Source organism: Bacillus sp. T2.9-1, from assembly GCF_950097965.1.
GTDB lineage: Bacteria > Bacillota > Bacilli > Bacillales > Cytobacillaceae > Niallia > Niallia hominis.
Window position 1 is genome coordinate 57,672 of the sequence record NZ_CATNHG010000075.1, and the last position, 115,343, is coordinate 173,014.

At 34.6% G+C, this 115,343-nt stretch carries 110 protein-coding genes, 1 tRNA gene, 2 riboswitches and 1 other annotated feature (2 of these 114 cut by a window edge); of the genes, 87 read left to right on the forward strand and 24 right to left on the reverse strand.

Features of this window, described 5'->3' with window-relative positions:
- The 12 genes from gpr to deoC all read left to right on the forward strand — a co-directional run.
- Nucleotides 1-878: the 3' portion of a GPR endopeptidase gene (gpr, locus tag QQZ16_RS06385; protein ID WP_031536582.1), read on the forward strand. 244 nt of this gene lie to the left of the window's left edge; only the last 878 of its 1,122 coding nucleotides appear in the window; its start codon lies off the left edge, out of view; its stop codon occupies nt 876-878.
- A gap of 174 nt (nt 879-1,052) precedes the next feature.
- Nucleotides 1,053-1,400, forward strand: a complete 348-nt coding sequence (locus QQZ16_RS06390; RefSeq protein WP_031536583.1) for a YqxA family protein — start codon at nt 1,053-1,055, stop codon at nt 1,398-1,400.
- Between the two features lie 102 nt (nt 1,401-1,502).
- A complete protein-coding gene (gene lepA, locus QQZ16_RS06395) occupies nt 1,503-3,338 on the forward strand; it encodes a translation elongation factor 4 (RefSeq protein WP_235247966.1) in 1,836 nt (611 codons plus the stop codon).
- A 196-nt stretch (nt 3,339-3,534) separates the two neighbouring features.
- Complete coding sequence (gene hemW, locus QQZ16_RS06400) at nt 3,535-4,674, forward strand: radical SAM family heme chaperone HemW (protein ID WP_284561203.1); 1,140 nt, start codon at nt 3,535-3,537, stop codon at nt 4,672-4,674.
- A 203-nt stretch (nt 4,675-4,877) separates the two neighbouring features.
- Nucleotides 4,878-5,906 carry a heat-inducible transcriptional repressor HrcA gene (gene hrcA / locus QQZ16_RS06405; protein WP_031536586.1) on the forward strand — a complete coding sequence of 343 codons (1,029 nt, stop codon included), beginning with the start codon at nt 4,878-4,880 and terminating at the stop codon, nt 5,904-5,906.
- A 120-nt stretch (nt 5,907-6,026) separates the two neighbouring features.
- Nucleotides 6,027-6,623 (forward strand): nucleotide exchange factor GrpE, encoded by a 597-nt coding sequence (grpE, locus tag QQZ16_RS06410; protein WP_031536587.1) that lies wholly within the window; start codon nt 6,027-6,029, stop codon nt 6,621-6,623.
- A 35-nt stretch (nt 6,624-6,658) separates the two neighbouring features.
- Entirely contained in the window at nt 6,659-8,488 is a 1,830-nt protein-coding gene (dnaK, locus tag QQZ16_RS06415; protein ID WP_031536588.1) for a molecular chaperone DnaK, read from the forward strand.
- 180 nt (nt 8,489-8,668) lie between these two features.
- Nucleotides 8,669-9,796 (forward strand): molecular chaperone DnaJ, encoded by a 1,128-nt coding sequence (gene dnaJ, locus QQZ16_RS06420; protein ID WP_031536589.1) that lies wholly within the window; start codon nt 8,669-8,671, stop codon nt 9,794-9,796.
- Between the two features lie 20 nt (nt 9,797-9,816).
- The gene (gene prmA, locus QQZ16_RS06425) at nt 9,817-10,764 is read left to right on the forward strand and encodes a 50S ribosomal protein L11 methyltransferase (RefSeq protein ID WP_031536590.1); all 948 of its coding nucleotides are present in this window, start codon (nt 9,817-9,819) and stop codon (nt 10,762-10,764) included.
- 124 nt (nt 10,765-10,888) lie between these two features.
- Nucleotides 10,889-11,632, forward strand: coding sequence for a 16S rRNA (uracil(1498)-N(3))-methyltransferase (locus QQZ16_RS06430; RefSeq protein WP_284561204.1), 744 nt, complete (start codon nt 10,889-10,891; stop codon nt 11,630-11,632).
- 5 nt (nt 11,633-11,637) lie between these two features.
- Nucleotides 11,638-12,990 (forward strand): tRNA (N(6)-L-threonylcarbamoyladenosine(37)-C(2))-methylthiotransferase MtaB, encoded by a 1,353-nt coding sequence (gene mtaB / locus QQZ16_RS06435; RefSeq protein WP_251627500.1) that lies wholly within the window; start codon nt 11,638-11,640, stop codon nt 12,988-12,990.
- A 128-nt stretch (nt 12,991-13,118) separates the two neighbouring features.
- On the forward strand, nt 13,119-13,784 hold the full coding sequence (gene deoC / locus QQZ16_RS06440; RefSeq protein WP_031536593.1) for a deoxyribose-phosphate aldolase: 666 nt from the start codon (nt 13,119-13,121) through the stop codon (nt 13,782-13,784).
- A gap of 80 nt (nt 13,785-13,864) precedes the next feature.
- Here the strand turns inward: deoC and QQZ16_RS06445 are convergent, their stop codons facing one another.
- Complete coding sequence (locus tag QQZ16_RS06445) at nt 13,865-14,650, reverse strand: AraC family transcriptional regulator (protein WP_031536594.1); 786 nt, start codon at nt 14,648-14,650, stop codon at nt 13,865-13,867.
- A 447-nt stretch (nt 14,651-15,097) separates the two neighbouring features.
- Here QQZ16_RS06445 and QQZ16_RS06450 point away from each other — a divergent pair, with 447 nt between their 5' ends.
- Nucleotides 15,098-16,855 carry an ABC transporter ATP-binding protein gene (locus tag QQZ16_RS06450; protein ID WP_284561205.1) on the forward strand — a complete coding sequence of 586 codons (1,758 nt, stop codon included), beginning with the start codon at nt 15,098-15,100 and terminating at the stop codon, nt 16,853-16,855.
- Nucleotides 16,845-18,626, forward strand: a complete 1,782-nt coding sequence (locus QQZ16_RS06455; RefSeq protein WP_031536596.1) for an ABC transporter ATP-binding protein — start codon at nt 16,845-16,847, stop codon at nt 18,624-18,626. Before QQZ16_RS06450 ends, QQZ16_RS06455 begins: the two co-directional genes overlap by 11 nt.
- Nucleotides 18,627-19,021: 395 nt before the next feature.
- Here the strand turns inward: QQZ16_RS06455 and QQZ16_RS06460 are convergent, their stop codons facing one another.
- On the reverse strand, nt 19,022-19,939 hold the full coding sequence (locus QQZ16_RS06460) for a Na/Pi symporter (RefSeq protein ID WP_284561206.1): 918 nt from the start codon (nt 19,937-19,939) through the stop codon (nt 19,022-19,024).
- A 343-nt stretch (nt 19,940-20,282) separates the two neighbouring features.
- Here QQZ16_RS06460 and rpsU point away from each other — a divergent pair, with 343 nt between their 5' ends.
- The 25 genes from rpsU to QQZ16_RS06585 all read left to right on the forward strand — a co-directional run bounded on the left by rpsU (nt 20,283) and on the right by QQZ16_RS06585 (nt 44,582).
- Nucleotides 20,283-20,456 carry a 30S ribosomal protein S21 gene (rpsU, locus tag QQZ16_RS06465; RefSeq protein WP_003152957.1) on the forward strand — a complete coding sequence of 58 codons (174 nt, stop codon included), beginning with the start codon at nt 20,283-20,285 and terminating at the stop codon, nt 20,454-20,456.
- A 17-nt stretch (nt 20,457-20,473) separates the two neighbouring features.
- The gene (locus tag QQZ16_RS06470; protein ID WP_235247986.1) at nt 20,474-20,917 is read left to right on the forward strand and encodes a GatB/YqeY domain-containing protein; all 444 of its coding nucleotides are present in this window, start codon (nt 20,474-20,476) and stop codon (nt 20,915-20,917) included.
- A gap of 380 nt (nt 20,918-21,297) precedes the next feature.
- The gene (locus QQZ16_RS06475; RefSeq protein WP_446715447.1) at nt 21,298-22,638 is read left to right on the forward strand and encodes an NfeD family protein; all 1,341 of its coding nucleotides are present in this window, start codon (nt 21,298-21,300) and stop codon (nt 22,636-22,638) included.
- Nucleotides 22,638-23,639, forward strand: coding sequence for a flotillin-like protein FloA (gene floA, locus QQZ16_RS06480; RefSeq protein ID WP_031536601.1), 1,002 nt, complete (start codon nt 22,638-22,640; stop codon nt 23,637-23,639). The genes QQZ16_RS06475 and floA overlap by 1 nt, the downstream gene beginning before the upstream one ends.
- A 24-nt stretch (nt 23,640-23,663) precedes the next feature.
- Complete coding sequence (locus tag QQZ16_RS06485; protein ID WP_031536602.1) at nt 23,664-24,116, forward strand: hypothetical protein; 453 nt, start codon at nt 23,664-23,666, stop codon at nt 24,114-24,116.
- 225 nt (nt 24,117-24,341) lie between these two features.
- Nucleotides 24,342-24,626, forward strand: a complete 285-nt coding sequence (yqfC, locus tag QQZ16_RS06490) for a sporulation protein YqfC (RefSeq protein WP_016202973.1) — start codon at nt 24,342-24,344, stop codon at nt 24,624-24,626.
- A 14-nt stretch (nt 24,627-24,640) separates the two neighbouring features.
- Nucleotides 24,641-25,834: a sporulation protein YqfD gene (gene yqfD, locus QQZ16_RS06495; protein WP_284561208.1), complete on the forward strand. Its 1,194-nt coding sequence runs from the start codon at nt 24,641-24,643 to the stop codon at nt 25,832-25,834.
- Nucleotides 25,831-26,796 (forward strand): PhoH family protein, encoded by a 966-nt coding sequence (locus QQZ16_RS06500; RefSeq protein WP_031536604.1) that lies wholly within the window; start codon nt 25,831-25,833, stop codon nt 26,794-26,796. The genes yqfD and QQZ16_RS06500 overlap by 4 nt, the downstream gene beginning before the upstream one ends.
- 302 nt (nt 26,797-27,098) lie before the next feature.
- Nucleotides 27,099-29,270, forward strand: coding sequence for an HD family phosphohydrolase (locus QQZ16_RS06505; RefSeq protein WP_235247998.1), 2,172 nt, complete (start codon nt 27,099-27,101; stop codon nt 29,268-29,270).
- A 12-nt stretch (nt 29,271-29,282) separates the two neighbouring features.
- Nucleotides 29,283-29,753, forward strand: coding sequence for an rRNA maturation RNase YbeY (gene ybeY / locus QQZ16_RS06510; RefSeq protein WP_031536606.1), 471 nt, complete (start codon nt 29,283-29,285; stop codon nt 29,751-29,753).
- Nucleotides 29,731-30,129 carry a diacylglycerol kinase family protein gene (locus QQZ16_RS06515; RefSeq protein ID WP_031536607.1) on the forward strand — a complete coding sequence of 133 codons (399 nt, stop codon included), beginning with the start codon at nt 29,731-29,733 and terminating at the stop codon, nt 30,127-30,129. Before ybeY ends, QQZ16_RS06515 begins: the two co-directional genes overlap by 23 nt.
- A gap of 506 nt (nt 30,130-30,635) precedes the next feature.
- Complete coding sequence (cdd, locus tag QQZ16_RS06520) at nt 30,636-31,037, forward strand: cytidine deaminase (protein ID WP_031536608.1); 402 nt, start codon at nt 30,636-30,638, stop codon at nt 31,035-31,037.
- Complete coding sequence (gene era / locus QQZ16_RS06525; protein WP_031536609.1) at nt 31,027-31,941, forward strand: GTPase Era; 915 nt, start codon at nt 31,027-31,029, stop codon at nt 31,939-31,941. The genes cdd and era overlap by 11 nt, the downstream gene beginning before the upstream one ends.
- A gap of 191 nt (nt 31,942-32,132) precedes the next feature.
- On the forward strand, nt 32,133-32,276 hold the full coding sequence (locus tag QQZ16_RS06530; protein ID WP_065429142.1) for a YqzL family protein: 144 nt from the start codon (nt 32,133-32,135) through the stop codon (nt 32,274-32,276).
- A gap of 33 nt (nt 32,277-32,309) precedes the next feature.
- Nucleotides 32,310-33,065, forward strand: coding sequence for a DNA repair protein RecO (recO, locus tag QQZ16_RS06535; RefSeq protein ID WP_235248001.1), 756 nt, complete (start codon nt 32,310-32,312; stop codon nt 33,063-33,065).
- A gap of 74 nt (nt 33,066-33,139) precedes the next feature.
- Nucleotides 33,140-33,314: a binding site (T-box leader), on the forward strand.
- A 113-nt stretch (nt 33,315-33,427) separates the two neighbouring features.
- Nucleotides 33,428-34,318: a glycine--tRNA ligase subunit alpha gene (gene glyQ / locus QQZ16_RS06540; protein WP_031536611.1), complete on the forward strand. Its 891-nt coding sequence runs from the start codon at nt 33,428-33,430 to the stop codon at nt 34,316-34,318.
- On the forward strand, nt 34,311-36,377 hold the full coding sequence (gene glyS / locus QQZ16_RS06545; protein ID WP_235248003.1) for a glycine--tRNA ligase subunit beta: 2,067 nt from the start codon (nt 34,311-34,313) through the stop codon (nt 36,375-36,377). Before glyQ ends, glyS begins: the two co-directional genes overlap by 8 nt.
- Nucleotides 36,378-36,590: 213 nt before the next feature.
- A complete protein-coding gene (locus QQZ16_RS06550) occupies nt 36,591-37,241 on the forward strand; it encodes a helix-turn-helix transcriptional regulator (RefSeq protein ID WP_035416268.1) in 651 nt (216 codons plus the stop codon).
- Nucleotides 37,234-38,064 (forward strand): pyruvate, water dikinase regulatory protein, encoded by an 831-nt coding sequence (locus QQZ16_RS06555; RefSeq protein ID WP_235248010.1) that lies wholly within the window; start codon nt 37,234-37,236, stop codon nt 38,062-38,064. Before QQZ16_RS06550 ends, QQZ16_RS06555 begins: the two co-directional genes overlap by 8 nt.
- A 493-nt stretch (nt 38,065-38,557) precedes the next feature.
- Nucleotides 38,558-39,019 (forward strand): YaiI/YqxD family protein, encoded by a 462-nt coding sequence (locus tag QQZ16_RS06560; RefSeq protein ID WP_235248012.1) that lies wholly within the window; start codon nt 38,558-38,560, stop codon nt 39,017-39,019.
- 39 nt (nt 39,020-39,058) lie between these two features.
- Entirely contained in the window at nt 39,059-40,873 is a 1,815-nt protein-coding gene (dnaG, locus tag QQZ16_RS06565; RefSeq protein ID WP_235248013.1) for a DNA primase, read from the forward strand.
- A gap of 38 nt (nt 40,874-40,911) precedes the next feature.
- Entirely contained in the window at nt 40,912-42,036 is a 1,125-nt protein-coding gene (gene rpoD, locus QQZ16_RS06570; RefSeq protein ID WP_016202990.1) for an RNA polymerase sigma factor RpoD, read from the forward strand.
- Between the two features lie 170 nt (nt 42,037-42,206).
- Nucleotides 42,207-42,731, forward strand: coding sequence for a hypothetical protein (locus QQZ16_RS06575; protein ID WP_284561209.1), 525 nt, complete (start codon nt 42,207-42,209; stop codon nt 42,729-42,731).
- Between the two features lie 26 nt (nt 42,732-42,757).
- Entirely contained in the window at nt 42,758-43,480 is a 723-nt protein-coding gene (locus QQZ16_RS06580) for a tRNA (adenine(22)-N(1))-methyltransferase (protein WP_235248017.1), read from the forward strand.
- Complete coding sequence (locus QQZ16_RS06585) at nt 43,467-44,582, forward strand: Nif3-like dinuclear metal center hexameric protein (protein ID WP_235248019.1); 1,116 nt, start codon at nt 43,467-43,469, stop codon at nt 44,580-44,582. The genes QQZ16_RS06580 and QQZ16_RS06585 overlap by 14 nt, the downstream gene beginning before the upstream one ends.
- Before the next feature lie 332 nt (nt 44,583-44,914).
- On the opposite strand, the gene QQZ16_RS06590 is transcribed toward QQZ16_RS06585, so the two are convergent.
- Together QQZ16_RS06590 and QQZ16_RS06595 are read right to left on the reverse strand one after the other, a co-directional pair.
- Nucleotides 44,915-45,856, reverse strand: a complete 942-nt coding sequence (locus QQZ16_RS06590) for a 4-hydroxy-3-methylbut-2-enyl diphosphate reductase (RefSeq protein ID WP_235248021.1) — start codon at nt 45,854-45,856, stop codon at nt 44,915-44,917.
- A gap of 230 nt (nt 45,857-46,086) precedes the next feature.
- A complete protein-coding gene (locus QQZ16_RS06595; protein WP_235248023.1) occupies nt 46,087-46,644 on the reverse strand; it encodes a YqfQ family protein in 558 nt (185 codons plus the stop codon).
- Nucleotides 46,645-46,926: 282 nt separating this feature from the next.
- Here QQZ16_RS06595 and QQZ16_RS06600 point away from each other — a divergent pair, with 282 nt between their 5' ends.
- Entirely contained in the window at nt 46,927-48,237 is a 1,311-nt protein-coding gene (locus tag QQZ16_RS06600; protein WP_235248030.1) for a DEAD/DEAH box helicase, read from the forward strand.
- A gap of 21 nt (nt 48,238-48,258) precedes the next feature.
- Complete coding sequence (locus QQZ16_RS06605; RefSeq protein WP_235248032.1) at nt 48,259-49,152, forward strand: deoxyribonuclease IV; 894 nt, start codon at nt 48,259-48,261, stop codon at nt 49,150-49,152.
- Nucleotides 49,153-49,208: 56 nt separating this feature from the next.
- On the opposite strand, the gene QQZ16_RS06610 is transcribed toward QQZ16_RS06605, so the two are convergent.
- On the reverse strand, nt 49,209-49,481 hold the full coding sequence (locus QQZ16_RS06610) for a DUF2624 family protein (protein ID WP_311296502.1): 273 nt from the start codon (nt 49,479-49,481) through the stop codon (nt 49,209-49,211).
- A 204-nt stretch (nt 49,482-49,685) separates the two neighbouring features.
- On the opposite strand from QQZ16_RS06610, the gene QQZ16_RS06615 reads away from it, so the two are divergent.
- A complete protein-coding gene (locus QQZ16_RS06615; RefSeq protein WP_031535403.1) occupies nt 49,686-50,099 on the forward strand; it encodes a Fur family transcriptional regulator in 414 nt (137 codons plus the stop codon).
- A 144-nt stretch (nt 50,100-50,243) separates the two neighbouring features.
- On the opposite strand, the gene QQZ16_RS06620 is transcribed toward QQZ16_RS06615, so the two are convergent.
- The gene (locus QQZ16_RS06620; RefSeq protein WP_235248034.1) at nt 50,244-50,825 is read right to left on the reverse strand and encodes a 5' nucleotidase, NT5C type; all 582 of its coding nucleotides are present in this window, start codon (nt 50,823-50,825) and stop codon (nt 50,244-50,246) included.
- Nucleotides 50,826-50,986: 161 nt separating this feature from the next.
- Here QQZ16_RS06620 and QQZ16_RS06625 point away from each other — a divergent pair, with 161 nt between their 5' ends.
- A complete protein-coding gene (locus QQZ16_RS06625; RefSeq protein ID WP_031535399.1) occupies nt 50,987-51,355 on the forward strand; it encodes a DUF4190 domain-containing protein in 369 nt (122 codons plus the stop codon).
- A 61-nt stretch (nt 51,356-51,416) separates the two neighbouring features.
- Here QQZ16_RS06625 and ispG read toward each other — a convergent pair whose 3' ends face one another.
- Nucleotides 51,417-52,535: a flavodoxin-dependent (E)-4-hydroxy-3-methylbut-2-enyl-diphosphate synthase gene (ispG, locus tag QQZ16_RS06630; protein ID WP_192840925.1), complete on the reverse strand. Its 1,119-nt coding sequence runs from the start codon at nt 52,533-52,535 to the stop codon at nt 51,417-51,419.
- A gap of 237 nt (nt 52,536-52,772) precedes the next feature.
- Nucleotides 52,773-53,093 (reverse strand): LysM peptidoglycan-binding domain-containing protein, encoded by a 321-nt coding sequence (locus QQZ16_RS06635; RefSeq protein ID WP_235248036.1) that lies wholly within the window; start codon nt 53,091-53,093, stop codon nt 52,773-52,775.
- A gap of 179 nt (nt 53,094-53,272) precedes the next feature.
- Here QQZ16_RS06635 and QQZ16_RS06640 point away from each other — a divergent pair, with 179 nt between their 5' ends.
- Nucleotides 53,273-54,961, forward strand: coding sequence for a methyl-accepting chemotaxis protein (locus QQZ16_RS06640; protein WP_235248039.1), 1,689 nt, complete (start codon nt 53,273-53,275; stop codon nt 54,959-54,961).
- A gap of 59 nt (nt 54,962-55,020) precedes the next feature.
- Here the strand turns inward: QQZ16_RS06640 and QQZ16_RS06645 are convergent, their stop codons facing one another.
- Nucleotides 55,021-55,800, reverse strand: a complete 780-nt coding sequence (locus tag QQZ16_RS06645; RefSeq protein ID WP_031535390.1) for a DUF1189 domain-containing protein — start codon at nt 55,798-55,800, stop codon at nt 55,021-55,023.
- A gap of 145 nt (nt 55,801-55,945) precedes the next feature.
- Between QQZ16_RS06645 and QQZ16_RS06650 the strand changes: the two genes are divergently transcribed.
- Complete coding sequence (locus QQZ16_RS06650; RefSeq protein ID WP_031535389.1) at nt 55,946-56,425, forward strand: DUF456 domain-containing protein; 480 nt, start codon at nt 55,946-55,948, stop codon at nt 56,423-56,425.
- A gap of 48 nt (nt 56,426-56,473) precedes the next feature.
- On the opposite strand, the gene QQZ16_RS06655 is transcribed toward QQZ16_RS06650, so the two are convergent.
- Both QQZ16_RS06655 and QQZ16_RS06660 read right to left on the reverse strand, forming a co-directional pair.
- The gene (locus QQZ16_RS06655; protein WP_284561210.1) at nt 56,474-56,758 is read right to left on the reverse strand and encodes a Crp/Fnr family transcriptional regulator; all 285 of its coding nucleotides are present in this window, start codon (nt 56,756-56,758) and stop codon (nt 56,474-56,476) included.
- Between the two features lie 9 nt (nt 56,759-56,767).
- Nucleotides 56,768-57,169, reverse strand: a complete 402-nt coding sequence (locus tag QQZ16_RS06660; RefSeq protein ID WP_284561211.1) for a cyclic nucleotide-binding domain-containing protein — start codon at nt 57,167-57,169, stop codon at nt 56,768-56,770.
- Nucleotides 57,170-57,741: 572 nt separating this feature from the next.
- Here QQZ16_RS06660 and QQZ16_RS06665 point away from each other — a divergent pair.
- The 9 genes from QQZ16_RS06665 to phoU all read left to right on the forward strand — a co-directional run bounded on the left by QQZ16_RS06665 (nt 57,742) and on the right by phoU (nt 69,313).
- Nucleotides 57,742-58,350: a superoxide dismutase gene (locus QQZ16_RS06665; RefSeq protein WP_031535384.1), complete on the forward strand. Its 609-nt coding sequence runs from the start codon at nt 57,742-57,744 to the stop codon at nt 58,348-58,350.
- A 163-nt stretch (nt 58,351-58,513) separates the two neighbouring features.
- Complete coding sequence (locus tag QQZ16_RS06670; protein ID WP_031535383.1) at nt 58,514-59,731, forward strand: MFS transporter; 1,218 nt, start codon at nt 58,514-58,516, stop codon at nt 59,729-59,731.
- Nucleotides 59,732-59,965: 234 nt separating this feature from the next.
- A complete protein-coding gene (locus tag QQZ16_RS06675; protein ID WP_048717107.1) occupies nt 59,966-62,008 on the forward strand; it encodes a peptidoglycan D,D-transpeptidase FtsI family protein in 2,043 nt (680 codons plus the stop codon).
- Nucleotides 62,009-62,581: 573 nt separating this feature from the next.
- Entirely contained in the window at nt 62,582-64,687 is a 2,106-nt protein-coding gene (locus QQZ16_RS06680; RefSeq protein ID WP_031535378.1) for a peptidoglycan D,D-transpeptidase FtsI family protein, read from the forward strand.
- A gap of 236 nt (nt 64,688-64,923) precedes the next feature.
- A complete protein-coding gene (locus QQZ16_RS06685) occupies nt 64,924-65,877 on the forward strand; it encodes a PstS family phosphate ABC transporter substrate-binding protein (RefSeq protein WP_031535376.1) in 954 nt (317 codons plus the stop codon).
- 71 nt (nt 65,878-65,948) lie between these two features.
- The gene (gene pstC / locus QQZ16_RS06690) at nt 65,949-66,899 is read left to right on the forward strand and encodes a phosphate ABC transporter permease subunit PstC (RefSeq protein WP_031535374.1); all 951 of its coding nucleotides are present in this window, start codon (nt 65,949-65,951) and stop codon (nt 66,897-66,899) included.
- Between the two features lies 1 nt (nt 66,900).
- Nucleotides 66,901-67,779 carry a phosphate ABC transporter permease PstA gene (pstA, locus tag QQZ16_RS06695; protein WP_031535372.1) on the forward strand — a complete coding sequence of 293 codons (879 nt, stop codon included), beginning with the start codon at nt 66,901-66,903 and terminating at the stop codon, nt 67,777-67,779.
- Nucleotides 67,780-67,799: 20 nt separating this feature from the next.
- Nucleotides 67,800-68,621: a phosphate ABC transporter ATP-binding protein PstB gene (gene pstB, locus QQZ16_RS06700; protein WP_031535370.1), complete on the forward strand. Its 822-nt coding sequence runs from the start codon at nt 67,800-67,802 to the stop codon at nt 68,619-68,621.
- Nucleotides 68,622-68,659: 38 nt separating this feature from the next.
- Nucleotides 68,660-69,313, forward strand: a complete 654-nt coding sequence (gene phoU, locus QQZ16_RS06705; RefSeq protein WP_031535368.1) for a phosphate signaling complex protein PhoU — start codon at nt 68,660-68,662, stop codon at nt 69,311-69,313.
- A 157-nt stretch (nt 69,314-69,470) separates the two neighbouring features.
- Here phoU and QQZ16_RS06710 read toward each other — a convergent pair whose 3' ends face one another.
- The 3 genes from QQZ16_RS06710 to QQZ16_RS06720 all read right to left on the reverse strand — a co-directional run bounded on the left by QQZ16_RS06710 (nt 69,471) and on the right by QQZ16_RS06720 (nt 70,774).
- Nucleotides 69,471-69,959: an endolytic transglycosylase MltG gene (locus QQZ16_RS06710; RefSeq protein WP_031535366.1), complete on the reverse strand. Its 489-nt coding sequence runs from the start codon at nt 69,957-69,959 to the stop codon at nt 69,471-69,473.
- 4 nt (nt 69,960-69,963) lie between these two features.
- Nucleotides 69,964-70,353 carry a hypothetical protein gene (locus QQZ16_RS06715; protein ID WP_031535364.1) on the reverse strand — a complete coding sequence of 130 codons (390 nt, stop codon included), beginning with the start codon at nt 70,351-70,353 and terminating at the stop codon, nt 69,964-69,966.
- Nucleotides 70,354-70,624: 271 nt separating this feature from the next.
- Nucleotides 70,625-70,774, reverse strand: coding sequence for a hypothetical protein (locus QQZ16_RS06720; protein WP_155986733.1), 150 nt, complete (start codon nt 70,772-70,774; stop codon nt 70,625-70,627).
- Nucleotides 70,775-70,921: 147 nt separating this feature from the next.
- Between QQZ16_RS06720 and QQZ16_RS06725 the strand changes: the two genes are divergently transcribed.
- From QQZ16_RS06725 to QQZ16_RS06760, 8 genes are all read left to right on the forward strand, one after another.
- A complete protein-coding gene (locus QQZ16_RS06725) occupies nt 70,922-71,620 on the forward strand; it encodes a DUF4912 domain-containing protein (protein ID WP_031535362.1) in 699 nt (232 codons plus the stop codon).
- Nucleotides 71,617-74,070, forward strand: a complete 2,454-nt coding sequence (locus QQZ16_RS06730) for a glycosyltransferase (protein ID WP_048717682.1) — start codon at nt 71,617-71,619, stop codon at nt 74,068-74,070. Before QQZ16_RS06725 ends, QQZ16_RS06730 begins: the two co-directional genes overlap by 4 nt.
- A gap of 25 nt (nt 74,071-74,095) precedes the next feature.
- A complete protein-coding gene (locus QQZ16_RS06735; RefSeq protein ID WP_048717683.1) occupies nt 74,096-74,722 on the forward strand; it encodes a hypothetical protein in 627 nt (208 codons plus the stop codon).
- Nucleotides 74,723-74,789: 67 nt separating this feature from the next.
- Nucleotides 74,790-74,939: a 50S ribosomal protein L33 gene (rpmG, locus tag QQZ16_RS06740; RefSeq protein WP_016204868.1), complete on the forward strand. Its 150-nt coding sequence runs from the start codon at nt 74,790-74,792 to the stop codon at nt 74,937-74,939.
- Nucleotides 74,940-75,008: 69 nt separating this feature from the next.
- Nucleotides 75,009-75,578 (forward strand): 5-formyltetrahydrofolate cyclo-ligase, encoded by a 570-nt coding sequence (locus tag QQZ16_RS06745; protein ID WP_031535356.1) that lies wholly within the window; start codon nt 75,009-75,011, stop codon nt 75,576-75,578.
- Nucleotides 75,571-76,347, forward strand: a complete 777-nt coding sequence (locus QQZ16_RS06750; protein WP_284561212.1) for a DUF92 domain-containing protein — start codon at nt 75,571-75,573, stop codon at nt 76,345-76,347. The genes QQZ16_RS06745 and QQZ16_RS06750 overlap by 8 nt, the downstream gene beginning before the upstream one ends.
- Before the next feature lie 109 nt (nt 76,348-76,456).
- The gene (locus tag QQZ16_RS06755) at nt 76,457-76,657 is read left to right on the forward strand and encodes a hypothetical protein (RefSeq protein ID WP_031535352.1); all 201 of its coding nucleotides are present in this window, start codon (nt 76,457-76,459) and stop codon (nt 76,655-76,657) included.
- Nucleotides 76,658-77,008: 351 nt separating this feature from the next.
- On the forward strand, nt 77,009-78,526 hold the full coding sequence (locus QQZ16_RS06760; RefSeq protein ID WP_031535350.1) for a rhomboid family protein: 1,518 nt from the start codon (nt 77,009-77,011) through the stop codon (nt 78,524-78,526).
- Here QQZ16_RS06760 and QQZ16_RS06765 read toward each other — a convergent pair.
- Complete coding sequence (locus tag QQZ16_RS06765) at nt 78,516-79,388, reverse strand: hypothetical protein (RefSeq protein WP_031535348.1); 873 nt, start codon at nt 79,386-79,388, stop codon at nt 78,516-78,518. The genes QQZ16_RS06760 and QQZ16_RS06765 overlap by 11 nt on opposite strands.
- Nucleotides 79,389-79,514: 126 nt before the next feature.
- Here QQZ16_RS06765 and QQZ16_RS06770 point away from each other — a divergent pair, with 126 nt between their 5' ends.
- The 8 genes from QQZ16_RS06770 (at nt 79,515) to QQZ16_RS06805 (ending at nt 86,910) form a co-directional block, all read left to right on the forward strand.
- Entirely contained in the window at nt 79,515-79,706 is a 192-nt protein-coding gene (locus QQZ16_RS06770; RefSeq protein WP_284561213.1) for a hypothetical protein, read from the forward strand.
- Nucleotides 79,690-79,902 (forward strand): YqgQ family protein, encoded by a 213-nt coding sequence (locus tag QQZ16_RS06775; RefSeq protein WP_031535346.1) that lies wholly within the window; start codon nt 79,690-79,692, stop codon nt 79,900-79,902. Before QQZ16_RS06770 ends, QQZ16_RS06775 begins: the two co-directional genes overlap by 17 nt.
- Nucleotides 79,903-79,904: 2 nt before the next feature.
- Nucleotides 79,905-80,867, forward strand: a complete 963-nt coding sequence (locus QQZ16_RS06780) for an ROK family glucokinase (RefSeq protein WP_031535344.1) — start codon at nt 79,905-79,907, stop codon at nt 80,865-80,867.
- Between the two features lie 312 nt (nt 80,868-81,179).
- Nucleotides 81,180-83,069 carry an LTA synthase family protein gene (locus QQZ16_RS06785; RefSeq protein ID WP_048717685.1) on the forward strand — a complete coding sequence of 630 codons (1,890 nt, stop codon included), beginning with the start codon at nt 81,180-81,182 and terminating at the stop codon, nt 83,067-83,069.
- 222 nt (nt 83,070-83,291) lie between these two features.
- Entirely contained in the window at nt 83,292-84,479 is a 1,188-nt protein-coding gene (locus QQZ16_RS06790; RefSeq protein WP_031535341.1) for a M14 family metallopeptidase, read from the forward strand.
- Nucleotides 84,480-84,715: 236 nt separating this feature from the next.
- Nucleotides 84,716-85,843 carry a YqgU-like beta propeller domain-containing protein gene (locus tag QQZ16_RS06795; RefSeq protein ID WP_031535339.1) on the forward strand — a complete coding sequence of 376 codons (1,128 nt, stop codon included), beginning with the start codon at nt 84,716-84,718 and terminating at the stop codon, nt 85,841-85,843.
- 102 nt (nt 85,844-85,945) lie between these two features.
- The gene (locus QQZ16_RS06800; protein WP_031535336.1) at nt 85,946-86,263 is read left to right on the forward strand and encodes an MTH1187 family thiamine-binding protein; all 318 of its coding nucleotides are present in this window, start codon (nt 85,946-85,948) and stop codon (nt 86,261-86,263) included.
- A gap of 11 nt (nt 86,264-86,274) precedes the next feature.
- Nucleotides 86,275-86,910, forward strand: coding sequence for an MBL fold metallo-hydrolase (locus QQZ16_RS06805; protein WP_031535334.1), 636 nt, complete (start codon nt 86,275-86,277; stop codon nt 86,908-86,910).
- 331 nt (nt 86,911-87,241) lie between these two features.
- Here QQZ16_RS06805 and QQZ16_RS06810 read toward each other — a convergent pair whose 3' ends face one another.
- Nucleotides 87,242-88,318: an ArsR/SmtB family transcription factor gene (locus QQZ16_RS06810; RefSeq protein ID WP_235248041.1), complete on the reverse strand. Its 1,077-nt coding sequence runs from the start codon at nt 88,316-88,318 to the stop codon at nt 87,242-87,244.
- Nucleotides 88,319-88,523: 205 nt separating this feature from the next.
- Here QQZ16_RS06810 and QQZ16_RS06815 point away from each other — a divergent pair, with 205 nt between their 5' ends.
- On the forward strand, nt 88,524-90,014 hold the full coding sequence (locus tag QQZ16_RS06815; RefSeq protein ID WP_235248043.1) for a S8 family serine peptidase: 1,491 nt from the start codon (nt 88,524-88,526) through the stop codon (nt 90,012-90,014).
- The gene (locus tag QQZ16_RS06820; protein ID WP_235248056.1) at nt 89,962-93,873 is read left to right on the forward strand and encodes a leucine-rich repeat protein; all 3,912 of its coding nucleotides are present in this window, start codon (nt 89,962-89,964) and stop codon (nt 93,871-93,873) included. The genes QQZ16_RS06815 and QQZ16_RS06820 overlap by 53 nt, the downstream gene beginning before the upstream one ends.
- Before the next feature lie 265 nt (nt 93,874-94,138).
- Here QQZ16_RS06820 and QQZ16_RS06825 read toward each other — a convergent pair whose 3' ends face one another.
- Nucleotides 94,139-94,837, reverse strand: a complete 699-nt coding sequence (locus QQZ16_RS06825; RefSeq protein ID WP_031535326.1) for a helix-turn-helix transcriptional regulator — start codon at nt 94,835-94,837, stop codon at nt 94,139-94,141.
- A gap of 616 nt (nt 94,838-95,453) precedes the next feature.
- On the opposite strand from QQZ16_RS06825, the gene QQZ16_RS06830 reads away from it, so the two are divergent.
- On the forward strand, nt 95,454-96,395 hold the full coding sequence (locus tag QQZ16_RS06830; protein ID WP_031535323.1) for a cation diffusion facilitator family transporter: 942 nt from the start codon (nt 95,454-95,456) through the stop codon (nt 96,393-96,395).
- A gap of 261 nt (nt 96,396-96,656) precedes the next feature.
- Here QQZ16_RS06830 and QQZ16_RS06835 read toward each other — a convergent pair.
- A tRNA-Gln gene (locus tag QQZ16_RS06835) sits at nt 96,657-96,728 on the reverse strand.
- A gap of 230 nt (nt 96,729-96,958) precedes the next feature.
- Between QQZ16_RS06835 and comGA the strand changes: the two genes are divergently transcribed.
- Genes comGA through QQZ16_RS06875 form a run of 8 tightly spaced genes read left to right on the forward strand, consistent with a single transcriptional unit; the run spans nt 96,959 to nt 101,184 of the window.
- Nucleotides 96,959-98,026 (forward strand): competence type IV pilus ATPase ComGA, encoded by a 1,068-nt coding sequence (comGA, locus tag QQZ16_RS06840; RefSeq protein ID WP_031535321.1) that lies wholly within the window; start codon nt 96,959-96,961, stop codon nt 98,024-98,026.
- On the forward strand, nt 97,995-99,047 hold the full coding sequence (gene comGB / locus QQZ16_RS06845) for a competence type IV pilus assembly protein ComGB (RefSeq protein WP_235248058.1): 1,053 nt from the start codon (nt 97,995-97,997) through the stop codon (nt 99,045-99,047). Before comGA ends, comGB begins: the two co-directional genes overlap by 32 nt.
- A 12-nt stretch (nt 99,048-99,059) precedes the next feature.
- Nucleotides 99,060-99,374: a competence type IV pilus major pilin ComGC gene (comGC, locus tag QQZ16_RS06850; RefSeq protein WP_031535316.1), complete on the forward strand. Its 315-nt coding sequence runs from the start codon at nt 99,060-99,062 to the stop codon at nt 99,372-99,374.
- The gene (comGD, locus tag QQZ16_RS06855) at nt 99,371-99,808 is read left to right on the forward strand and encodes a competence type IV pilus minor pilin ComGD (protein ID WP_031535315.1); all 438 of its coding nucleotides are present in this window, start codon (nt 99,371-99,373) and stop codon (nt 99,806-99,808) included. The genes comGC and comGD overlap by 4 nt, the downstream gene beginning before the upstream one ends.
- A 7-nt stretch (nt 99,809-99,815) precedes the next feature.
- Entirely contained in the window at nt 99,816-100,115 is a 300-nt protein-coding gene (locus tag QQZ16_RS06860; RefSeq protein ID WP_251629806.1) for a hypothetical protein, read from the forward strand.
- A complete protein-coding gene (gene comGF, locus QQZ16_RS06865; protein WP_051640903.1) occupies nt 100,112-100,570 on the forward strand; it encodes a competence type IV pilus minor pilin ComGF in 459 nt (152 codons plus the stop codon). The genes QQZ16_RS06860 and comGF overlap by 4 nt, the downstream gene beginning before the upstream one ends.
- A complete protein-coding gene (gene comGG, locus QQZ16_RS06870; RefSeq protein WP_031535309.1) occupies nt 100,567-100,941 on the forward strand; it encodes a competence type IV pilus minor pilin ComGG in 375 nt (124 codons plus the stop codon). Before comGF ends, comGG begins: the two co-directional genes overlap by 4 nt.
- A 54-nt stretch (nt 100,942-100,995) precedes the next feature.
- Nucleotides 100,996-101,184 (forward strand): YqzE family protein, encoded by a 189-nt coding sequence (locus QQZ16_RS06875; protein ID WP_031535307.1) that lies wholly within the window; start codon nt 100,996-100,998, stop codon nt 101,182-101,184.
- A gap of 65 nt (nt 101,185-101,249) precedes the next feature.
- Here the strand turns inward: QQZ16_RS06875 and QQZ16_RS06880 are convergent, their stop codons facing one another.
- Entirely contained in the window at nt 101,250-102,056 is an 807-nt protein-coding gene (locus QQZ16_RS06880) for a YqhG family protein (RefSeq protein WP_031535306.1), read from the reverse strand.
- Nucleotides 102,025-103,737, reverse strand: coding sequence for a DEAD/DEAH box helicase (locus QQZ16_RS06885; RefSeq protein WP_031535303.1), 1,713 nt, complete (start codon nt 103,735-103,737; stop codon nt 102,025-102,027). Before QQZ16_RS06885 ends, QQZ16_RS06880 begins: the two co-directional genes overlap by 32 nt.
- A 434-nt stretch (nt 103,738-104,171) precedes the next feature.
- Nucleotides 104,172-104,263: riboswitch (glycine riboswitch) on the forward strand.
- A gap of 3 nt (nt 104,264-104,266) precedes the next feature.
- Nucleotides 104,267-104,347, forward strand: a riboswitch (glycine riboswitch).
- Between the two features lie 103 nt (nt 104,348-104,450).
- Here QQZ16_RS06885 and gcvT point away from each other — a divergent pair.
- From gcvT to gcvPB, 3 genes are read left to right on the forward strand one after another with little or no spacing between them, the layout of a single operon-like run.
- Nucleotides 104,451-105,551, forward strand: a complete 1,101-nt coding sequence (gcvT, locus tag QQZ16_RS06890; RefSeq protein WP_031535301.1) for a glycine cleavage system aminomethyltransferase GcvT — start codon at nt 104,451-104,453, stop codon at nt 105,549-105,551.
- A gap of 53 nt (nt 105,552-105,604) precedes the next feature.
- Nucleotides 105,605-106,951 (forward strand): aminomethyl-transferring glycine dehydrogenase subunit GcvPA, encoded by a 1,347-nt coding sequence (gene gcvPA, locus QQZ16_RS06895; RefSeq protein ID WP_031535299.1) that lies wholly within the window; start codon nt 105,605-105,607, stop codon nt 106,949-106,951.
- Nucleotides 106,944-108,419, forward strand: coding sequence for an aminomethyl-transferring glycine dehydrogenase subunit GcvPB (gene gcvPB / locus QQZ16_RS06900; protein ID WP_031535296.1), 1,476 nt, complete (start codon nt 106,944-106,946; stop codon nt 108,417-108,419). The genes gcvPA and gcvPB overlap by 8 nt, the downstream gene beginning before the upstream one ends.
- A 74-nt stretch (nt 108,420-108,493) precedes the next feature.
- Here gcvPB and QQZ16_RS06905 read toward each other — a convergent pair whose 3' ends face one another.
- Entirely contained in the window at nt 108,494-108,871 is a 378-nt protein-coding gene (locus tag QQZ16_RS06905; protein ID WP_031535294.1) for a rhodanese-like domain-containing protein, read from the reverse strand.
- A 207-nt stretch (nt 108,872-109,078) separates the two neighbouring features.
- Between QQZ16_RS06905 and QQZ16_RS06910 the strand changes: the two genes are divergently transcribed.
- Together QQZ16_RS06910 and QQZ16_RS06915 are read left to right on the forward strand one after the other, a co-directional pair.
- Entirely contained in the window at nt 109,079-109,915 is an 837-nt protein-coding gene (locus tag QQZ16_RS06910) for a lipoate--protein ligase family protein (protein WP_031535292.1), read from the forward strand.
- A gap of 492 nt (nt 109,916-110,407) precedes the next feature.
- Nucleotides 110,408-112,960, forward strand: a complete 2,553-nt coding sequence (locus tag QQZ16_RS06915) for a vitamin B12-dependent ribonucleotide reductase (RefSeq protein WP_235248065.1) — start codon at nt 110,408-110,410, stop codon at nt 112,958-112,960.
- Nucleotides 112,961-113,144: 184 nt separating this feature from the next.
- On the opposite strand, the gene QQZ16_RS06920 is transcribed toward QQZ16_RS06915, so the two are convergent.
- Nucleotides 113,145-113,399, reverse strand: a complete 255-nt coding sequence (locus QQZ16_RS06920; protein ID WP_235248066.1) for a spore coat protein — start codon at nt 113,397-113,399, stop codon at nt 113,145-113,147.
- Between the two features lie 327 nt (nt 113,400-113,726).
- Here QQZ16_RS06920 and QQZ16_RS06925 point away from each other — a divergent pair, with 327 nt between their 5' ends.
- Entirely contained in the window at nt 113,727-114,611 is an 885-nt protein-coding gene (locus tag QQZ16_RS06925; protein WP_235248068.1) for a patatin-like phospholipase family protein, read from the forward strand.
- A gap of 59 nt (nt 114,612-114,670) precedes the next feature.
- On the opposite strand, the gene QQZ16_RS06930 is transcribed toward QQZ16_RS06925, so the two are convergent.
- Together QQZ16_RS06930 and QQZ16_RS06935 are read right to left on the reverse strand one after the other, a co-directional pair.
- The gene (locus QQZ16_RS06930; RefSeq protein WP_031535279.1) at nt 114,671-115,054 is read right to left on the reverse strand and encodes an SA1362 family protein; all 384 of its coding nucleotides are present in this window, start codon (nt 115,052-115,054) and stop codon (nt 114,671-114,673) included.
- A 165-nt stretch (nt 115,055-115,219) separates the two neighbouring features.
- A protein-coding gene (locus QQZ16_RS06935; protein WP_031535278.1) for a DUF1385 domain-containing protein crosses the window boundary here: on the reverse strand, nt 115,220-115,343 show its 3' portion. 821 nt of this gene lie beyond the right edge of the window; 124 of the gene's 945 nt are visible here — the last part of the coding sequence; its start codon lies off the right edge, out of view; it ends in the stop codon at nt 115,220-115,222.

Below are 115,343 nucleotides of genomic sequence, written 5' to 3' on the forward strand. Positions count from 1 at the left end.
GAATAAGACAGCAGGATACGAAATTGCAAGAGAAAGTAGAGAAAGTTTTTGCAAGTGAGTTTTCGCAATTTTTAAAGCAGAGCAATATTAAAGAAAATGCATCCTGCTTAGTAGTTGGGCTAGGGAACTGGAATGTTACCCCAGATGCGTTAGGACCTCAGGTTTGTGAAAATATACTTGTAACGAGGCATTTATACGAATTGCAGCCAGAAAGCGTGGAAGAGGGATATCGGCCAGTATCAAGTTTAGCCCCAGGAGTAATGGGTCTTACTGGAATTGAAACGAGCGATATCATTAAAGGAGTAGTAGAGAAAACGAATCCTGATTTTGTTATCGTAATTGATGCACTCGCATCACGTTCAATAGACCGTGTAAATTCTACTATCCAAGTTTCAGATACAGGGATCCATCCAGGGTCTGGCGTAGGAAATAAACGGAAGGAACTGAGTGAAGAAACACTAGGAAGACCAGTGATTGCAATAGGAGTACCGACGGTGGTGGATGCTGTATCTATTACGAGCGATACGATAGATTACATCTTGAAGCATTTTGGAAAAGAACTAAAAGAAGGGAATAGGCCATCAAGAGCGTTAGCACCGGCAGGATTAAGCTTTGGAGAAAAAAGAAAATTAACGGAGGAGGATTTGCCAGAAGAACAGCATCGGAAGACTTTTCTCGGTATTATTGGTACATTGCCTGAAGAGGAAAAGAGAAAGTTAATTTATGAAGTGCTATCGCCAATAGGTCATAATTTAATGGTTACGCCAAAAGAAGTGGATGTCTTTATTGAGGATATGGCTAACTTACTTGCAAATGGATTAAATGCTGCCCTTCATTCAGCCATTAATCAAGAAAATGTTGGTTATAATACTCACTAGTTGACAATAATAGTTCTATCTTTCCTAGTATTTTCATACATTTTAATAGAGTTGCTAGGAAATGATTGCTATTTTTCCATGGAACGAAAGGATGTATCTCTAGGGATGCTCCCTTTCTTTTTAATATATGGAGAATTGCAGACTTGATAATTAGATTAAAGGAGATTGATCAAGTTGAAACTATATACATTAGGTGCTGTCGGAATCGTTTTGTTAATGTTTATATGTGTCTTATTCGGAATGCAGCAAGCAAATAGCGGGATTCACAAAATGAGAGGCTATGATGATCAAGGGCTTCAAAGTGCAGTCTCCGTAAAAAATGAGGATGGAAATGTAGAGGCTTCCGTCCTAGGACAAAACGTTACAAGTCATGATTTAGAACAAAAGAAACAGCAATTAGAAGAAATGAGGGCTTTTAATTTATTGTCAAGTATCGGTAAAGGAGTAGCTGATACCATTTCTTCATTGGCAGAAAAAGGCGTAAGTCTGGTTGGAGATATAATTGAAGAAAAAGAAAACTAGAAAACTGTTTAGTAATTCATTTTACTTTTCGTTGAATCTTATTCTTCACACTGCTATAATCAAAAATAGTGTACATGCGCGATTATTGTAGGAGTGAACTAAATGAACAGAGAAGAGATGCTAAAAAAACAATCAAAAATTAGAAATTTTTCTATTATTGCACATATAGATCATGGGAAATCCACCCTAGCTGATAGAATATTAGAAAAAACAAACGCACTCACTGCACGTGAGATGAAAGATCAGCTATTAGATTCAATGGATTTAGAAAGAGAACGTGGAATCACGATTAAATTAAACTCAGTCCAGCTTAAATATAAGGCAAATGATGGAGAAATCTATACACTTCATTTAATTGATACACCAGGTCACGTGGATTTTACATATGAAGTATCACGTAGTTTGGCTGCATGTGAAGGAGCAGTACTAGTAGTTGATGCTGCACAAGGAATTGAAGCACAAACATTAGCAAATGTTTATTTAGCAATTGATAATGATTTGGAAATTGTTCCGGTTATTAATAAAATTGACCTTCCAAGTGCTGATCCTGAAAGGGTTAGAAATGAAATTGAAGAGGTAATTGGATTAGATGCTTCTGAGGCTGTACTAGCTTCTGCCAAAGCTGGAATAGGGATAGAGGAAATACTAGAACAAGTTGTTGAGAAAGTTCCTGCTCCTGAAGGGGATCCAGAAGCGCCATTAAAAGCACTTATTTTTGACAGCCTATATGATGCATATCGTGGGGTTGTGACGTATATCCGTGTTGTTGATGGTACGGTAAAACCTGGTGACAAAATTAAAATGATGGCAACAGGCAAAGAATTTGAAGTTATTGAGGTGGGAGTATTTACACCGAAAGCTACTCCTACAGATCACTTATCTGTTGGGGATGTAGGTTTCTTAACAGCGGCAATTAAAAATGTTGGGGATACTCGAGTAGGGGATACCATAACTAATGCAAAGAATGGCGCAACAGAAGCATTACCAGGATACCGTAAGTTAAATCCAATGGTTTATTGTGGGTTGTATCCAATAGACAGTGCGAAATTTAATGATTTACGGGAAGCATTAGAAAAATTGGAACTAAATGATTCTGCGTTGCAATTTGAGCCAGAGACATCTCAAGCATTAGGATTTGGTTTCCGTTGTGGTTTCCTTGGCCTTCTTCATATGGAGATTATCCAAGAACGGATTGAGCGAGAATTTAAAATTGACTTGATTACAACAGCACCAAGTGTTATCTACGATGTTATTTTGACAGATGGAACTGAAATCAAGGTAGACAATCCGTCGGCAATGCCAGATCCTCAAAAAATCGAACGCATTGAAGAACCTTTTGTTAAAGCAACAATGATGGCTCCTAATGAATATGTCGGTGCGATCATGGAATTATGTCAACTAAAACGTGGTGTATTCATTGATATGCAATATATGGATGAAACTCGTGTCAAAATTACGTATGAAATCCCATTGTCGGAAATTGTGTATGATTTCTTTGACCAATTGAAATCAAACACAAGAGGTTATGCATCCTTTGATTATGAGTTGATTGGATACAAAACTTCTACACTTGTGAAGATGGATATTTTATTAAATGCAGAACAAGTGGATGCCCTCAGTTTTATTGTTCATAAAGATTTTGCCTATGAAAGAGGGAAAGTAATTGTAGAGAAATTAAAGGAACTTATTCCACGCCAGCAGTTTGAGGTTCCGATCCAAGCGGCAATTGGTCAAAAGATAGTTGCCCGTTCTACCATTAAAGCGATGCGGAAAAACGTATTGGCTAAATGTTACGGTGGCGATATTTCTCGTAAACGTAAATTGCTAGAGAAGCAAAAGGAAGGGAAAAAACGAATGAAGCAAGTTGGTTCCGTTGAAGTACCTCAAGAAGCATTTATGGCCGTATTACGGATGGATGATAATAATACAAAAAAATAAAATACAGTTGATGAGCCGAAAGTAGCATGGATGACAGCTAGTGCAGGAAACTTGCTATTAAGTGCATTGACTGCTATAAGTAAAGGGGGTAGGTGCTAAAGATAGCATCAACCTCTTTTCTTATTTTACCAATGAAACAGGGATTGTGGTTTCCCTGTTTAGTAATAGAGTTGATTAAATTAAAGGTTGTGAAAAATTGATACAAGCAGCATATATTCATATTCCATTTTGTGAGCATATTTGTCACTACTGTGATTTTAATAAAGTATTTTTAAAAGGACAGCCGGTAGATGAATACTTAGATTCATTGGAGAAAGAAATAAAGTTAACCTTTGATAAGTATGGGGAACAAACGCTTTCTACCATTTTTGTTGGGGGAGGTACACCGACAAGCTTATCTGCCTCGCAGCTAGAAAGACTTTGTGGAATCATTAATACAGAACTACAGCAGCATCAGGGGATCGAATATACTTTTGAAGCGAATCCTGGTGATTTAACAGAAGATAAATTAAAAGCTCTTTATGAAGGGGGTGTCAATCGTCTAAGCTTTGGTGTTCAGTCTTTTAATAATGAGCTACTACAAAGGATTGGCAGAACACATAAGGCGGAAGACGTTTTTTCATCCATTGAGGCTGCCAAAAAGATTGGATTTAACAATATTAGTGTGGATTTAATTTATAGTTTGCCAGGACAAACACTGGAGGATTTCAAAGATACATTAAAGACTGCATTTTCATTGGATATCCAGCATTATTCAGGCTACTCTCTTATTATAGAGCCAAAAACCGTTTTTTATAACCTGATGAGAAAGGGTAAACTACCAACACCTGGTGAAGATGTGGAAGCAAGCATGTATGGGGTGTTAATGGAAGAGATGACAAGTCATGGTTTTCAGCAATATGAAATTAGTAATTTTGCCAAGCCTGGGTTTAAAAGTAGACATAATCTAACCTACTGGAATAATGAGCAATACTTTGGGTTTGGAGCTGGCTCACATGGGTATATTGCTGGAAACCGCTACTCTAATTATGGTCCTTTGAAAAAATATATGCAGCCATTAGAACAAGGGGAATTTCCTATTATGCATGAACAGAAGGTATCCCTTGTTGAACAAATGGAGGAAGAATTATTTCTCGGATTAAGAAAAAACCAAGGGGTAAGTTTAACATCCTTTGAAAAAAAATATAATAATACTGTCTTACAACTTTTTGAGAAAGAAATAAAGGGGCTATTGGATCGAGGACTAATCAAAATTCAGGGCGAATATTTGAAATTGACCGATAAAGGAAGATTCTTAGGTAATGAAGTGTTTCAATCGTTTATTGGAGTTCTCTAATAACAGGAGAAGTATTCGCTTCTTTTAAACATTTTAAAGGCTAAGAAAGAAAACTTTTCTTCTGTTGTGATTAGTTGGAAGGGAAAAGGGAAAAATTTCTTGTAGAAATCAGAAGCAAATTATTGACACAGCCCCTTTGTTTTTGCTACTTTATATATAGATTTAGCACTCGCTAACAAAGAGTGCTAACAGAGGTGATTAATGTGTTAACTGATCGTCAATTATTAATATTACAGGTGATTATTGATGATTTTATTTCAACAGCACAACCTGTGGGTTCACGGAGTTTATCAAAGAAAGAAAATATTACGTTTAGCTCCGCTACCATTCGTAATGAAATGGCAGATTTAGAAGAATCCGGGTTTATCGAAAAAACGCACTCTTCTTCTGGTCGAGTACCTTCAGAAAAGGGATATCGTTTTTATGTTGATCATCTTTTATCGCCACAGAAATTAAAGCGTTCAGAAATTTTGAGAATTAACTCACTTTTTGCAGAAAAAATATACGAATTAGAAAATATTGTACAAAAATCCGCAAAAATATTGTCTGATTTAACAAATTATACTACTATTGTCCTTGGGCCTGCCGTTAAGGAAAACAAATTGAAGAAAATTCAAATTGTTCCTTTAAATACGAATACGGCCATTGCCATTATTGTGACAGACTCAGGACATGTAGAAAACAGAATGTTTCATTTACCTGAATCTATCCATGCTGGTGAAATTGAGAAGCTGGTAAATATCTTGAATGAACGTTTAACGGGCGTATCTATTGATAAGCTTCATAACAAGATTTATAAAGAAGTTGCTTCCTTGTTGAAACAGCATATTAGCAATTATGAGTATTTAATCAACTCACTTTCAGAAACGGTAAAAATTGAAACACATGAAAAATTGTTTTTTGGCGGAAAAACCAATATTTTAAGTCAACCAGAATTTCATGATATTGCTAAGATAAGAAATTTGTTGAATATGATTGAAAAAGAGGATGGAATCCCAGAGCTTATTCGCAATAATTCCTCTGATATAAGCATTAAAATTGGTAGAGAAAATAATAATATCGCTATGGAAAACTGCAGTATTATCTCTGCTTCTTACAGTATAGGGAATGAGCAAATTGGATCAATCGCCATTCTTGGTCCTACAAGAATGGAATATTCAAGAGTTGTTAGCTTATTAAATATTTTATCGAATGACCTGACAAAAGTACTTACTAATTTGTATCAAAAATAACTACTGTGGAATATTTAAAGTGTAGAAATTAGGATTAACTAACCTATTAACTTATTGGCAACTCTGCCAATCTGTACGGGTTTCATTTGAATAATTATTCCTTTAAGGGAGGTGAACAAGTTGGCAGATGAAAAAACAACAAATAGTGCAGAGATGGAACAACAAGAAAATGTCCAAGTAGAAGAAACTGTTGAAGAAGTATTTGAAGAGGCTGAAGCAACTCCTTCCAATGAGGAAAATGCAGTTGAGGAAGAACTAAAGGCAGCAAATGAAAAAATTGCTGTGCTAGAAGCTAAGTTAGAAGAAGAAACTAATCGCTATCTTCGCCTGCAGGCTGATTTTGATAATTCACGTCGCAGATCAAGGCTTGACATGGAAGCGGCTCAAACATATAGAGCACAAAGTCTAGTAATGGACTTATTACCAAGCATCGATAATTTGGAAAGAGCATTGAAAATTGAAGCCGTTGATGAACAAACACAGAGTTTATATACTGGTGTGGAGATGGTTTATCGTGGAATTATTGAGGCTCTTAAAAAAGAAGGTGTAGAAGCTATTGAAGCGGTTGGAACAGAATTTGATCCCCACCTTCATCAAGCAGTTATGCAAGAGGAAGTAGAGGGAACGGAATCTAATATCGTGGTAGAAGAGTTTCAAAAAGGGTATAAGTTAAAAGACAGAGTGATTCGTCCTGCAATGGTTAAAGTAAGTCAATAAGCATTACATATTAAAATAATAGGAGGGAAATTTCCATGAGTAAAATTATTGGAATTGATTTAGGTACAACAAACTCTTGTGTTGCTGTACTTGAAGGTGGAGAACCAAAAGTTATCCCAAATCCAGAAGGTAATAGAACATCTCCTTCTGTAGTAGCATTCAAAAATGGAGAACGTCAAGTAGGGGAAGTTGCAAAACGTCAATCTATCACAAACCCAAACACGATTATGTCAATTAAACGTCATATGGGTACAGATTATAAAGTGGAAGTTGAAGGCAAGAACTACTCTCCTCAAGAAGTTTCTGCTATTATTCTTCAATACTTAAAAGGTTATGCAGAAGAGTATCTTGGAGAGAAAGTAACAAAGGCTGTTATTACAGTACCTGCTTACTTCAATGATGCAGAACGTCAAGCAACAAAAGATGCTGGTAAAATTGCTGGATTAGAAGTTGAGCGTATTATCAACGAACCAACTGCTGCTGCTTTAGCTTATGGTCTTGATAAAACAGAGGAAGACCAAACTATTTTAGTTTATGACCTTGGGGGAGGTACTTTTGACGTATCTATCCTTGAGCTTGGCGATGGCGTATTTGAAGTTAAGTCAACTGCTGGTGACAATCGTCTTGGTGGAGATGACTTTGACCAAGTTATTATCGATTATTTAGTAGAACAATTCAAAAAAGAAAATGGCATTGATCTAAGCAAAGATAAAATGGCTTTACAACGTTTGAAAGACGCAGCAGAGAAAGCGAAAAAAGATCTTTCTGGTGTAGCTTCTACACAAATTTCTTTACCATTTATCACAGCTGGAGAAGCTGGGCCACTTCACTTAGAAGTAACTTTATCTCGTGCTAAATTCGAAGAAATTTCTGCTTCATTAGTAGAACGTACAATGGGACCAACTCGTCAAGCACTTAAAGATGCTAATCTTAACGCTTCTGAAATTGATAAAGTTATCCTTGTAGGTGGTTCAACACGTATCCCTGCAGTTCAAGAAGCAATCAAAAAAGAAATCGGCAAAGAGCCACATAAAGGGGTAAACCCTGATGAAGTAGTTGCAATGGGTGCAGCTATCCAAGGTGGAGTAATTACTGGTGATGTTAAAGATGTTGTTCTTTTAGATGTCACACCACTTTCATTAGGTATCGAAACTATGGGTGGAGTATTTACGAAGCTAATCGATCGTAATACAACAATCCCAACGTCTAAGTCCCAAGTATTCTCAACTGCTGCAGATAACCAAACAGCTGTTGATATCCACGTGCTTCAAGGGGAGCGCCCAATGGCTGCAGATAATAAAACATTAGGCCGTTTCCAATTAGCTGATATTCCACCAGCACCACGTGGAATTCCGCAAATTGAAGTATCATTTGATATCGATAAAAACGGTATTGTAAATGTTCGTGCGAAAGATCTTGGCACAAACAAAGAACAAACTATTACAATTAAATCTTCTACAGGCTTGTCAGATGAAGAAATCGACAAAATGGTAAGAGAAGCAGAAGAAAATGCTGAAGCAGATAAAAAGCGTAAAGAAGAAGTGGAACTACGTAATGAAGCAGATCAATTAGTATTCACTACTGAAAAAACATTGAAAGATTTAGAAGGAAAAGTGGACGAAAGCGAAGTTGCCAAAGCGAATGAGGCAAAAGACGCTTTAAAAGCTGCTATTGAGAAAAACGAATTAGAAGATATTCGTGCGAAAAAAGAAGCTCTTCAAGAAATCGTTCAAGCTCTTTCTATGAAATTATATGAAGAGGCTGCTCAAGCTGCACAAGCTGCACAAGGAGCAGAGGGCGGAGCATCTGATAAAGATGACAACGTAGTCGATGCAGAATTTGAAGAAGTAAAAGACGATAAATAAACGAATGAAAACAATATATAATTAGAAAAAAAGTCAAAGTCAGGTTATCTTGACTTTGGCTTTTCTTTTAGATGTTTTTTGGCGATATTTAAGAAAGTTAGGAAGAAACTATTGTACTTTGGAAATGCAAAATGATACAATAGCATCTATGTGAAAAGAATCGGGGAGTGGTAATCAATTATGGACAAACGAGATTACTATGAAGTCCTTGGAGTTAGCAAAGGAGCTTCTAAGGATGAAATAAAAAAGGCTTATCGAAAGCTTTCAAAAAAGTATCATCCGGATATTAATAAAGAACAAGATGCAGATGAAAAGTTTAAAGAAGTGAAAGAGGCCTATGAAGTACTAAGTGATGACCAAAAACGAGCTCATTATGATCAATTTGGACATACAGATCCTAACCAAGGCTTTGGTGGCGGCTCAGATTTCGGTGGCTTTGGCGGTTTTGAAGATATTTTCAGCACTTTCTTTGGTGGTGGTGGAGGATCCAGAAGAAGAGATCCAAATGCACCGCGTCAAGGAGCTGATTTACAGTATACGATGACCCTTTCGTTTGAAGAAGCGGCATTTGGTAAAGAAACTGAAATTGAAATACCAAGAGAAGAAAATTGTGAAACATGTAATGGAACAGGAGCAAAGCCAGGCACTAAGCCAGTTACATGTAAGCATTGTAGCGGTACAGGTCAACTGAATGTGGAGCAAAACACACCATTCGGTCGTATTGTGAATAGAAGAACATGTAATTACTGTAATGGAACTGGTAAAGAGATTAAACATAAATGTTCTACTTGTGGCGGAACAGGTAAAGTGAAAAAACGCCGCAAAATCAGTGTTAAAATTCCAGCCGGTATTGATGATGGTCAGCAATTAAGAGTCACAGGCCAAGGAGAACCTGGCACAAACGGGGGACCAGCAGGAGATTTATATGTCGTATTCCACATAAGAAGACATGAGTTCTTCGAACGTGATGGAGAAGATGTATATTGTGAAATGCCAATCACGTTTGTTCAGGCTGCGCTTGGAGATGAAGTGGAAGTACCAACCATCCATGGAAAAGTGAAGCTAAAAGTGCCTGCAGGGACACAAACTGGAACGAAATTCCGACTTAAAGGCAAAGGTATTCCGAATGTACGTGGATATGGCCAAGGTGACCAGCATGTTATCATTCGTTTAGTCACACCTACAAAGTTATCAGATAAGCAAAAGCAACTATTACAAGAATTTGCTGATGTATCTGGAGTTTCCCCTCAAGGAGAAGAAGAGGACAGCTTTTTCTCTAAAGTAAAAAAAGCGTTTAAAGGTGAATAATCAAAAAGGAGTTGGTAGAGATGAAATGGTCAGAAATCACAATTCATACGACAAATGAAGCGATTGAACCTATTTCAAATATTTTGCATGAAGCAGGTGCTAGTGGGGTAGTGATTGAAGATCCCTTTGAATTAATTAAAGAAAGAGAAGACCAATTCGGCGAAATCTACCAACTAAATCCTGATGATTATCCTGAAGAAGGCGTCCTAGTTAAAGCATATTTACCAATCAATAGTTTTCTTGGAGAAACAGTAGAGGCAATTAAAGAAAACATCAATAATTTAGTACTATTTAATATTGATATTGGTTTAAACAAAGTTTCCATCATGGAAGTTAATGAAGAAGAATGGGCTACTGCTTGGAAAAAATATTATCATCCTGTAAAAATATCAGAGAAATTTACCATTGTACCAACATGGGAGAATTATACACCTGTTCATACGGATGAATTAATAATTGAATTAGATCCAGGCATGGCTTTCGGTACAGGTACCCACCCAACAACTGTATTATGTATCCAAGCTTTGGAAAGAATAGTTAAAAAAGAGGATATAGTTATTGATGTTGGGACTGGTTCTGGTGTATTAAGCATTGCTGCGGCAATGTTAGGAGCTAAATCTGTGCTTGCCCTAGATTTGGATGAAGTTGCGGTGCGTTCTGCAAAACTAAATATTAAATTAAACAAGGTTCATGAAACGACAACGGTCTGTCAAAATAATTTATTGAGTGGAATAAATGAACAGGCAGATGTGATTGTTGCAAATATATTGGCAGAGGTTATTGTGCGTTTTACAGATGATGTGTACCGTTTACTTCATAAAGACGGCTACTTTATTGCTTCTGGTATAATTCTTCAGAAAAAAGAAGAAGTAAAGGATGCTATTATTGCATCTGGACTAGAAATAATAGAAACGGTTCAAATGGAAGATTGGGTTAGTATTACTGCTCAAAAAAGAATGAGTGAGTAACTATAAACTTATATCTTTTTACGGTTAAAGCTAAAAAAGGGTAAGCGTATAGACTAAAGGAAAAAGGAAGTTTCGTTTTACGATTCTTCCTTATCTATTGGGTAAAGGAAAGTAGGTATTTCGATTGCAGCGTTATTTTGCTAAAAATGAAGAAGATACATTTATTATCCAAGAAGATGATTATCATCATATCGTTCGTGTTATGCGAATGAATATGGAAGATGAAATATACTGTGTAAATGATAAACAACAGGTAGCACGTTGTAAGATAGCAAATATTTCCGAAAACGAAGTGACGGCAAAGGTGGTACAATGGTTAGAAGGAGAAATAGAGCTTCCTGTTTCTGTTTCCATTGTGAGCGGAATGCCAAAAGGGGATAAGCTAGAATGGATTATTCAAAAAGGGACAGAATTAGGTGCTTTTAAGTTTATCCCTTTTATAGCAGCTCGCTCTGTCGTTAAGTGGGATGAGAAAAAAGGTGGGAAAAAGCTTGTTCGCTGGAATAAGATTGCGAAAGAAGCAGCAGAACAATCTCATCGGACGATGATTCCTAAAGTAAATACCCCAATTGATATAAAAGAATTGATTAAACTTTCAGAAGGCTTTCATGTAAAGTTAGTAGCATACGAAGAAAAGGCAAGACAAGGCGAATCGTCTATTTTAACGAAGAAACTTAAGTCAATGGCAAAGGGACAATCAATACTTGCTGTATTTGGACCAGAAGGTGGTCTAACAGAAGCAGAAGTTACGTTATTAAAAGATCATGGTTTTGAATTATGTGGACTTGGTCCAAGAATATTAAGAACAGAGACAGCTCCATTGTATCTGTTGTCTGCTGTATCTTATCATTTTGAATTGATGGAGTGATAAAAATGCCAACAGTTGCTTTTCACACATTAGGATGTAAAGTAAACCATTATGAAACAGAAGCGATCTGGCAGTTGTTTAAACAACAGGGCTATGAACGTGTAGAATATGAAAATATGTCTGATGTATATGTTATTAACACATGTACAGTTACAAATACAGGCGATAAGAAGAGCCGACAAGTTATTCGTCGTGCAGTGCGGAAAAATCCTGACGCAGTTATTTGTGTTACAGGTTGTTATGCACAAACGTCACCAGCAGAAATTATGGCTATTCCTGGTGTTGATATTGTAGTGGGTACACAGGATCGCGTAAAAATGCTAGAGTATATTGCACAGTACAAAGAAGAAAGACAACCAATTAATGCGGTTGGAAACATTATGAAAAACCGCGTATATGAGGAAATGGATGTACCTGCATTTACAGATAGAACAAGAGCTTCATTAAAAATTCAAGAAGGCTGTAATAATTTTTGTACATTTTGTATTATTCCATGGGCAAGAGGTTTAATGCGTTCTCGGGATCCACAAGATGTCATTAAACAAGCACAACAATTAGTGGATGCTGGCTATAAAGAGATTGTCTTAACAGGGATTCATACAGGTGGATATGGTTCAGATATGAAGGATTATAATCTTGCAAACTTACTTCGAGACTTAGAAGCAGAAGTAAAGGGCTTGAAAAGACTACGTATTTCTTCCATTGAAGCTAGTCAAATAACAGATGAAGTTATTGAAGTATTGGATAAATCCAAAATTGTCGTAAACCATCTTCATATTCCTATTCAATCAGGTTCTGACACTGTTTTAAAAAGAATGAGAAGAAAATATACGATGGAATTTTTTGCAGAAAGAATTACAAAATTAAAAGAAGCTCTACCAGGACTTGCTATCACATCTGATGTTATCGTTGGCTTCCCAGGCGAAACAGAAGAAGAGTTCATGGAAACATATAATTTTATAAAAGACCATAAATTTTCTGAATTACATGTGTTCCCATATTCTAAGAGAACTGGAACTCCTGCCGCACGTATGGACAACCAAATTGACGAAGAAGTAAAAAATGAACGTGTTCATCGATTGATTTCTCTTTCTGATCAACTTGCAAAAGAATATGCGTCTAACTATGAAGGGGAAGTAGTAGAAGTCATTCCGGAAGAAGTATACAAAGAGGATGGCAATGGAAAACTCTTTGTTGGCTATACAGATAACTATTTAAAAGTTGTGTTCCCTGCTACAGAAGAAATGATAGGGAAAATTGTTAAAGTAAAAATAACAAAAGCTGGTTATCCTGTAAATGAAGGGCAATTTGTCCGCATATTAGAGGAAATGGAAGATCAGGCTGCGATAGTATCTTAACCATAGCATTTCTTATTTTGTTGATTTACATTTAATATATAATAAGTTACTCAAGCTCTTTTGAATTAGTATTCTAAAGAGCTTGAATATATATTTTTCAAGAGTACATATATCAAAGGAGAATCATAATGAACATTGCTAAAATGATTGATCACACTTTATTGAAAGCTGAAGCAACGAAAGAACAAATTGTTACTCTTTGTGAAGAAGCAAAGCAATATACATTTGCTTCCGTTTGTGTTAATCCAACATGGGTGAAAGTTGCTAGTGAATTACTTGATGGAACAGAAGTAAAAGTATGTACAGTGATCGGTTTCCCTTTAGGTGCAACCACTTCTGCAACGAAAGCATTTGAAACAGAGGATGCCATTAAAAACGGTGCTACAGAAGTAGACATGGTTATTAATATTGGTGCATTAAAGGATAAAAATTATGATTTAGTAAAAGAAGATATAAAAGCAGTAGTGAATGCTGCAAAAGGCAAGGCGTTATCAAAAGTTATTATTGAAACAAGCTTATTAACTAATGAGGAAAAAGAGATTGCTTGTAAACTAGCAGTAGAAGCTGGCGCTGATTTTGTTAAAACATCTACTGGTTTCTCCACAGGTGGAGCAACAGTTGAGGACATTGCATTAATGAGAAAAACTGTCGGACCGAGTGTAGGTGTAAAGGCATCTGGAGGGGTACGCAGTAGCGAAGATACAGCGAAAATGATTGAAGCTGGAGCAACTAGAATTGGAGCAAGCTCTGGTGTTGCAATCGTTAATGGTTTAACGAGCACCAGTGATTATTAATATTCCTTTTTTTTAAAAACCTTAGAGAAAACGTAGAATTGTTTTCTCTAAGGTTTTTTTCATTCAAACGGCATGTAATACTAATAATTTTCCAAATAAATTTTTCGATAATTACTCGGAGTTGTATTCATAAGTTTTTCGAAATTACGATTAAAGCTACGAATATTTCGATATCCGACTATATCGGCAATTTCTGTAATTTTGCTATCCGTAGTTTTTAATAATTGAGATGCCAATGTGACACGATGTCCATTAAGAAAATCAACGAACGGAACTTTCAGTATCTTTGTGAAAAATCTAGATAGGTAGGAATAGTCATAGCCAAATTTTTGTGATAAATCTTTTAATGAAAGCTCCTCGGTAAAATGATTTTGGATATAATTCAGTAAATCATGTAATAAATATTCATCTCTTCTTGCTTCCTCTTTAAAGGTTGTTTGATTTAACAATTCAGCACAAATCAAATAAAGGACACCTTTTTTGGCTATCATCGAGCTTTTATTAGTCATTAATATCTCCTTAATCATCTCACTAATACCGGGCTGTAAGCGGAATATAGGTTCGATTAAATCTTTATTTTTGCTTAATTGAAAAAATTGATTAACAAACTCTGGAGAAAAGACATAAATCCAGGCATGGTTTTTATTTTTACTTTGCATACTATGTATTTGATTCGAAAGAACGAAAGCGCTTTCTCCTTTGTGAAGGGTATAGGTTTTATTTTGGATTGTAAGATTCAGTGTCCCTTCATCGACCATTACAAGCTCCATACTTCGATGAAAATGTGGAAGGATATTGGGATTGGTTGCCGAAATACGATCAAAATCTCCATTTTGTCCAAAATAATTAGATTGATAATATAACATTCAATATGCTCCTTTCAAGTCAAATTTTGTCCATAATTATACAATTTAAGTACTAGTTACGTCAATCAGTGATGACTAAAATTAATCTGTAATAAGAAAGGAATCTTTATTTCTTATTGCCCTATAAGTAGTCTTACTATACTAATAATGAGACTGCACATTTTTTATTCAAATGGCGTATGAGGATTTGTTAGCTAACAAAATGGCAAAAAGGATATGAAAGATAAATAGCCTATGCATAACAATGGACTCAGCAATGCTATAAAAAGATGGGAGAGATGAGAAAGACATGAAAACGAATTCAAGTTTTGTATACCCCCTTATATTTGTTTTGAGAGATATTATTGATTTTACGTAGTGAATTTCGTTTTATACGAATATTAAGATGTCTTTGCAAATATCATTTTTGAAGTAAACAAATTAAAAAAGAAAGAGTGTAGATTCCTATTGAATAATTATCAATGGATTTGGAGTTATGTAAAGAAGAATAAGAAAAAAGTAATTACCGCAACATTGATTTTATTGGCAAATCTTTTTGTAGTGATTATTCCTATATTAAGTGGAAGGCTAATTGATGAAGTCATTGAGAATAATCAAGTACAACTTTTAGTTCCAATTCTGTTAGCGATGGTAGGAGCAACACTTATTAGAACCGTTACCCGTTACATATACCAATTATTATATGAAAAAGTTGGTCAGGATGCACAGTTTGATATCAGGCAAGACATGTATAAGAAGCTTCAAGAGCTTGATTTTGATTTCTTTAATCATAATAGAGTGGGAGATATTATGGCGAGAATGACGGGGGATATGGACGCCATACGTCATTTCGTTTCATGGGTATGCTATAACATAGCCGAATGTGTCGTTTGGTTTGTTGTAGCTATTATCGTAATGATGAATATTGATTGGAAATTAACTTTAGGATTAGTTGCAGTCACGCCAATTATTTTTATTTTTACACAAAAAATGTCCAGGGCAGCACACCCAGTATTTTTAGAAATTAGAGAAAGTTTTTCAAGGCTGAATTCAATGGTAGAAGAAAATATTAGTGGGAACAGAGTAGTCAAAGCATTTTCGCGGGAAGAATACGAAATTGAAAAGTTCAATCATTTCAATAATGATTATCAAAAGCGTAATCTGGATTCTGCCAATGTGTCAAAAAAATACTTACCATGGTTAGATGGCTTTGCAGGTATGCTCGCTGTTATCACATTATTGCTAGGCGGATTATTTGTTATTCAAGGAAGCATGACAATTGGGGATTTAGTTGCTTTTAATGGATTCATGTGGTTATTAAATATGCCAATGCGAATGAGCGGATGGTTAATAAATGATGTACAGCGTTTTAATGCATCTTGTGTAAAAATAAGAAATTTATTAAAAACAGAACCACAGATTAGAGTGGAAGAAAGAAAGCAAACGAAGAAAATTTCCGGCTACGTAACGTTTAAAAATGTCTCCTTTGCGTTTTCTGATGATCCAGAAACGCAAATATTAAAAAATGTGTCCTTTGCAGTCCGACCAGGACAAACGGTTGGAATATTAGGGGAAACAGGGTCAGGTAAATCTACACTAGTTAACTTGATTGCCAGATTCTATGATCCGACTGAAGGGGAAGTATTAATTGATCACGTAAATGCAAAAGAATGGCCTGTACGAAAGCTCCGTGATCAGATTTCCATGGTTATGCAAGATATCTTCTTATTCTCAAATACAATTGAAGAAAACATTTCTTTTGGAAAGCCATTTTTGAATATAGAACAGATACAGCGAGTTGCTGCTATAGCAGATGCTCATAATTTTATCGTCAGAATGCCCGAGGGCTACAATACCATTGTGGGAGAGCGTGGAGTTGGTCTATCAGGCGGACAAAAGCAAAGGATTTCCTTAGCAAGAGCATTAGCAAAAGATCCATCCATCTTAATCTTGGACGATACAACCTCTGCGGTAGATATGGAAACAGAAAGTAAAATCCAAAAGGAATTAAATCAGCTAACCGAAGATAAAACAACCTTCATTATTGCACACCGAATTTCTTCTGTAAGAGATGCGGATTTTATTTTAGTTCTCGACAAAGGGGAAGTGAAAGAGCAGGGTACGCATATGGAGCTTGTAGCGAAAAAAGGGCTGTATTACGATGTTTATAAAAGGCAGCTAGGACTAGTTGAGCAGGAAGAAGGGGGAGCAACCATTGGCCCGTAATAAATTTAATGTTGATGAAGAATTAGAAACCGAATTTAACTGGAGTCACTATAAACGTATCGGTGCATATATTAAACCTTATAAAAAGGCATTGTTTATTACATTGCTGATCATATTAACTGCCAATGTTGCAGGGATGCTCGGTCCATTTTTTACGAAAATAGCAATCGATGAAATTATCCCAGATAAAAATATTCCGCTATTAATTGGACTTAGTATACTATTTTTGTTATCCCTTATCGTTATTGGAATATGTATGCGTTATAGAATTCAATGGATTACACGTATCGGTCAAAATATTTTAAAGGATATGCGTTTGGATATTTTTCAGCATTTGCAAAAGTTACCTTTTTCTTATTTTGATAATCGTCCACATGGAAAAATATTAATAAGAGTAGTTAACTATATTAATACACTTAGTGATTTATTAAGCAACGGATTAATTAATCTAATCTCAGATATTATCAGTGTTATTATTACTTTGATTTTTATGTTTGCGATTGATGCTAAATTAACATTATACAGTTTAGCTCTGCTCCCTATTTTAGGAATATTGGTATGGGTTATTAAAAATATGCAAAGAAAAGCATATCAAGTGTTAAGTAACAAACAATCCAACATGAATGCATATATTCATGAAAGTATTGCAGGGATTAAGATTACACAATCATTTGCAAGAGAAGATGAGAATTATGAAATATTTGATGAAGTGAGCAATGAAACCCGAACCTCTTGGATGAAGGCTGTTTCCATTCAGTTTCTACTCTGGCCAGGTGTACAAAACATCTCTGTGTTGACAACAAGTTTAATTTACTTTGTAGGAATCCGTCAGATTGGGGTGGATGTTAGTACAGGTACACTTGTTGCTTTTATTGGCTATGTAAATAACTTTTGGAATCCAGTAATTAATATGGGGAACTTTTATAATGCGCTTATTACAGCGTCTGCTTATTTAGAACGAATTTTTGAAACGCTAGATGTAGAGCCAGATATTAAAGATAATCCTAAAGCCATTCAAATGCCGACTATTAAAGGAAACGTAACATTTGATCATGTATCTTTCCGTTATGAAGAAGGGAAAAACATTCTAAACGATGTCAGTTTCCATATTAATGCGGGAGAAAGCATTGCTTTAGTAGGACCAACTGGTGCAGGAAAGTCAACCATTATAAATTTACTTAGCAGGTTCTATGATGTTAATGAAGGAAGCGTAAAAATTGATGATATCGATGTACGAGATGTCACATTGAAATCACTGCGTTCTCAAATGGGGGTAATGCTTCAAGACACTTTTGTATTTTCAGGAACAATCCTTGATAATATTCGTTATGGAAAATTGGATGCAACAGAAGATGAAATAATCACAGCGGCTAAAATTGTCAGGGCAGATGACTTCATTAAAGATCTAAAGGATGGATATCATACGGTTGTTGAAGAACGAGGCAGTACTTTATCAGCAGGACAAAGACAATTAATATCCTTTGCAAGGGCACTTTTAGCAAATCCCAAAATATTGATCTTAGATGAAGCGACTAGTAGTATTGATACCAAAACAGAGGAGCTTCTACAAGAAGGGATAACGGAATTACTAAAGGGAAGAACTTCTTTTATTATCGCTCATCGCTTATCGACCATTAAAAATAGCAGTCAAATATTCTATATAGATGGAGGAAGAATTGCGGAAAAAGGTACCCATGACGAGCTAATGGCTTTAAAAGGATTATATTATCATTTATATCAATCACAATATGATTTACTTAAAGTTATGTGAAAAAGAGACTGGGACATAAGTATTTCGGTCATAAATAAACCCGCCCCCCAACCATACAAGCGTTTCGTATGGTTGGGGGGCGGGTTTTTAATCAGTTTATAAAAGGCTGTTTCAGTAAAGTTGGGATAGTAATATCAACAGCCTAAAATACACTTCGCTTTCCAAAGGAGTGCTATCTCCTCGGAAAACATATGAAAATACCCAATTTAAAAGTGGGCTACCAATAATTATGGTTAAATTGCTGTTTCAGTATTCTCCATTAGTTAAGTCAAAATGCCTCGTTCATCGCGCGACGTATCGCAATGGAATGAATTGGTTTCGCCGATTGATTATTTACAGATAGACAATTTAGTTTTGTCTAAGCCTCCTCTATTATCAAGAAAATAAGCAAAATTTCAGCTATGTATACGCATTATTAATTTGCCAAAACGCTCGGCAAAGGGTAGAACAAGTAGGGAAGATAGGACATTAAATAAAAGGCTTGCATGGGCAAGTTGAACATCGATGTCAGCAGTCATATTTTTAACGGTAGCTGCTAATATGTCAATGAAAGGATAGAATAGAATAACTCCTCCTATATTTAGCCAAATATGAGCATATGCACATAGCTTTGAGCTTTTTTCTGTTCCTATTGATGCTAAATAAGAAGTAATACATGTGCCGATATTAGAGCCAAGCATAATGGCTATAGCAATTTCTATTGGAAGCATGCCGGCCACTAAAAAACCCATCATAATCCCAATTGTTGCCGTGCTCGATTGAATCAAGGCAGTAACGCCAATGCCAACTAAAAGAGCAATAATAGGTTGATCAGCTAATTGTAGAAAAAAAGTGTTTAAAAGGGGATGGTCTTCAATCATCCCTGCAAAATATTTAAATCCACGCATCGTTGTAAATACAGTAGCAATTCCGAATAATATGAATCCAATACTTCTTAATTGGGATTTGTTAATTATCATAAATAGGACACCGATGATAGCAAGCGGAAGTAAATAATCATTGATGTTGAAAGTGATGAATTCAGTTGTTAATGTGGTCCCAATATTGGTTCCTAAAATAATGCCAATGGATTGAGGAAAGGATAAAACTCTGGCGGAAATCAGCCCAATCGTAAGCACCATTACGGCAGCACTGCTTTGGAGTAATGCTGTAATTAAAATCGAGATAATTAACCCTTTCCAAGGTTTATCTGTTAATTTTTCGAGCAAGCCTTTAAGAGATTTGGAAGATAAATTAAATAAACCTGTCCGTAAAAGGGTCATCCCAAAAATAAATAATAGGATAAGAACGATAAAAAGTATAAGATAAATCATTATATATTTCCTCCTCTATGAAAACTATATGAAGAAAAGGCTGTGGACATGTCATCTGCGGCTAAATAAATGATGGAGAAGGTAGCATAAGTTACTTATATAAGTTCTTGTCATGACATATGTTTATAATGACCTATAGAGGGAAAAATAAAGGACGAGAAAGGAATGGAGGGAGAAAAGGGCTGATTATTGTATAAAACACCCTTTTTTTACGTTTTTTTTAAAACAATTTGTCTAACTAGGTCAAATACGGTTGACCTTGTCACTTTGATATATTATAATGTCAAGGTACATGGAAACCATGTTGATGTTAGTGTGTTGTGTTCGGAGGGAGGGAAAGAGAATGTCTAAAACCGTCGTTCGTAAAAACGAATCGCTTGAAGATGCTCTTCGTCGCTTCAAACGTTCAGTATCAAAAACTGGTACTTTGCAGGAAGCTAGAAAGCGCGAATTCTACGAGAAACCAAGTGTGAAACGTAAGAAAAAATCAGAAGCAGCAAGAAAACGTAAGTTCTAAGAGAGGGTGTAGCAAAATTGAGTCTTCTCGAACGTTTAAACAATGATATGAAGCAAGCGATGAAAAACAAAGAAAAAGATAAACTAGTTGTGATTCGAATGATTAAGGCTGCCATTCAGAATGAAAGCATTAAGCTTGGTAGAGATCTTTCTGAAGAAGACGAGTTATCTGTCCTTTCTCGCGAAGTAAAACAACGCAAAGACTCCCTCCATGAGTTTGAGAAAGCAGGTCGTGAAGATCTTGTTGACAAAATACGTGCGGAGTTAAAACATGTTGAAATATATATGCCTGAACAACTTTCAGAAGAGGAACTATCTGAAATTGTGAAACAAGCAATTGATGAAACAGGTGCTTCTTCAAAGAAAGAAATGGGAAAAGTGATGGCTGCTTTAATGCCTAAGGTAAAAGGAAAAGCAGACGGTTCACTAGTAAATAAACTTGTACAACAACACCTTTCATAAATAAGTTTATGTTTTAAAGGCTGCAGACTATGTCTGCAGCCTTTTTACATCTACTTTCCCTGCTCTCAGTAGAATAAGAATCAATTGTAATCTGATGAACATTCTCGGAAGATGGGTGTGTCAAAAGCCCTTAAGGCAAAGTAGTTCATCTAACTCAGTGGAGGACAAAGAAAAAACCCCCTTTTATTTATTTGAACGAAGTGCTTTCTTTTAATGTTGAAGTAATTTTAGAAGATTACTGTTTTATCTTAAACTAAAAAACATATAATGAAGATAGTCTTTAAAAAAATATAAATTAAAATGAAACTTTTTTTAAAATGAAACGTATACATAGCCATAGTGTTTTAAATACTAAAACGTTTGGGGAAGGAGGGAGAATTCTGAGAAGACATAAGAAACGATTATTGCTTTCTCTTCTTTTTATCTTTTTACTATCAATAATACCTAGTGTAATCAGTGCGAATAACGAAGAAGTCGTGTATGTTGTGCCGATTAAAAACACTGTTGAAAAAGGTTTAAGTGAGTTTATAAATCGAGCCATAACGGAAGCTGAAGAAAATCAAGCTAGTGCGATTATTTTTGATATGAATACACCTGGCGGAGATGTTTCGGCTGCTATTGAAATAGGAAAAAGAATTTCTGAAACGGATGTTAAAACCATAACCTATATTAATCAAGATGCTATTTCAGCAGGTTCCTATATTGCATTAAATACCGATAAAATCTATATGGTGGAGGGAAGCAGGATAGGATCGTCTGGCGTTATTGACGGACAAGGAAATGCAGCAGATGAAAAAGCGCAATCTTACTGGATATCCGCAATGAAGGGAGCAGCAGAGAAGAAAGGAAGAGATCCAATTTATGCAATGGCGATGGCTGATAAATCTATAGCCATTCCTGGAATGAAAGAAGAAGGGACCTTTTTAACCTTAACTTCAACAGAAGCAGAAGAGGTAAACTATTCGGATGGTACAGTCGATAATTTAGATAAACTACTTGAAGAACTTGGTTTACAGAATGCGAAGGTAGAAAGAGTAGATGAAAGCTTTGCAGATAAAATTGCAAGATTTGTAACAAATCCAATTATTATTCCTATTTTATTGTCAATTGGGAGTCTAGGGTTAATAATTGAGTTATATTCACCTGGTTTTGGCTTACCCGGAATTGCGGGGCTTTCTGCATTGTTATTATTTTTCTATGGGCATCTAGTTGCAGGCCTTGCTGGATATGAAAGTCTTATTCTCTTTGTTATAGGTATACTCTTGATAATACTGGAATTCTTTGTTGTTGGAGGAATAGCAGGAGCGATAGGGATTATTGCTGTAATTGCAAGTATGTTTCTTGCGAGTGGAGATATTGCAGTAATCGGGATAAGTCTTTTAATCGCAATAGGAGTTTCCATTATTGCGTCTATCTTATTAGTAAAGGTGTTTGGTAGAAAAATGAAATTCTTTAGAAAAATTATATTAACCGACTCAACCAACACGGAAAGTGGGTATGTTTCCAATCAAAATCGCAAGGAATTGATTGGAAAAATAGGTACGACCCTAACTGCATTACGTCCTGCTGGAGTGGTCCTTGTTGACGATGAAAGAATCGATGTAGTAAGTGAGGGAAGTTTTATTGATAAAGAGAAGAAAGTAAAAATTGTAAAAGCAGAAGGTTCAAGAATTGTAGTTAGAGAAATACTACCGATAGATATACTTAAGGAGGATGAGTAATGTTAGTAGGCGGATTTGAAATTTTTTGGATTATTGTAGTAGTATTAGCAATTATTTTGTTAGGGGTGCTATTAACATTTGTGCCTGTAATGCTATGGATTTCTGCTTTAGCAGCAGGAGTGAGAATTAGCATTTTCACGTTAATAGGGATGCGTTTAAGAAGGGTTATTCCTAGTCGAGTTGTTAATCCGTTGATTAAAGCACATAAAGCTGGCTTAAATGTAACGATTAATCAATTAGAAAGCCACTATCTTGCTGGCGGGAATGTAGATAGAGTTGTAAATGCATTAATCGCTGCACATCGAGCGAACATTGAACTATCATTTGAACGATGTGCTGCTATTGATTTGGCAGGACGTGATGTATTAGAAGCTGTTCAAATGAGTGTTAATCCAAAAGTAATTGAAACACCATTTATTGCTGGTGTAGCGATGGATGGTATTGAGGTAAAAGCAAAAGCAAGAATTACAGTTCGTGCTAATATTGAAAGACTAGTAGGGGGAGCTGGTGAAGAAACAATTGTAGCCAGAGTTGGCGAAGGTATTGTTTCTACGATCGGTTCTTCAAGTAATCATAAAAAAGTTCTGGAAAATCCAGATATGATTTCTCAAACTGTTTTATCAAAAGGCCTAGATGCCGGGACTGCCTTTGAAATTCTGTCGATTGATATTGCGGATGTGGATATCGGCAAAAACATCGGAGCTGAATTACAAACAGAGCAAGCAGAAGCAGATAAGAAAATCGCGCAAGCAAAAGCGGAAGAGCGCAGAGCGATGGCTGTTGCCCAAGAACAAGAGATGAAAGCAAAAGTACAAGAAATGCGTGCGAAGGTTGTGGAGGCAGAAGCAGAAGTACCAATGGCTATGTCTGATGCATTGCGTTCAGGAAATATCGGCGTAATGGATTATATGAATTTACAAAATATTACTGCTGATACGGAAATGAGAGGCTCCATTGGCAAATTGTCAGATGATCAAAAAAATAAAGATGATAATGAGTAACTTTAAAAAAGGGAGGGAGAAAATTTGGAATTTATCGGAATAATCATAGCGATTGCAGCTTTTCTCTTCTCTTCTTTATTTGATAATAGTAAAAAACAGGCTCCTAAGCCAAAAAGACCACAGATACCTAAGCCTGTAAAGACGGAAAGGAACAGAGAATCAACCGTTCTGAGGGTCCCTGAAAAGGCGAAAAAAGCAGTGGAGAAAGCAGTGGAGAAAGAGAATCCCCTTTCTGAGTTAGAAAGGCTACATCGAGAAAATGCAAGCTTACAGAAGAAGATTAAGATGATGGAAAAGCAAAGGAGTAGAGGGGTTCAATCACCTCTCCCAAAAAAGGAAGACAGTGCTGATGCTGAAGGGCTGTTTACGAAGGATAATGTTATTCAAGCGGTAGTGTTTTCTGAAGTTCTAAGTGCTCCTAGAGCAAGAAACCCGCATAGAGCATCCATGCACCGTAAAGGAAAGAATAGGGTCTAAAAAAATGAAGAGTTATTACCATGCAGTCTTTTTTCTGCGTGGTAATAACTCTTTTTTAGTTTAATAAATAGATGAGATGAAAATATCCTCTAAAAAAGCGTAGAGGTATCTCTGTTTTTCTTAGCATAATGTAAATCTCCCTGAATATGATGATAGTAAGTGTAAGAAAGTGTACCGTCTACCTAGAGAATCTCATAAAAGAGAGGAAAGGGGGGTTCTTTTTTTATGGCTAAAAAGTGGGGACACAACTTGCGGAACTGGATGATTAAAAATTTAGAACTTCCTCAAGATGTCATGATGGACTTACCTAGAATCACAATGATTGGACAAATACATATTTATGTAGAGAACCACCGTGGATTAATAACCTTTTCAGATAAAGAATTGCGTCTGCTTCTAAAACAAGGTCAACTCCTTATTAAAGGAAAAGGATTTGTTATTAAAACAATATTACCAGAAGAAATATTATTAGAAGGAAAAATTGATCAAGTTTTATACATAAATGAATGATTTGGGAGGAAAATATGAAAAATCATTGGCTAGAATATATATCAGGGATAATTACAGTGAAAGCTACAGGCAAAGGATTGGAACGCTTTTTAAATAGGCTATTAAAAAATGATATTTCTGTCTGGAACGTAAAGAAACATGGACCGCATGCTGTAACTTTTCAAATTAGTTTGAAAAAAGTTCACCGACTTCGTCATTTAGTGAGAGGCAGCGGAATAAAAATAGAGTTTCAGCGCAGAGCTGGAGCTCCATTTCTATATAAAAGATTGTGGAAGAACAGTGGGTTTGTTATTGGGATTTTCCTCTTTCTTGGATTAGTTATTGCCTTATCAAATATGGTTTGGGGAATCGAAATTAAAGGAGCGAATCCAGCAACAGAATATCAGATACGTAAGCAGCTTGATAAGATGGATATTAAAATTGGGAAGTCTCAATTTTTTGCAAAAGAATTAGATGAAATCCAAGCGGAATTAACGAATAATATTGATGCAATTACATGGATTGGTGTGGAGCTAAAAGGGACAACTTATCATTTTCAAGTTGTGGAAAAAAATGAACCCGAGAAAAAAGAAGAAGTGGGACCACAAAACTTAGTGGCAACGAAAAAAGCGACAATCGTAACAGATTTTGTGGAATCTGGTACGAAACAATATACACTTAATGAAGTGGTAAGAAAAGGACAATTATTAGTTGCTGGCACAATAGGAAAGGAAGATCATACCAAAAATGTTTCTGCTAAAGGGAAAGTATGGGGCGAAGTATGGTATACGACAGAAGTAACAGTTCCTTTAGAAACAACGTTCCAAGTATTTAATGGAGAAGAAAAGCAAAAATTTTATATAAAGCTTGGTAAGTGGAATATCCCAATATGGGGTTTTGGGAAAATGGAGTATAAGGAGTATGAAAAAGAGGAGAATGAAACGAACGTTAAGTTTTTTAAATGGGAGTTACCAATTAAGGTTGTCGATAAAACGTATCGAGAAAAGGAAATCGTAAAAAGAGGATATAGTGAGAAAGAAGCTGTAAAGAAAGGAAAGGAAGATGCGAGGAAGGATATATTGAAACGAATTGGTGAAGATGGGAAAATTAAGGAAGAAAAAATTTTACAACGCGATATAAAGAATGGTAAAGTAAAACTAAATATAGCTTTTACAACAATAGAAAACATTGCGAAAGCACAACCTCTAACTCAAGGAGATACAGAATGACAGAAGATTTAAAAACGATGAATGTTAAATTGAAAGATCCAAACGAAGCTATTGCTTTACTTGGTAATGGAGATAGCAATCTGCAAGTACTTGAAAAAGAATTAGATTGTAACATCGTAACAAGAGGAGAAACGCTGCTTGTTTCTTCTGAAAGTCCTGATTCGATAGAGCTTGTTGGAGAAATTGTTGAGAAACTTTTACAAGTCATCCGAAAGGGTGTGTCAATTAGTCAACGAGACGTGATATATGCGATTTCTTTGGCAAAGAAAGGGACACTCGAATACTTCGGGTCATTATACGATGAAGAAATAGCCAAAACGGTTAAAGGAAAATCCATTAGAGTAAAAACGATTGGTCAAAGTGAGTATATCCGATCTATTAGACGAAATGATTTAGTGTTTGGTATTGGTCCTGCAGGTACTGGGAAGACGTATTTAGCCGTTGTAATGGCAGTAAATGCTTTAAAGAGCGGTAAAGTGAATAGAATCATATTAACCAGACCTGCTGTTGAGGCTGGCGAAAGCTTAGGGTTCTTGCCGGGAGATCTTAAAGAAAAAGTGGATCCGTATTTACGTCCGTTATATGATGCACTGCACGATGTCCTTGGTATGGAGCATACAACACGTTTAATTGAACGAAACACGATTGAAGTAGCCCCACTCGCATATATGCGTGGTAGAACATTGGATGATGCATTTGTTATATTGGATGAAGCCCAGAATACAACCAATGCACAAATGAAAATGTTTCTAACAAGACTTGGATTTGGTTCCAAGATGGTGATTACTGGTGATAAAACACAAATAGATTTGCCAAAAGGTGTCAAATCAGGTTTAGTGGTTGCAGAACAAATTTTGCAAAAAGTGAACGGAATAGGTTTAGTACAATTAGAAGAGAGCGATGTTGTAAGACATCCGCTAGTTGGAAAAATTATCAATGCATATGGAAAGCAGGAAAATTAACATTCAAAGGGGCAATCTCATTACTTAGGGGATTGTTCTTTTTTTATTTGTTTAAGTTTTAAGAAACATGAATTATTTCGAAAAAGGGTGAAAACAATCGAAAAAACTGTTATCATTTTACATATCATAAGTTTTTTTCTAATGCGATAGCGGCTTTACTTATCTATATAGAAAGTGCAGGTTAAGCCTCAAACCAACTGCATAGTAAGAAGTTACAACTAGATAGGTTAAGGATGAAGAAATAGGTTCAAGATGAGAATATGAAAGCAAATCAACCTATTTTTTAACGATAGGAGGTAAATATGAACATTTGGCAGAGAATAAGTAATAATTTAATCAAACTAATGAATATCACTTTTTTTAAAATAACTCTTTTTGTTCTTATTGGTGTCATTTTATTCTTTACCCTCTATGGAAACGTAAAGCCAGAAAAATTAAATGTGCAGCTTTTTTCTGTAGCAGATCAAACGATTCGTTCACCAATAACGGTAGAAGATAAGGAAAGTACGGAGAAAAAGAAAGAAGAAGCGAAAAACCAGGTACAGGATGTATATGTTGTAAATAAGGAAATTGCACAAAATCGTGTCGATTTAATATCTTCCATATTTGATTCTGTTACAGAAGTAAATAATGAAGTAGAGAAAGAATTAGAAGAAAAACGAAAAAAAGCGGAAGAAGACGATAAAGATAAGGAGTCAATAAAAGAACCAACTGTTGATGAAAAGCTCGAGTTGCTAAAAGGAAAGCTAACAAATGAAGTAACGAACGAAATTATGGATCGATCTTTAAAATCCCTTATTCCTTATTCAGAAGATCAATTAGAAATAGCAAAAGATATTACAGTTACAGCAATACATACAGTGATGAACGGAAAGATTCCGTCAGATGAAGTAGAAAATGCTAAAAAAAGAGTAGAGGATATTTTAAAAGTCAATGATGGTTTGACATCTGATTTGAAGAGCGCAAGTATTGATCTAGGTAGGTTTGCAATCATTCAAAATGAGTTCTATGATCCGACAGCAACAGAGGAAATGCGTCAACAAGCAGTGGATAATGTAGAGTCGATAAGGGTCCTTCAAGGGCAGGTTTTGGTGGAAGAGGGACAATTGATCAGCAGAGAAATTCAAAGACAGCTTGAACTTGTTGGTTTGTTAGATAGTGATAATTCGATTCAACCATTTATCGGTCTATGTATCATTATTTTAGCAATACTTTCGTTGTTATATTTTTATATATTTAAAAGAACAACAAAGGAAACGGAGAAAAATATTCTATTCTATTTAATGTTCTTTATCATATTAAGTGTAACCATCGTACTGATGAAAACAATAAGTGTATTTCAGCAGTTTGAATATACGGAAATCGGGTATATTTTTCCGGCGGCGATGGCGGTTATGCTAATAAAAATATTAATGGAAGAAAAATCAGCCATTTTGGTAACGATTATCCTTGCGATATGTGGAATGATTATGTTTAATGAAGGGGTCGCTGGAACTTTTAATGTAGGCATGGGTATTTACATTATCGCAAGTGGTTTAGCAGGAATACTCTTTCTAAACAAAAGAAATCAACGTACCAATATTCTTTATGCAGGATTCTTTATTTCTTTCATCAATATTGTTACCATATTAGCGATATTGTATTTGCAAAATGGTCATTATGGTGCAAAGGAATATGGTGTTTTTATATTGCTGGCAATAATTTCAGGGATAAGTTCCGCTGTTTTAACAATTGGATTTCTTCCTTTCCTTGAAACAGGATTCGGTGTTCTTTCTACAATCAAGTTAATTGAGCTATCAAATCCAAATCATCCGCTTTTACGTAAAATTTTAACAGAAGCGCCTGGCACCTATCATCACAGTGTTATGGTTGCCAATTTAGCGGAATCTGCCTGTGAAGCAATTGGAGCTAATGGTTTACTAGCAAGGGTGGGCTGTTATTATCATGATATAGGTAAAACAAAAAGACCACACTTCTTTATTGAAAATCAAATGAATATGGGAAATCCCCATGATCGTATTCCACCACAGGCAAGTAAAAATATTATTATTGCCCATGCCACAGATGGCGCTGAATTGTTAAGAAAATACAAGCTTCCGAAGGAAATAGTCGATATTGCGGAACAGCATCATGGAACTTCGTTATTAAAATATTTTTATTTTAAAGCAAAAGAAAAGGGTGGAGAGGTAAATGAAAGTGATTACCGTTACCCTGGCCCAAAGGCACAGACAAGAGAAGTAGCCATTATTGGGATTGCAGATAGTGTGGAAGCCGCAGTTAGAAGCATGAATGCTCCTACAACAGACCAAATTGATTCTTTAATTAAAAACATTATCTCTGACCGTTTGCAAGATGGACAATTAGACGAATGTGATTTAACATTGAAGGAATTAGATATTGTTCGAAATACATTGAGCGAAACACTAAAAGGGATTTTTCATTCACGAATCGAATATCCTGAAATGAAAAAGTAAAGGAAGTAGAATATGAATTTAGAGATTGATTTTATTGATGAAACGGAAAAAATAAAGGAAAGTGAAATAACCAAAATTCATGAACTTCTTCAATTTGCAGCGAAAAAACAAAATCTGCAGGGAGAGATTGAGTTGTCAATCACTTTTGTCCATAATGATCAAATTCAAGAAATAAATAAGGAATATAGAGAAAAAGACCAACCAACAGATGTTATTTCTTTTGCACTTGAGGAATTAGGAGAAGGGGAGACACCATTAGTTGGCGAAGGACTTCCTAGAATGTTAGGAGATATTGTCATTTCCATTGATAAAGCGGAGGAGCAGGCAAAAGAATATGGTCATTCTTATATGCGAGAACTTGGATTTTTATCTGTTCATGGATTTTTGCATTTATTGGGATATGACCATATGACAAAGGAAGAAGAAGAAGTAATGTTTACTCTTCAAAAGGATATTTTAGATGAATTCGGATTACAAAGATAAAAGAATTCGCAAAAACAGTCAATTATCCTCCTTTCGCTTAGCTATATCAGGAATATTAACCGCTATTAAACAAGAAAGAAATGTAAAGATTCATTTGGTTATTTCGATTTTTGTCATTGTATTAGGGATTATAAATGATCTCTCAAAACAAGAGTGGCTGTTTATTGCTTTTTGTATTGGCTTAGTAATAAGTTTAGAACTAATAAATACAGCCATTGAACGCGTGGTAGATCTTGTTACCGATAAATACCATCCATTGGCAAAAGAGGCTAAGGATATAGCTGCAGGTGCTGTATTTGTAGCAGCGATTCTTTCTGTTATAGTCGGTGGAATCATTTTTATTCCAAAAATAGTGGAAGCTATTACGGGCGGCTAAAAAAATAAAAACAGAGTGGTTATCTAGTAAAACTAGACGAAAAATAGCTAAAGAATGCATTTGGCTTTTGGTCTAGTTTTTTTGATAGCCTTTTTGTTTTAGGCTTTTAATAAAGATATTGCTATAGACAAATACAGGCAGTAAAATTCTAATACTTGGCCATCTAGCCAAAACAAACAATAAGCGACAAACTCCTTACTTCTGCCCCTTTATTGTAAATACAAATTAGTATATAATTTTAAGACAGTACATAGTAAATAGGGTCAATTGATACGAAAGTTTGTAAACGTTGATACTTTTCTTTAAAATAATTTGAAGGCTAATATATTCCTTCTTACAAAGGGATAACTAAATGTAAGATATTATTTTAAGATAAAGCTTTACCAAAAAAATGGTAAGTGAGTCGAGACAATTGACAACTCGCCGCCATTTAAGCGTCTATTTATACACCCAAATGTTAACTGCAAAATGGAAATAAAAAACTGCAAAGGAAAAGAGGGGTTTACATGAAAAAAGAACTTCTAATAGAAGAAGCTAAGCTTGCTCGTGAGAAAGCATACGTTCCCTACTCGAAATTCAAGGTAGGTGCGGCGCTTCTTTCCGAAAATGGAACCGTTTATCATGGTTGTAATATTGAAAATGCAGCCTATAGTATGACAAACTGTGCGGAAAGAACAGCCTTGTTTAAAGCGGTATCAGAAGGTGATACTAGCTTTAAGAAGCTTGTCGTTATTGCTGATACAGAGGGACCTGTTTCTCCTTGTGGGGCTTGCAGACAAGTAATTTCTGAGCTGTGTCCTAAAGACATGGAAGTAGTATTGACAAATTTAAAAGGCGACATACAAACATTAACTGTGGCAGAATTATTGCCAGGAGCATTTTCACCGGAGGATTTACATGAACATTAATAACCAATCAGAGCATAAATCAGGATTTATATCCATTATCGGAAGACCAAATGTAGGAAAATCTACGTTTTTAAATCGCGTAATTGGCCAAAAGATTGCCATAATGAGCGACAAGCCACAAACGACGAGAAATAAAGTTCAAGGTGTATTAACAACAGATGATTCCCAGCTCATATTTATTGATACACCTGGAATTCATAAGCCAAAGCATCGACTTGGTGATTTTATGATGAAGGTAGCCCAAAATACGTTGAAAGAAGTGGATCTAATCCTCTTCATGGTTAATGCGGAAGAAGGATTTGGAAAAGGCGAAGAATTTATTCTTGAAAAATTCCAGACAGTTAAGACGCCGATATTTTTAGTGATTAATAAAATTGATACAATTCATCCAGATCAATTATTTTCGATTATTGAATCATATAAAGAAAAATATCCATTTAAAGAGATTATTCCTATCTCTGCTTTAGAGGGAAATAATGTGGAAACATTATTAACGCAAATAAAAAAATATTTGCCAGAAGGACCACAGTTTTATCCGGCTGATCAAGTAACCGATCATCCAGAACGCTTTATTGTTTCAGAATTAATAAGAGAAAAAGCACTTCATTTAACAAGAGAGGAAATTCCTCACTCCCTTGCAGTCGTCATTGAGAAAATGGAGAGAAAACCAAACGATGTTATTAATGTAATGGCAACAATCATCGTTGAGCGTGATTCTCAAAAAGGGATTATTATTGGTAAACAAGGAAGCATGCTGAAAGAGATTGGAAAAAGAGCGAGAACAGATATCGAAAATCTTCTCGGAAATAAGGTTTACTTAGAGTTATGGGTAAAGGTGCAAAAAGATTGGCGTAATAAAATGACACAGCTCCGTGACTTCGGCTTTAGAGAAGACGAATATTAATTAGTTGTTTTTTTAGCGAATAGATATATTTTACTCGACCTGCAAAAACCGTCATGGTTTGAATTCATAGGTATTAAAAAATTATACATGCGATCAATTAACAATATTTTCGTCTCATGATTTTATAAAGACAGGCTATGATAAGATTAAAGTTATAAACAGCTAGTTAAAATCGAAAGGTGGGGTTTTACATGTTAGACTTTACCTGGAAAGTTTTTTCCAAAACAGGTAACATTGATACTTATCTACTCTTTAAAGAATTAGAAAAGACTAATCATGAAATACCAGGAATGCAAGAAGAGGAACTAGCAGAACTTGATTATCCCATCTCATAGCGCTGTCCTTATAGTAAGGGATGGTGAATGGTGATGCTGGAAAAGTGTGAAGGAATTGTTATTAGATCAATTGACTACGGTGAATCAAATAAAATTGTTACTCTCTTTACAAGAGAATGGGGAAAGGTTGGGGTTATGGCAAGAGGTGCAAAAAAGCCAAACAGCAGACTTTCTGCTGTAACCCAACCTTTTGTCTATGGCTATTTTCTCGTTCAGCGTAGTAGTGGATTAGGTCTTTTGCAGCAGGGCGATATTATTTCTAGCATGCGTGGATTAAAAGAGGATATTTTTCTTACCGCATATGCAAGCTACATAGTAGAGCTTACTGACAAATGTACAGATGAAAAAAAGCCAAATCCTTTTCATTTCGAATTATTATTTCAAACTTTGAATTATATGAATGAAGAATTTGACCCGGAAATTCTAGTGAACATTTATGAATTAAAAATGTTAAACGGTTTGGGATTATATCCAACATTAGATCGTTGTGTTTTTTGTGGAGCAACAGAAGGCCATTTTTCTTTTTCCATACGAGAAGGAGGATTGGTCTGTCATCAATGCTTGGAAAAAGATCCATATCATTATAAAATTTCTCAGGCTACTGTGAAGCTTCTCCGGATTTTTTATTTTATGGATATATCACGACTAGGAAGTATTTCAGTAAAAGATACGACAAAGAAAGAACTTAGTATGATTATTGATGCTTATTATGAAGAATATTCAGGGTTATATTTGAAATCTAAAAAATTTATCCAATCCATGAAAAAATTGGGAGATGCTTTTACATAAGAACTAAATTTTGATTCCAATTGGTTGCAAGGTTGACAATCAAAAAAAATTTCGCTATTATTCATGTAAATAAGAGTGTTGCGTTGAAAAGAAAGTAGTACTTATTTCTCCTCATGAAAAGCGAGCTTGGGATAGTGAAAGCCAAGTGCATGAGTATTAAGGAAGGCGTTCTTGGAGCAACTGCGTATGAAAGTGGCTGTATGTATACAGCAAATAGGGTGGAACCGCGGGTTAACTCTCGTCCCTATGTCAAAAATTTGGCATAGAGACGAGAGTTTTTTTGTGTTTCTAAATTTAAAAGGTCTCGGCTAAAGTTTCTATGCTAAATAATGATTTATCAATTTCGGAGGTGTATTTAAGCAATGAATATTCAAAACATGATTTTAACATTGCAGAAACATTGGTCAGATTATGGTTGTATTTTGATGCAGGCATATGATGTGGAAAAAGGTGCAGGAACAATGAGTCCTTACACTTTTTTAAGAGCGATAGGTCCTGAGCCTTGGAATGTGGCTTATGTAGAGCCATCGAGAAGACCTGCTGATGGAAGATATGGTGAAAATCCCAATCGCCTATATCAGCATCATCAATTTCAAGTTATCATGAAGCCATCGCCAGATAATATTCAAGAACTATACTTAGATTCTTTAAAGGCACTAGGCATTAATCCACTTGAGCATGATATCCGTTTTGTAGAGGATAACTGGGAGAATCCTTCTCTAGGCTGTGCTGGTCTCGGATGGGAAGTATGGCTTGATGGCATGGAAATCACACAATTTACTTATTTTCAACAAGTTGGCGGTATTGAATGTAAGCCAGTATCTGTTGAGATAACATACGGGATTGAACGATTGGCATCATACATTCAGGATAAAGAGAATGTTTTTGATTTAGAGTGGACAGATGGGTTTACAATCAAAGATATTTTTTATCAACCAGAATTTGAACATAGTAAATACACATTTGAAACATCTGATACAGAAATGCTATTTAATTTATTTTCCATTTATGAAAAAGAAGCACATAGACAAATGGACGAGGGTCTAGTACATCCTGCTTATGATTATGTATTAAAATGCTCTCATGTTTTCAATCTATTGGATGCTAAAGGGGCTATTTCTGTTACGGAAAGAACGGGATATATTGGAAGATGTAGAAATTTAGCACGTAAGATTGCCAAAACATTCTACGAAGAAAGAGAAAAATTAGGATTCCCAATTTTAAAAAGCAAGGAGGGAGAAAGTCATGAATAAAAGAGACTTGTTATTGGAAATTGGTTTAGAAGAAATGCCCGCTCGCTTCATCCCTGCTAGCATAGAGGCATTGAAGGGAAAAATGGAGTCATGGCTTAGTGAAAAGCAATTAGGCTATACTTCTGTTTATGCATTTTCTTCTCCTCGTAGATTGGCACTAGTTGTTGCTGGTTTAGATGAATCACAGCAAGATAGGGAAGAAGAAGCAAAAGGTCCTGCCAAACGAATTGCGCAAAGTGATAACGGAGAATGGTCTAAGGCAGCTGCTGGTTTTACTAGAGGACAAGGTTTAACAGTAGAAGATATATATTTTAAAGAAATAAATGGTGTAGAGTACGCTCACGTTAAAAAGTTCATAAAAGGACAACAAACGAGTATGTTATTGCCTGAATTAAAAGAATTGATTTTAAGCTTAACTTTTCCAAAAAATATGCGTTGGGCAAATAATGACTTACGTTACATACGCCCAATAAAATGGCTAATCGCATTATTCGGCGAGGAAGTAATACCTTTTTCTATCGCCAATGTAGAAACTTCCAATAAATCTCTCGGTCATCGCTTCCTTGGTGGAGAAATTGTTTTCAACAATCCATCTGATTATGAGAAAAAAATGTTAGCTCAGTATGTAATGGTTAATGCTGACGAACGTAAAGAGGCTATTGTTTCTCAAATTAAAAAATTAGAGGAAGAAAATAATTGGGTGATTCCAATCGATGCAGATTTATTAGATGAAGTAACCAATTTAGTTGAATATCCAACTACATTATTTGGTACTTTTGAAGAGTCGTTTTTAGAATTGCCTACAGAGGTATTAATCACTAGTATGAAGGAACACCAACGCTATTTCCCAGTGAAATCAAAGGAAGGAAAGCTGTTGCCATACTTTGTCACTGTTCGTAACGGTGATCATCAACATTTAGAAAAAGTTGCAAAAGGAAATGAGAAAGTTCTTAGAGCAAGACTTGCTGATGCAGCATTCTTCTATAAAGAAGATCAAAAACTAGTAATTGATGATCTTCTTAAAAAGTTGGAAACGATTGTTTATCACGAGGAAATCGGCACTTTAGCAGAAAAAGTTGCTCGAGTGCGAGCAATTGCCGCTTCCTTATCTGAAAAGCTAAATTTAACAAAAGAAGAACAACAGGATGTTGATAGAGCAGCACAAATTGCAAAGTTTGACCTTGTTACCAATATGGTTTATGAATTCCCAGAACTGCAAGGATTAATGGGAGAACGGTATGCTTTGCAAAAGGGAGAGAAAAAAGTAGTAGCTGCTGCTATAAACGAACATTATATGCCGCGCCATGCGGAGGATGAAACAGCTAAGAGTAATGTAGGGGCAGTCCTGGCACTTGCTGAAAAACTAGATACGATTGTCTCATTCTTTAGTATTGGCATGGTTCCGACAGGATCACAAGACCCTTACGCTTTAAGAAGACAGGCAACAGGAATTGTGCAGACGCTCATTGATAAAAACTGGAGTATATCCATTGAGAGCTTAGTCGATCTCACCATAAATGCAATGTCACATTCTTTAAAAGTAGCTGGTGAAGAACTAGTTGATTCCGTTCTTTCATTCTTTAAATTGCGTGTGAAGCATATTTTACAAGAAAAAGGCATTCGTTATGATATGATTGATGCCATATTAGCAGAAAAAATTGGTGGAGCAGCAAGTGTGTTAAGAAAAGCAAGCGTTCTTGAGCTTCGCAAGGGAGCTGCCGATTTTAAAGAAGGAATTGAAGCCCTAAGCAGAATCATCAATATTTCTAATAAGGTAACAACAATTTCCCCGGTTGATCCAAGTTTATTTGAAAACGAATATGAACATGAACTTTATAATCGTTTTCAAGATGTAATGGAAAAAATAAATTCAGAGGTAAATGAAGAAGAATATTTTAATTTATTATTCTCCTTAAAAGATGCTATTTCAGCATACTTTGATCATACTATGGTTATGGCTGATGAAGAAAAAGTGAAAGAAAATCGATTAAATCTGATGGTGGAAATAGCTTCCTATATTAAAGGATTTGCAAGTGTAAACGAAATAATTGTAAAGTAAGAATTAAATTGTTTTAAAAAGAGCTAGGCAGGGCCACCCCTACCTAGTTTCGTTTTGTAAGAATTTAATGGCGTGATAAGGAAAAGAACGAGCAAATGTTTTAAATATTATAGATAAAATAGATAACTTTGGATTCTTTTTCTTTTGATTCCGCCTATTTCGTATATAATAGTTAGTAGATATCGTTACCTAAATGAAGGTGGTGAATAGGAGATCGAACTGAACAAACGGCAAGAAAGAATAATTGAAATAGTAAAAGAGAGTGGCCCAATTACAGGTGAGCATATTGCAGATAAATTAAACTTGACAAGGGCAACCCTTCGACCTGATTTAGCGATATTGACAATGGCGGGCTTTTTAGATGCCAGACCTCGAGTAGGATACTTCTATACGGGAAAAAACTCGGAAAGACAAGTAATCGATAATATACGCAATATATTAGTGAAGGATTATTATTCACATCCAGTTGTGGTTCATGAAAATTCCTCTGTATATGATGCAATCGTAATTATGTTTACAGAAGATGTTGGAACCATTTTTGTCGTTGATGAGAACTCCACATTAACAGGAGTTGTTTCTCGTAAAGATCTATTGCGAGCAAGTATTGGTAAACAAGAGTTAAATTCGTTGCCAGTTGCGATTATTATGACAAGGATGCCGAATGTCACGTATTGTTTTGAAGAGGAAATATTAGTAGATGTTGGCTGTAAATTAATGAATCGAGAAATTGATGCACTCCCAGTTGTAGAAAAAACGGAGAATGGTCTTCTTGTAATAGGAAGAGTTTCGAAAACTAATATTACTAGAGCGTTTGTAGACTTGTCTAATAATCGTGATGGAATTGTGGAGGAACAAAATGACTGAAAGACAAATTATATATGTTGTATCTGATTCGGTTGGTGAAACAGCTGAACTTGTAACAAAAGCAGCAATCAGCCAATTTTCCGGCCACAATGTTAATGTGCTTATAAAAAGATTTCCTTTTGTAGAGGATAAATCAAACATTCATGAAGTAGTAATGCAAGCAAAAGAAGAGCATGGAATGATTGCCTATACACTTGTTAAACCAGAAATCCGTAATTATATGAGTGAGCTAGCTCGGCAAGAAGGAGTATATGCATGCGATATAATTGGACCAATTATTGATCAGTTTCAAGTGTTATGGGGAAAGACTCCACTTTATGAACCAGGACTTGTTCGGAAATTAGATGAAGACTATTTTAAAAAAGTGGAGGCAATAGAATTTGCTGTGAAATATGATGATGGCAGGGATCCGAGAGGTTTAGAGAAGGCTGATATCATATTAATTGGTGTTTCGAGGACTTCTAAAACACCACTTTCCCAATTTTTAGCCCATAAAAGAGTCAAAGTAGCAAATGTACCGATTGTGCCAGAGGTAGACCCGCCAAAAGAGTTATTTGAAGTACCGGCGAGTAAATGTTTTGGTTTAAAAATAAGTCCGACAAAATTAAACAATATTAGAAAAGAGCGCCTTATTTCTCTTGGATTAAGTGACAAAGCGAGTTATGCGCAAATTGAAAGAATAAAAGAAGAGCTAACTTATTTTGAGGACATTGTGAATCGACTTGGCTGTCCAGTTATTGATGTTACAAATAAAGCAGTGGAAGAAACAGCAAATATTATTCACAGTTTGTATTATAGATCTAAGTATAGCGCAGACAGATAACTGCTTGATATTAGTGAGATTAATTGGTAAAAGCTTGATTCTCATAGTGGAGAATCAAGTTTTTAATTATGAAAAACTTGTGTTTCAATAATTTTCAAGTGAACTATTTCTCGTCCTATTTAAATGGCCGTTTCTAAAAATGGTTGTGTTCATAAAATAAATTAGCAAAGATAATTTCTATTTAATAAAATTAATTTAATGACCTATCTTAATTTATTTTTTGTATGTATTTTGGTTCTAGTATGGCATAAAAGGAATAATTATAGATAAAAAAAGATGGAATTTCAAGTGAATTTATACTATAATAAAAAATTGTGATAAAAAAGTATCATGTTTTAGGTTTAGACTTGGCTTTTTACGAATAAACTATTTATTGTGAGAAGTCAAGGAAAGGGATAAAAAAATTTTCGACATTACTTCTTTCGTGAAAAAATTATTTAGGAAGAAGGAATATGTGGAGTGATGTAGAATTAATAGTACATTAGGGAAACATATGGTATATGTTGATGCTGATTCCTGTCCTGTAAAAGAAGATATTGTCGAAATAGCTTCTTATTATCATTATGAATTGCTATTCGTTGCATCCTATGCACATATGATGAAAGAAAATGACGAACAAAAGTGGAAGTATGTGGATAGCGATAAAGAAGCTGTAGATTTATTTATTATGAATGCTACCAAAAAACAGGATATTGTCGTCACTCAAGATATTGGCCTTGCCTCTACGTTATTGTTAAAGCAAGTTACTGTCCTCTCCCCTAGGGGCGTAATATTTGAGGAGAAAACTATAAATACTGCACTTGATATGCGATATTTATCTGCTAAGGCAAGACGAAAAGGGGTATATGGGAAAGGGCCCAAACCTTATACAGAAGAGGATTGCCAAAAATTCAGAAGAAATTTTATAAGGATTTTGTCGAAAGTTGAAGGAGAATCGATTGGTTACGTCGAATAATTCTTTAAAGTAGGCAATAAGTAGGGAGATGTGTAGATAATGGTGGCGCGCATTCCTGAAGATAAACTCAATGAAATCAAACAGGCTACTGACATTGTTGAAATCATTGGAGAACATGTATCCCTTACAAGACAAGGGCGCAATTTTATCGGTCTTTGTCCTTTTCACGGCGAAAAAACACCTTCTTTTACTGTATCGCCAGATAAACAGATATTCCATTGCTTCGGCTGTCATGCAGGTGGAAATGTATTTACTTTCCTTATGGACTTAGAAGGCTCTTCTTTTGTAGAAGTTGCATCAAGTTTAGCTGACCGTGCGAATATTGAATTAGGTATCGAAGTGTCTGAGCTGGAAAGAAAACCAGCCATTCCAGAAAATTTACAGCAAATGATTGATGCACATGATTTATTATCTAAATTCTACCATCATTTGCTCGTAAACACAAAGGATGGTCAGCATGCATTAGAATATTTGTCTAATAGGGGCTTTACTTTACCTATCATTGAAAAGTTCCAAATAGGCTATACACTTAATTCCTGGGATTTAGCTGTGAAGTTTTTAGGGAAACGTAAATTTGATGTTTCGCTATTAGAAAAAGCTGGTTTGATTGTAAAAAGTGAAAGGGATGAGAAATATTTTGATCGTTTTCGCGATCGAATAATATTCCCTATCTATGATCGAAATGGTAACACAATTGCGTTTTCTGGACGTGCTTTAGGGGATAATAATCCCAAATACCTTAACAGTCCAGAAACTCCAATTTTTAATAAAAGCAATACACTTTACAATTTTCATAAAGCAAGGCCTATAATACGAAAGCTTCAACATACCGTTCTTTTCGAAGGATTTGCAGATGTTATAGCTGCAACAAGAGCGGGAGTTGAAAACAGTGTTGCGACAATGGGGACCTCCTTAACGGAGGAGCATATCACAATTCTAAAAAGAAACGCACGAAATGTAACGATTTGTTATGATTCTGATTCAGCTGGGATAGAAGCAGCCTTTCGTGCAGGACAGCTTCTTACAAAGGCTAATTGTGTTGTAAAAGTAGTGATGTTACCAGATGGAATGGACCCAGATGATTATGTGAACAAATTTGGGGAAGATAAATTGCAACAGGAAATACTTCATGGAAGCATACCTTTCATGGGATTTAAAATGCTTTACTATCGAAGAGGGAAAAATCTTCAAAATGAAGGAGATAAACTCGCTTATATAGAAGAAGTAATAGGAGAAATTGCTAAACTGGAGAAGGCGGTAGAAAAAGACCTTTATTTACGACAGGTAGCAGATGAGTTTTCTCTCTCTTTAGAGGCATTAAAGCAGCAAGAGATGCAGATGGAACAATCAGTTCCAAATGAAAATGCTGTTGAAAAAAGTGTAGTTCCTGTCAAACAATACACGGTTAAAAAACGGGCAACTGGATTATTACCAGCATATCATACTGCGGAAAAAAGACTGCTTGCACATATGTTTAAAAGTGAGGATATTGCCTACAAAGTGCAAGACTCTTTACAGGGAAAAGCATTTAATATTGATGAACACCAAGCGATCTTTACTTATCTTCTTGCTTATTATGAAAAGGGTTTTGGTAACGATACAAGTTCATTTATGAATTTTATTGACGATCCAGACTTACAACGGATCGTAGCTGAAATCGAAATGATGGAAGTGAATGAAGAGGTAAGTGAAGTAGAAATTAGTGATTATATGAAACAAATCATTAATTATGAGAAATTGCTTGAAATAAAGGAAAAGAAGCAAATGCTGAAAGATGCAGAACGTCAAAATGACTATATAAAAGCTGCTCAAATTGGCATGGAAGTCCTTTTATTAGAAAAAACGTTAAAATAGTATATTATTGTCTTGATTTTTTGGAAGGAGGGGGACATATGGCTGAGAAGTCTGCCCGTTCAAAAGAGATTGAAACGGAATTAACCCTTGATCAGGTAAAGGAACAATTAACAGAAGTAGGTAAAAAAACGGGTGTGCTCGCATATGATGATATTGCTGAGAAGTTATCCAGTTTTGAATTAGATTCTCACCAAATGGATGAGTTTTATGAATTTTTAGGTGATCAGGGAGTCGAATTAATCGGTGATGGTGAAGAAGAAGCACCGAATGTCCAAGAGCTTGCAAAAGGGGAGGAAGAATTCGATTTAAATGACCTAAGTGTTCCCCCAGGTGTAAAAATTAATGATCCAGTTCGTATGTATTTAAAAGAAATTGGAAGAGTAGATTTACTTTCAGCAGAAGAAGAAATTAATTTAGCAAAACGTATATTACAAGGCGATGAAGAAGCGAAACGCCGTCTTGCAGAAGCTAACTTGCGCTTAGTTGTAAGTATTGCTAAACGTTATGTTGGACGTGGAATGCAGTTCCTTGATTTAATCCAAGAAGGAAATATGGGTTTAATTAAAGCTGTTGAAAAGTTTGATTATGAAAAGGGATTTAAATTTAGTACGTACGCAACATGGTGGATTCGTCAAGCAATAACTCGTGCAATTGCGGACCAAGCGAGAACAATTCGTATACCTGTTCATATGGTTGAAACCATAAATAAATTAATTCGTGTGCAACGTCAATTACTACAGGATCTTGGCCGCGAACCAACTCCTGAAGAAATTGGAGAAGACATGGATTTATCACCAGACAAAGTAAGAGAAATTTTAAAAATAGCGCAAGAGCCTGTTTCTTTAGAAACACCGATTGGTGAAGAAGATGATTCTCACTTAGGCGATTTTATTGAGGACCAAGATGCTACTTCTCCTTCAGAGCATGCTGCCTATGAATTACTTAAAGAGCAATTAGAAGACGTATTAGATACATTAACAGATAGAGAAGAAAATGTTTTAAGATTGCGCTTTGGGCTTGACGATGGCCGTACACGTACACTTGAAGAAGTAGGAAAAGTATTTGGTGTAACACGTGAAAGAATTCGTCAAATTGAAGCAAAAGCTTTAAGAAAGTTAAGACATCCAAGCAGAAGCAAACGATTGAAAGATTTCTTAGAGTAAGTAGCTTACGGCTTAGTAATCTTCAATATGATTCCATAAAGAAATAGTTTACTTCCTGTATGAAGTGGCTATTTCTTTTTTTTCAGTTTTAGAAATGTTAATGCGCTTTTTTCACTTAGTTATTACTTAAATAAAAGGAAGTGATGCTAAAGATGCAAGACCAGAGAAAAATGATTATTGTAAAGGAAATAGCTTATTGGAAAGAAAATAAAATGCTTCCAGAACATTATTGTGATTATTTACTCACATTGTATACAGAAGGAAATGGTGTGGAAGAAAGTCAGGTAAAGAAAGAAGGCAAAAGCATCTTATTCATTTTTTCCCTTTTATACTTTTCTTTCATTCCAATAACTATATTTTTATTATATTTTACTGAATTGTCTTTCATTTTGCAAATGGCTATTTCACTAATTTTTCTGATTTTTTGTTTTGTCGGTATTTTTTTGTATAATAAAAATGAGTGGAATGTAGATATACCAGCCACTGTTGCAGCAATTATCATTCTTTTGTGTAGTGTAGTTTTTGGTTTGAAATTTTTTACTAATGAAATAATATTTTTATATATCATTTTATTCCTTAATTGCTTATTTTGGTATTTATGTGGAAAGAAATATAAATTATTATATTTTACGATTTCCGCATTTATTGGGACCTTTCTCCTGGTGATACTTCTTGTATCAAAGTATTTGCTTTAACTAGAATTTGAAATGTGGTGTTAGTAATGAATACAGATAAATTATCCAAACGATTAGAAACCGTTGCAAAATACATACCTAAAAATGCAAAATTTGCAGATATTGGATCTGATCATGCGTATTTGCCATGCTATATGGTGAAAAGAAATAATGTTCGTTTTGTCATTGCAGGAGAAGTGGTTGATGGTCCTTACCAATCTGCTGTTAAACAAGTAAAACAGGAAGGATTGTCTTCAAATATTTCTGTAAGAAAAGGAAATGGCTTAGAAGTAATCGAACCAAATGAAGTGGATTGTGTAACGATTGCTGGCATGGGTGGAACATTAATCGCAACAATTTTAGAGAACGGCAAGAATAAACTAAAAGATTCTGTTCAAAGACTGATCTTACAGCCTAATGTTAGTGCATCTTCCATTCGAGAGTGGCTATTGAAAAATGATTGGATTTTAATAGATGAAGAAATTTTGGAGGAAGATGGAAAAATATACGAGGTTTTGGTAGCTGAAAAAGGGGATTCCCGCCCATTGTATGAATTAAATAAAGAGAAAGCATTATTATTTGGACCATTTTTAATGAAAGAAAAAAATGCTGCCTTCGTTAAAAAATGGACACATGAGAAAAAAAATTGGCAGAGAATACTTACAAATTTGAAGTCTGCACCTGAATCAGAAGAAAATACGCAAAAAAGTAAAGAGCTAGAGAGGAAGATTAAATTAGTGGATGAGGTGATAACGAATGAAGACAATTAATGGTTATGAAATAATTTCATTGTTTGAACAATTCTCCCCTAAAGCATATGCAATGGAAGGCGATAAAATAGGGTTACAAGTAGGAGATCTAAGCAGACCTGTTAAGCGTGTTATGGTAGCATTGGATGTTCTTGATGAGGTAGTGGAGGAAGCAATTTCAAAAGGAGTGGATTTAATAATTGCTCATCATCCACCCATTTTTCGTTCTTTATCTAAAATAACGATGGATAATCCATCTGGAAGATTAATGCATAAATTAATTAGACATGATATTACAGTCTATGCTGCTCATACAAATCTTGATGTCGCAAAAGGTGGGGTAAATGACCTTTTAAGTGAGGCTTTAGGATTACAAGATGCTGAAGTATTAGTTCCAACCTATGAGGATAAATTAAAGAAATTAGCTGTTTATGTACCTAAAAATTATGCTGAACAGGTGAAAAAAGCTATAGGTGATGCAGGTGCTGGTACACTCGGAAATTATAGTCATTGTATTTTTTCGACGGACGGTATTGGTGAATTTCAACCGTTAGAAGGAGCAGACCCATACATTGGCAAGGTAAATAAATTAGAGCATGTAGAAGAAGCAAAAATAGAATCAGTTTACTTAGCTTCCAAAGAAAAGAATATAGTAAAAGCGATGATTAAAGCCCATCCCTATGAAGAGGTTGCTTATGATATCTATGATTTACAAATAGAAGGGGAGCAATTAGGCTTAGGTAGAATAGGTAAAGTGAATGAGATGACATTATTAGAATTTGCTAATCATGTCAAAGAAGTTCTTGAAGTTGACCGGGTACGCGTAGTCGGAAATTTAGATGCGAAGGTCAAAAAAGTGGCAGTCCTAGGCGGAGACGGTAATAAATATTATTCCCATGCTTTAAGGAAAGGCGCCGATGTTTATATTACAGGAGATATGTATTATCATATTGCTCATGATGCTGACGCTTTAGGATTAAATATTATTGATCCAGGACACAATGTAGAAAAAGTGATGAAGGCAGGAGTGGCAAAGGTTTTAACGGAAATGTGTAAAGACAAAGGCTATGAGGTGGAGATTTTTCCTTCCGTTATTCATACAGATCCGTTTACTTTTATATAAGGAAGATTTTAGAGATATAAAAGCAGGCAAACTTTAATGGAGTTTGTCTGCTTTCTTTGTTCAATTGGAAAATGAATGATTATGAATTTAAAATTTAATAACCGAAAAAGCTCACACACTTAGTCAAAGAAATATGTTGTGGGAAGAGTTGTGTTTATCTAGTAAATGAAAACCAAAAGCAGAAGCTTGGATGAGAAAAGTGGACATCATCAAGGGAATGAAAACCAAAAGCAGTAATTAAGAAGAGAAAAATGGCGTTCATCAACCAAAGGAATAATAGCAAAAATTAGAAAAACAAGCGTCCCACTTTATAGTGAACGCTTGTTTCAATATTATTTCACCTTTACTTTTGGCAAGATTTTATTTAAAGGAACTTTCTTTTCCAATTGCCATGTGCTTTCATCTGCAGGATCATATTGATCTAGAAAATTAATAACCTCTTTCGTAATCGGGGTTGGTGTCGATGCTCCTGCTGTAACGGCAACACTGTTTGCATCTTTTAGCCACTCAAGCTTTAGTTCCGAAATGTCTGATATACGATATGACTTTGTATCGGCAATTTCTTCAGAAACTTGGGCTAAACGATTGGAGTTATTGCTTTTGGGATCTCCTACAACAATTAATACGTCTGCTTCTCCAGCTTGTTTAGCAACTGCTTCTTGTCTTACTTGTGTAGCTAGGCAGATTTCTTTATGAAATTCAGCATGTGGAAATTTATCTTTAATGCTTTCCATTAAATCAGCTACATCCCATTGACTCATCGTTGTCTGGTTTGTAACAAGAATTTTCTCCCTATTAATCTCTAATCTGCTAATATCATCCTGCGTTTCTACTAATGAGACAGCATGTGGAGCCACACCAACGGCTCCCTCTGGCTCAGGATGACCTTTTTTTCCTATATAAATAATATAGTAACCTTCTTTTTCCTTTTCTCTAATTAAATCATGGGTTTTAGTTACATCTGGACAAGTTGCATCCAATGTAACTAATCCCTTATCTTCCGCTATTTTACGTACCTCTGGTGATACACCATGTGCAGTAAAAATTACTGTACCCGAGTTTACTTTTTCCAATATTTCTTTTCGATTTTTTCCATCTAATGTGATAATGCCTTCTTCTTCAAATGCATCTGTAACATGTTTATTGTGAACAATCATTCCAAGAATATAGATGGGACGAGGCAGTGTTTTATCTAAAGCAGCATTTCTGGCAATTACCATTGCATCAACAACACCGTAGCAATAACCTCGAGGTGCGATTTTTATGACTTTCATTCTCCGATTCCTCCTGCAAGATACTTCTACTAACAATATATTAAGTAATAGGTACGATTATTTCCACCAATAATATAACATGTTTATTATATAAAACATAAGAGCTGTTTACAAAGTATAACTGTCTGGAAAAAGGAAGATTCATAAAAGACGATAAAAAAAGACCAAATAAAGCAATAGCCAATTTGGAATGAACCGTTTTGTGGGTATTGCCTGTTAGGTCTGGGGATTTATATATATAATTTTGGTTTTGGAGCACCTGTAGGTTTTTCGGATACTGATTCCATTTCAAAATCATCGATAACATCATCGACTTTTTTAGTTTGTCGTTTTTTAACTGTTTTCTTTGTATCTTCGCTTTTTCCTTTCTCTGTTGCTTGATCTGCAACGTTTACTTCCTCTGGTTCTTTGCTGGAGCTCGTTAATCCTCTGTACATTTTCCAAATAGCTGGGATATTTTTAACCATTGGTCCATATTGGTTTACCATAGGCCCAATTTGGCTTGCTGTATTAAGGAATTTTTGAGAATTTGCTAAAAATCCATTAATAGAAGAAGGATTAGTCAATGTTTTTAGCAACCCGCCTCCTCCAGATGCAGCACTTCTAGCTCCTGCAGCATTATTACCGCCTCCAAGAAGTTTGGATAATAAACCGCCGCCACTTCCTCTGCTAGGTACTCCACCTCGGCCCATTGCTCCTCCAGGGAAGCTAGTTGGTCCTCTCATTCCTGGCATTCTTCCGCCCATTGGTGGTCCTTGGAATGGGCCACGTGGTCTTGGTGGCATCATATAAAACGCCTCCTTTCACTTATACTACTTTATAGAATATGCAAAGACTTACAAGATGTTTAGGTTTTACGAAGAAATAATGGATAGTGTCATATGTAATGTAAAATGCTAGGATTAGGGATAAAAAATATATTTGATTTATGGTATTGGAAAAAATAAAAAGGGCACACATTATAGCCTTTTAGGTAAATTTTTATTATAATAAAATGATGGACAAAAGAGCTATAGATAAATGCCAAATCTGCGCACGCTCATTTATCTGGCTATTAAGGAGTTTTTTATATGAGTAATAATCAATTTAAACAATACGAGTTTAAACCATTTATTATAGATGCAATTGACGAATTAGGTTTTTACGAACCGACAGAAATTCAACAGAAAGTAATTCCTCTTGTTTTAAAAGGGGAAAGTGCAATTGGGCAATCGCAAACTGGAACAGGTAAAACGCATTCATACGTTTTACCGATTATTCAAAGAATAGTTGCTGAAAAACAAGCAGTACAAGCTGTTATTACAGCACCTACTAGAGAATTAGCGAATCAAATTAATCAAGAAATTTTGAAAATAATTAAGCATTCCGAACAACCAATAACAACTCGCCTATTTATTGGAGGTACGGATAAACAACGTTCGATTGAAAAGCTTAAAACACAGCCACAAATTGTTGTAGGTACGCCTGGAAGAATTAATGATCTTGTTAAAGAACAAGCATTATTTGTGCATACTGCAAAAATTCTAATCGTTGATGAAGCAGATCTTATGCTAGATATGGGCTTTATTGAAGATGTTGATCAAATTGCGTCAAAAATGCCAAAGGATTTAAGCATGTTTGTATTCTCTGCGACAATCCCTGAGAAATTAAAGCCATTTTTAAAGAAGTATTTAGAAAATCCAACATATGTTCATATCGAACCAAAGCAATTAACAGCCGCAAAAATAGAACATGTGCTAATTCCTTCCAGACATCGTGATAAAATTACAACAGTATATGAAGCGTTAGTAAGCTTTAATCCTTATCTTGCGATTGTATTTACAAATACAAAGCAAATGTGTGATGAAGTTGCAAATGGCTTATCAAACAAAGGTCTTAAAGTTGCAAGAATACATGGTGGTTTGACACCTCGTGAGCGTAAAAAAGTAATGAAACAAATCCTAGATCTAGAATTCCAATACATTATAGCTACTGATTTAGCAGCAAGAGGAATTGATATTAAAGGGATCAGTCATGTTATTAATTATGAGTTACCAACAGATTTAGATTTTTATGTGCATCGTGTTGGAAGAACTGCAAGAGCAGGTTATTCCGGTATTGCCTTAACAATATATGAGACATCAGACGAAGATAAGTTAAATCAATTGGAAAAACTAGGCGTAGAATTTAAGCATATGGATCTTAAAAAAGGCGAATGGGTAGAATTAGATGATCGTAATCGCCGCAAAAACCGCAAGAAGCAAGTGGATGAAATTGATGTAAAGGCTAAGTCTCTTGTTAAAAAGCCTAAAAAGGTGAAACCTGGCTATAAGAAAAAAATGCAACAACAAGTAGAAACAATTAAAAAGAGAGAAAAGAGAATTAAGAGTAGAAAAAAATAGGGGAATAGAGGAGTGTTTGAATTGTTGAAAATTGGTTCACATGTATCAATGAGCGGGAAAAAGATGTTACTTGGAGCTAGTGAAGAAGCAGTCTCCTATGGTGCTAATACTTTTATGATTTATACTGGTGCACCCCAAAATACAAGAAGAAAGAAAATAGAAGACTTAAATATTGCAGCTGGCCAGCTTCATATGGAGCAAAATGGCATAGAAGATATTATCGTGCATGCACCATATATTATTAATATTGCCAATACTACGAACCCAGCTACTTTTGAATTGGGCGTTAACTTCTTACGTAGTGAAATAGAAAGAACAGAAGCACTAGGAGCCAAACAAATTGTTTTACATCCAGGCGCACATGTAGGAGCAGGTGCTGAAGTTGGTATAAAAAAGATTATCGAGGGCTTAAATGAAGTGCTTACTGGGAACGAAAACTTGCAAATAGCGCTAGAAACAATGGCTGGAAAAGGATCTGAATGTGGTCGTACCTTTGAAGAATTAGCAATGATTATGGAAGGTGTTACCTATAATGATAAATTATCGGTATGCTTTGATACATGTCATACACATGATGCTGGATACAATATTGTAGAAGATTTTGATGGAGTATTAGAAGAATTCGATCGTATCGTGGGAATTGATAAATTAAAGGTATTGCATATAAATGATAGTAAAAATATTCTTGGAGCTCGAAAAGATAGACATGAAAATATCGGTTATGGGCAAATCGGTTTTGATGCATTGGTGAAAATAGTTCATCATCCCGAGCTAGAAAATGTTCCGAAAATATTGGAAACACCATATGTTGGGATAGATAAAACGAATAAGAAAGCACCTTATAAGCATGAAATCGAAATGATTAAAAATAAGGCATTTAATGCAAATCTATTGGAAGAAATTTTACAAAGTTAAAAAAAACGCTCTTCCGGAGCGTTTTTTATTTCTTTGTGAAGCTTAAGTATGGTAGATTACTGCTCTGCAAATAAGTTAAATAACTCGTTTAGTTCCTTTGCTGTAGCAGGACTTGTTAATTTAGCGACCTCTCTGATTAATTGTGCACGTTCATTAGGCTTGAAAATATTGATTTTTCGGCCATTAAGATGATTAGCAAGCTTTACGGCTTCTTCGTTTGTGATTTTAATTTTGAACTGTTTACTGTATTTCATTAGTTCAGTAGAGGTTATGTTGTTAATTTTATGATTGATTATGTTTTCAAAAATTTTCATGTCATCACTCCCCATTCTAACATATGAGGGGAAAGACAAAAATGTGCTAATTTTTTTTGATTTCTCTCATTTAGTATACAGAAAGTGATATCTTTACAACAATCATTCGTTCTTGTATACTGATTTTGATACTATTAAATGTTATATAAATCGTAATGATTACTATAGAATTTTCGTTTTATTTGATAAAAATGGATAGGGAGAAATGAGGTGGAGAAAATGAATGTGCAAACTGCACTTGATATCCTAAAGGAAAAAGGATATAAACATACAGACAAGAGAGAAGATATCTTAGCATTATTTTCTAATGAAAATAAATATTTAACCGCTAAAGATGTATTAGAGTCATTAAAGGATGATTATCCAGGTTTGAGTTTTGACACGATATACCGAAACTTATCATTATTTGCAGAATTGGATATTTTTGAAATGACAGAATTAAATGGAGAAAAACATTTTCGCTTTACTTGTTCTCACCATCACCACCACCATCATTTCATTTGCTTGGATTGTGGGAAAACGAAAGAAATTATTACATGTCCAATGGAAGAACTTACTGAAAGTTTAAAAGGCTACGATGTTTCTGGTCATAAGTTTGAAATTTATGGAAAATGTCCTGAATGTCAAAATTAAAAAACGAAGCATATCTATTCTGATATCGCTTCGTTTTTTCTTAATAGGTTGTTTTTGTAAAAGGAAGCAGGACATATTAACTTTAATTTTTTTAACAATAATTCATAAAAAGTCTTTATAAATGTTATGTAGGGGTAAAGGAGTTTATTGATTCACTTGAGTTTTAACCCATTCTTCCACCCACTCATACGCTTCATTCCACGTAGTTACCCGTTTAACCCCTTTAGGAATTGGTTTCCTATTATATGGTGTATCAAAGAGTATAACTGGGATTCCTAATTCTTCATGAAGCATTACGGCATTATCATGCTTATCTTCAAAGAAAATATCCACCATGTTTCTTTTGGCAGCCGCAATTTTATGATGAGAACCAATTAATTCAATATGATCAAAGCTAATCCCATTACTTTCAAACCATTGTTTTGTTAGTTCAAGCATGCCTTCGCCTCTTGCGCTAATAAATATGAGTTCATGTTGCTTTGCCCATTTTTGTAATACAACACTTGCGCCTTCAGCTAGGGGAGAGGACGAGTAAATTCTTGCCTCATTTTCCAAAAACCACTTGTCAAACTCTTCGTTAGTAACATTGACTAAAGGATAAAATTCATATTGAACAACATCCTCTAATGTAATATTCAATTGAAAGCTTTCATTTAAAAAGGGAACAAACGTAGCAGGGCTAGTTACTGTCCCATCAATATCGATTCCAAAACGCATTTTTTTCATTTTATGCTCCTTTATTCAAAGTTGTTCTTATCTAGCTTAACAAATAAACTCGACAAGGAAAAGGGAAGAACTAAAAAGTTATGTAAATCATTTACAGACATAGGGACACAGAATTTGGTGATGATAATAAATGCTCCTATTAAAGAAAGCGAGGGATCATCATGGCAGATCAAAACAGCAATGAAGGATACAGTCACGATTTTCAAGATAGAGAGCGAACTGGATCACCTGTTGATTATTTGGAAGAAACATCAGCAGAGATAACACCTCCAATGACTTTTAATGATACACGTCCAGTGACCTCCGATGTTGAGCGAGACAGGAATATAGTAGGTGGAAAAGGAATTGGTATTACAGCTTTAGTCATATCAATCCTGTCCTTATTTGTAATGCCTATTATATTAGGGGTTGTTGGGATAGTATTAGGATTCATCGCAAGAAAAAAGGGAGCATCAGCACTTGGAACTTGGGCTATCTCTCTTGGTGCCATCTCCATTATCATTGGAATTTTTATTGCCCCGTTCTTTTAACTTAAAAATGGGGAATTAAAAAAATCTAACCTCTATCACGAGGTTAGATTTTCCTTACTTTTTATTGAATATTAATTGTATCTTTATTTTCAGCTTCTTCAGCTGCTTTTTTCGCAAAATACTCTTCAGCTATTGCATCGATTTCTTTCTTAAGTTCCTCTACCATTATGTCCTCTGGTACCTTGCGGACAATTTTTCCTTTACGGAATAGTAGGCCTTCGCCACGGGCACCAGCAATACCAATGTCCGCTTCTCTTGCTTCTCCTGGTCCATTAACTGCACAGCCTAGAACTGCAACCTTAATTGGTGCTTTAATCGTAGAGATGTAGTCTTCCACTTCGTTGGCAATACTAATCAAGTCGATTTCAATTCTGCCACAAGTGGGACAGGAAATTAATGTTGCAGCATTGGAAGAAAGACCAAATGACTTCAACAATTCTCGAGCAACTTTTATCTCCTCAACGGGATCTGCACTTAAGGATATACGTAAAGTATTTCCGATGCCTTTACTTAAAATAGCACCTAGACCAGCAGCGCTTTTTACTGTTCCCGCAAATAATGTACCGGATTCAGTGATGCCTAGATGTAAAGGATAGTCAAATGCTTTTGCTGCTTTTTCATATGCTTCAATTGCTAAGTTAACATCAGAAGCTTTCATGGATACAATGATATCATGAAAATCAAGGTCTTCTAATATTTTGATATGGTGCAAGGCACTCTCGACCATTCCATCTGCAGTTGGATAACCGTATTTCTCTAGAATCTTTTTCTCTAAAGAACCAGCGTTAACACCAATACGTATCGGAATCCCTTTTGCTTTTGCAGCTTTTACAACCGCTTCAACTTTTTCTCTTTTCCCAATATTCCCTGGGTTGATTCGGATTTTATCTGCTCCACCTTCAATTGCTTTTAATGCTAAACGGTAATCGAAATGGATATCTACTACTAATGGTATGTTTATTTGTTTTTTAATCTCGCTAATGGCATTTGCAGCACGTTCATCTGGACATGCAACACGAACAACCTGACAGCCAGCTTCTTCTAAGCGTTTAATTTGGGCAACTGTTGCTTCAACATCATGGGTTTTGGTAGTGGTCATGCTTTGAATAAATAATTCATTACTTCCCCCAATGGTTAAGTTACCGACTTTAATTGGTCGGGTTTTTGTACGATGAATAATTTCACTCAATGGTGATTCGCTCCTTTTATATTGGACAAGCCAAAATAATTTAGCTTTTTATATTTCTTTGTAACCTTACCTATTGTATCAATGAAACATTCATATTGACAAGAATCTTGCTAAAAATCACTTTGCATTTTTACTGGGAATCCCTAATTTGACGGGGAAAAAGTTTCATTAGGTGAGAAAAACAATAAAAACTTCCACCATTATCATTTCTGCGGAAGCTAAAGTTTATTATTTATATATCGGAAAAGAATATGATTTTCCGATTTGAATATCTTCAGGTTTTAAACCACCATTTAGTTTTTGAAAGTCATTTACAACAGTCTCCAAGCTAACCGATAAGGCGCCAGTAGAATATTCTTCTACAATAGAAAGAACGGTATCACCAGATTGGACTTGTTGTTCAAAAAATAATGGCGCTTCTTCTGGGGATGCCTGGACTTCTATTGAGGGTTCTTGTTTTTGAGTAGAGGAAAGCGTACCTTCATTTAAATCGATATAAATAACATATATTGTCACTAAAATTACAAAGGTAATAAAAAACCTTTTCATCCTACATCCCCCTAAACTAATTTATAGACAAACTATATGCTTGTCCACTATGAATTAGAACGAAAAAAGTATTCAGGCAAAGGGGGATAGGGAAAAAGTCGTGAATTTAAAAATTAAATTACTTTATCTTTACATGCCCTTAATAAATTTCTGTGAAAATAGTCATAGGGGGCGAGCAAATGACAAAAGTCATAAAGAAGCAAAGGATAAAGGAAAGGCTTTCTATACAAAATCGGTTATTTCTGTTTGTTTTGCCATTATTTATTATTACGATTTTGATGTTAGCGTTTATTTCCATTAATAGCTCTACAAAAATGACAGTTAAAATGATGAAGGAGAGACTAGAGAAAGAAACAAGCACTATTTACGTTATGGCTCAAAATACAATGCTAATGTACGTAGGTCAGGAAGAGAAGTTTCAAACGAAAATGGAACAAATAATAAGAGATCAAGATGCTAGCTTTGCCAAAGAAGGGTTAAACGCTTCTTTCTTTTTGCTATCGGAAAAGGAAGTAAAACCATTTAAAGTGAGTCAAAACTCCCGATTTAAGTTGGATGATTCTTTTATTCAGAAACTAGAGGAATTAGAATCAGGCGTATTGGATACAAAATGGAATGGAGAAACGTATACCGTTGCCTTTCAACAAATTCAAGAACTAAGAGGGATTTATTTGTTAGTAATTCCCCAATCTGAATATTTACATAATGTCAATCAATTAAAAAATAGTTTGTTGCTTTTTTCGGTATTAAGTATACTGATTATTGCTGTCGTTATTCGATATTTTGTCAAAACAATGGTAAGCCCATTACTAACGTTACGAGAAATTATGCGAATAGCAAGGAATGGTCATTTAGAAGAGGTTTCTACCATTAAAACTGGGATTCCTGAAATCAACTCGTTAATTAACAGCTATAATTTATTAATACAAAGATTAAAGCTTGTACTATCGGAAATGCATGCAACTAGTGATCATTTATCCAAAACAAATGATATTTTACAAACAGAGGCATTGCAAATGATAGAAAGTGGAGAGGCGCTTTCGGAAATGATTGTTACGGTGAAAAATGGCGCTGAGCAAACGGCAATTAGTTCAGAGCATAATATAACCGTTTTCCAAGAATTGAAAGGCTTAAGCGATCAAATCGACCAAAGTAGTCAAAAAATTAAGGAACATACAGACGAAATGAATGATTCTGCCATACTAGGCGAAGAGAATATAAATAATTTATTTGCAAGTCAACATATGCTACAAGATAAAGTAACCGTCATTTATCGTAATAATGATTTACTTAATAACCATGCTTTATCAATAAAAAAGGTTGTCGAAGATATTAAAGAACTTGCAGAACAAACCAAGCTATTAGCTTTAAATGCTACACTTGAAGCAGCTCGAGCTGGTATCCAGGGAAAGGGATTTGCTGTGGTAGCAAATGAGGTGAAGAAATTAGCTGTTTTGTCTTCTAAATCAGCAGAGGATATAAGAAAGTTTACACTTGATATGGATCAAATCATTCAAAAGTCATCAAGTGATTTAAAAGATATACAAAACAATTTTACGAAAAGTGATGACTTAGTGCAAAAAGCGACTGTCTCTTTTAATCAACTATTGAAGGGAATTTCTTTAGTAAGTGAAGGGCTAAAAGATAATCACCATTTATTAAATGAGCTACAGGCGTTTTTTCCTAAGATGGAGTATAGCACGCTACATGTTACTTCCATTAGTCAACAAACACTCGCAAGTTCAGATGAGATGAAAAAAATAGGTGAAATACAGCAGGATAGTATCAAGGTTAATGCTGAGATAAGTTCTAGACTATCGATGTTAGTGGCAAAACTAGAGGAAAATATAAGGATGGAAGAAAAGTAAATCTCTTAAGAAATAAAAAAGCAAAAACCAATGTGTAAGGTTTTTGCTTTTTTACTGTGTTATGGTTGTAGTGGTTTTTCCGGCTTGACCTCTTTAATTGCTAAACAAACAAGGAATAAACTAATGAACCAATTTAATAGATAGCCACTTGGAACAATGGTTTGTAAACAGTCCATAATAGTAAAGAAAATAACGGGAATGGTTGTACTATATACGGTGATTTTCCAGCATTGTGCATATGTTAATGCTCTGCCGAAAATTTTCGAGAAAAAGTTTCCAAACATAGCAAGTACGATTGTTTGAAGAACTTTATAAATTAGCATAAATAAGATATAGGTTACAACTAAAATGATGATAAAAACATATGCTAAAGAATCCATTGTTTGGATAAAATCAATTAGCTCTTCCTTTGTAAGGGTGATATTTCCAAATGAGGAATATTCAAAACTCTGCGCCTGTCCTGCTGTTACGATTACAAATTCATTTTTTAAGAGCGCTACAGTATTTCCATAAGTACTAATTTTTGTATGGTCATAGGTTCCAGAAGCATCTAGAATGATTGTTAAATCAGGCTTTTCAATGATAGTTGGTTCATCTTGATTTTTGGCATTTAATGTATTGTCGCTTATTGTAAAAGAAGGTACTTCTTCTTCCATTGTTATACTAAAAGTATGTATTGCTTCATTTATTCCCTTACTTAAATAATACAAATTAGGTATAGCTGCAATAATAGTCAAAAGCAACAAATAAATAATGGTTTTTCCTATGCCTTGAAAACGGAAGCTTGCTATATCTTTTGGAGAATAGAGGCTTCGATAAAACTGCTTAAAAATATTCATTCTGACACATCCTTCAAAAGTTTCATTCCTATTGTATCTTTTTCATGCTAATAGATACAAGTCTCAGCATTTGATTTGCATAAAAAAGTATGGTAAAAGTTTTAAAAGGATACACCTATACTAATTAGAAGGAAAGGGAGATGTAATGGATATTATTTATTGGATTATTATCAGTATTTTATTTATTATTGCTTTTGCTGGCCTGATTTATCCTATCATCCCAAGTGTACTATTTATTTTAGCAGGGTATCTATTATATGGTGTCTTCTTTTCGTTTGAAGAACTTAGTGTCTTTTTTTGGATTATCCAAGGGATGTTTGTTGCCTTATTATTCTTTGCTGATTCTGTATCTAACTGGATCGGTGTAAAGAAGTTTGGCGGTACAAAGGCTGGGATTTGGGGAAGTACAATAGGATTGCTTGTTGGACCTTTTGTCATTCCTGTAATTGGCATCCTACTAGGTCCATTTCTAGGAGCCGTACTAGCAGAGCTTATCGTTAGTAGGACCGATTGGAAAAATGCGCTTAAAATAGGAGTAGGCTCACTAATAGGCTTTCTCAGCAGTATAGTTACGAAAGCTATTATTCAGGGGATAATGATTGTGTATTTCTTTTTGAAAATATAAATTAATGGAAGAAAAGGTAAGGGTAAGCTTTTACCTTTTCTTCTATTATTAATTAAGTCCGCAAATATCCACAGGACAGTTTTGACAATCGACTGCTCTTTTTAAATAGGCAAGATTTTTTACAGTAATTTTTTGGTTGCTGTATTCAATGACTTCTCTTTCTCTTAAATCTTTTAATATGCGTTGAATAACTTCTCTTGTCCCGAAGGTTAAGTTCGCTAATTCTTGATGTGTGATGGGAATATCAATCAAGATCCCTTCTTTATTTTTTATTCCAAATGAATGACATAGCCTGATTAATATGCTGTATAGGCCGCCCTTTTTTCCATTCATTATAAGATCTTAGCATTTCATATGTGCTTTTAGATATCCCGTGCTTAACCAACTAGTAACAGAAATAAGGAGCATTGGATCTTTTAAAGCTAAATCTTCAAATTCACTGCGGTTAATCGCAAGAACATCACAATCTGTAAGACTTTTGGCAAAAAAATAATACTTTGGGGAATGTTTAAATAATTGGTATTCTAACAGCAATTCCTCATCATGGAGTATCTTAATGACGAATTCTTTTCCTTTCTCATGGACTCTCCCAAGAGAAATAGTTCCATTTAATAAAATATAAATTTTTTGAACAGGGTCTTTTTCTTGAAATAATAAAGTTCCCTTTTTTATATGTTCTATTTTGTCAGTCTCAAAGAAATGTTGTATCAATAAACTATATAATGATAGTTGTACTTCATTCATAAGAAAGCACTCCTTAAAAAGTTCCTCTTTTCTTGATTAAAAAACATTGTGAAATATTTGTCAATCTTGATTTGGAATAAAATGGTTATCGTGTGAATGGTGTGAATTCTATTCTACTCTAAAACGTTGATTCGTAAGGAAGAAACACAAAAATGACAATTTATCGAACTTATTTCAAGTTGAGTTCTAATAGAAGCGGTAATAAACAAATTAGTATAAATACTGGAGTGATGTTAATCACTAGAGGATGGTGGAAATTAAAAACTTTATTTTTAAGTAGAAATATAAAGTGATGATTGTTATTTTCTAACTAATAAAGTGAAAGTGGTTTCATCAAATTTAAGAATAAGGAGACAAGAACAATCCGTCCTATAAACAACTAGGCATTTGCCTGTTTAAAAGTAATTTTAGATGGGTATTTTAAAGAGGGAATCTTTTCAAGCAAATAGATTGAAAGTAAGTTCTTTATTTGATAATGTATTGTTAAAGAGCTTCTCTTATATAAATTGTCGAAATAGGACAAAACAATATAAGGAAGAAAATAATACATATAATATTAGGAGGAATTAGACATGGCTTATTCATTACCACAATTACCTTACGCTTATGATGCATTAGAACCTCACATTGATAAAGAAACGATGAACATTCATCATACGAAACATCATAATACTTATGTAACAAATTTAAACAACGCACTAGAAGGAAATGGCGAATTACTTTCTAAAACAGTGGAAGAACTTGTATCTAATCTTGATGCAGTGCCAGAAGCTGCTCGTACTGCAGTTCGTAACAATGGTGGCGGTCACGCAAACCATTCCTTATTCTGGGAAGTAATTTCTCCAAACGGTGGCGGTCAACCAACTGGTGATTTAGCTGCTGCTATTGACAGCAAATTTGGTAGCTTTGAAAACTTCAAAGAAGAATTCTCAAAAGCTGCTACAACTCGTTTTGGTTCAGGTTGGGCTTGGCTAGTTGTGAACAACGGTGAGTTAGAGGTAACAAGCACACCAAACCAAGACAATCCTTTAATGGAAGGTAAGACACCTGTTTTAGGATTAGACGTTTGGGAGCATGCATACTACTTAAATTACCAAAACCGTCGTCCTGAATACATTAGTGCATTCTTTAATGTAATTAACTGGGATGAAGTAGCTAAACGTTATTCAGCTGCTAAATAATAATAGGTTAGCAAAACCTGTGGGCATTATGCTCACAGGTTTTTTTGTCTTATTATGGAAAAGATAGTAATTATAGCTTATTTTCATAATTGTTAGTTTTTATATATAATGCATAACGATATTCATTTTGTTAGAAACTACTCTAGAACAAAGGGGAGTTTCTATGATGAAAATAGGAAAAATTTTAGGTGATGTAGAGCTTACAAAAGATTTAAAAATATTGTTGCTCACCGGTGGATTGTACGCATTAAGTGTAGCACTTTCTAATACTTTCGTTAACGTATTCTTATGGAAGCAGTCAGGAGAATTTAGAGATTTAGGATTGTATAACCTTGCTATTATCTTGCTGCAATTACTTACCTTTACACTTGCTGGCAGATGGGCAAAGAAAATTGATCGTGTCATTGTATTTCGAATTGGTGTTGCCTTCCTTACCATTTTCTATTTGACAGTACTATTAATTGGAGACAAAGCATCTACATTTCTCCTAGTGTTAGGGGCAATACTTGGTATTGGCAACGGATTCTATTGGCTAGCGTACAATGTTTTGACATTTGAAGTTACCGAACCGGAAACTAGAGATTTCTTTAATGGCTTCTTAGGACTATTAAATTCTGTTGCTGGGATGATTGGACCGATGATTGCGGGATATATTATCTCACAGCTAACAAAGTCAACAGGTTATATGATTGTTTTTGGAATGTCTCTTGCACTCTTTCTTCTAGCGGTTATTTCTAGTTTTTTTCTCAAAAGAAGGCCGGCAGAAGGCAAATATTATTTTAAAAGAATTTTGGAAGAGCGAAAAAATAATTATAACTGGAAACTTATAACGAATGCTCATTTTTTTCAAGGCTTACGAGAAGGCGTCTTTGCGTTTATGATAACTGTCTATGTTTATATAGCGACAGACAGTGAGTTGGCTTTGGGTAAATTTGGGTTAATCAATTCGGGAATTTCATTTGTTGCCTATTATATTGTTTCGAGGACAATCAAAAATGAGAATCGGAATAAGTCCATTTTAGTTGGAGGGATTATGCTATTCCTTTCGATGTTTATTATCGTTTTTGATTTTTCTTACACGAAATTATTGATTTATGCGAGTACTATAGCTATCGCTTATCCATTAATCCTTGTTCCTTATACTAGTTTAACTTTTGACGTAATCGGAAAAGGATGGAAGGCAGGAGAAATGAGAATTGAATATATAGTCGTAAGAGAATTGTTTCTCAATCTAGGAAGGCTTTTATCCGTTCTCATTTTTATAATTGGTGTAAGCATGTTCAATCCAAATAAAGTAATCCCTGTCTTGTTGTTTATCCTAGGAAGTGGACACTCGGTGATTTATTTTTTTGCTAGAAGAATCAGATGGAAGACAGCTTAACTATGTAAAAGAAGATCTGTTATAGAGTTAACAGATCTTCTTCTTCTTGTGAAAAGGTGAATGAGAAAGAGAGAATTCCTTTAAAAATCCTTTAATCATATAGAAATTTCTGTAATCTTCCTTTAAAATAGAAAATAGGAGAGTTTTGGAGGAAATGGTGGGGTTTTAAAAGTGGGAGAAAAAAAGAAAAAAAAGAGAAATCCAATACCTTTAAGAGTTAACCTTATATTCTTTATGGTATTTTTATTGTTTTCAGCACTTATTTTAAGATTAGGATTTGTACAGATTGTGTATGGAGACGATTATAAAAATGAAGTAGAAAAGAAAGAGGATGTCGTAATTAGCACTTCTGTTCCAAGGGGAGAAATGTATGACAGAACAGGTAAAAGTATTGTAAGCAATGTAGGCAAGAATGCCATTACATATACTAATTGGAAGAAGTATACAGCAGAAGAAATGCGGGATACGGCTGAAGAATTAGCAAAAATTATTAAAATGGACAGCGATAAAGATCTTAAAAAGATTTCAGAAAGAGACAAGAAAGATTATTGGATTTTAATCAATCCAGATGAAGCAAAGACAAAGATATCAGAAGAAGATCAGAAACAGCTTGCGTCAAAGTATAAAGACGACAAAAAGGAATATCAAAAAGCGTATGATGAGCTATTGCGTAATAGCATATCTGAAACAGATTTAAACAAACTAACCGATTTAGATATGGAAACATTAGCGATATATCGAGAGTTTCAAAGCGGTTATTTTTATACTCCCCATATTGTAAAAAATGAAGGGGTTACCGATAAAGAAATTGCCATTATTAGTGAAAACTTAGAAAGATTACCTGGAGTAGACACCCTTCGAGATTGGGATAGAGAGTATGAATTTGGCTCCACTTTAAAAACTGTCTTGGGAAATGTGAGCACCTCTCAAAGAGGAGTCCCAGCTGAAGAAAAAGACAGCTATTTAGCTAAAGGATACAGCATGAACGATCGAGTTGGACTAAGCTATCTAGAAAAGCAATATGAAGATGTTTTAAAAGGGCAAAAGAAAAAGGTTAAATATATTAAAGATAAAACAGATGACATTGTAGGCTCGGAAATTTTATCGAATGGATCTGCAGGAAATGATTTAGTATTAACCATCGATATGGATTTGCAGCTGGAAGTGGAGAAAATCATTGAGGAAGAATTAAAAAAAACGAAATACGGTTATGCTGGTACCAAGTATTTAGATCGAGCATTTGTTGTATTAATGGACCCTCATACAGGGGAAATATTAACAATGGCTGGTAAACAATTAGGAACAGATGATGATTCAGGAAAACAAATTGTTAATGATTTTGCGTTAGGGAATATTACAACTTCCTATAACGTGGGTTCAGTCGTAAAAGGTGCTATGGTAATCACAGGCTATAAAGAAGGGGTTCTAAGTCCTGGTACGACATATATTAATGATTCAACGATGCAAATTAAGGGTTCTAACCCTTTTAAGTCCTGGAAGACAATGGGGAATATTAATGACTTAATTGCTTTAAAGCAATCATCCAATGTTTTTATGGCTAAAACGGCTATTATGATAGGAAAGGGAAAATATGCTTATATGCAGCCATTAAACATTGATTTGGATGCATACCCAAAGATAAGAAATTCTTTTTCTGAATTTGGATTAGGTGTGCGAACAGGAATTGATTTGCCAAATGAAATGGCTGGTTTTAAAGGAGCAATTGATCCAAATCAGCCAGCAAATTTAATGTTCTTATCCATTGGACAATATGATACCTATACAAATATGCAATTAGCACAATACATTTCAACAATCGCAAATGGTGGTTATCGCATTCAGCCACACTTAGTGAAAGAAATAAGAGAGACATCCAGCGAAGAGGGGCAATTAGGACCGATTGTTCAGGAAATTCAACCCAAGGTATTAAATAAGTTAGATTTGGAACCTGGTTGGATGGAGCAAATTCAAAAAGGTTTTCGAATGGTAATGCAGCCAGGAGGGACAGGAAGTGTCTTTGCAGGTGCTTCCTATAGTCCGGCTGGAAAAACTGGGACCGCAGAAGCTTTTTATTATGATCCATTAAATAAGCAAGAAGAACCACCACAAGTTATGAATGTAAGTTTAATAACATATGCCCCGTCCGATAATCCAGAAGTAGCAATGGCAGTAATGGTTCCGTGGGTTTATACAACAAATAATGGTCCTTCCCCGAACTTAACAATCGGAAAACGTGTAATGGATAAATACTTTGAATTAAAGAAAGAAAAAGACTAGATTAATAGACTTACGATAAAAGAGGCTGGGACATAAGCATTTCAACCAATAATAAACGCGAATATTTATGCGGTTAATCCGCATAAATATTCGCGTTTATTATTTTGGAAAAAGGTTTAAAAAACGAAGTGTAATGGAGCGGAGGACGCTCGACTCCTGCGGGAAATAGAGGAAAGGCTGAGACCCCGCAGCGCATGCGAGGAGGCTCAGCTTCCTCCCCGCGGAAAGCGAGCGTCCGTAGCGCAATGGAACGACTTAGTTTTTACACTTGACTAGTTTTAAAAACTTAGATCCATGAGAAAGTAGCTTTATTTAAGAGCTAAATTAGAGATTGTTCGTCTTTAAAAGTTAGTTATTTAGTTTTGTCCCAGCCCCTTTTGGTGTTTTTTGGATGAAAGAAACGTGGATACATAGGCGTTTTTTCTCTCATATTAATAAATAATATAGTAGGAAAAATGCAAATAGCACAACTTAGTCGATTCTAGCATATTATTCCAATTAGTTATTAATAGAATAATCTCCTGTTTTCTATTACAATAGAAAAAGAATATTCAAGGAAAGTGTGATTATACGGTGGGAAAAAAGAAAAAGAAAAAAACGATACCTGTACGTCTTAATATTATTTTCTTTTTAGTGTTTTTATTATTCTCCGCCTTAATTCTGCGACTAGGTTTTGTGCAGATTGTTTACGGAGAGGATTATAAAAGAGAGCTAGAGAAAACAGAAGATGTTACAGTAAATACCTCTGTGCCCCGTGGGAAAATGTATGATACTACTGGAAAAGTAATTGTGGATAATGTTGCACAAAAAGCGATTACATATACGAATTCAGGTGCAAAGCAAGAAAAGATGCTCGAAACAGCTGAGTTGCTTTCCCAGTATATTATTAAAGATACAAAAAAGGTAACAGAACGTGAAAAAAAGGATTACTGGATCATAAAAAATGAAGAGAAGGCAAGTAAGAAGGTGTCTGATACAGAAAAAAAAGCTTTAGCAGAGAAGTATCCAGATCAAGACGAATATAATACAGAAGTATATCAATTGCAGCTGGATCGAATTACGGAGGAGGATTTAAAAACACTTTCTAATCATGATTTAGAGGTTTTAGCAATCTATCGCGAATTTATTAGTGGCTACAAACTAACACCGCAAATGGTGAAAAATAAAGACGTCAGTGACAAAGAGTTTGCAGTAGTAAGCGAGAATTTAGAATCCTTACCTGGTGTAGATACAACAACTGACTGGGAAAGATCGTATGCATTCGGTGATACGTTAAAATCTGTTTTAGGGAGTGTTAGTTCCGCAGAGAAAGGATTACCGGCAGAGAAATTAGATTATTATCTTTCACGAGGATACAGCCGAAATGATCGAGTAGGAACAAGTTACTTAGAACTCCAATACGAAGATGTTCTTAAAGGACAAAAAGAGAAAATTCGCAATAAAACAGATAAAAATGGCAATATCGTAAGTACCGAGGTCATATCAGAAGGAAAACGAGGAAATGATCTAGTTCTCTCCATTGATATGGAACTTCAATTAGAAGTAGAAAAAATAATCGAGGAAGAATTAAAAACAGCCAAGACATTTTCTGGAACAAAATTGCTTGATAGGGCTTATGTGGTTTTAATGGATCCAAATACAGGAGATGTTCTGTCCATGGCCGGAAAACGACTAGAAAAAAATGAAAAAACAGGAAAATTGGAAGTTCAAGATGATGCACTTGGTAATATTACAACCACGTACAACGTAGGATCTGTTGTAAAAGGTGCAACTGTATTAACTGGGTATAAAACGGGAGCAATTTCTCCTGGAACAGTGTGGAATGATACACCTGTAAAAATCGGAAACACAATTAAGAAATCTTGGACAACAATGGGACCAATTAATGACCTGACTGCATTGCAACGCTCTTCTAACGTTTATATGTTCCGTACAGTAATGAAGATGGCTGGTGCAAATTATGTATATGGTCAACCGTTATCTGTACAGCTGAGCGACTTTTCATTAGTTAGAAACGAATTTGCGCAGTACGGATTAGGAATTCGCACCGGAATTGATTTGCCAAACGAACAAGTTGGGTTTAAAGGACAAGATACATTGCCAGGTTTCCTACTAGATTTATCGATTGGGCAATATGATACGTATTCAAATATGCAGCTCGCGCAATATGTTTCCACAATCGCGAATGGCGGGAAAAGGATGGAACCACATATTGTAAAAGAAATTCGTGAACCTGTAGCAGATGATAGCACACTAGGACCAGTTGTAGAAACCGTAAAACCAAAGGTATTAAATACAGTAGATGTTAAACCAGAATGGATTGAACGAGTTCAGCAAGGATTTGAGATGGTAGCTCAAACTCCAAAGGGTACCGCTTATTCTAACTTAGGTGGAAAAGATTATTCTCCTGCAGCAAAAACAGGTACTGCGGAGGCGTTTTATGATGGACCATCAAGAAGTGATTATGGGGAAATACCTCCTCAAGTCATGAATTTAAGCTTAATTAGCTATGCTCCTTCTGATAATCCAGAAGTTGCGATGGCAGTAATGGTTCCATGGGCATACCAAGGAAGTGTTGATAATGGGGCAAATAAAAAAATCGGTGAACGTGTATTGGATGCATATTTCGATTTGAAAAAAGAAAGACAAAAAGACGAGGAAAAAGAAGAAAAAGAATAATAGAAAAAGGGCAAACTATTTTCCATTAGTTTTGCCCTTTTTTGCATTTTGTTAAAGAAAAAGCCTTTTAATAATGGTAGACCCAATTGTTAAGCAATTTCAAAAAAATGTAAGGCAACCCCCTAAATTTACATAGCGTTTACATTGATTTACAAACAGTTAAAACCAAATTAATACTAAAGACTTATAGTTAACTTGTAAGACAAAACAACCATCCTTAGGGGGTAAAGAGAAAAATGAAGAGCCTTAAAACAGTAGGATTAACAGCAATGATTGGAACAATGTTAGCATTAGCAGCATGTGGCGGAAATAATGATGCTAATTCATCAAATGATAATGATGCTGGTGAACAATTAACAGGACAAATTAAATTAGACGGTTCATCAACTGTTTATCCAATTATGGAAGCAATCGTTGAAGAATATCAAGCAGAGCAACCAAATGTAAAAGTTTCTGTTGCATCATCTGGTACAGGTGGAGGCTTTAAAGCGTTTATCGCAGGTGAGACTGATTTTAGTAATGCATCTCGCCCAATTAAAGAGGAAGAGAAAACAGAATTAGAAGCAAAAGGAATTGATTATACTGAATTACGATTAGCATATGATGGACTCTCCGTTGTAGTGAATAAAGACAATACGTGGGTAGACCATTTAACAGTAGATGAATTAAAGAAAATTTGGCTAGAAGATGGCACAACGAAAAAATGGTCTGATATACGTGAAGGATGGCCAGAGGAAGAAATCAAATTCTATTCACCAGGAACAGATTCTGGAACATTCGATTACTTTGATGAAGTAATTCTAGAAGAACAACCAATAGTTAAAGCAGCGACATTATCAGAAGACGATAATATTTTAGTACAAGGTGTAACAGGGGATAAAAACGCAATTGGATACTTTGGATATGCTTATTATGCAGAAAACAAAGATAACTTAAAAGTAGTACCGATTGACGGTGGTAACGGTCCAGTTGAACCAACAAATGAAACAGTTGAAAGCGGAGAATACTCTCCATTATCAAGACCATTATTCACTTATGTGAAAAATGAATCTGTAGAAAAAGAAGAAGTAGCTGATTTCGTTGAATTTATGATTGAAAATGCAGCAGTGCTTTCAGAAGATGTAGGCTATGTAAAATTACCAGATGAAGAATATGAAAAAGATTTAGAGTTAATTAAAGGACTGAAGTAATAAGTTTTGATGGAAAGCTTTGTACTTGGCTTTCCATCTTGGTGTTTGGATTTAAGGGGGGCTTGAAAAACATGATGAAACAAGAAGTAAACAGAAATACACCATCTATTCAGGAATTAATTGCAGAAAAAAAACAAAAAAATAATTTAAGTAAAATGCTAGAGAAAATAATGCCTAAAGTATTATTAATTACTGCTATATTATCGATTTTAACAACGCTTGGTATTTTATTTACATTACTCATTGAAACATTCACTTTTTTTGAAAGAGTGAATATGAAAGAATTTTTAACAAGTAAATCATGGTATCCATTTTCCGAACCAGGAACATTTGGAATTATGCCACTTGTCTCTGGGACATTAAAAGTAACCATTATTGCAGGTATTGTTGCTGTGCCTATAGGGCTGGCATCGGCCATTTTTTTAAGTGAGTACGCGAGTGATAGAACAAGAAGAATAATTAAGCCAATCTTAGAAGTGCTAGCAGGTATTCCTACGATTGTTTATGGGTTTTTCGCTTTAACCTTTATAACACCATTGCTTAGATCAATTATTCCTTCTTTAGAAATGTTCAATGCATTAAGTCCAGGAATTGTGATCGGCATTATGATTACACCTATGATTGCTTCTTTATCAGAAGATGCCATGAGTGCAGTTCCACGATCAATGCGTGAAGGGGCTTTAGCGATGGGTTCTACAAAATTTGAAGTAGCAATTAAGGTTGTCTTGCCAGCTGCCGTTTCTGGTATCGTTTCTTCTATTGTTTTAGCGTTATCAAGAGCAATTGGAGAAACAATGATTGTAGCAGTTGCTGGTGGAAGTACACCTAATCTTAGCTTCAATGTAACAGAATCAATTCAAACTATGACAGCCTATATTGTTCAAGTTAGCCAAGGAGATGCAGGATATGGGACAACAATCTATTACAGTATTTATGCAGTTGGATTTACACTATTTCTGTTTACCTTCTTAATGAACCTGCTTGCCCAATACATTTCTCGTCGTTTTAGGGAGGAATATTAAGATGAAGTTGATAAATCATTCAAATGTTATAAAAAAAATGAAACCGAGATTAATGAAAAATGTCATAATGAGAGGATTATTTTTTAGCGCGACTTTATTTGGTTTAGTTATTCTCGCTATCCTTTTTTATCGAGTATTGACTCAAGGAATTGGCTATTTGGATTTTCAATTTTTAACAAGCTTGCCATCCCGTAAACCTGAAAATGCAGGGGTTTATACTGCTTTAATAGGAACTGTGTGGCTTATGGCAGTAGTTGCACCTGTCTCCCTTTTGATTGGAGTGGGGACTGCAATATATTTAGAAGAATATGCGAATAAAAATAAGTTTACGAATTTTATCCAAATCAATATATCAAACCTTGCTGGTGTACCATCAATTGTCTTTGGTTTATTAGGACTAACCTTATTTGTTCGTGCCATGTCACTTGGAACAAGTGTGCTTGCTGCAGGTTTAACAATGAGCTTATTGGTTCTGCCAATTATTATTGTAGCTGCTCAAGAGGCAATCCGATCTGTACCTAGTGAATTAAGAGAAGCATCTCTCGGTATGGGTGCAACAAAATGGCAGACAATCGTTAGAGTGGTAATGCCGGCAGCTATCCCTGGCATTTTAACAGGTGGGATATTGGCACTTTCACGTGCAATAGGAGAAACAGCACCATTAGTTGTATTGGGTCTTCCTTTATTCCTTGCATTCTTGCCGAGAACAGTTTTTGATATGTTTACAGTATTACCAATGCAAATTTATAACTGGACGGGAAGACCACAAGAAGAATTTCAGAGTCTTGCAGCAGCAGGAATAATTGTTCTTTTAGTGCTATTAATCTTAATGAACTCTATTGCAGTATTGATTAGAAATAAATTTCAAAAGCGTTATTAAACGTATAGGGGGAACTTCAAATGAGTACAGTCTTTGTAGATAAAGTGAAGAAAGCAGTAGAAAGTAATGATTTAGATGGTAAGGTAAAAAATTCTGTTTATAAAACAAATCAGCTTAATTTATGGTACGGGGATAACCATGCGCTGAAAAATATAGATTTAGATATTATTGAAAATGAAGTAACTTCTATTATTGGGCCATCTGGATGTGGGAAATCGACATATATAAAAACATTAAATCGTATGATTGAATTAGTGCCAGGTGTAAAAACATCTGGTGAAATTAATTACCGTGGTAGAAATATTTTTGACAAAGACTATGGAGTGGAAGAATTAAGAACAAAAGTAGGAATGGTCTTTCAAAAACCGAATCCATTTCCAAAGTCAATTTATGAAAATGTGGCATACGGTCCTAAAATTCATGGCATTCGTGATAAGAAAATATTAAATGAAATTGTGGAAAAAAGTCTAAGAGGTGCAGCAATTTGGGATGAAGTAAAAGATAGATTAAATCAGAATGCATATGGACTATCTGGCGGACAGCAGCAGCGTCTATGTATTGCTAGATGTCTAGCTATAGAACCAGATGTTATTCTTATGGATGAGCCAACCTCTGCACTTGATCCAATTTCGACATTAAAAGTAGAAGAGCTAGTTCAAGAACTAAAGGTAAATTATAGCATCATTATTGTTACACATAATATGCAGCAAGCTGCTCGTATCTCTGATAAAACAGCTTTCTTCTTAAATGGAGAAGTTGTTGAGTTTGATGTAACAGATAAAATATTCTCAAATCCAAAGGATAAAAGAACCGAAGATTATATTACAGGAAGATTTGGATAATAAATTCAGTTCAACACCCGAAAAAGGAGACTCTTATCATGCCAGTTAGAGAGAAGTTTGAAGCAGGGCTTAAGGAACTACAAGGAAAATTGACAGAGCTTGGAGAATTTTCTATTCAAGCTCTCCAAAGATCACTAGCTGCACTTGAGACACAAAACATCGAGATGGCTCTAGAAATAATTGATGATGATGCAAAGGCAGATAGGTTGTATGAAGAAATAAATGATTTTGCAATTCTTCTTATTGCAAAACAGGCACCTGTTGCTATTGATTTAAGAAGAATTATTGTTGGAATAAAGATTGCGACAGATATCGAAAGAATTGCAGATTTTGCAGTGAATATAGCAAAGGCTACTATTAGAATAGGTAATCAGGATTTAGTAAAACCGATGGTACATGTCAAAAAAATGCTGGAAATCACGAATGAAATGTTACGGTTATCTTTAAATGCATATAATGAAGAGGACACAAGGTTAGCTCGGAAAATTGCTGAGATGGATGATGAGGTAGATAGTTTAAACAAACAAGCGTTTATGGAGCTGTTTGAAATCAGTAAAAATAAACCTGAATATTTACATCAAATTTCTCAACTAACATTTGTTTGTCGCTATTTAGAAAGAGCAGCCGACCACACTACTAATATAGCTGAAAATATTTTTTATTTAGTTAAAGGCAGACAATACGATTGGTAAAAAAATAAGGCAACAGGCATAAACAACAAATTTTTACTATAAACGTCATTTAAAAAACTAATATAAAAAACCAAACAATCTTAGAAACTATTGTCTGATTGTTTGGTTTTTTTCGTCCTGACAAGAATGCTTTTATACCATCCTAAAGAAGCGCTATTTACTTAGTAAGAGTCACAGCGATTTTCTTATGACTCATCTCACTCGTTAAACGAAAGCTGCCAACTTGAATTTTTGTGTGGTAATCGTTATCGATTAAGTATGTTTCGAATTCTTCTTGATCTTTAACGATCTTATTTTTATATAATAATTCAGCAATTGTGGAAATACTCATACCGCTTTTAACTTTTAGCGTATAGGAATATGTCTCTTGTGCTTCTTTTTCAGCTTCCTCTTGTTTATTATTTGCCTCTGTATCAGACTTTGCTTGTTCTTGTTTATTTTCCTCTATGCTTTTGTTCAGTTCCTCATATTCTACATTACTTAAAACGATAAAACCCTGTTTTTTAAGGTATGTAGTCGCATCATTTGTGTTTAGGAAGTTTTCATCTTGGTGAGTGTTTTTTTCCATATAGAAATAATAACTACCGATCACACTAGCTGAAAGGAGCATTCCTATAGCGAATGAACGTAAACTTTGTTTCTTCATTTCATTATTGTCCTTCCCGTTCGTTAATAATATGTTGAACTTGAGAAATGGATAGGGATGATTGATTGGCAATCTGATCAATTGGAACTCCACTTGCTGCAAGTGTCCAAACTTGGTTTTTAATGATGGCATGAATAGATGGAGTATTTTCATTTTGGATTGGCTTTATTTCTTTTACAGAAGAAGGAGATTTAAAAGAAAAATCTTCCTCACCAATCATTAATTCCTCTTCTAACACTTTTAATTTCTTTTTCATTTTATATAGTTCCTGTACTTGCTGAATCGATAGCTGATCTATTTCCTCGCGTAAGTCTTTTATAGGATCACGAAGAAAAAAAGATAGTAGAAGAAGCAATAAAGAAATCCCTAATAATACTAGCGTTACAATTAACATAATTCACCTCATGTCACAAATTAATAGTATTAGACTATTTAAAAAAAGCTGTTTTCTAAAAGATTGTTGTTCAATAGGAAAAAAGAAATCATCTTTATCTTTGCAGTAAAACAGTCCAGTCTAAGATATTTTATCATTATCAATCAATAATTCCTATTTAATCAAAGTAACTTATGGAAGGAATGAATGAAAATTGCTATAAGATAACAAAAAATATTCATCAGCCATTTTTCTCAACCGGGAGACAATACTCGATTTTTTTGCGAAACATTTAGGAATATGTCGTAATACTACTTGCATTTAAGCAGGCATATGTCGAATTTCGGTTACTAGAGGAAGCAGATACAAGGTAGAAAAATTTTTTTGCACCTTCAAGATGAACGTACATAAGTTTAAGCGCAATCCGACAAAATCTGTTCATTGTGGCATCCCCCATTCAGTGGTAACATAATAGTATAAATAGGAACTAAAAAGTATCTTGTAGACATATACTAGTAATTTGCGATACATACACCCAAGATTGTCAGAAAGAGGGAAATCAAAAATCTAGAAAGAGGTGCTATTTCTATTGATTGAACAAATTGTAAGTTTAAGACGTAAAGGGCTTTCTTTCCGTAAAATTGCCATGGAACTAAATTCAACTGTAGGTAAAGTTCAATACCAATGGAAAAAGTACGTGAAAGAAAAAGAGAAGAATGAACAAGAAGAAGAGAAACAAATAACCACAAAAACAGAGCCAAAGATTCCCTTTGTCTCAGAACATTTTTGGACAAGCGTTGATTTATTAACCAAGAAAAATGGCATGGAAGCTTGGTTAACAAGTGAAAATACTGCATTAGTATTTTGGCGAATACCTGAAGGGAAATGGCAGCTAATCTCTACTTATTATGATATTGACCCAGAAACCTGCTCTTTGGCAGTGAAGATTAATGATATAACAAGTATTATTTATAATGGAAGAAATGCACATAGCTATCGCCTTCTTCCGGTCGAGAATGGACAGGAATCGATAATATTACAAGACTTGTCTCCAAACAGAAGCCTTTGTTTTGAAATAGGAGTCTTGGATGTTTACCAATCCTTTTTACCGATATTACAGTCTAATCCATTACATACTCCGAGAATCTCACAAGATCAAGTTGGTACTATGGAAAAAGAGATACAAAATTGGGAAAAAGGGGACAATCCTATACCGAATTGGATTGAGCATGTAAGTACCTATAGCTATTATGAATTAGAAGAGCAAGAGGATGTGAAAAAGAAATGAATGGTTCGTATTTTCAATTGATTGTTATAAATAACATTCCTTTTATGAATTATTTTTCGGAAGATAAGAATAAAAAAAGGGAATTTTATGAACACACAATTCAATATATTAACTTTCTTTTCCTTACTGAAAAAAATAATTCTCCATATATCATTCAGCTTGTTGTACCACCAATATATATGGAAATATTAGATTTGCAGTCATTTCGGGAAGAAATGACAGAATTTTTAGAAAAAGAGAACTGCAACGTTGAATTACTAACATATTGGCAACAAAAAGATAAAAATTTATTAAAGATAATGAAATCACTCATTCAAGATAATAGAATAGAACTCCTTGCAAGCCCTGCTTCCTTTTCACAAGTTTCGAATGCTTCAACTAGTACAGGTGTTCAATTGCAAATGGAAATGGGTTTATCGATTATTGATGACTATATAGAGTACCGTCCAAAAGGCTTTTGGTTTCCTGAAGGATATTTCTCGCCTGGATTAGATTTATATTTGCAAAAAGAGAAATTGACATATAGTTATCTAAACAGTGCAACTATAAATCATAGTGATCCATTGCCAAGCGATGTAGGATTAGCTGTTGAATCTCCCCATCATGTTGTTTTTTTTCCTGTTGAAGAAAGTTTATATCAGATTTTTCAAGAAAAAAATCCCCAAAAGCAAATGTGGGATAAAGCGATTATGGAGGTACTTGAATCGTATAATCATTACACGAATGAGTCAATATTATCACTACCTATTGATTTAGAGAGCTATGTAAAAATAGGAGAGGAATTAAATAAAAGTATTCGTTATTTATGTGATGAAGGCTATATGGTTCATATTACTCCTGAAACATATTTGAATCAATTTAGTCAAGGGATGGATCATGTACATCTTTGTTCTTCTTTTTTGGATCAACATAGAGAAAGCCAAATCAAGAATCAAAGTGATATATATGCTTCTTTGGCTTTTGTAGAAAAAGAACTACATCAATGGAGACAAGTTCTGTTATCAAATGAAGCGAAAAGTGTTCAGAAACAGTTGGAAAAAGAATGGCTATTGTTAAGCGCTTTGCTCTACCAAGATAATTGGACGGCTGAAGAAGCTTCATCCTATCTGGAAGCAGCAAATCAATTAAGTATATTTATGAAAGGACCGATTGATAAGGAATGGATGTCTTTGAGAGAAAAGGTGCATCCAATATTAAATACTACCATACAAATGAATAACCCGAAAATAAATGAAATAATTCCATCAAATAAGAAGAAGGCACTTATTTTATCATGGGAATATCCCCCGAATATAGTCGGCGGTCTTGGTACTCATGTGGTTGGTTTAACGAACAGTTTAATAAAAAATGGATATGAAGTACATCTTATTACAGCCCAAGATATGCAGAAAAAGGCAGAAGATGTAGAAGAAAAAAATGGTTTATTCGTTTATCGTGTTAAACCAATTTATAGTATAGAGCAAAATTTTATCCATTGGATCGGCGGACTAAATCTTGCCATGTGGGATAAAGCGATAGAGTTAGGAAAGAAAACGACATTTGATCTAATTCAGGCACATGATTGGCTTGTAGGGGCTGCTGCAATTTCGTTAAAGGACCAATTAAATATTCCATTAATAGCAACCATTCATGCGACAGAACATGGAAGAAATGGTGGCATTTATACGGAAATGCAAAAATTTATTCATGGGAAAGAAAGACAACTAATTCATGCAGCGGATTCTTTAATTGTTTGCAGTGAATATATGCAGGATGAGGTAATGTCCATTTTTGAAGTAGAGCAATCAAAAATTAACATTATTCCAAATGGAATAGAATCTATGCAAATTGAAAATGCTTCCTTTCCATCTGTCGAATCCCTTCATTTAGACAAAAATAAAAAAATTATTTTTGCGATGGGCAGAATGGTAAAAGAAAAGGGTTTTGGTACTTTATTGGAAGCAGCGAGAAAATTGCATAAAAAGCGATCAGATTTATATTTTGTTATTGCTGGAGTAGGGCCAATGTACGAAGAATATCAAAGATTTATCGAGAGAAATGGATTATCGGAATGTGTTCAATTAATAGGATATTTGCACGGAGAACAAAAAAATGCATTTTATGCTCACGCTAATATCGTTGTGATTCCGAGTTCGTATGAACCATTTGGAATTGTAGCATTAGAGTCCCTTATATTTGCAGTTCCCACGATTGTTTCCCATACTGGTGGCTTAAAAGGTATTATAAAGAATGGAGAAACAGGTTTATTTATGGAACCAAATAATGCAGATAACTTAGTTGAAAATATCGAGTATTTATTGGAAAATCCAACAGAAGGCAAAACGATTGGCAAAAATGGTCAAAAATTAGTAAGCCAACTATTCAGCTGGAATCGAATTGGGGAAGAAACAAAAAGAGTTTTCGATGAACTACTAGTAAATACAAAGGTAAACGAATCCATATCTAATTAAAAATAGTAGAGTAGGTGAAAGTAGAGTGAAGATTGAGGCTAATTTACAAAAAGATTATCAAAGTGCTCAAAGAAAGCTACTTATGAAAAAAATAACTACTACCCCTGGAATTTGGATTGAAGGAAAAACTTACTGGATTCAAAATGGCTATGAGAAATTGATACCAGAACATTCGATATCTGTACATGTAAAGCAAATACACAAGCATTCTAAAATTCAATATAACGAGATTTATGTGAGAAATCATTCTCAACAAGCGAAGACATTAAAGATTTTAGTGTTAAATTATTTTCCAAAAGCATACCAAGAGCATCTTTCTTTCGTTTCTCCGACGGAAAATGTCATCTATCATTCTATTGATGACCAGCTCTATTTGGTAAACGGAGAATATAATACAAACCGTATTGAACAGAGAACGGTACAACCTATTTGGAATGTACACACTGAGCATATTTGGACGAATAATCAAAAGGGGATACTTAAATATCAGCCATTGGCAAAAGGATCAAGTGTAAGCATTTTTTCCTTAAGCATGGAGATTATGCCTCAATCAACTGGAATCAGCCGAGCTTGGTCTATTACTGGTACTGAAAAAAAAGAGGTTTTAGAGCTGAATCACATTCTAATGAAAACAAGTACTAGCATTTCCTAACAAAAGATGTTATCATATAAAAGTCGTATGCACGAACTAGCAACCTATAGTTTGGAGGGAAATAAACATGCGTGTAAACATTACGTTAGCTTGCACTGAATGTGGTGATCGTAACTACATTTCTAAAAAAAATAAACGAAATAATCCAGATCGTCTTGAGCTAAAAAAATATTGCTCAAGAGAAAAACGTACTACCGTTCACCGTGAAACAAAATAAGCAGAAGGGATATCTCCCTTCTGTTTTTTCATATTAAAAAACAAATGGTAAGGATGGTGTATACATAATATGCTGGAAAAGAAACAGTTCCGAACAAATATGATCAAACAACTACAAGCAATCAGTAAACCCCATTATGAGCATATGTCTTATCAGATAGCTCTTCAACTATATAACAATACTTCCTTTTCTTCTGCTTCTCATATAGGAATTACCATTTCCAAATTTCCAGAGGTTGATACATATCAAATCATTCGTATGTGTTGGCAATTAGGAAAGGAGGTAAGTGTGCCGAAGTGTATTCCTGAAACTAGACAAATGCTTTTTCGTAAATTAGAGAGTTTCAATCAGCTTGAATCGGTTTACAGCAATTTATTTGAACCTATAATGGAAAAAACAGAACGAACAAATCCAGAAGAAATCGATTTACTCCTTGTTCCAGGATTAGCCTTTTCGAGGAATGGATACAGAATAGGTTTTGGAGGAGGATATTACGACCGATTTTTAGAAAGCTATAAAGGTGAAACCATTTCGTTAGCATTTTCTATGCAGGTAAAAGAAAGAATACCACTTCAGAAACATGATTTAGCTGTACAGAAAATAATCACGAATGAAGGGATATTATGTACAAATGAGTAGTATAATGTATTCTTTAGTAATTTTATTTGTCTCCTATTACGCATACAAACGGAGGTCTTTAACAAAAAGCGGTGCAATTGCAGCTTTTTTTGTCGGCAGTGGAATTGCTTTAGGTTTTGGCTATAAGGGACTAATTATTTTAGGAGCTTTTTTTGTGTCTTCTAGCATGCTTTCTACGTACAAAAGTAAAACAAAAAAATCAATGGAGAAAAAAACACAAAAAGGTTCTAGGAGAGATTGGCTACAAGTAATGGCAAATGGAGGATTTGCTGCTATTGTAGGTATTATTTATTTTATTACAGAAGAGTCTGTTTGGATTACGGTTTTCGCTATTTTGCTTGCAGCTGCTAATTCAGACACTTGGGCTTCCGAAATTGGATCATTAAGTAAAAGAAGACCATTATCTATTCGAACCTTTAAGGAGACGGAAACAGGAACATCAGGAGCTGTTAGCATATTAGGGACATTGGCAGGATTAGCAGGTTCATTTTTAATTGCTATTATAGCTACATTATTATTTCCTCTTCAGCTGTGGGGATTTTTTCTCGTTTTTCTTTTTGGTTTTCTAGGGAATGTATTGGATACCCTTTTAGGGGCATTTATACAGGTTGAGTATCAATGTCCAATTTGTGGTCAAATGGTGGAAACAAGAATGGTATGTCATCAGACTGTAGTAAAGAAGAAAGGCTTCACCCTTTTTAACAATGATATGGTGAATGTTCTATCAGGTTTTCTTGCGGCATTGAGCTATCTTTTTTTTCATTTATAATCATTGATCATTTTATTTTACAAGCGATAAAAAACGAGAATATTTTCACTACTCTATGCGGATAAAAAATAATATATTCACCAAACTAATCATTAGGAGGGATGGAAAAATGTCACGAGTATTCTCCATTTTACTAATTGCTTTAGGTGGATATTATTTATTTCAGAAACGGTATCGTGTCATAAATACTATTTTGAGAAATCCATTTATTCGGAAGTATGCAGTAAGGATATTGATGAATATTCCTAGTGTAAAAAGAACGATGATGAATTCCGTTTTTGGTCGTTCTAAAGATACAATCTATCAATAATCTCTCTAAATACCTTGTGAAAACATAATTCACAGGGTATTTAGTTCATCTGTTTCCTTTTATTCTTGATTGGGTATAATTTTTAGAATGGCTCCCCTTAGCAACCAATCTTATATGAAAAAGATATGGTGAAGCATTTGCTTCTATTAAAGTTATTTACATATTTCTACATAATGAAAGAATTAATATTTTTGTGACGTTCAAGCGATAAAAAAAGGAAAAAAACAACCATTTATAGTATTGTAAAGGGAAAGGTGATTTCCTAAAAAGAGAAAATGTCTTATTTAATGAATGGACAAATGAAATAGAGAAGATATAGCTTTCAGCGTTTGGAGAGTAGGGAGAAAACAGATGGTGATTGAACCGTACAAGTATTGGAGAATAGTCTATTTTTTAATAGTGGAATGCCGTTATAAAGTAATCTATCTAGCAGAAAATCAACAAGAAATTTGGCTGGAGAGCAAAAAGAACAGAGGAAACACACCGATTATTCGGTTGTTCCAAATGGATCTTGATTGGAGTAATTGGTTAAGTAGGGATATGGAAAGAACAGCATTAAATGCAGAGAGGATAAGACGCACATTGCGTAAACGCTCACTTAAGGTAGAGAGCGTGTATATAACTGCCTTTCCTCCTGTAGATGCTTATGACCATTTAGTAAATCACTTGTTTAATAGTCCTGATAAAAAAGTGCAAATTAATACTATTCTTCTTGATCGGTCAGTAGACGAGTGGGAAATAGCAGGCGGAAAAATAACAAACTTAAATGACATACCAGGTACATCAGAAGAACGCGACGATCAAATGGAGCGCTATAAAGAAAATATCCTTGAGCTAATAAAACAAAATGAAAAAGAAGAAAGGCAGTTACTTAACTTTGGCAAACCGTTTATTTCCTATTTATTTATTGTCGTTCAAGTAATAATATTTCTTCTAATGGAAGGGGGCGGAGGAAGTAACAATAGCGAAACATTGGTTCAATGGGGAGCGAAAGTAAATTATTTAATCGCTATGGGGGAATGGTGGCGTTTAATAACACCTATTTTTTTACATATTGGTTTTTTGCACTTAGCCATGAATTCATTTGCTCTCTATTATGTTGGTCCATTAATAGAAAGAATTTTTGGGAATGGTAGATTTTTCATCATTTATCTTTTTGCTGGATTTAGTGGGGTGTTTGCAAGTTATTTAATAAGTCCATCTTTATCAGCTGGCGCAAGTGGCGCGATTTTTGGATGCTTCGGTGCACTTCTTTATTTTGCCTGGCAATTTCCAAAGCTGTTTTTTCGAGTGATGGGTTGGAATGTCATTATTATTATCATTATTAATCTTATATTTGGCTTTACTATACAAGGAATCGATAATGCGGGACATATTGGTGGATTAGTAGGTGGTTTTCTAGCAACAGCTATCGTCCATTTTCCAAAGAAAAAAAGCTGGAAAGTCCAGCTTGGGGCGCTACTTATTACTCTATTGCTAATAGGTATTGGCATTGCCTATTCATCGAGTTCAGGGGTTTCACAAAATCGGGACAAATCTGCATTTATTATGGTCAACAATTATGTAAATGATGAAAAATATGATGATGCAGAAGATGTTTTAGTAACAATTGAAACTAAAAATAATGAGAACTATTATTTTTTACTTTCTTATATCCAGCTTAAGAAAAAGGAATTTGCAGCAGCTGAAAAAAATCTGCAAAAAACAATCCATTTAAATCCACAGTTTCATGAAGCGTATTATAATTTAGCAGTTGTCAGTCTTTATGATAAGAATCTAGAAGAAGCAAGAGAATATTTACAAAAAGCTTTAGAATTGGATGAAAACAATCCAAAATATCTTTTATTATGGGATAAAATTAAAGAGTAGAAATTTGCTGTCTTAAAACAATCGCTTCACCGTCCTTTGTTGTAAATAAGATAAGAAGATGATTGTCATTAATTAATATCACCGGGATAGAACTGCCGATGGGATCAGCAATGGTTCCGTCTTCTTTCATAATTCCCAGGAAATAGTTTTTATAAAGACCTTCAGTCAATTGTCCAAGAATTTTTGCACTTTGTTCCTTTGAAAAATCTGGGAGTGGTGTATCGTTAAATTTACTTAATTCTGTGAGTAAAAGTTTTGTATCATATTGTTCAGCTGAAATATGAAATTTCTTTAATACTTGGCGATAAGAGTATTCAATATAATCTAATGCTTGTTTATCTAATGTTCTTGCCCAATCTTTTTCGACTAAGTTATTTGGAGAATGAAAAGATAGTGGTGCACTCTCAAACTTCGAATTAATGATATATAAATTGTCTGCTGAAATTTTTTGAGAACTGAAAATTCTTTCATTGGCATCATGTATTTCAGCATAATGAAAAGTAATTGCTTGTAAATAGTTGCTTTCTCTTTCCACAACGGTCTTTTCTTCTGAAAGTTCTAATGTATTTTGTCGCCATTCTCCCATCGTGCTTATCAGCTTCCCATTTCCATAAAGTAAGCTCATATCTTGACGTAAATACGCTCGCTTGTTAATAGAAGAATTGCTTTTCCAGAGAATGCTATACTCATCGAATCTTTTTTTATGAAATGTAAGGGTAGTATTTGCTTTTGGGAAAGTAACAGTAGGATCAATTGGAAAATAAGTTATACTTTCCTTTGCAATTTGCTTTTGCTGAAAAATATAAAAAATAGCAACAAGGATAATAAGAGAGAGACTTAATCGAATAAAATCTTTTTTCATTTTTTTCACCGCTCCATCTAATGGGAAATCATTTTACTTTAAAAGCCTGTCTTAGAGGTACTTTTTTTAATATATGAGAAAAGAAGAGAAATATGATAAATGGAGTAGTTTAGGCTTTAATTTGGTATGAAAATATTTCGCGTAAAAGTCATTATCTTGCTTATTACTATTCTAATGGGAGAAATGAATCTGCTGTTGAGGAAACGATTCATTTCCGATATACTTAATTTGAAAACGATTAATTTATCACTTTATGCAAACCTTTGCAGTGAGTCGAATATGTATGAAATCGAGGGGTACCATGGAAACCATTTATGATGTGCAACAGTTTTTAAAAAAATATGGAACGATTATTTATGTTGGCGATCGTGTAGGCGATTTACAATTAATGAAATCTGAAATAAAAGAATTGTATCAATCTCAATTAATTAAAGAGCAAGATTTTGACTCTGCTATGCGATTACTTAATCAAGAAATACAGCTATTATCGGAACAGAAAAATAGGGGGAATTAATGATGCAGGAAAAATGGGTAGCAGGAATTGACTTAGGTGGAACAACGGTAAAAATCGCTTTTTTATCATTAAAGGGAGATTTAATCGATCATTGGGAAATCCCAACAGATAATTCGGAAGATGGAAAAAATATTACATCCGACATTGCTAAATCTATCGATGCTAAATTGCAAGAATTAGGACACTCGAAGGAAGATGTTTTAGGTGCTGGGATGGGCGCACCTGGACCATTTGATTATAAAACAGGTGTTATTTTCAATACAGTGAACTTAGGTTGGCCAGATAACTTCCCATTAAAAGCGCGCCTTGAAGCAGATTTAGGTTTGCCGGTAACAATTGACAATGATGCCAATTGTGCAGCACTAGGTGAGATGTGGAAAGGTGCTGGAGAAGGATCCAAAGATTTAGTTTGTGTTACTCTTGGCACAGGTGTTGGTGGCGGAGTTATTATAAACGGTGATATTGTGCAAGGAGTGAAGGGGGCTGCTGGTGAAATAGGTCATTTGACGGCTATTGTAGAAAACGGAGCTCCTTGTAATTGTGGAAAAACAGGCTGTTTAGAAACGATTGCTTCTGCAACTGGAATAGTTCGATTGACAAAAGAAAGATTGGCTGAAAGACATACGTTGAGTGTACTTCATTCTGTGTTAGATCAAGACGGCGCTATTACGGCAAAGGATGTATTTGATGCAGCGAAAAAAGGGGACGAATTAGCTAATGAAATTGTCCAATTCGTAGCTTTCCATTTAGGATTGGTACTAGCTAATATTGCTAATACTTTAAATCCAGAGAAAATTGTCATCGGTGGTGGCGTTTCAAAAGCTGGTGATGTGCTATTAAATCCAGTAAAAGAAAACTTCTTGAAGTTCTCTTTTAAAAGTGTAGCAGAATCAACTGTAATTGATGTTGCGACATTGGGGAATACAGCGGGAGTAATTGGTGCTGCGTGGCTTGCAAAAAATTAATCAAATGATGAGAGTATCAGACATATTTTAAATCAAATATTTCACAAAATCTTCTTCTGAATCGGGAGAAGATTTTTTACTAGATTAATAGATGGAATATTCATAAAAAGGACACTTTAAAAAAAGCAAAAGTTTTTGAAACTTTTCTTTTAGTTGCACGTCTAAAAAAGTGTAATATACTATATTAATACGCAAAGATGAAAATTAGATTAAAATTTCATAAAGATTGTCTTTATATAATAAAATTATTGTAAAATGTGTAAAGTGATTATGTCGAGATTTTGTTTGATCAATAGTAAGGAGGATACATCATTGTTTAAGAATAAATTTGAATGGTCAAAGCTATCACTTATAGCGGTTGCAACAGTTTTATTGTGGATTAAAACGAATATTGCATATATGACTAGCTTTGATATCAAAATTGAAAATTCGATTCAACAATTTATATTAATTATTAATCCATTAAGCTCCCTGTTATTTATTTTGGGTATTTCCATGTTTCTTTCGGAGAAAAATCAAAAAAGATATGTGCTCATCTCCAGTTTGACACTTTCGATTGTATTATATGCAAATGTTGTCTTTTACCGTGTATATACCGATTTTTTAACCCTGCCACTCTTATTTCAGACGAGTAATATGAGTGATTTAGGAAGTAGTGTTAGAGAGCTGGTTCATCTCACAGATATTCTTTTCTTTGTAGATATTATTCTACTTGCGCTTATTATGAAAAAGAAGCCAGCATTCTTAAAAATTCCTAAATATACTAGGATGCAGCAAAGTATTTTCTATTTATTTACGATAAGCTTAGCTTTTTTCAATTTAAGCTTAGCTGAAACTCAGAGAACGCAATTACTAACTAGGACATTTGACAGAGAGCTATTAGTGAAAAATATTGGGACGTATAATTACCAACTTTATGATGTTTTTCTTCAAACAAAGACTACTGCGCAAAGAGCTTTTGCGGATGGTAGTGAGTTAACAGATATGGTTAATTACAATCAGGCGAATTATACAGAACCAAATAAGGATATGTTTGGAATAGCTAAGGGGAAAAATGTAATAATGGTAAGCTTAGAATCCACACAGGCTTTTACTGTAAACCGGGAAGTGGATGGGGAAGAAATCACCCCATTTTTAAATGATTTTATTAAAGAAAGCTTTTATTTTGATAATTTTTATCACCAAACTGGACAAGGTAAAACATCAGATTCTGAGTTTATTGTCGAAAATTCCTTGTATCCATTAAGCAGAGGGGCCGTTTTCTTTACCCATTCTGGAAATGAATTTCAAGCATCACCAGAAATTTTGAAAGAAAATGGTTATTTTACAGCTTCCCTTCATGCAAATAATAAAAGTTTCTGGAATCGGGATATTATGTACCAAAGCTTGGGATATGACCGATTTTATGAAATTAATGATTACGAGGTAAACGAGGACAATTCTGTTGGTTGGGGATTGAAGGATATTGACTTTTTTGAACAATCGATTGCTCATTTAAAAGAAATGCCAGAGCCGTTCTACAGTAAATTTATCACGTTGACAAATCATTTTCCTTTTGAACTGGAAGAAGAGGATAAATTAATTGAACCTTTAACAACTGGAAGTAGAACGTTAAATAACTTTATACCGACTGTTCGATATCAGGATGAAGCGTTGAAAATTTTTATCGAGAGATTAAAAGAGGAAGGTCTCTATGAAAATAGTATTATCATCTTGTATGGAGATCATAATGGAATTTCTGAAAATCATAATAAAGCAATGGCTGAATTATTAGGGGAAGAAGTTACTCCTTTTGTCAGTACGCAATTACAAAGAGTTCCTTTTGTTATCCATATTCCAGGGATGAAGGGGAAAACACTCTCAACTGTTTCGGGGCAAATGGATATCAAGCCTACTCTTCTACATTTGCTTGGTATTGAAACGAAAAATGATATCCAATTTGGTTCAGATCTATTCTCAGAAAAAAACAATCAATTTGTTGTTTTAAGAGATGGTAGCTTTATTACAGAAGAGTATGTATATACTAAAGAGGTTTGTTATGAGCGCGCGACAGGAGAAGTAGCTGACGGTAATGCATGTGAACCCTATATAGAACAGGCTAATTTAGAATTACAGTATTCTGATAGCATTATTTATGGAGACCTACTACGTTTTTATGATAAAGAAAACGGAATGCTTGATGTAAGGGAAGATACTAATTGATGTTTAGTTAATAGATTAGCAATAAACTGCTTTGTGACTATATTAGTCATGAAGCTTTTTTATATATTTTAAATGATTAAATCCGTTAGTGCTGCTTATAGGTCAAATTATGTAAGAAAACAGCACCTTCATAAAAAAATTATAATATGCAATTGCTATATCGCTGCTAAGCATGTTTTTTATCAGGGATTCATATATATAAATAGAGAGAGGAGTGATCATATGGAGATTAAATTGAGACCAGGAGATACACTTTGGTACTATAGTCAACTATTTATGGTTCCCCTAAATCTTATTTTAGATAGTAATCCTAGCGTAAATCCAAATAAATTAGCAGTTTCTGAAACTATCCAAATTCCTGGATTTGAATCACAAGTCCATCAAATAAAGCAAGGGGATACTCTGTGGAAAATTGCAGGAGCAAGAAATATTTCGGTTGATAGCATATTATTATTAAATCAACAATTAAATCCTAATAAACTTAAAGTCGGAGAGGAGATTTTAATCCCAAACCGTATTGTGGGACGATTTGTGCAGGGAAAGAAAAAGTATGACTATACATCCCTACAGTCAGATATGAATCGTTTAATAAAGGCCTTCCCATTCATTAAAAAGGAAACAATAGGAAAAAGTGTATTAGGAAAAAATCTCGATGAAATCAGAATAGGAAAGGGAAAGAAAAAGGTTCATATAAATGCTTCCTTCCATGCAAATGAATGGATTACGACAGGAATTTTAATGACGTTTTTAAATGACTTTTTATTATCATTAACAAACGGAACTACTATGCGCAATGTTCGAACAATGCCACTGTATCAGGGTACTGATTTATCACTTGTACCAATGGTTAATCCTGACGGAGTTGATTTGGTTTTAAACGGTCCTTTAGAGAAAGAAAAAGAAAAAATCATTTCCATAAATGCAGGTAGCAGCGATTTTACTGGCTGGAAAGCAAATATCCGTGGTGTAGATTTAAATAATCAATTTCCATCTAATTGGGAAATAGAAAAGGAACGAAAAGAACCGAAAGCGCCTGCTCCAAGAGACTATCCTGGAGATAGCCCTTTGTCAGAACCAGAGTCTCAGGTGATGGCAAATTTAGTTGAAAAAGAAAAATTTGATCGATTAGTAGCTTTACATACACAGGGAAAAGAATTGTATTGGGGATATGAAGGAATGGAACCAGAAGAATCGAGAGCAATTGCAGAAGAATTTTCGAGAGTGAGTGGATATAAAGCGATCCAAAATGTAGATAGTCATGCAGGATATAAAGATTGGTTTATTCAAGAATTAAGAAAGCCGGGATTCACAATTGAGTTAGGAAAAGGGATAAATCCACTCCCTCTCTCTCAATTTAATGAAATTTATCATGAAACAACTGGACTTTTCTTGGCTTCCTTATATATGTAGGGCTACACATCATTCTATAGAAAAGTTTAGGCAAATTGAAAAAAGAGAAGTATTCCATTTTTAAGAGATATTAAATAACTATATAGTTGTAACAAATGACCTATATTTGATTGGAAATATTACTTTTAATAAAAAATCTACAAGTGGATTTGAAAAAAGCCGAAAAAAGTCGGCTTTTTTGTGTTACTATTCTATAGAGTGAACAAAACTTGAATAGTATTATAGGGGTGTGAAAAATGTTTTCATTAGGTAAGAGAAACACGCTAGGAATAGTTCTTCTCTTCACTTTTTTCACACTAATTCTGTCTAGCTGTGCTCCTAGACATGATGATTCAGCCAGTGAAAATGAAGCGAAGGACAATGATGTTGATAACAACGCGATGCTTCCTCCTATAAGTCCAATTGAAGGAGAATTTGAGCAAGTATATGGCTGGATAAAGAAAGATACGATTTGTTATTCTTCTATCTATGAAGGGGTATATGAAATTTATGCTTATAATATTTATACAGGAAAGCATATCCCTCTATATAAGTCGGAAGAAGAATTATCTAATGTTCTTTTAAATGAAAATCAACTGTTAATTTATACGGCTCTTTCTGAGGAAGAAGGAGAAATTCATATAATTGATTATAAAGGAAATGAAATACTTTCTAGAAAGCTACAAAGCTATGAAACAGACTTTTCATGGAATTCTCATAATGAAAATGAATTGCTCATTACAACTTTAACCAAGGAATGGGAAAGTAAAGTATTCACATTGGATATTCAGGAAAATGTATTAAGTGATTTTCCTGTCTCTACTCCTTTTCCACAATGGTTAACGAAGGAAAAGGTAATGTATCTTGACTGGGATCAAAGCAATCCGTCATTATATGCCCCGCTGAAAATATTTAATTTGGAAACGGAAGAAGAAAACGAAATAGATTTGGCTAATATTTACTTTGTTGACCAGAAAAATGAATTTCTACTTACTATATCAAGTAAGGGGGAAGAAGAAGAAGAGGCAGTTTATACTTTTTATGATGCAAATATTAAGAAGCAAGGGAGTATTTCTGTTCCTCGATTATCAAAATTTGCAAATTGGTTAGTTCCGAACTATACCATTTATAAAAATAGCTTTCTTACCTTTACTCCCGAAAGAAATGGCAATGCAGAAACGTATCAGGAGGGTTTTGAACTTATTGAAGTAGATATGGAAACAGGTCTGAGTAAAAAGTTATTTGCCGATAAAGATTTAGAAGATCAGCCAATTCAAATTTCAAGCGATGGAAAGTACTGTCTTTATGGCTATTATCTTGAAAATATGCTGAATATGGAGACTGGAGATATTACACCATTGTTTACGTCCAATATTGCTCAATAGTTGAAGTTGGTATAAAAATATGCCATCATAGGAATGAACTCAAATCGAATAATAATAGATGAAATCCATTGGCTGATAGAAGAGAAAGGAGAATAATAAATTATGGCAATCGTTGATGTAACAGTTATACCAGTTGGCACACAAACTCCAAGTGTAAGTGCGTATGTAGCAGACATTCAAAAAGTTTTAATGAACTATGAGGAAAAAGGCCAAATTCGCTTCCAATTAACACCAATGAACACGATTATTGAAGGAGAACTTCCAACATTATTTGAAGTGATTCAGGCAATGCATGAAGTTCCATTTGAAAAAGGTCTTGTGCGTGTTTGCACAAACATCAGAATTGATGACAGAAGAGACATCACTAGAAAAATGGAAGAGAAAGTGGAACGGGTAGTAAGTCAATTAGAGAATAAATAGGAGGGGATTTTGTGGAGTATAAGCAAATTCCTTTAGGGCCAATCCAGACCAATTGTTATTTAGTATGGAATGAAAAGAAGGATTGTTTAGTAATAGATCCAGGTGCAAATGGAGTAAAATTGAATAAGATGATTCAGGAGTTAGAATTATCCCCTATTGCAATTCTTTTAACCCATGCACATTTTGATCATATTGGTGCAGTGGAGGAAGTTAGAACAGATTATAGCATTCCCGTTTATGTACATAGCAAAGAAGAAGAGTGGTTGATTGATCCGAAATTAAATGGGAGTGAGGCATTTAGACTTCCCAATCCTGTAGTTACCAGACCAGCAGAGCACTTCTTGGATGAGAATCCTAAGATGACAATTGGAGATTTTACCTTTCAAGTGATGGAGACACCAGGGCATTCTCCAGGAAGTGTCACATTTTATTTTAAAAAAGAGAATTGGGCATTTGTTGGCGATGCTCTTTTCTATGAAAGTATTGGACGAACTGATTTAATTGGTGGTAACCAACGTACATTAATAAATAGCATTCACGAGAAGCTTTTAAATTTACCTGAAGAGACGATTGTACTGTCTGGTCATGGGAGAAAAACAACAATCGAACATGAAATGGATCATAATCCGTATATTAACGGCTTTTAAGTTAGTATGTAAGTGATACCGAAGAAAAGAGAGAGGAAAGAAGTCTTAATGGGTTAATATAGGGATTTAGAGCAAATAATCCTCTCATTAATCTATTGGTGCTTTCTTAAAGTAATTCCAGCTGCCATTTGGTGGCTTTTTTTTGCGAAAAATAATTCTGAAACAGCAAGTATTGGTAGGATGGGCTTTTTGTTATTGGATTCACCTTACAAATATAGAAGAACTTAAAAGTGTTACAATTAGGAGGGAAAACCTCCTATGAATTTAAAGTATTTAATAGTATCAATCTTAATAAAAAAGCCTAATAATTTTGATTAGAACCAAATTAAACTTATAGCAGAACATTATTTAGGCTTTTCATGAAGAGATTCATTTCATTTGGTACATAGTAATAGTCAATTCGCACACCGGTTTTTTGCACCCGAACAAATCCCTCATTTACTAAGAAATTCATATGATGAGAAACAGTTGCAGGCGTAAGTGAGAGTAATTGAGAAATATCTTGTCCGCACAAGGGACCGTTTTTTAGTGCTTTCAAGATTTCTAGTCTTCTTTTATCACTTAAAAGCTTAAGGCGATTTAATAGGGTTTCTTCATTGTGATTGTATTTTTGAATAAGTGAGCCAATTTTATGGTACATAATTCCAGCATATAAATATTCCGGACCATCTGTATCCATATGGTTCCATTTTAATGTATTAAACCCCATTGCACTCGGAATGATAATTAATTCTCTTGAGTTTAACTGTAAATTATATTGTTTCATTATGTTAGATTCAGGATTCTTCAAGAAATATTCCTTCAGAAAGATAGCAGAGGCGTCAATATAAGATTGCAGAATGTTCGCTTTTTGATTAAATAGATCAGAAACTTCTTCCAATATTTCAAGCAATTCCTTCTGAAATTTACCAGCATTATAGAATACTTGAGTATATAACCATTTGTCCTCTATTGTACACTGATAATCTCTTAAGAAATCATTTAAATCTTTTTCTGTTTTAATTTCTTTTCCTTCAAGATTATAATTAAGAACTAGTCCAATAAGTTGTATTCTTAAATCAAATTCATGGGGATTCTCATAATCATTATCATTAAAAATAATTTGTTTACGTATTGTATAATATAATGCCCATGCAAGTGAATAGTCCGATTGTGATTCAATGCCAAAATAGAAAAGTAGTTTTTTTTCTTCGATTTCTAGATTGTCCATAATAAAATTTTCTACTTCTGCTAAAATATAAATTTCATCCGAAAATTCTTCAAAAGGGATATTGTACTTTTCACATATCTTTTGTATAACATCATAGATTGTTTTAGGAAACTCATCCCCTTCTGGTAAATTTCTCCTCTCCAATAAGAAAATACATTCTGTAAAAACATCATATTTAGATGTTATTGATATATCCATTAGGTAGCTCCTTTACTATTTATGCAATTTTTTATAAGGGTACTTACAACTACGCTTACTTTAATGTAATAGTATCACAGCGATATAATAAAAGACAAACTAAATTAGATTGTTATCTAAAATATAGTTTGAAACATATCTAACTACATGATATTATATTAAAGTAATTGAATTTTCTAAATAAATAGTTTAGGGGGAAGGGGAAATGAGTATATTAAAGAGTGGCAAAAAAGTTACTACTCTACTAACTCTATTGGTTGTATTATTTAGTACAATCACACCATTTAGTAATAACTATGTAAGTGCAAAAGAGAATACTAGTTATATAACTATGGAAAAAGCCGAGGGTGAATTAAATATTTCTCAAAAAGAAAATATTAGTGAGGAATTTGGTTATGATCCACAAGAAAAGGTTCGTGTAATAGTAGAATTAGAGGAAGGACCAGTATTAGACTATTACAGTACAAAAAGTAAACAAGAACCATCTGAGTTTATTAATTCTAATAAGGGAAAGGAAATTGCAAATAATATTATGGGGGAACAAGACTCCGTAATGAAAAAGATCTCTGAAAAGGTAGATGCTAGTTTTAAAGATAACTATCGATACACAGTAGTTATGAATGGTTTTTCGTTAGAGACAAAACGGGAAAACATTGAAAAAATAGAGAAAATATCTGGTGTAAAAAGAATTTTTGAGGCTGTGAAATATGAACTTCCAGCTGAAGCAAATAATGATATACAAATGAAAAATAGTAGTGTAATGATTGGGGCAGATCAAGCGCAAGCGCTTGGATATGAAGGAGAGAAAACGATTGTAGCTATTCTTGATACGGGACTAGATACAAATCATGAAGCATTTCAAAAAGACCCACAAAATTCAAAATATTCAAAAAGTGATATTTCGTCACTTATATCTTCCGTTAGTTTAAATGCTGGAGATTTATCGTCAGATGATGTGTTTGCAAGTCAAAAGGTTCCTTTTGGATATGATTATGCAGATAAAGACCCGAATGTCATTGGTGATATAGACCATGGAACGCATGTAGCAGGAACTATTGCAGCAAATAGTGATAAAATTAAAGGTATTGCTCCAGAAGCTCAATTAATGATTATGAAGGTGTTTTCAGATGGGACTGGATCAGCCTATGATGATGATATTTTGGCTGCATTAGATGACTCTGTTTCATTAGGTGCAGATTCCATTAATATGAGCTTAGGATCAGGTGCTGGCTTCACAAAAATAGGGGAAGAAGCAGTAAAAGAAGCGTATACAAGGGTATCGGAATCAGGCGTTAATTTATTGATGGCTGCTGGTAATGATGATAATGCTGTAGTTAATAATACATATGGAACTAACATGCCATTAGCGTCAAATCCAGATAATGCGGTTGTGTCTTCACCATCAACTTTTGCAGCAGGTTTATCTGTAGCAAGTGTGGAAAATACTGTTTATAATTCTCCATATTTTAAAGTAGGGGATGAAAATATTCCTTATAAAAATGCTTCTAACACAGATGGAGACACCTATGATGTATTGGAGACACTTGATAACAAGGAATATGCTTATGTAATGGTACCAGGAATTGGGGAAGAAAAGGATTATAGTGAGTTAGATGTTAAAGATAAGATTGCGGTAGTTCAACGTGGGACGATCACTTTTACAGAAAAAGCGCGAAGGTTACACAAGCTTATATGATGAAAAAGGCGATCATGCAACACTTTCTCTTCCATTCTTAGGATACTATGGTAATTGGACAGATCCTTCCATTTTTGATAACACAGTATATGATAAAATCCAGCCTACTACACAAACATCAACGATAATGATTAATTCGAACGCTGCAGGAAGCGGATATTATTTAGGAAGAAATGCTATCACAGGTAAATATGATAAAGAAAAAATTGCTTTTTCTCCTTCATTAAATGGGGATAACTCAAGAATATTTACTTCTATAACAAGCTTATTAAGAAATGCAGAAAATTTATCCTTTAAAATCAAAGATGCAAATGATAAGGATGTTTGGTCCTATGTATATGGTGATGCCCGTAAAACCTTCTTTAGTTCCACTCAAGGTGCATATATACCGATTCTGAATATGCAAGGTTGGAATGGAAAGGATGAAAAAGGACAGCAAGTACCAAGTGGTACGGAGTTGATTTATGAAGTAAGTGGTAAAATTGCAGGAACTGATACAGAAAAAACGCTCGATCTTCCTTTTACTGTAGATACAGAAGCACCAACAGTAGAAAATGTCGACATTGTTAAAGAGGATAGCAAAGTATACCTAACATTTGATGTAAAAGACGATAACTATATTCAACAGATACTTGTTGGGGACGTCGCTGGACATGTACTTTTATTTGAACTTGGAATAGACTATGTGGAGAAAAAAGGAGAAACGAGCACAGTTCGTGCAGATATAACAAATCTTGGAGAAGAACTTGCGAACCAGTCATTAAATCCAGGTAGATTAAGTATCTTTGGGTTCGATTATGCTTATAACATTAGTACAAATTATGTGGATATCGGCCCACAAGCAATTGTATTAGACAAGTACTTAGATTTGACAATAGGCGAATCGAAAAAAGTGAATGCAACAGTTAAACCAGAAAATTTAGCTGATAAATCGTTAACTTGGACAAGCTCTGATGACAAAATAGCAACTGTTGATGCTGATGGTGTTGTAACTGGGATAGCTAAAGGTGAAGTAACCATTACTGCAACTGCCGTTACAGGACTAACTTCCTCTATCAAGGTTTACGTTGATACGGACGTGCCAGGGGAAGGTGAAACAGAGGATCCTGATGAAGAAAATCCTGAACAACCAGACGAAGATGATGCAATAGGATATAGTGATATGTCAATAGATGCAGACCATTCTATTATCAGTAAAGATTTAAATGACACTTTCCAATATGAAAACTTTTATTATAAAGTGACTAGTAATGACGAAGTACAATTAATAGGTGAGCCAGATAAACTATTCTCTAGCTATGATACTATCAAAGGAAATGTCTATATACCATCCGAAGTAGAAAATAACGGAAAAAAATATAAAGTAACCTCTATTGGAGCTAAAGCATTTTATTTTAATAATTCCATAACTTCGATAGAATTTTCCGAAGGATTAAAAGTTATTGGGCAAAGTGCATTTTTCTATGCATCTGCACTATCTAATGTAAAAATGCCAGACAGTGTGGAGAGAATTGATGACAATGCCTTTAATGGAGCAAGTATTACAAAAATTAATATACCTAAGAACATCAAATCAATAGGTTCTTTTGCATTTCTCTTTATAGATGCATTTGAAGAATTGACTTTACCAGAAGGGTTAGAAAGTATTGGAGAACAAAGTTTTGGTTTTGTTAGTTCAATGAAAAAACTTATCTTACCTGACACACTAAAGTATATCGGAGAAGCTGCATTTACGGATAGTGCAAGTTTAGAAACAGTCAAATTACCAGAGAAGATGAAAGCAGTTCCTAAGTTTATGTTTTTTAAAGCATCTTCACTTAAAGAAATTGAATTTCCTACATCAGTTACATCAATTGGGTACGGATCTTTTCAATCAAGTGGATTAACTACTATAGATATCCCTGAAAATGTAACTAAAGTGGAGAAATTTGCATTTGCTGACATATCTAGTCTTGAAAAAATTATTATTCCAAACTCTGTGAAGGAAATTGGAACATACGCTTTTGCACAAAGTACGAAAGCGAATGAAGTGAAAATTGGTAAAAACGTCAAGACAATTGGAAAGGATGCCTTTAAAGGAATTTCAAGAGAAGCTACAGTAAATGTTGCGAATGATCAAGTTGCTTTCGAATTAAGACGAAGTGGATTCACCAATCCATTAAAGTCTGGTGGGGTAAGCTTTACTGACTATGTCAGTGGACAATTTATGGTAGGTTCATTGATTTATAGACCAACTAGTGCAACAACAGTTGAAGTAACTCAATTTGAAAATAATAAGAAACTACAAGAACTTGTTATTCCTGAAACAGTTACAAATGAAGGAGATAATATTACTTATACAGTGACAAGTGTTTATGATTATGTTTTCCAAGGAAATCAGGATCTTAAGAAAATTACGTTGCCTGATACAATTACAAAAATTGGTGAAAGAGCGTTTGATCAAATTAACGGACTAGACACAATGAATATTCCTGAAAACTTACAATTAGTTGAAGAATATGGATTAAACTATTTAGGATGGGATCCGTTGTTAGCAAGTGAATGGACAGAAAAAGAGCTTACTATACCAGATGGGTTAACTCATTTAAAGGCAGTTTCTTTTTCTGGAAATAAATATGAATCAATTAATATAGCAAACGGAACAAAGAAAATACCTGCATACACATTTTATGGAAATAAGAAAGCGGAGAAGCTAGAAATACCTAATTCCGTAGAAATGATAGAATCTAATGCATTTGCAGATTTAGAATCATTAAAAGAACTAAATCTCCCAGATAATTTAAAATATATTGGGGGCAATGCATTTTCTGGTTTAAATAGCATAGATAAAGTGGCTCTCCCAAATAGTGTAGAATATATTGGGGATTATGCGTTTAATTCAATGGTTGGATCAAGCATAAAGGATGTTAGTCTAGGTAATGGTGTAAATGCTTATGGTTGGAATTCCTTTAATGAAGAAGCGAACGTAACTGTTTCGTTAAATTCTCAAAGAGAGGATATAGTGAAGTTTAATAATCTGAAGCAAACACCAGAACTTATTTGGGACGGAGAAGTGGATATTTCAACAACAGATGCTTCTGTTATCCCAGAAGGTAAAAAAGTATCAGTAATTGGTGATCGTACAATTGACGGTAATTTAACCATTAATGGAACTTTAGAGATTGCTAAAGATGCTTCCTTAACTATTAATGGTACATTAAAAATAAACGGCAAAATAACTGGTAAAGGTACTTTGATTATTAGTGAAGAAGCCCAAATTGGAGATATTGACCCAGAGGTATTTATTCCGGTAACGAGCATTAAAATAACAAAATCTATCGCAATTACAGAAGATAAAGGAACAGCACAAATTGAGGCAGAAGTATATCCTACCTTTGCAACCAATAAGAATTTAAATTATGACTTAATAAGTGGTGACGAATTTGCATCTGTAAACGAAAAGGGAGTCATAACTGCAAAAGGAAACGGTCAAATAGTTGTAAGAGTTTCGGCGGCAGATCAATTTGGAACGTATGTAGATCTGAATGTTACTATCTCCGGACAAAGTGAAGTAATTGATGATGAACAAGACCCAGAAAATCCAGATGACGGAACAGAGGATGAACAAGACTCAGAAAATCCTGGAAAAGGAATAGATAATGATAATACCAACACGGTAAATCAAGAAAATAACAAAAATAGTCAGAATGTATCTAATATAGGAAATGGAAGTGGAAAAGAAAGTAACGGAACCCACCAACGCCCTGAAACAGGCACACATTCTTATAATTATCTGTTAATCGGATTTATATTGATTTTTGCTAGCATATTGTTCCTTTATATTGCTAGAAGAAAAAAACAAGTAAACCAAGTTAAATAGAAACAATAAAAAAACTCCTTAATTGCTTGAAATTTGAGCAATAAGGAGTTTTTTTAGCTACACTTTACGTGGCAAATAGATTGACATTTGTGTATTCCACATGCTGTCATATATTAAATATGGAATCCTAATGCAAGATAAAATAAATAGTTCATTTTTAAATAAGTAGACTCGTTAAAAGGATAAGTAACAATTATATAGAAATGGATAACCTGAATAAAAGTTGTATTTCTGCAGATAATTACAGGAAACTCTCTTTTCTTTCCTATTGAACTTGTGTTTTATAGGCACATTGATCGCAGCCTGAAATAATATTCTGTTTTTCGATTAACTGAACATCCTTAAATAATGCTTCAAACATACCAGTAAAGAAAGATTGATGCATTGTACATACTTTATCTTTATGCTCCATTGCAACTTCTTTAAATGGACAATTATATATTTCAAAATATAAGGAAGTTTCATCATCATTCCATTCTAATGCTGGCAGTTGCCCTGTCATTAAACTGGCATTTTGTAATAGCCGTAGTTTATCTCCATTGGATAATGATGCGGTATTATTTGTATAACGGGCAATTTCTTGTTCCATCATCTCTTTGCCAAATGTTTTTCCTGTTTCATATAGTGCTTTACTTCCTTCTGCACCGAGGCTTTCAAGGGATCTTAATAAAATACTGCTTAATAATTGATAATTTCTAAATGGAAAGCTAAATTGTATGACCTCATCTGATAAACGATATAGTCTACTTGGACGGCCACCCTTTCCTGTTTTTTTTGTTTCAGAATAGAGCATTCTTACATCTTCTAATTTAGATAAATGTAAGCGGGCTACGTTTGGATGGATAGAAAATTCGTCTGCTATTTCTTGAACGGTTACATCTTGATGACGTTTAGTAATGTATTGATAAATATAGAAACGAGTTGGGTCAGACAATACATTTGTAACTTTTAGTGTATTTTCCATAACAATTGTTTCCTCCTGGGAACTAATTTTCTTTATTATAATATAGCAATCTACCATAAACATGGTTAAAACGATAAGTTTATAAAATGTTCACAACTTCACAAGATTTTGTTCATAAATTGTACATATTCACCATTTGAAGCTTGGCCATCTTTATAATGTTTTTTTTATGTTTTTTCCGTTCACATATTGTTATTATTCAAATGTAAAATTGACATTTATTAATAGGAGATATAAAATTAATATATGAGCATATATTCATATAAAAGAAGATAATTTGGAGATAATAGCTGTTTCCATTATTGATGGAGGGGCAAGCTGCTCTAATTACAACAGAAGCTAATCAACATCATCTATTCTTCATTTTACACTGCTTTATCTTCTTGTGTAATGCAGCCTTCTCTTCATCTAGAATATTCAAGAGCTGTTGTAGTAGTGGTGGCTGGAATTTTTGGATATAACTTCAGCTGGCGTTTTAATAGACGAGAGGTTCCTTTATCAGTTGGTCATAAAATTAGTTTTTTACCACAAAATATAGGGAAAAGAGTATTTTCTGTTGGTTTGATAAATCCGCAAGGTAAGTAATTTTATTTAAAAAATAGAAGGAGGAAAAAATATGGGGAATTTTCATGAGCATAATCATAGTCAGTATGGACATCACCATCATCACCATGGCTTCGAATCAACAAGAGAGGGTAATAAAAAAGGGTTAATTTTCGCTTTACTAATTACCTGTGGAATTATGCTATTGGAGTTTTTTGGAGGACTTCTTACAAATAGTCTTGCTTTATTATCAGATGCAGGTCATATGTTAAGTGATGCTGGTTCTCTTTTCTTAAGTTTTCTTGCAATCCGGTTTGCGTCCCGTAAAACATCGCCTAGTAAAACGTATGGATACTATCGTTTTGAAATTTTAGCGGCCCTATTTAATGGCGCCACATTGTTTGTTATCGCTTTTTTTATCATTTGGGAAGCTATAAAACGGTTCGCCGAGCCTCCGACGGTTGCTAGTGGAACAATGATGACCATTGCAGCAATTGGATTGTTAGCAAATATCGTTAGCGCGGTGGGATTAATGCAGAAAGGGGATGTGCATAACAATGTAAATTTACGAAGTGCTTACTTACATATACTGGGTGATGCATTAGGTTCCGTTGGTGCAATTATTGCTGGAGTACTCATGTTATTCTTTGATTGGTATGTTGCAGATCCTATAATATCTGTAGTAGTTGCTTTATTAATTTTAAAAAGCGGTTGGGGAGTAATAAAAAATTCTACTCATATATTAATGGAAGGAACTCCGGAAACAATAAACCAAGAAGATGTGAAAATGGTGTTAGAAGAAATCGAAGGAGTAATCGATGTTCATGATCTGCATATATGGACCATAACTTCCGGGCTTGATACATTAAGCTGCCATATGTTAATTGATGATAAAAAAGACAGTCAAGCTATTCTTCAGCAAGCGATTGTTCGAATAAAAGATAAGTTTAAAATAGACCATGCAACTATTCAAATCGAAAAGTCACAGATTCAACATGATGATATGAATGTGTAAAAGAAATCAAGACAGACTGGGGTAGTTTTTATTGACTCTTGTTTAACTAAATGTATATACGTCTGTGTTTAAAATAAACGGCAAGATTTCATATAAATGAACAATTTTTTAAAAAGGAGTTAATATCTCAACTTATATCTGCTATTTAAGCTTAGAAGGGAATTTTTTTCTATGATGTCTCTCATTTTCGGAAAAAAATTAACAAAGAATAATAGCGAATTCATATGTATAAAAAAAAGACCCATGTAAATTGGGTCTTTACTGGGCTAGCTGGATTCGAACCAACGAGTGACGGAGTCAAAGTCCGTTGCCTTACCACTTGGCTATAGCCCAATATAATTGATATATATAGTATGGCTTGTTCGGTGTTTTTTATTCAAAATCAGAAGTTTTTTTAAAAGAACAATGGAAATTAATCGGAAATATTAGTCTAGAAATAATCTGCATTATATTTAAAAATAACTAATTGAATAAAAGTAAAAAAATAATGAAAATTGAAGGAATTTCTTTTTTTATGTCGAAATATTAATACGAATAAATAAAAAGGTGGTGTTTTATGAAAAGTGTTATCTATTGAAGCTTTAGCCAATCGTATTATTCGTGATGCAGTGGAGCAAAATGCTACTGATATTCACATAACCCCGAGACAAAAGGAATCGGTCCTTCAATTGCGGATTGCTAATCATTTGCTTACTAGATTAGTAATAACTGCGGAGGAATGTGACAAGTTAATCTCTCATTTTAAGTTTACGGCATCCATGGATATTGGAGAACGAAGAAAACCGCAAAATGGCTCTATTTCTACAAACATCAATGGTCAACATATTGGCTTACGTTTATCAACCTTGCCTTCTTCCCCTCACGAAAGTTTAGTTATTCGCCTTCTTTACGACAAAAATATGCTTCCAATCTACCATATCTCCTTATTTCCAAATGTTTCTCGAAAATTAATCTCTTTATTAAAGCACGCTCATGGGTTAATTATCCTCACAGGTCCGACTGGATCTGGCAAAACGACAACACTCTATTCCCTCTTAAATGAAAATGCTCACCTCTACCAAAGAAATGTTATTAGCTTAGAAGATCCGATTGAAAAGCCCCAAGAAAATGTACTGCAGATTCAGGTTAATGAGAAGGCTGGTATTACGTATTCAACAGGACTAAAAGCGATTCTTCGCCATGATCCCGATATTATCATGGTTGGAGAAATCCGAGACAGGGAAACTGCTCATATTGCAATAAGAGCGAGTTTAACAGGGCATTTGGTATTAACTACCATGCATACTAGGGATGCGAAAGGTGCGATTCATCGATTGCTCGAATTTGGCATAAAGGAGACAGAAATTGAACAAACCTTAATTGCTGTTACCGCACAAAGACTAGTAGAAATGGTATGTCCATTTTGTGATGATGGCTGTTCACCTTTCTGTTACCGTTTAGATGATCGATTAAAAAGATCTACTGTATTTGAAATGATAACTGGAAGGATGATTGCTAACATTCTTAATAACAGGACAGATGATTGGAGTTATAAGTATAAAACATTAGGGGACATCATTTGTAAAGGGATAGCATTAGGATATATAAAGGAGGGGGAATATGAACGATGGATTTATGATGAAAAAAAATAAGGCGTGGACTAATTTAGAGCAAGCTAGATTTTTAAAATGTATTGGGGAGTTGCTTGATAGGGGCTATTCCATGGCAGAAGCGGTTCAATCTTCGCGTTATTACATGCCGGAATGTCGATTGGAAGATATAAATGCTTGTTATGGTTCGTTAAAAGGAGGAGATACGTTTTTTGAAAACCTTGTAAGGTTAAATTTTGATCGCCAAGTTATTAGTTTTGTGTATTTTGCTGAAAAGCATGGAGGATTTGCAACTGCGTTTCAGGATGCAAGTAAAATGATTCAGAATAAACAAGATACAATCAAAAAATTAAGGAAGATTCTATCTTATCCTCTTTTTCTTCTATTATTTACTTTTATTCTGTTTTTCTTTGTTCAAAGTATCCTCATTCCTAAGTTTAATTCCATTTTTCTAACGATGAATATAAATAAGAATTTCTTTCTGCTCTTTGTCCAAATAATCGGTAAGGTTATTCCCTCTCTCTTCGCTTTTCTATTACTTCTTCTTATTGCTTGTTACGTCTCTTATTATGTATATTTCCGCAAACTGGATATTATAGTTCAAATGAATTTACTAGCGCGAATCCCATTCATAGGAAAAATTGTCAGGCATTATTTTTCCTACCTTTTATCTTTGCAATTAAGTTATCTATTATCTAGTGGCTTTTCGATTTATGAATGTTTGCAATTTTTTGAAGAAAACAAAGAGCAAAAGCTGTATTCTCGAATAGGTATACTTGCTATTTCGCAGTTGAAAAAAGGCGATCGTCTTGATCAAGCCTTTATGTTATTTACTTTTTTAGATAAGGAACTGTTTCAAATTATTCAGCATGGTCAAGAAAATGGAAAGCTGGATCAAGAATTCTATTACTATGGCAATCATTGCCTTATGCAAATAGAAGAGAATATACAAAAAACAATGAAGGTCTTTCAACCTACACTGTATTCCGTTGTGGGAATTTTAATTGTTTCCATTTACTTATCTGTATTAATGCCAATGTTTCAGCTTTTAGATGGATTTTGAAAGGAGAACAAAATGAATAATGAAAAGGGTTTTACACTAATAGAAATGATGATAGTTTTGGTGGTTATTTCCATATTATTAATTGTGACAATTCCCAATATTACAAAGCATAATTCAAAGATAAATGACACAGGTTGTGAAGCATTAACAAAGATGGTACAAGCAGAGGTTCAGTCCTATTATATGGAGCATAAAGAATATCCTGCGAGTATCTCTGCGCTGAAAGAGGATAATTATATCACAGAAGAGCAAGAGCAATGTACGAATGGCAAGGAATTAATTATTACAGATGGCGTAGTTACTACTGCTAGTACGGAAAATCCATGATAGAAAATCAAAGAGGATTTACACTAATAGAAATGGTTTTTGCAATGTCATTATTGGTGATTCTCTCCTCCTTATCTGTGTTCATAGTCACCTCCCAGCAAACTACACTTAATGAGAACCAGTTTATTACTCAATTAGAGGCAGATCTTTATTATGCCCAGGCATTTGCTATCGCAAATCAATCGCTTCTTCAAGTAAAAATATATCCGAATTTAAATCGTTACAGCATCCGTGGAGATGAATATGTGGGTAGTATTGTGGATCGTTATTACAATGAAGATATTGTTTTTGTAAATGAAAACACGATCTCTTTTACCATCAATACGAGAGGGAACGTTTCTAAATTTGGGACATATGAATTCCGAATTGGAGAGCAGCCATATAAATTAACGATTTTAATTGGCAAAGGGCGATTTTATGCAACTAAATTGTAAAGGTTTTATGTTACCGGAATATTTATTGGCTTATACAATATGGCTTCTTATTGCTTTGACTTGGATGCCGATTTATGTGCATGTGTTAAAGCAATTGGAAGATTCGGAAGAAGGGAAGATGGTAAATGACCTATTTTATCACTATTTAATGGAAGTTAAATTAGGAGAAGGAGAAAAAGGAAATACATCTATTGAAAAAGAGGGGAATGTCTACACAATCCTTTGGAAAATAGATAATACAGTTTGTATCCAATATAATAATATATTTCAGAAGAAGAAAGAAATATGCGATGTGTTCATCGAATGAAAAAAGGGTTGATATTGAATAATAAAGGTTATATTTTATTGGAAATGCTTCTTTGCTTTTTTATTTTTTCTATTATTCTTTCTTTACTAAGCATTCCTTTGAAACATATCGTTAACCGTCAAATTTCCGAGATAGAGTTACAGGATATGGAATGGGAAGTGTTCATCCTAGAATTAAAAAAAGAAGTGAAGATTGCACAGAATATGGATGTTTCCAACAACAAATTACTGCTTTATGTGGATAGCAGAGTGGTTATTTATGAAAAATATGAAAGCAGTATAAGAAGGCGGGTAGATTCGACAGGGCATGAGGTCGCATTACAAGGTGTTAAAGATGTAGAGTTTAAAAGGAATAAGAATGGTTTTAGAATAGAGGTAATTAACCGATTTGATAAGAAAAAAGATGCAAGTATAATATCTTATCTCCGCATGGAAAGTGATGTGAATGGAAAATGAATAACAAAGGGTTTATTTATCCATTATCGCTCTGTGTGTATATTCTTTTTATTTCCTTCTTATTTATTTTATATGGTCTTTATGAAAAGAAAAAAGGGATAGAAATAAGTGTGAGAAATAGCAATATGCAAGAATATTATTTCCTGTCTTCCCTAAAAGAAATTGAATATGAACTTTCTACAGAAGAACATCCTGAACTTGCTGGTACAAAAACTTTTTTACATGGTAATGTTTTTTATACAATCGAAAAAAATTCGAGTACTACTTTTAAAATCGATTATCAATTAAATATGCAAGCGGGGATAAAGCCGATTTATGCCGTAAGCTACTTTGATATGGAGCAAAATAAAATGACGAAATGGATAGAATGAATAAAAACCAAACGATAGGGCTATCCTAGTACAAATGCTATAGTAGGTGATTAAATGAATACCAACGATTATGTGAAGTATTTAACCCAAACATTTGTCCAGTACATGGATCAGCCTAAAGAAGAAAGGCAAAAGTTAAGAGCGGAAAGAAAAGGGCTGAAAGAACCATTTATGCTGAGGTGGTTTGGAGTTTTACCTTATTTAATTATGTTTAGCTTTAAGCGTAGAAATGTAAGAAGATAGGTTATGAAAAGGAGTGGACTTAGCTTATTAAAGCATAAATCTACTCCTTTTTTCATGATTATGGTTTAGGAGACAGCTTCTGAAGCTAAATAGAATAGCCCGCCATTAATAATCGAAATATTAATCTTTGGTTCGTACTGTTCCTGTAGAGCTAATTTTTCCGTTTCCAAGGTTTCTTGTTCTTCCTCCATGTCTTCCATATCTTCATAAAAATGCTCTAGCAATTCTAAATCCTTTTTCCACCTTTCCTTCGCTTCTTCTGCCCATGTATGATCTTCTAATAATAAAGATTGTTTTATCATGTTTTCAATTCTTGTTATCCCGCTTTTCGGCATGATTAAGGGAGAAAGAGTAAACGCATAATCAGGAATTTTGGCAGAAAGGTTCATTTTCTCTACTTTTGCCTGGAAATCTGTTGCTATTTGGCCATTGATTAGCTGCAGACCAATCGATTGAAACACATCCCGTTTTCTGTCACATTGATAGGAGATTTTTACATTAAGAGCAAGCCATGGCTTTAATGCTGTTTGTTGCTGGCCTTGTGCTATTTTATATTCATATAAACGAATATACTTTGATAAATTTTTTGCAGAAGCAAAAAGTTGATGAAGACGTGGAGACCCAAAGTGTATCTGTTCGCCCTTCAAATCCTCTGGTGCAAGCTTTGGATCAGTAATGAGGGTTAGACTGGCGGGGTTTGGGACGCCACCAGTCTTTTCAAGATAATGCCAATAAAAAGGTCGATTCATTAACTCTTTGTCCATTTCAATTGTTAATTGGACAGTTAGGTAACCAGGTTTATTCTCTACTATCTCACAATCATTTGCGACAAAAAATCGTTCAAGAAATTGATGAATTTCCTGCTGCTTCATATGGCTCACCTTCCTTCATACTTTGTGCGAATTCAATCATGCTTGTTAAATTATCCATTTTGATTTTCATTTCTCCTTCTGATTTTGAGTGGGAGAAAATATCAACCATATAATCATCCATATTGCCAAAGTCCAATTTCGTCAAAATATCATCTAGCTCCCCAATTACTTTTTCGAAAAGATGGATTTTTTCATATAATAATTTTAAAATATGATCTTCCACAGTATCTTTAACGGCAAAGTTATAAATCTTTACATCTTCTTTTTGACCAAGTCGATGAATTCGTCCTATTCTTTGCTCTAGTCTCATTGGATTCCATGGTAAATCAAAGTTAATAATATGGTGGCAAAATTGAAGGTTAATCCCTTCTCCGCCAGCCTCTGTTGCTATTAATACTTGCGCATGATTTTGGAAGAGATCTCGCATCCAATCCTTTTTGCCTCGTTTAAATCCACCGCGAAATGGAACGGATGTAATACCGTGCTGTTTCAAAAACCATTGTAAATAAAGTTGCGTAGCTCTATATTCAGTAAAAATGATTACTTTATCATTAATCTTCTTAATAAGCTCAAGTGCTTTGTTTGCCTTTGAATTTTGCTGAATCGCTTCTACTTTTTTTACCAGTTCTTGTATTCTTTGTTGGAATTGTGGTGTTGGATTTTCCACTTTCTTCGCCATGTTTTGCAGAGTATAATACACTGCTTCCCTGCTGGAACACGCCTCTCTTTGTAATGTAATCATCGAAAAAGGACTGCGGGAATTTTCACTATTGCTAGAAAGATTGGGTTCTGTTTTTAAATCTACTAGTCCTTCATACAATGCTCTTTCTTCTCTTGTAAATTCAATTGGGACAGCTTCAACAATTCTTTTTGTCCATTCAATCCCTGTATCATGGCGTCTGTTTCTGATCATTACTTTATTGACCAAAGCTTTTAGATTCTCATCATCATCAATGGAGCGGGCATCTTTTTTATATTTTTCATAGAAGGATGATTCGCTACCAAGATGTCCGGGCTTTAATAAAGATACTAAATTAAAGATTTCACTAATTCTATTTTGAATAGGAGTAGCTGTTAATAGTAAACAAAATTTCTTTTTTAAATTTTGAACAAACTCATAGTTTTTTGTTTTATTATTTTTCAGCTTATGGGCCTCGTCAATTATCACCAAATCATAGTCCAGATTGTTTATGATATCACGATGTGGCTGTCTTTTTGCTGTATCAATAGAAGATACGACAATGTCACATTGCTCCCAAACATAGCTTTTGCGCTGAACCATAGCGGGAATGTAGAATTTACTATTTAATTCATAAGCCCACTGTGTGACAAGAGAGGCAGGAACTAAAATCAGCACTTTTTTTACTAATCCGCGAATCATATATTCTTTTAGTATCAATCCTGCTTCAATCGTTTTTCCAAGACCAACTTCATCTGCCAAAATAGCTTTTCCATTCATATCTTCGATTACCTTTTTTGCAACTTCAAGTTGGTGGGGCAAAGGAGAAAGCTCTGATAAGTACTTAGGGGCTTTTAGACCCTCGAAGTCTGGTATGATATTATGTTGTTCTACTTCTACTGCTAGTTTATATAATTCCCAATTGGCCCATGGACCATCATCTGAAATTCGCTTTAGTAGCTGATCATTCCATGAATCATCAAAATGGATTTGAACGGTCATATATTATTCGTCCTTTCTTACTTTATTTAGTAAAGCTAAAAAGTTATGTATGTATAAAAAGGATTGAAAAAAGAATGCTAGTAAAACAAAAAATATATTGCCACCTTTTCGTTCGGATGTTAGGATAAAAGGGTAAAAAAGTTTTTAATTTTGTCACAATTTATTTATATTTGGACAGAACATGAACATTAAATTCAAAATGACCAATAAATAATCGGTTTTTACTTTTTAAAATTAGAGAAACTTTCATCAGTGGCGTTTTCCTTCAACACTCCTGATGGTTAGTTGAACCAATCGCACTATACGGAAAGTACCTCCCACCTATCTTTCACGAATTTTCATAAGGCTTTAAGTGGAAGGCAACTGTCAGGTGGGAAAACATTTTTTCAGGTAGTATTTAGTATGACCAATTAAGAAAATTTTATGAATCGCGGATGAGAAATAGGGGAGAGACTACATTCGTAGCGCCGAAGGAGCAAGCAAAGTATTTTGTGAATCTCTCAGGCAAAAGAACTCTATTTGGACGCAGCTCTGGAGAGTGCTTACATATAGGTAAGCCACCAAAGGGGACAGCCGATTAATCGGTAAACTTTCAGGTGCAAGGACAGAGACCTTACTTTTTTATAAAAGGGGGTTATCTGTCTTTTTTTGTTGCCGTTTTTTAATGGGATAAATGAGAAAGTCTAATACATAGGGGATAGGAGTGCTGTTCGTTGGCTTTATTAAAGCAAACACCATTATATGAGGTGTACAAAGAGTATGGAGGAAAGACAATCGATTTTGGAGGATGGGCTTTACCTGTACAATTTTCCGGTATAAAGCTGGAGCATGAGGCTGTTCGTACAAAAGCAGGGTTATTTGATGTTTCCCATATGGGCGAAATCGAAGTGAAGGGAAGCGGTAGCTTAGCTTTTCTTCAAAAAATGCTAACAAATGACATCGGAAAAATCACAATAGGTGCTGCACAATATTCGGCAATGTGCTACGAAAATGGTGGAACGGTAGATGATTTATTAACATATAAACTTGCAGACAATCACTATTTGTTAGTGGTGAATGCATCCAATATCGAGAAAGATTTCGAATGGCTCCAAAAACATACTACTGGAGATGTTATCTTAACTAATTTATCAGAAGATTTTGCTCAATTAGCACTTCAAGGTCCGTTAGCAGAAGAGATATTAAAAAAAATAAATCCCTCTGTTGATTATGCTGGAATTAAGTATTTTCACTTTCAGAACAAGGTGAATTTAGCAGGCAAAGAGGTTCTGTTATCCCGCACTGGATATACTGGCGAGGATGGTTTTGAAATTTATTGTCAAAGGGAAGATGCTAAAGACTTATGGCGTGAAATATTATCGTTAGGTGAGGAATTAGGGGTACTTCCTTGCGGCTTAGGTGCAAGGGATACTTTGCGATTTGAAGCAACACTTGCATTATATGGGCAAGAATTAACGGCAAATATTTCACCATTAGAAGCTGGAATTGGATTTGCCGTTAAATTAAATAAAGAAGCTTACTTTTTCGGAAAGGAAGCTTTAAAGAAACAAAAGGAAGAAGGATTATCAAGAAAGTTAATTGGAATTGAAATGTTAGACAGAGGTATTCCAAGACATGGCTATAAAGTATTTGCAAATGACAAGTGTATTGGGGAAGTTACTACTGGTACTCAGTCGCCGACCTTAAAGAAAAACATTGGGCTTGCGTTAATTCAAGTTGATTATGCTTTATTGGGTACAGAGGTGGAAGTAGAAATAAGAGGAAAGCATTTGAAGGCAAAAGTTATCAAGACGCCTTTTTATAAAAGAAAATAACTTTTATGGCTATGTTTAAAATCAAGATGGGCTAATGACTGGGGGAAAAACGAATGAAGCATCGCTATTTACCGATGACAGAACAAGATCAAAAGGAAATGCTTGAAAAAATTGGTGTAAATTCAGTAGATGAATTATTTTCAGATATACCAGAAAAAGTACGTTTTAAAGGAAGCTATCAAATCAAGCCTGCAAAAAGTGAATCTGCATTATTGAAAGAATTAACAAAGCTATCCCAAAAAAATGCTGACGCGAAAGCGAATGTATCTTTTCTTGGAGCTGGAGTTTATGATCACTATTCGCCTGTTATAGTAGACCATGTTCTATCACGCTCCGAATTTTATACAGCCTACACCCCGTATCAACCGGAAATTTCACAAGGGGAATTACAAGCTATTTTTGAGTTTCAGACCATGATTTGTGAACTAACAGGAATGGACGTAGCTAACTCTTCTATGTACGACGGAGCAACTGCATTAGCAGAGGCAGGGATGTTAAGTGCAGGGACGACGAAACGAAAAAAGATTCTTTTATCAAGCGCCATTCATCCAGAAGCAAAAGAAGTTGTTAAAACCTATGCAAAGGGTCAGTATATCGAAGTTGTAGAGGTTCCACATAAGGAAGGCATAACAGATTTAGATGCTTTAGAGACGATGATCGATAATACAGTTGCAGCAGTGATGATTCAATACCCAAACTTTTTTGGAAGAGTGGAGCCATTAAAAGATTTAGAAGCAATTATTCATGAGCATAAATCATTATTCGTCGTATCAAGCAACCCACTCGCTTTAGGAGCATTAACACCACCAGGGAAATTCCAAGCTGATATAGTAGTAGGAGATGCACAACCATTTGGTATTCCGATGGGCTTTGGAGGACCGCACTGTGGCTATTTTGCTGTAACTTCTAAGTTAATGAGAAAGGTTCCTGGGCGCTTAGTCGGCCAGACTATAGATGATAATGGCCAAAGAGGATTTGTATTAACCCTGCAGGCAAGGGAGCAGCATATTCGCCGTGATAAAGCCACTTCTAATATTTGCTCAAACCAAGCCCTAAATGCATTAGCTGCATCTGTTGCGATGACAGCACTTGGAAAGCATGGTGTGAAAGAAATGGCCATTGCCAATATGCAAAAAGCACATTACGCTAAAATAAAACTAAAGGAAGCAGGCTTTGATATTGTTTATGAAGGGCCATCCTTTAATGAATTTCTTATTAAATGTAATACTTCCATATCTTCTATTAACCGTGCGTTATTAGAAAAAGGAATGATTGGTGGCTATGATTTAGGAAGAGAGTTTGAACAACTAGAAAACCATATGCTAATTGCCGTAACGGAATTGCGTACCAAAGCTGAAATTGATGAATTTGTTGCAGAAATGGAGGAGTATCATGTCTAATCAAAATCAACCTCTTATCTTTGAAAGCAGTACACCAGGAAGAATAGGGTATAGTTTACCAGAAATGGATATCCCAACAGTTAATCTGTCGGAGCTTTTGCCGAATGATTATATAAGAGAAGAAACTCCAGAACTTCCGGAAGTATCCGAATTAGATATAATGCGTCATTATACTGCTTTATCAAAACGAAATCATGGCTTAGATTCCGGCTTTTATCCATTAGGGTCATGTACGATGAAATATAATCCGAAAATAAATGAAAATGTTGCCAGATTCAATGGCTTTGCTCATATCCATCCATTACAAGAGGAATCATCTATCCAGGGTGCATTAGAGCTTATGTATGACTTGCAACAGCATCTTGTTGAAATCACCGGCATGGATGAAGTTACTTTACAGCCGGCTGCAGGGGCACATGGTGAGTGGACTGGGTTAATGCTGATTAGAGCTTTTCATGAAGCAAATGGGGATACAGAGCGAACAAAAGTCATTGTTCCTGATTCTGCACACGGAACAAATCCTGCATCTGCAACAGTTGCAGGGTTAGAAACGGTGACAGTAAAATCAAATGAAAATGGATTAGTAGATTTAGAAGATTTAAAAAGAGTAGTTGGTACAGATACAGCGGCATTAATGTTGACAAACCCCAATACACTAGGCCTTTTTGAAGAAAATATTTTAGAAATGGCTGAAATTGTTCATAGTGCTGGCGGGAAATTATATTATGATGGTGCCAATCTAAATGCGGTACTTTCAAAGGCAAGACCTGGAGACATGGGCTTTGATGTTGTCCATTTGAATCTGCATAAAACATTTACAGGACCGCATGGTGGTGGTGGGCCAGGTTCTGGACCTGTGGGAGTGAAAGCTGATTTAATTCCTTTTCTACCAAAGCCAGTTTTGACAAAGGTAGGAGATGAATTTGTCTTAGATTATAATCGACCACAAGCAATTGGTAGAGTGAAACCATACTATGGAAACTTTGGTATTAACGTACGTGCCTATACGTATATTCGTTCAATGGGACCAGATGGATTAAAGGCTGTAACAGAAAATGCCGTCTTAAATGCAAATTATATGATGAGACGTCTTGCTGAATTTTATGATTTGCCATTTGATCGTCATTGTAAACATGAGTTTGTCTTAAGTGGTAGAAGACAAAAGAAATTAGGGGTGCGAACATTAGATATAGCCAAAAGATTGCTTGATTTTGGCTATCATCCACCAACAATCTATTTCCCTTTAAATGTCGAAGAATGCATAATGATTGAGCCAACTGAAACGGAATCAAAGGAGACATTGGATAGTTTTATTGATGCAATGATTCAAATTGCAAAAGAAGCAGAAGAAACACCAGAAGTTGTTCAGGAAGCACCTCATACGACAGTAATCGGTCGTTTAGATGAGACTTTAGCTGCAAGAAAACCAGTCCTTCGTTATACGAAGAAGATAGCAAATTTGAAATAAGAAGTAAATGAAAAAAGCTGATGTCTAAGTATGCATCAGCTTTTTTTATATAATAATTCCTAGTTAGAATATTATTATTTTTTTGCTTTAATTCTTCCTGTCCACTTTTTGAATCCGCCTTCTAATTGGGTTAAGTCCTTATATCCTTTACGATAAAGAAACTGAGCAGCTCTTCCGCTTCTCATCCCATTTTGGCAGTATAAATATACTGGCTTATCAGGACGAATTTCACTTTTTCTCATCTTTAGCTGTGATAGTGGAATATTTCTTGCACCGAGTACATGACCAGCCTCATATTCATTTGGTTCACGTACATCAATCAACTGTGCCTTTCTGTATCCTTGGCGGAATTCATCCTGGCTTACAGTTTTTACAATGCGACGTTGATAAAGCCACATAACCACTGAATATACAAGGAATGCGACTAAAACGATGAGAAGAGTATAAATCATTGTCAATTCTCATTTCTCCTTTCAATTACTTACACTATCTCTATTATATCTATCAACCCTTCTAGTAGTAAAGTAAATACTTATAATATATCCATAACATTTCTTTAATTAAATTTATTTCCATGCAAGTTACTTTTAAATAGGCTTTCTTTTTGATATCCTTAGTAGGGATTTAATGTAATTATACATAGAAAAAGAGGGTTCGTTATGGTAAAAGAAACATGGAGATTTATTGATTCAGGCAATCATTCTCCTTCTTTTAATATGGCATTAGACGAAGCGTTATTAGAATGGCATTCTAAAGGAGTTTTTCCGCCGGTGATTCGTTTTTATGGCTGGAATCCTGCTACTTTATCTATTGGATATTTTCAGAAGGTAGAGAAAGAAATTGACTTACAAGCGGTTAAAGAATTAGGTCTTGGATTTGTAAGAAGACCAACTGGTGGAAGAGGCGTTCTGCATGAGCATGAATTGACATACAGTGTGATTGTTACAGAAGAACATCCTAATATGCCGAAAACAGTAACAGAAGCTTATCGGGTCATTTCGGAAGGTATATTAAAAGGGTTTCACTTTTTAGAATTAGATGCCTATTTTTCTGTGCCGAAAACAGAAGAACAAAAAAATAATTTGAAAAGTCCAAGATCCGCAGTATGCTTTGATGCGCCTAGTTGGTATGAATTAGTAGTTGAGGGAAGAAAGGTCGCTGGGAGTGCACAAACGAGACAACAGGGTGTTATTTTGCAGCATGGTTCTATTTTATTAGACTTAGACGAGGATAAATTATTCCGTCTATTTAAGTATCCAAATGACCGCGTCAAGGAAAGAATGCAAAAGGCTTTTAAGAGTAAAGCGGTAGCTATTAACGATTTAACATCGAGAAACATTTCCATTGAGATGGCGAAAGAAGCTTTTAGAAAAGGCTTTGAAGAAGGGTTGGATATTCAGTTAGATAATTATCAGTTAACTGATGAAGAATTAGAATATGTAGAAAAAATCGCGAAAGAAAAATATGAAAGCGATGAATGGAATTTTAGACGATAAATAGATCTAAATTTTTGAGCACGAAATTCTTTTATTAGAATTTCGTGTTTTAATTGCTTTTAAAAATGGTTGCTTAAACGAAAAAATACAATGCTTTCGTATCATTTTTACATGTCGAAAAATTTTTTTGGAGAGAAAAGATTAAGATAAACAGGCTAATATCAATGGATTATCCTATATTCCAATAAGCAAGTGCGAAAAAGGACGAAATTTCTTTTTTTATGTCTAATTATCTATGTATCTCTTTCTTTTTCTTTAAAATCTACTTTTTTTCGGTGTTTGACAAATCGGTAATTTTTTAAATATACACAATATATGGGTATTGATTTTTATGGTGAATACTATATGTTGATTTTATGTGTTTGATGTGATAGTTTAAGGGTATTAATAAAAAAATGCTAGATATCTAATTATAGATTTATATACAAAGATTATTTTTCAACAACTATTAGTATCTGCTCTACTTTTTATATGAATGAAGGGGTTGTGTGTATGTCAGTAATGTTAAGTCAAGGTGTGAAGGTAGATATAGAAAAGCTGAATAAGGATATTGCTTTATTTCCGGAGGTTCATCCAATTACCCCAGATATGAAACTAACTCATAAAGGCGTTTCTCGACTTGTCATGCTTGACCGTTATACGTATAAAGATACAGAGAAAATTACGTTATCAGCTGGCGATTTTGTTGTATTAACGATTAAAGAAGATCCAAAGTTTCCAGCAAGAGGATTAGGGTTCATTCAAGAAATTGACCATATTCTTAATACAGCGAAGGTATTAGTGGAAGAAGATTACCGTGGCGTTCTTGAAGGAGAAGAAGGAGAAACGGGTGTCATTGTTCGTTCCTTAGATGTAATTGAAAAACCGTTGGAAATTTATTATGAGCAAATTGCAAAACGAAACGCTACTGGTCTTGCATCTGTAGAAAAGACAGAAGAGAAAAGAAAAGAATGGTTCGAAAAGTTTTACAGTGAGCTTGTTCATTTGAACTTTATCCCTGCAGGTCGTGTATTATATGGAGCTGGAGCAGGAACAGATGTTACGTATTTCAACTGTTATGTAATGCCTTTTGTTCAGGATTCAAGAGAAGGTATTTCCGAGCATCGTAAGCAGGTTATGGAAATCATGAGTCGTGGAGGCGGTGTTGGAACAAATGGATCTACGCTAAGACCTCGTAATACACTAGCAAAAGGAGTTAATGGTAAATCATCTGGTTCTGTTTCTTGGTTAGATGATATTGCGAAATTAACACATTTAGTTGAACAGGGCGGTTCTCGTCGTGGTGCTCAAATGATTATGCTAGCTGATTGGCATCCAGATATTATTGAATTCATTATTTCGAAAATGCAAAATCCACGTATTTTACGTTTCTTGATTGAAAATACGCAAGATGAAACAATTAAAAAATATGCACAAGATAAATTGAAATTTACTCCTTTAACAGAACAAGAACGTTCTATGTATCAAGGAATTCTAAATTATAAAAATATCCCTGGGCAAGGTGGTTTTAACGAGAGTATTTTCCGTGATGCAGAAGAAAAGCTATCAAGCGGCGGTACTTATGCTGTTCATCAATCAGAATTTTTAACAGGTGCAAACATTTCTGTCTGCTTAACAAATGAATTTATGGATGCAGTGGAGAAGGATGAAGAATATGCACTTCGTTTCCCTGATGTTGAAAGCTACGATAAGGAGCAAATGCAACATTATAATGAAGAATGGCATAAAGTTGGCGATGTAAGAGAATGGGAAGCAGAAGGAAATAAAGTTCGTGTTTATCGTAAAATAAAAGCGAAGGAATTATGGAACTTAATTAATATCTGTGCAACTTATTCTGCAGAGCCAGGTATCTTCTTCATTGATAATGCAAATGAAATGACAAACGCTACTAGCTATGGTCAAAAAGTTGTGGCGACAAACCCTTGTGGAGAGCAGCCATTAGCTCCATTTAGTGTATGTAATCTAGCTGCTGTTAACCTTGCAGAAATGGCAGATAAAGAAAACAAAACAGTTAATTTTGAAAAGCTTAAGAAAACAGTAGAAATAGGCGTAAGAATGCAGGATAACGTAATCGATGCAACTCCTTACTTCTTGGAAGAAAATAAAAAGCAAGCGCTTGGAGAACGTCGTGTCGGTCTTGGTGTTATGGGTCTTCATGATCTACTGATTTACTGTGAAACAGAATATGGCAGTGCAGAGGGAAATGTCTTAGTAGATAAAGTATTTGAAACCATCGCAACAACTGCATACAGAGCATCTATTGAGTTAGCGAAAGAAAAAGGCAGCTTCCCATTCTTACAAGCGGAATCAGAGGAAGAGGTTGCAAAACTACGCGATGCCTTTATTCATACTGGCTTCATGAAAAAAATGCCTGAGGATATTAGAGAAGACATTCTTCAATATGGTATTCGTAACTCTCATTTATTAACAGTAGCACCTACAGGCAGTACAGGTACAATGGTTGGGGTATCAACTGGTCTTGAGCCATACTTCTCCTTCTCTTATTTCCGAAGCGGAAGACTTGGAAAATTCATTGAAGTGAAAGCAGATATTGTTCAAGAATATTTAGATGCGCATCCAGAAGCAGATCCAAATAATCTTCCAAATTGGTTCGTTGCTGCAATGGATTTGGCTCCAGAGGCACATGCTGATGTTCAATGTATCATTCAAAGATGGATTGATAGCTCTATTAGTAAAACGGTAAATGCACCAAAAGGATATAGTGTAGAGCAAGTTCAAAAAGTGTATGAAAGATTATATCGTGGTGGTGCAAAAGGTGGAACCGTTTATGTGGATGGCTCTCGCGATAGTCAAGTACTAACATTAAAAGCGGAAGAAAACACATTTGAAGAAACACAACCACAAAAGCATCAAGAACCACATGTAGTTCTTGTCGATACGATAAATGAGTTAAAATCAACAAATGTAACGATTGGTTCAGAAATCGGCGATACTTGTCCTGTATGCCGAAAAGGTGTAGTAGAAGAAATCGGTGGATGTAATACTTGTACGAATTGCAACACACAATTAAAATGTGGCCTTTAATACGCAGATATTGGTCATAATGAATAGATCTTCAGTTTGAAATTATTACTTTTATGAATAAAGCTACAGAAAGAGGCTGAGCAATTGTCAGCCTCTTTATATATATAAAAGCAGGATTAATCTAGATTAAGGAAAGCGATATTAAGGTGTTTTCGGCTCATCGCTCATTATTTTTTACAATATTTTAATAAAATCCATATGGTGGGATGCCATATCCGTAACCATATGGTGGATAACCATATCCTCCATATAATGCTGGACCAAGTAATGCCCCTGTTGCAAATCCTCCTAACAAGCCTAAGCCAAGTCCTAAGCCAGCTCCTCCAAAGCCGAACCCAGGTCTACCGAATCCAGGTCTACCAAACCCAGGTCTGCCAAATCCACCAAAACCAGGTCGTATTCTTCTAATATCTTGTGGATAAATGAATTGATTTTGCATAAATATCCTCCTCTTTTTTCATTATTTAGCTAATGCGCATATCCTTCGTTACTTTTTATCTTCAAAACAAGATACTGCACTAATCTACTTCGAATTAGTTTATGTGTCTATACACTATATTGATTGATACAAATGCCTAAACCCAATATGAATTTACTGCATCCTATTTAAAGTGAATACGGTGACTATAAATAAAAGAATGACATATAACTTGTCTTCTGTACTATTTTCTAATTACGAATACTAAATTGGAGTATAAAGGTCTAGGGTCCATAAAAATGAAATACCTTTCGAAGTCCCATTTGCTTGTTAAAAGGAGTGAATTTTATGTATATAGACGGGGTCTTTTCTGGAGGAGGAATTAAAGGGCTAGCTTTAGTGGGAGCATATGAAGTTGTAGAACAACGAGGATTTCAATTTGCTCGGTTGGCAGGAACTAGTGCAGGTTCAATCGTTGCTGCCTTAATTGCCGCAGGGTATACGAGTAGAGAAATAGCGGAATTATTGGAGGATTTGGATTTAAGTACCTTTTTAGATGAACGACAATTGCTCATTCCTTTTCCACTTGCAAAATGGTTTTTTCTATATTGGAAGTTAGGGTTATATAAAGGAGAAGAACTGGAAAAATGGATAGAAAGTAAATTGGCCGTAAAAGGTTTAAAAACATTTGCAGATATACCCCCACATACTTTACGCTTTATTGCTTCAGATATTACAAATGGTGTATTAATGATTCTACCAGACGACTTGCCGAAATACGGAATCAATCCCCAAACTTTTTCGATTGCAAAAGCGATTAGGATGAGTTGTAGTCTGCCTTATTTTTTTGAGCCAGTAACTCTTGGAAATAAGTCAAATAAAAATGTGATTGTTGATGGGGGAGTGCTCAGTAATTTCCCAATTTGGTTATTTGATCAAGAGAATGTACTGAAAACAAGACCTGTTTTAGGAGTTAAATTAAGTCATAGTATAAGGGAGCATCCAAAGCATAGAATCAAAAATGCTATTGATTTATTTGCAGCAATGTTTGAAACGATGAAAGATGCACATGATTCCCGCTATATTTCCAGGAAGCATGAGAAAAATATTATCTTTGTTCCAACAGAGGGGGTACTCGCAACAGAATTTGCACTTACAAAAGAAGATCAAGTAAAACTAATACAGTTAGGAAGAGATTGTGCTACGAAATTTTTTGAAAAATGGGCTTATTAAAACATGATGGGGCTATATCCTAAAGGCTCTATCTATATAGCAAAAAAGAATCGAGCCCTCTATAAAGAAGCCCGATTCTTTTTTTTGCTCTTCTTCCCTTCAATAACAGTTAAATGTGCAGTGCTTTTACTACGTTTATGCTTGTTGGCTTTTAAGGAAGAGGATTTAGTTGAATGTTGCTGCTGTCCTGCTGGTACCTTTTCTCTTGTTTGTAGCCGTTTTTTTGATTTCTTTGCAGCTTTTAGAAAAGCTCTTTGCTCTCTTTTTTGCGGACTAGTTGTATTGAAATGGCGGAAAATGAACCAAATAATAGCACCTACAGCAACAATGACAGCAATGTTTAGAAAAAATCCAGCAGGATTTTTTATTAAACTAGTAGTTAAGCCAATGAAAGCAAGGAGAAAAATACTCCCAAATAAGATAATTGAAAATCGGTTCTTCAAAAAGCCACCTCCCTAAAAGCATGATGAGCATTTTTTCTAACTTTTAAACTATTATTAAGAAAAGTTTATTCAAAAAAAGCCAAATTGTTCACAAGAAAAAGTTTTCAGAAAAAAGATTTTTAAACGGTAATAAAACTATATAAATAGGGAAGATTCTTTTATAAATTATTTAACAACTGTCTTTGAAACCTGTGCTTCCGTTTCTTCCTCGCGTTTCTTTAATTCGGAGAAGGAAAGTATAGCAACTTCCACTTGATCATCACTTGGTTCTTTTGTTGTTAATAATTGT

What these genes read in the sequence shown, in the direction of transcription:
- QQZ16_RS06560 (WP_235248012.1), top strand. Translation starts at nt 38,558, where the DNA reads ATGGTATATGTTGATGCTGATTCCTGTCCTGTAAAAGAAGATATTGTC.
- QQZ16_RS06755 (WP_031535352.1), top strand. Translation starts at nt 76,457, where the DNA reads ATGTCACGAGTATTCTCCATTTTACTAATTGCTTTAGGTGGATATTAT.
- QQZ16_RS06580 (WP_235248017.1), top strand. Translation starts at nt 42,758, where the DNA reads ATGAATACAGATAAATTATCCAAACGATTAGAAACCGTTGCAAAATAC.
- rpmG (WP_016204868.1), top strand. Translation starts at nt 74,790, where the DNA reads ATGCGTGTAAACATTACGTTAGCTTGCACTGAATGTGGTGATCGTAAC.
- QQZ16_RS06505 (WP_235247998.1), top strand. Translation starts at nt 27,099, where the DNA reads ATGAACATTTGGCAGAGAATAAGTAATAATTTAATCAAACTAATGAAT.
- QQZ16_RS06675 (WP_048717107.1), top strand. Translation starts at nt 59,966, where the DNA reads ATGGTATTTTTATTGTTTTCAGCACTTATTTTAAGATTAGGATTTGTA.
- QQZ16_RS06760 (WP_031535350.1), top strand. Translation starts at nt 77,009, where the DNA reads ATGGTGATTGAACCGTACAAGTATTGGAGAATAGTCTATTTTTTAATA.
- QQZ16_RS06825 (WP_031535326.1), bottom strand. Translation starts at nt 94,837, where the DNA reads ATGGAAAATACACTAAAAGTTACAAATGTATTGTCTGACCCAACTCGT.
- dnaJ (WP_031536589.1), top strand. Translation starts at nt 8,669, where the DNA reads ATGGACAAACGAGATTACTATGAAGTCCTTGGAGTTAGCAAAGGAGCT.
- floA (WP_031536601.1), top strand. Translation starts at nt 22,638, where the DNA reads ATGTTAGTAGGCGGATTTGAAATTTTTTGGATTATTGTAGTAGTATTA.
- QQZ16_RS06620 (WP_235248034.1), bottom strand. Translation starts at nt 50,825, where the DNA reads ATGAAAAAAATGCGTTTTGGAATCGATATTGATGGGACAGTAACTAGC.
- QQZ16_RS06780 (WP_031535344.1), top strand. Translation starts at nt 79,905, where the DNA reads ATGCAGGAAAAATGGGTAGCAGGAATTGACTTAGGTGGAACAACGGTA.
- QQZ16_RS06750 (WP_284561212.1), top strand. Translation starts at nt 75,571, where the DNA reads ATGAGTAGTATAATGTATTCTTTAGTAATTTTATTTGTCTCCTATTAC.
- QQZ16_RS06710 (WP_031535366.1), bottom strand. Translation starts at nt 69,959, where the DNA reads ATGAAGAAACAAAGTTTACGTTCATTCGCTATAGGAATGCTCCTTTCA.
- QQZ16_RS06555 (WP_235248010.1), top strand. Translation starts at nt 37,234, where the DNA reads ATGACTGAAAGACAAATTATATATGTTGTATCTGATTCGGTTGGTGAA.
- QQZ16_RS06590 (WP_235248021.1), bottom strand. Translation starts at nt 45,856, where the DNA reads ATGAAAGTCATAAAAATCGCACCTCGAGGTTATTGCTACGGTGTTGTT.
- recO (WP_235248001.1), top strand. Translation starts at nt 32,310, where the DNA reads ATGCTGGAAAAGTGTGAAGGAATTGTTATTAGATCAATTGACTACGGT.
- QQZ16_RS06915 (WP_235248065.1), top strand. Translation starts at nt 110,408, where the DNA reads ATGTCAGTAATGTTAAGTCAAGGTGTGAAGGTAGATATAGAAAAGCTG.
- QQZ16_RS06460 (WP_284561206.1), bottom strand. Translation starts at nt 19,939, where the DNA reads ATGATTTATCTTATACTTTTTATCGTTCTTATCCTATTATTTATTTTT.
- QQZ16_RS06670 (WP_031535383.1), top strand. Translation starts at nt 58,514, where the DNA reads ATGATGAAAATAGGAAAAATTTTAGGTGATGTAGAGCTTACAAAAGAT.
- ybeY (WP_031536606.1), top strand. Translation starts at nt 29,283, where the DNA reads ATGAATTTAGAGATTGATTTTATTGATGAAACGGAAAAAATAAAGGAA.
- QQZ16_RS06655 (WP_284561210.1), bottom strand. Translation starts at nt 56,758, where the DNA reads ATGAATGGAAAAAAGGGCGGCCTATACAGCATATTAATCAGGCTATGT.
- pstB (WP_031535370.1), top strand. Translation starts at nt 67,800, where the DNA reads ATGAGTACAGTCTTTGTAGATAAAGTGAAGAAAGCAGTAGAAAGTAAT.
- rpoD (WP_016202990.1), top strand. Translation starts at nt 40,912, where the DNA reads ATGGCTGAGAAGTCTGCCCGTTCAAAAGAGATTGAAACGGAATTAACC.
- QQZ16_RS06665 (WP_031535384.1), top strand. Translation starts at nt 57,742, where the DNA reads ATGGCTTATTCATTACCACAATTACCTTACGCTTATGATGCATTAGAA.
- QQZ16_RS06810 (WP_235248041.1), bottom strand. Translation starts at nt 88,318, where the DNA reads ATGGATATATCAATAACATCTAAATATGATGTTTTTACAGAATGTATT.
- dnaG (WP_235248013.1), top strand. Translation starts at nt 39,059, where the DNA reads ATGGTGGCGCGCATTCCTGAAGATAAACTCAATGAAATCAAACAGGCT.
- QQZ16_RS06765 (WP_031535348.1), bottom strand. Translation starts at nt 79,388, where the DNA reads ATGAAAAAAGATTTTATTCGATTAAGTCTCTCTCTTATTATCCTTGTT.
- QQZ16_RS06625 (WP_031535399.1), top strand. Translation starts at nt 50,987, where the DNA reads ATGGCAGATCAAAACAGCAATGAAGGATACAGTCACGATTTTCAAGAT.
- comGC (WP_031535316.1), top strand. Translation starts at nt 99,060, where the DNA reads ATGAATAATGAAAAGGGTTTTACACTAATAGAAATGATGATAGTTTTG.
- QQZ16_RS06685 (WP_031535376.1), top strand. Translation starts at nt 64,924, where the DNA reads ATGAAGAGCCTTAAAACAGTAGGATTAACAGCAATGATTGGAACAATG.
- QQZ16_RS06530 (WP_065429142.1), top strand. Translation starts at nt 32,133, where the DNA reads ATGTTAGACTTTACCTGGAAAGTTTTTTCCAAAACAGGTAACATTGAT.
- QQZ16_RS06925 (WP_235248068.1), top strand. Translation starts at nt 113,727, where the DNA reads ATGTATATAGACGGGGTCTTTTCTGGAGGAGGAATTAAAGGGCTAGCT.
- gcvPB (WP_031535296.1), top strand. Translation starts at nt 106,944, where the DNA reads ATGTCTAATCAAAATCAACCTCTTATCTTTGAAAGCAGTACACCAGGA.
- QQZ16_RS06660 (WP_284561211.1), bottom strand. Translation starts at nt 57,169, where the DNA reads ATGAATGAAGTACAACTATCATTATATAGTTTATTGATACAACATTTC.
- QQZ16_RS06595 (WP_235248023.1), bottom strand. Translation starts at nt 46,644, where the DNA reads ATGATGCCACCAAGACCACGTGGCCCATTCCAAGGACCACCAATGGGC.
- comGG (WP_031535309.1), top strand. Translation starts at nt 100,567, where the DNA reads ATGAATAACAAAGGGTTTATTTATCCATTATCGCTCTGTGTGTATATT.
- QQZ16_RS06635 (WP_235248036.1), bottom strand. Translation starts at nt 53,093, where the DNA reads ATGAAAAGGTTTTTTATTACCTTTGTAATTTTAGTGACAATATATGTT.
- QQZ16_RS06795 (WP_031535339.1), top strand. Translation starts at nt 84,716, where the DNA reads ATGTTTTCATTAGGTAAGAGAAACACGCTAGGAATAGTTCTTCTCTTC.
- QQZ16_RS06650 (WP_031535389.1), top strand. Translation starts at nt 55,946, where the DNA reads ATGGATATTATTTATTGGATTATTATCAGTATTTTATTTATTATTGCT.
- QQZ16_RS06770 (WP_284561213.1), top strand. Translation starts at nt 79,515, where the DNA reads ATGAAAATATTTCGCGTAAAAGTCATTATCTTGCTTATTACTATTCTA.
- prmA (WP_031536590.1), top strand. Translation starts at nt 9,817, where the DNA reads ATGAAATGGTCAGAAATCACAATTCATACGACAAATGAAGCGATTGAA.
- lepA (WP_235247966.1), top strand. Translation starts at nt 1,503, where the DNA reads ATGAACAGAGAAGAGATGCTAAAAAAACAATCAAAAATTAGAAATTTT.
- QQZ16_RS06500 (WP_031536604.1), top strand. Translation starts at nt 25,831, where the DNA reads ATGACAGAAGATTTAAAAACGATGAATGTTAAATTGAAAGATCCAAAC.
- QQZ16_RS06585 (WP_235248019.1), top strand. Translation starts at nt 43,467, where the DNA reads ATGAAGACAATTAATGGTTATGAAATAATTTCATTGTTTGAACAATTC.
- QQZ16_RS06600 (WP_235248030.1), top strand. Translation starts at nt 46,927, where the DNA reads ATGAGTAATAATCAATTTAAACAATACGAGTTTAAACCATTTATTATA.
- QQZ16_RS06610 (WP_311296502.1), bottom strand. Translation starts at nt 49,481, where the DNA reads ATGGGGAGTGATGACATGAAAATTTTTGAAAACATAATCAATCATAAA.
- QQZ16_RS06885 (WP_031535303.1), bottom strand. Translation starts at nt 103,737, where the DNA reads ATGACCGTTCAAATCCATTTTGATGATTCATGGAATGATCAGCTACTA.
- QQZ16_RS06615 (WP_031535403.1), top strand. Translation starts at nt 49,686, where the DNA reads ATGAATGTGCAAACTGCACTTGATATCCTAAAGGAAAAAGGATATAAA.
- QQZ16_RS06775 (WP_031535346.1), top strand. Translation starts at nt 79,690, where the DNA reads ATGGAAACCATTTATGATGTGCAACAGTTTTTAAAAAAATATGGAACG.
- era (WP_031536609.1), top strand. Translation starts at nt 31,027, where the DNA reads ATGAACATTAATAACCAATCAGAGCATAAATCAGGATTTATATCCATT.
- pstA (WP_031535372.1), top strand. Translation starts at nt 66,901, where the DNA reads ATGAAGTTGATAAATCATTCAAATGTTATAAAAAAAATGAAACCGAGA.
- QQZ16_RS06790 (WP_031535341.1), top strand. Translation starts at nt 83,292, where the DNA reads ATGGAGATTAAATTGAGACCAGGAGATACACTTTGGTACTATAGTCAA.
- comGB (WP_235248058.1), top strand. Translation starts at nt 97,995, where the DNA reads ATGAACGATGGATTTATGATGAAAAAAAATAAGGCGTGGACTAATTTA.
- QQZ16_RS06445 (WP_031536594.1), bottom strand. Translation starts at nt 14,650, where the DNA reads ATGTTATATTATCAATCTAATTATTTTGGACAAAATGGAGATTTTGAT.
- pstC (WP_031535374.1), top strand. Translation starts at nt 65,949, where the DNA reads ATGATGAAACAAGAAGTAAACAGAAATACACCATCTATTCAGGAATTA.
- gcvPA (WP_031535299.1), top strand. Translation starts at nt 105,605, where the DNA reads ATGAAGCATCGCTATTTACCGATGACAGAACAAGATCAAAAGGAAATG.
- deoC (WP_031536593.1), top strand. Translation starts at nt 13,119, where the DNA reads ATGAACATTGCTAAAATGATTGATCACACTTTATTGAAAGCTGAAGCA.
- QQZ16_RS06730 (WP_048717682.1), top strand. Translation starts at nt 71,617, where the DNA reads ATGAATGGTTCGTATTTTCAATTGATTGTTATAAATAACATTCCTTTT.
- glyS (WP_235248003.1), top strand. Translation starts at nt 34,311, where the DNA reads ATGAATAAAAGAGACTTGTTATTGGAAATTGGTTTAGAAGAAATGCCC.
- QQZ16_RS06645 (WP_031535390.1), bottom strand. Translation starts at nt 55,800, where the DNA reads ATGAATATTTTTAAGCAGTTTTATCGAAGCCTCTATTCTCCAAAAGAT.
- glyQ (WP_031536611.1), top strand. Translation starts at nt 33,428, where the DNA reads ATGAATATTCAAAACATGATTTTAACATTGCAGAAACATTGGTCAGAT.
- yqfD (WP_284561208.1), top strand. Translation starts at nt 24,641, where the DNA reads ATGAAAAATCATTGGCTAGAATATATATCAGGGATAATTACAGTGAAA.
- mtaB (WP_251627500.1), top strand. Translation starts at nt 11,638, where the DNA reads ATGCCAACAGTTGCTTTTCACACATTAGGATGTAAAGTAAACCATTAT.
- cdd (WP_031536608.1), top strand. Translation starts at nt 30,636, where the DNA reads ATGAAAAAAGAACTTCTAATAGAAGAAGCTAAGCTTGCTCGTGAGAAA.
- dnaK (WP_031536588.1), top strand. Translation starts at nt 6,659, where the DNA reads ATGAGTAAAATTATTGGAATTGATTTAGGTACAACAAACTCTTGTGTT.
- QQZ16_RS06880 (WP_031535306.1), bottom strand. Translation starts at nt 102,056, where the DNA reads ATGAAGCAGCAGGAAATTCATCAATTTCTTGAACGATTTTTTGTCGCA.
- QQZ16_RS06905 (WP_031535294.1), bottom strand. Translation starts at nt 108,871, where the DNA reads ATGATTTATACTCTTCTCATCGTTTTAGTCGCATTCCTTGTATATTCA.
- QQZ16_RS06515 (WP_031536607.1), top strand. Translation starts at nt 29,731, where the DNA reads ATGAATTCGGATTACAAAGATAAAAGAATTCGCAAAAACAGTCAATTA.
- QQZ16_RS06720 (WP_155986733.1), bottom strand. Translation starts at nt 70,774, where the DNA reads ATGAACAGATTTTGTCGGATTGCGCTTAAACTTATGTACGTTCATCTT.
- QQZ16_RS06745 (WP_031535356.1), top strand. Translation starts at nt 75,009, where the DNA reads ATGCTGGAAAAGAAACAGTTCCGAACAAATATGATCAAACAACTACAA.
- QQZ16_RS06920 (WP_235248066.1), bottom strand. Translation starts at nt 113,399, where the DNA reads ATGCAAAATCAATTCATTTATCCACAAGATATTAGAAGAATACGACCT.
- QQZ16_RS06800 (WP_031535336.1), top strand. Translation starts at nt 85,946, where the DNA reads ATGGCAATCGTTGATGTAACAGTTATACCAGTTGGCACACAAACTCCA.
- yqfC (WP_016202973.1), top strand. Translation starts at nt 24,342, where the DNA reads ATGGCTAAAAAGTGGGGACACAACTTGCGGAACTGGATGATTAAAAAT.
- comGD (WP_031535315.1), top strand. Translation starts at nt 99,371, where the DNA reads ATGATAGAAAATCAAAGAGGATTTACACTAATAGAAATGGTTTTTGCA.
- QQZ16_RS06830 (WP_031535323.1), top strand. Translation starts at nt 95,454, where the DNA reads ATGGGGAATTTTCATGAGCATAATCATAGTCAGTATGGACATCACCAT.
- comGF (WP_051640903.1), top strand. Translation starts at nt 100,112, where the DNA reads ATGAAAAAAGGGTTGATATTGAATAATAAAGGTTATATTTTATTGGAA.
- QQZ16_RS06640 (WP_235248039.1), top strand. Translation starts at nt 53,273, where the DNA reads ATGACAAAAGTCATAAAGAAGCAAAGGATAAAGGAAAGGCTTTCTATA.
- rpsU (WP_003152957.1), top strand. Translation starts at nt 20,283, where the DNA reads ATGTCTAAAACCGTCGTTCGTAAAAACGAATCGCTTGAAGATGCTCTT.
- QQZ16_RS06715 (WP_031535364.1), bottom strand. Translation starts at nt 70,353, where the DNA reads ATGTTAATTGTAACGCTAGTATTATTAGGGATTTCTTTATTGCTTCTT.
- QQZ16_RS06575 (WP_284561209.1), top strand. Translation starts at nt 42,207, where the DNA reads ATGATTATTGTAAAGGAAATAGCTTATTGGAAAGAAAATAAAATGCTT.
- phoU (WP_031535368.1), top strand. Translation starts at nt 68,660, where the DNA reads ATGCCAGTTAGAGAGAAGTTTGAAGCAGGGCTTAAGGAACTACAAGGA.
- QQZ16_RS06910 (WP_031535292.1), top strand. Translation starts at nt 109,079, where the DNA reads ATGGTAAAAGAAACATGGAGATTTATTGATTCAGGCAATCATTCTCCT.
- QQZ16_RS06860 (WP_251629806.1), top strand. Translation starts at nt 99,816, where the DNA reads ATGTTACCGGAATATTTATTGGCTTATACAATATGGCTTCTTATTGCT.
- QQZ16_RS06875 (WP_031535307.1), top strand. Translation starts at nt 100,996, where the DNA reads ATGAATACCAACGATTATGTGAAGTATTTAACCCAAACATTTGTCCAG.
- QQZ16_RS06815 (WP_235248043.1), top strand. Translation starts at nt 88,524, where the DNA reads ATGAGTATATTAAAGAGTGGCAAAAAAGTTACTACTCTACTAACTCTA.